Origin of the sequence: Methylovulum miyakonense HT12, from assembly GCF_000384075.1 — a bacterium.
Taxonomy (GTDB): Bacteria; Pseudomonadota; Gammaproteobacteria; order Methylococcales; family Methylomonadaceae; genus Methylovulum; species Methylovulum miyakonense.
In genome coordinates this window covers 4,401,530-4,516,872 of the sequence record NZ_KB913025.1, presented here as the reverse complement: position 1 = coordinate 4,516,872, position 115,343 = coordinate 4,401,530, and the positions used below count along the sequence as shown (strand labels likewise).

The following is a 115,343-nucleotide window of genomic DNA, read 5'->3' as shown; positions in this document are numbered from 1 at the left end:
TGGCCGCCTGCCTGGAATACGCGGTTCGGCCAATTGCCAGAAAAAAAATGTCGTGATTTATGGGGCAGGAAGTGCCGGTGTACAGTTGGCGGCGGCGTTGATCCATGGCCGTGAATACAATCCGGTCGCCTTTATTGATGATGACCGGTTGTTGCATAAGCAGAAAATCAATGGCATCAAGATCTATCCGCTCAGTTTGCTAAGTTACGTGATAAAGCACCATAAGGTTTCCGATATTCTCTTGGCCATGCCATCGGTGAGCCGGTCACGCAGAAGTGAAATTATCCGCTTGCTTGAGCCTTATGCGGTCCATGTCAGGACAATGCCGGGGCTGGCCGATATTGCCCAAGGTAAAGTGACCTTTGACACTTTGCAAGAAGTGGATATTGCCGATCTTTTGGGGCGTATTTGTATTGACCCCGATCCTGCGCTCATCCATTCCACGATTAGCGGTAAAGTTGTTATGGTCACTGGTGCTGGAGGTTCCATTGGTTCGGAAATATGCCGCCAAATTATCCGTCTGCAACCTACCGTCCTGATCCTGTTTGAGGTCTGCGAATTCGCCCTTTATTCGATAGAAAAGGAATTGAACCATTTGTTATCTAAAACAAATGGGGCAAATACGGTTGAGCTGGCCGCCGTGTTGGGTTCGGTATGTGACCGCGGACGGGTGGAAAAAATATGCCAGGCCTTTAAGGTGCAAACGCTTTACCATACAGCCGGTTATAAGCATGTCCCTATGGTGGAACGGAATCCCGGCGAGGCTATCAGGAATAATATTTTCGGTACGCTTCAGACCGCCCAGGCCGCCATTGCCGCCCATGTTGAAAAATTTGTGCTGATTTCCACCGACAAAGCCGTCAGGCCGACCAATACGATGGGGGCGTCCAAACGTTTTGCGGAATTGATCCTCCAGGCCCTGAGCGCCAATGCAGAGGATAGCCAACAAACTTGTTTTACGATGGTCCGTTTTGGTAATGTCCTGGATTCTTCCGGCTCTGTCGTTCCGCTATTCAGGGAACAAATTGCCCGGGGCGGGCCTGTGACAGTCACTGATGCCCGTGTCATCCGGTATTTTATGACCATACCCGAAGCCGCCCAGTTGGTGATCCAGGCGGGGGCCATGGGGCAGGGCGGGGATGTGTTTGTGTTGGATATGGGGGAGCCGATCCGTATTCTTGATTTGGCTAAACGCATGGTGCATCTGAGCGGTTTGGAAGTGAAGGACGAAGACCATCCAAATGGTGAGATTGAAATTAGTTTTATCGGGTTAAGGCCCGGGGAAAAATTGTATGAGGAATTGTTGATCGGCGACCATGTGTCAGAAACCGACCACCCCAGGATAATGAGGGCTAAAGAGCCCGTCATTGCTTGGGCTGAGTTGCAAGCCATGCTGGGTTTATTGGAGCGTGCAACCGAAAGTGGCGATTTTGAACAAGTTAGGAAGGTTTTGACGGGCGCGGTCGCAGGCTTTGTCCCCCAGTGTGAAATAAGCGATGTATTGTGGAAAAAGGCGGGACGGAACGGGGGTTTTTGACAGGATAAAAAAAACCTCCCATCGTTTGCACGAAGGGAGGCCGAAGTTCAAGCAGGAGTTATGAGGAGTAACTGCTTGAGGTATAACACCAGGAGGTCGTTAATCTGATAGAACTCAATTTTTTAGTTGGGTTCTTGTCGCAATGTTGCTATAAATAGCGGCTGTTGCAAATAATATCGTTGAAACAATAAATTGACCGGAAATAAAACTCCAAATACCGGCAATAAACAGTAAACCTATCAGTATCTCTTTCTTAAATTCGTTCATTGTTTTGTTCCTGTAAAATAAATAAAAATATTCATACAGTGCCGGGGGTTACCGATGTTTTTGCTTTTTCACTGAATTGGTGCTTACTATACAGAGATAAATTTTGGATACAATATATCAAATACTAAATGGATTGATCTCATTTGTGAAACAATGCTGGTGTCAATCGTTTTCTTGATAGAATGGTTGCCATTTTTATAAATTTAGACACAAAATTCATGAAAATGACTAAGGATAGCGGTTATAAAGTGTGTGATAAAACACCAAAAAATGTATTTTCAGGATCTTGAGGAAATGAAGTGGACAAGTTAACCAGTATGAATGTTTTTGTTCGGGTCGCGAGAGCCGGAAGCTTTGCGGGTGGCGCCCGTGAACTTGGGATTTCCAGGGCCATGGCGACCAAGCATATTATGCAGCTAGAGGGCAGCCTGGGGACGCGGTTATTTAACCGGACGACACGCAGCTTAAGCCTGACCGATGTCGGTGCCTCTTATCTCGAGCGTTGCCAACAAGTTTTGCTCGATGTTGAAGAGATGGAATCGGCGGTCACCCATTTGCAAACCGAGCCGCGCGGGGTGTTAAAAATCAGTGCGCCGCCAGTGATCGGGGCCAGCCACATTACCCGTGCGATCTCACAGTTTTTGAAGATGCACCCGGATTTGACCGTGGATTTGATTTTGCAAAGCAGCCCGGGGGATTTGATTGATGAAGGGATAGACGTGGCCATTTATTTGGGGACATTGGATGACACGAGTATGGTGGCGCGGAAATTGGCCAGTTCATCCATGGTGGTTTGCGGCTCGCCCGATTATTTGGCCCGTTACGGCATTCCCAAGACCCCCGAGGATTTGCTCCAACATAGCTGTTTGGTTAATTGGGCCAGTTCCCCTAGAAACAGATGGCAGTTTAAAAGCGAGGCCGGCCATACGGTTATTGCCGTTTCAGGACGTATGCAGGCCAATGTGGCCGATGCAATCCGGGTGGCTGCAATTGATGGCTTAGGCCTGGTGATGCTGGCTTCCTATGTGGTCGCAAGGGACATCGAAAAAGGCAAGTTAAAAGCCGTATTGGAAAATTACACCTTGCCGCCTTTAGACATTCATGCCGTGTATCCGCACCGGAAATATTTATCTGCCAAGGTCCGGCGTTTCCTGGATTTTTTGCAGGAATGGCTAGGCCCCCAAGTCACCATGCCCGGCTCAGAATAAACGCCTGGCGCAGGCTTTCTTATCCATAAAAATGATTGCCAATTCTTAGGTTTATCAGCAGATTGCTTGACCCTGCCTGTCTGGATGCGATAATAGGCGGACTTGTCACCGACAACTAGGCTTTTGGCGGCCCAAAAGCTTACCATCCTAAATGAATTGTAAGATTTAACCTACTTACCGAACGGTCAATGATAAATAACCTTTCCCCGCTCCAGGCTTGGGAATTAATGCAGAAGCAACCACGGGCTGTGTTAATTGATGTCAGGACAAAAATAGAGCATACCTTTATCGGGCATCCTCCTGGCGCGCTTAATATCCCTTGGAAAGAACTGCCGGATTGGTTGTTGAACCCTGAATTCGTCCCTTTAGTGGTCGAAGCCGTGCCAGAACGCGACACCCCCATTTTATTATTGTGCCGGAGCGGACAACGTTCCTTGGACGCCGCCAACACCTTGCAACAAGTGGGTTATATCCGGCTTATTAATATCGAGGGCGGCTTTGAAGGCCCTTTGGATAATGATAAGCACCGTGGCAACATCGGCGGTTGGCGGTTTCATGGCCTACCGTGGCAGCAAAGCTAGGGCCACACTAACCCCCCACGCTACCAATTATTGATGGTAAACAACCATCTTATTACCTAACACAAGCCAGATTCTGCTTAAATCGGGCAAGCCTGTTTATTTAACCTCCAGAGTACATCCAAAGTGATTGAAAAATTAAGAAATATTGCCATTATTGCCCACGTTGACCACGGTAAAACGACCTTGGTTGACAAGTTGCTCCAACAATCTGGCACCTTCGCCGCGCATTCCAAGGTCACTGAGCGGATCATGGATTCCAACGATTTGGAAAAAGAGCGCGGCATTACCATCCTTGCCAAAAACACGGCATTGGATTGGCGTGATTACCATATTAACATCGTCGACACCCCAGGCCATGCCGACTTTGGCGGCGAAGTCGAGCGTGTCTTGTCGATGGTCGATTCGGTTCTATTGTTAGTCGATGCCGTTGACGGCCCGATGCCACAAACCCGGTTCGTCACCCAAAAAGCGTTTGCCTTAGGGTTGAAACCCATTGTCGTCATCAATAAAATTGACCGTCCAGGCGCGCGCCCTGATTGGGTGGTTGACCAAACTTTTGACTTATTCGACCGCTTAGGCGCAACTGACGAACAGTTGGATTTCCCCATCGTTTACGCATCGGCATTAAATGGTTATGCAGGATTGGACACCTCAGTGACTGGCGGTGACATGACCCCTTTGTTTGAGACCATCGTCGAAAGGGTTAGCCCACCTAAAGTGGATTTGGACGGCCCGTTCCAAATGCAAGTCACCAGCTTGGATTACAATACTTATGTGGGCGTTATCGGTGTCGGCCGTATCCAACGCGGCGCCATCAAAGCAAACCAGCCGCTGGTCATCGTCAACCGCGAAGGCGTGGAGCGCAAAGGCCGCATGTTGCAATTGTTCGGTTTCCACGGCTTGGAGCGTGTGGAAGTTGAATCAGCCCGCGCGGGTGACATTATCGCCTTCACAGGGATTGAAAAACTGGAAATTTCCGATACCCTTTGCCATCCCGATGCGGTCGAAGTGATGACCCCGCTGACCGTGGACGAACCCACCGTGACCATGACTTTCCAAGTCAACAACTCACCGTTTGCCGGCAAGGAAGGCAAATTCCTGACTTCACGGCAAATCCGTGACCGTCTGGAAAAGGAACTGCAACACAACGTCGCCCTGAAAGTTGAAGACACTGGGGATCCAGACAAATTTAAAGTCTCTGGTCGTGGCGAGCTGCATTTGTCGGTATTGATCGAAAACATGCGCCGCGAAGGTTTTGAGCTGGGCGTGTCAAGGCCGGAAGTGATCATCAAGGAAGTGGATGGCGAAAAGCATGAACCGTTTGAGATGGTGACCATCGAGGTGGAAGAAATCCACCAAGGTTCGATCATGGAAAAATTGGGCGACCGTAAAGGCGATTTGGTCAATATGGTCCCTGATGGCAAAGGCCGTATCCGTTTGGAATACATGATGCCATCACGCGGCCTGATCGGTTTCCAAACTGAATTCATGACCGCCACTTCCGGTTCCGGTTTGCTGTACCACGTATTCGACCATTACGGCCCGATGAAAAAAGGCGAAATTGGCGTCCGTAAGCGTGGCGTATTGGTGTCTATGGTGCAAGGTAAAGCCTTGGCTTATGCGTTGTTTGCCTTGCAAGAACGTGGCGAATTGTTCTTGGTCCATGCTGATGAAGTTTACGAAGGCATGTTGGTCGGTATCCATTCCCGCGCCAATGACTTGGTGGTTAACCCAACCAAAGCCAAACAGCTCACCAACATCCGCGCCGCCGGTACTGACGAAAACTTGATTTTAGTGCCCATCCAAAAAATGACTTTGGAACAGGCCTTGGAATTTATTGGTGAAGACGAGTTGGTTGAGGTGACGCCTAAGTCGATTCGTTTGCGTAAGAAATTACTGACAGAAAACGAGCGGAAACGCGCGGCGAAAAGCTAAGTCCGTTTGAAAAGCCAGTGTGGGCGATTTTCGCCCACATGAAGAGGTCATGCTGCTATGAAATTAAAAGTCGTTATCCATGATGCCGAAGAAGGTGGTTATTGGGCGGAAGTCCCCGCCATTCTTGGCTGCGCGACCCAAGGCGATACTTATGAACAATTGATTGCCAATATTTATGAAGCGGTCGAGGCTTGCTTAAGTGTTGATCTTGATACGTTAGAACTGACAGAACACGACAGGATCATGGAGCTGGCTGTTTGAAGTCGATTTCAGGTAAAGCATTTGCCAAGTTGATTGAAAAGCGCGGCTGGCGTTTGGTGAGAATAAACGGTAGCCACCATGTTTACATGCAAACAGGCAATCCTATTCGGCTTTCAATACCTGTACATGGCAATGAAGATTTAAAAATCGGGCTGCTAAAGCATTTTATGAAAGTGGTTGGTATCGTTGAAGAAGATTTCTAGTCGGTGAACCATGAACGAAATTATTTTCCTAGTTGAAGAAGCACCCGAAGGCGGCTTTATTGCTAAAGCTTTAGGTGCATCCATTTTCACACAAGCTGATGATATAAGCGAGTTGCATCAAAGCTTGCGCGAAGCCATAGATTGTCATTTCGAACCGATGGATAAACCAAAAATCATCCGTTTACATTTTGTCCGTGAAGAAGTGATTGCGGCGTGAAATTGCCCTGTGATGTGTCCGGCTTGGAATTGGCAAACAAATTGTCAGTATTAGGTTATGAAGTCACTCGCCAGAATGGTAGCCATATCCGCTTAACGACTCAGCAAAATGATGAGCATCATATTACTGTGCCGAAACATGATCCATTAAAGATGGCTATGTCACCGTTAGTTGTTGAAAAAATTTTATGTTCGGCGCAAAGCCTTATTTAATGCGGATTGCGGCTTTCGCTCAAAGCCGCGTCATTTAAGGCTTCCACAATTAACGGTGACATAGCCTTAAAGGTAGGCACTTTTTCGGCAATATTGAATGATGTTGCCAAGCATTTTTCAATCAGCCGTGATGAACTGTTGCAACAATTGTTTTAATTAAAAATGAGTTTTAACCCCAAACTATGACCCCACGCACCGCCACCGTAGAGCGCAACACGCTCGAAACCCAAATCAAGATATCCATTAATGTGGATGGCACAGGCCAAGCCAGTTTTACTACGGGCGTGCCGTTCCTCGACCACATGCTCGACCAGATCGCCCGGCATGGTTTAATCGACATGGATATTGTCGCCCACGGCGATTTGCAGATAGATGCGCACCACACCGTCGAAGATGTCGGCATCACCTTAGGCCAAGCGGTGGCTAAAGCCATTGGCGATAAAAAAGGCATCGTCCGTTACGGGCATTCTTATGTGCCACTGGATGAAGCCTTGTCGCGGGTGGTGGTGGATTTTTCCGGCCGTCCTGGCTTGTTTTACAATGTCACCTTTCCGCGTGGCATGATCGGCTCGTTTGATGTCGATTTGTTCCGCGAATTTTTCCAAGGTTTTGTCAACCATGCGGGCTTAACGTTACACATTGATAATCTTAAAGGTGTCAACGCCCATCATATCGCCGAAACAGTTTTTAAGGCTTTCGGGCGTGCTTTGCGGATGGCGATGACTGCCGACGAACGCATGGCGGGCATTATGCCTTCCACCAAAGGTACGCTTTAAGCTAAGTTAATTGTCCACGAAAGATACGAAAAGCACGAAAAAGTAATTTGCATAATAGTAAGATTGCTTGAGATTAATCCTACGCCAACATTTATGTGAATACTTAAAACGGATTGATTTCGTGCCTTTCGTGGACAAAAATGATTTATAACATCATCTTTACTGAATTTTTATGTCTTCTGTTGCTGTAATTGATTATGGAATGGGCAATTTGCATTCAATTGCCAAAGCCTTGCAACACGCCGCACCTGATGTGTCGGTCACCGTCACAGCCGATGCACTAGCGATTTTGCAAGCCGACCGTGTGGTGTTCCCCGGCGTGGGGGCGATACGCGATTGTATGCACGCCCTGAAACAAGCCGGTTTGGATGAGGTTATCCAAACGGTTGCCAAAACCAAGCCCTTATTGGGTATTTGTTTAGGGATGCAGGCCTTATTGACGGACAGTGCAGAAAATGGGCATAACCTCTGCCTGAATATTTTCTCAGGCCACGTTGTCCGTTTTCCTGAAGATTTACACGATCATGAAGGAACTCGCCTGAAAATTCCCCACATGGGTTGGAATCAAGTCAGGCAAAATCGACATCCCTTATGGCAAGGCATTCCCCAAGACAGCCGGTTTTATTTTGTCCATAGTTATTACGCACAACCGGATGATGCGTCCATTGTCGCGGCGACAACCGATTATCCAGAACCGTTTGCCTGCGCATTGGCGCAAGACAATGTTTTTGCCGTACAATTCCACCCCGAAAAAAGCCAAGCCGTAGGCTTGCAATTGCTGAACAATTTTTTGCACTGGGACGTGTAGAGCCGTGATAGGCGCACCTCTTAATTCCGGTCATGTCTTTATTGAGTTGAGGAACCACTTGTTATGCTGTTAATCCCCGCTATTGATTTAAAAGAAGGCAAATGTGTGCGCTTGCGCCAAGGCCGCATGGAAGATGACACGATATTTTCCGATGATCCTGTCGCCGTGGCGGGGCGTTGGGTGGATGCGGGGGCGAAGCGTTTACATTTGGTCGATTTGGACGGTGCATTTGCGGGCAAACCCCGCAATGCCGAAGTGATCCACGCGATAGTTGAGGCCTACCCTGATTTGATCATCCAAATCGGTGGCGGCATCCGTGACGAAGAAACGGTTGAAGCATACCTGAACGCAGGTGTCGAGTATGTGATTATCGGCACCAAAGCGGTCAATGAACCCCATTTTGTCCGCGATGTGGCGATGGAATACCCGCGCCGTATTATTGTTGGTTTGGATGCCAAAGACGGTAAAGTTGCCGTGGATGGCTGGTCGAAACTGTCAAAGCATGATGTGATCGATCTGGCCCAGCATTTTGAAGCCGATGGCGTGGAAGCGATTATTTACACGGATATTGCCCGTGATGGCATGATGCAGGGTGTCAATGTTGAAGCCACTGCAAGGTTGGCACGGGCGATAAAAATTCCGGTGATCGCTTCGGGTGGTATCACTAACCTTGATGATATTCGGGCCTTAGGGGCTTTTGCCCATGAAGGCATTATGGGCGCGATTACCGGACGCGCCATTTATGAAGGTACGCTGGATTTTGCTGAAGGCGAAAAACTTGCCGAATCTTTTTAACTATGAGCCTAGCCAAACGTATCATCCCTTGCCTTGACGTCGATAACGGCCGCGTCGTTAAAGGCGTAAAATTTGTGGACATCCGCGATGCCGGTAACCCGGTTGAAATCGCCCGCCGTTATGACCGCGAAGGGGCCGATGAAATTACCTTTTTGGACATCACCGCCACCCATGACAACCGTGACACCATTATCCATGTTGTCGAGCAAGTCGCCAGTGAAGTCTTCATCCCCTTGACCGTCGGCGGCGGCATCCGAACTTTGGATGACATCCGCCGGATGCTGAATGCGGGCGCTGACAAGGTCGGTATCAACAGTGCGGCGGTGTTCCGCCCTGAATTTGTCCAAGAAGCTGCCGGACGCTTCGGTTCGCAATGTATCGTGGTCGCCATTGACGCGAAAAAAACTAGCCAAGACGGCGAAGTAGCCAGATGGGAAATTTTTACCCATGGAGGGCGCAAAGCCACCGGTATAGACGCCATCGAATGGGCGGAGAAAATGGTCGCTTATGGGGCAGGGGAAATCCTTTTGACCAGTATGGACAGGGATGGGACCCGCGAAGGGTTTGACCTGCCATTGACCCGTGCCATCAGCGAAGCTGTTGCCGTGCCAGTCATTGCATCAGGCGGGGTTGGTAACTTGGATCATTTGGCGGATGGTGTGATCAATGGCAAAGCCGACGCGGTGTTGGCGGCGAGCATTTTTCATTTTGCCGAATATACGATACAGCAGGCCAAAGAACACATGCGCGCCCGCGGAATTGAGGTGCGCTTATGAGCTGGCTAGATGAAATCCGTTGGACGCCAGAGGGCTTAGTCCCCGTCATCGCCCAACAAGCAGGCAATGGCAGGGTGGTGATGTTCGCCTGGATGAACCGCGAATCCTTGGCATTGACCGCCCAAGAAGGCTATGCCGTGTATTGGTCACGCTCACGCAATAAACTCTGGCGCAAAGGTGAAGAATCCGGCCATCGGCAGAAAGTTATCAGCATCCAGCTGGATTGCGATGGAGACGTGATTTTGCTGGAGATTGAACAAGAAGGCGGCATTGCTTGTCACACCGGGCGCGAAAGTTGTTTTTATCGGCAGTTGGTTGACGGGCAATGGCAAGCGGTGGAAGCGGTTATTAAAGATCCTGAAACCATTTATAAAAAGCTATGAACGACACCTTAAGCCAACTCGCAGACGTCCTCGAACAACGCAAACAACAATCTGCCGACAAATCCTACGTCGCCAGTTTGTACGCAAAAGGCTTGGACACCATCCTGAAAAAAATCGGTGAAGAAGCCACCGAAACCGTGATAGCGGCGAAAAATGGCGAAAAACAACAAATCGTTTATGAAACCGCCGATTTATGGTTTCATTGCATGGTGATGCTGGCGGACCAGGGCTTGCATCCTGATGATGTATTGACGGAATTACAACGGCGTTTTGGCCTGTCTGGACTAGAAGAAAAGGCGCAACGCCAAAATAAATAAACAAAAACACATAGCGGAGTTTAAACATGGGCTTTAGTATCCCTCATTTATTGGTTGTATTAGCGATTGTCATTGTTGTCTTTGGGACTAAACGCTTACGTAATTTGGGCGCCGATTTGGGCGGGGCGATCAAAGGCTTCCGTACCGCGATCAAAGATGGCGAAGAAGGTAAAAAACTCGACGATGATGATGGCCAAGTGATTGATGGCGAAGTCACCCTCAAAAAAAATGACAAGGTGTAGTTGAACCATGTTTGAGGTTGGATTTTCAGAACTTTGCATGATAGGTTTGGTGGCCTTGCTGGTGATAGGGCCTGAAAAGTTGCCCAAAATGGCGCGTCTGGCAGGTTTTTGGATAGGAAAAACCCGTGCGATGGTGGCAAACGTCAAAGCCGAAATCCATTCCGAATTACAGGCCGAAGAAATGCGCCAACTGGTAAAATCCCAATCGGGTTTGGAAGAACTGCAAAATTTGCAAGAAGAGTTTACCCATACCATCCATAGCGTCAAAGCGTCTTCAGAAGAGCTGGAAGATAGCATCAAACAAAGCAATCCACATGAATGAGAGCGATTTTGAAGAATCGGTAGGCCAATCGTTTATCAGCCACCTTGTCGAATTGCGTGACCGCCTGTTGAAGGTCATCCTGTGCGTGCTGATGGTTTTTATCGGCCTGGCCTCTTACGCCAACGAAATTTACAGTTTTTTGGCAGGGCCTTTGCTACAGCACCTGCCGAAAAATAGCACCATGATCGCCATTGAAGTGGCTTCGCCTTTTTTTACCCCCTTCAAATTGGCTTTTATTGTTGCCGTTTTTGCCTCAATTCCTGTCATCCTTTATCAATTCTGGGCATTTGTCGCCCCGGGGTTGTATAAGCACGAACAGCGTTTGGTGTTTCCCTTGCTGATCGCTAGCACCTTGCTTTTTTACACGGGTGTGGCCTTTGCCTATTTTATTGTCTTCCCGTTGATTTTTGGCTTCTTGACCGCCGCCGCACCTGTGGGTGTCACCGTCATGACCGACATTGCCCAATATCTGGATTTTGTCTTGGCGCTCTTTTTTGCCTTTGGCGTATGCTTTGAAATACCGATATTCACCATTGTCCTGGTTTGGACGGGTTTCATTTCGCCCGCTGATTTGGCGGAAAAGCGCCCTTATGTGATTGTCGGCGTGTTTGTCATCGCCATGTTCCTGACGCCCCCTGACGCGCTCTCGCAAACGTTGCTGGCGGTGCCAATGTGGATGTTGTTCGAGATAGGGCTGCTGTTTTCGCGGCTATTTGTGCGCAAAACCGAGGATGACGATAACCTTCCGGTTGCTGTCAACAGTATCCATCAACAGAATAAAAGGGGTTAGTATGGACGGGTATAAACAAAGCAAAACAGTCCGGTATACGCTGTCGGTTGTTTATTTGTTAGTCTTGGCATTCCTGGTTGTTGGGACGCTTTTATCCGAACAAAACAAACTGGAAGCCGCATCCCAGCAAGAAAAACTGTCTGTGGTGAAATGAACAAGGTCATACGTAATGCAATAAACGTTAAATGGCCTTGACTAAGCAGCCGAAATAGGGTCTAATAGCCGTCTTTTGTAGACCCCCGCCTAGGTAGCTCAGTCGGTAGAGCAGAGGACTGAAAATCCTCGTGTCGGCAGTTCGATTCTGCCCCTGGGCACCACTACAAAACTAGCAATTCCCGGAACTGGGGTTGTTTACCGAATATAAAGCCTAGGTAGCTCAGTCGGTAGAGCAGAGGACTGAAAATCCTCGTGTCGGCAGTTCGATTCTGCCCCTGGGCACCATGAATAAGCAGCATAAAAAAACCGGCTCATGTGGCCGGTTTTTTTATGCCTGAAGGTTACGATAGGCTTACCAGACTTGCTTATAAATCACTAAGGATGTGTCCGCGTAAATTGGTGACAGCCCGGTTTGCGACGCCGATGACGCTGATCTGTTGCTTGATGGTGCGGGTATAATTTTCATGGAGATGGCCATGAAAAATATGTTTTACGCCCATAGCGGCCGCCAATTCGCCAATGATTGGGAAGCCGTGGCGATGCGAGCCAGGGGCTTCATGGGTCACCAGAATGTCGGCTTTCTGGTTTTTTAAGGATTCAAATTCGTCATGCCAGATGGCTGACCGGTATTTGAGCGACATTTCCGCATTTTTGATATGGGCGGACTGGTAGTCGAGATAGTGCTGTTTGTTTTGCCATTTGGGTGGCTGTGGCGGATACCAGACGCGGCCTAGGAAGATGCCGCCCAGGCCGGCGATCCGTATGCCTGCGACTTCAGCGACTTTCAAATGCAAGCTTTTATGGGCTAGGGCGGAATGGAACAGGTTATGGTATTTGTTAGGGGTTTCAAAGTCGTGGTTGCCTGCGATCCACCAGATTTCAGTCGAACCAATAATGTCCGCAAGATATTCTTCCAGCGGCTTGTCCAAATCGTAATCACCGAGCATCACCACGGCTTCAGGCTTGTGCTTGTGCACTGCCGCTATCAGGGCGTTAAAATTCCCGTGGGGGTCGCCAGCAAATAAAATTTTGTCATATTGGCTCATGTTGTTACACCGTCTGTGGTATTAACCCTAATGCCAAAAATAACAGAGTGTGATCGCCGTTATTGCCCGTGGGTTTATATGTCCTCAAGTATAGTGGTCTGGGTGGACAGTCGCCTTTGGGCGACGGTCCATGGGGTGAAAATTATCTAAACAATCTCTCTGGCTTTGGTAAAAGCTGCACGAAAATCCAAATATAATGGTTTGTCAGTTTCCAGCATGAGCCTTAACATTTCGTTTTGCAGTTGGTATTTGACATTGCCAACCGCCAACGCGCCGACTCCGACCGCTCCAGTGCCTTCGGCGGCATGGGCCAACGGTACGCCAAAATCATTGCGCTTGATGCCTTCAATGCCAGCAGGTGGCACGGCGTTGACATCGCCAGCGACTTTCAATTGCAAAGCGGCTTTTAAGGTCGCGGCGTTCAGCACCTGGATGCCTGCTTTTGCCGTGCAGAAAATAATATCGGCATCCCGTAACAAGCCAGCTTTTTCTGCATCGTTGCCCCCAACCGCACCTGTCAGATGGCAGGAGAAACGGCGGTTATAAGCTTTGGCGACATCGTCGGCTGTTTCAGCCGACAAATGGTCAACCAAAGCGGTTTGCGCACCCGCCAGCGAAGCGATCACGCCAGTGGCAATGCCAACCGGCCCGGTGCCGCCAAACACCAAGGCTTTGCAATCCGCCAAAGTTTTGCCATGTTTGTTTTGCAATTCCTTTTCAACGCAAGCAACCAAGGCCGCCGCCGTCGTGAATGCGCCGCTGGGGTCGGCAAACACCGACACTTCGAACGGCGGCACCATCGCCCGTTGGCTGGCATTGAGCATATCCATCGCCAAGGCCAAATCACGTCCGCCGATGAAAATACCGGTACGTTTGACACCGGCGGGGCCACGGGAAAAGATAGCGTCTTGGGTTAGGCCATTGACGCTATCCAATTTGACGTTGCTGTACGGCATCAGCACATCAAAACCGGCATCCATCGCCATATTGATGTCAAACGGACTGTTGTGCGGCATAGGGTCAAGCATGTGTAAAATGCTACGTTTTTCCATTAGGCATCCTCAATGGGTGACGGAGTGGTTTGATAATTACGCTTTTGATTTTATGTAATCCCTGGCGACGGCAAACGCATGTTCAAAATGCAGGTACAGGGGTTTGTCAGTATTGAGCATGCTTTTTAGCAGTAAATTTTGCGCCTGATATTTGATATTGCCGATAGCCAACGCGCCGATGCCGACTGCACCACTGTTGGAGCCCGCTATCGGTGTGCCATTATGGAACGCATCGACACCCGCAATGCCCGCTGGTGGGACGGCGTTGACGTCCGCCGCGACTTTCAATTGCGGTGCGGAAGCCACCAGTTCCGCGCTTAATAGTTCAATGCCCGCCGCACCGGTGGCGAACACCACGTCGGCGGTTTTCATATACTCGGCCTTATCGGCGTCCGCGCCTGCGGTGATGGTGATTTTACCGTCACCGAATTCATTGCTGCATAAATCCGCGATGGCTTGGGCTTTTTCCAATTGTCTGCCAATGATGCGCACGTTTGCGCCCGCTTGCGCCGAGATCACCGCAGCCGCTTGGCCGACCGGCCCGGTGCCGCCCAAAGCCAAGATAGTTTTGCCTTCCAGCGTGGTGTTGAATTTTGTGATCAACTCATGTTCCACGGCGGCAACCATGCCCGCCGCCGTGGTGAAGGCGCCGCTGGGATCGGCAAACACGGACACTTCAAACGGGGGCACCATCGAGCGTTTCGCGGTTTTCAACATGTCCATCGCTTGTTTGGTGTCACGTCCGCCGATGAAAATCCCGGTGCGCTTCAAATTTTTGGTGCTGCGTGAAAAGATTGCGTCTTGAACCAATCCCTGCACTTCGCTAGGTTCAACGTTTATATAAGGTAAAGCGGAAACCCAACCGGCATCCAATGCCATGTTAACGTCAAATGGGCTAAGGTTTTTTGCTGTGGTCAGCATGTGTAAGATAAATGGTTTTTCCATGAGGGCTCCCTGTGATAATTGGCTTGTAGTTAGCTAGCAAGTATAAAAGAAAAAAACTGAGATTAACAATGCCGTAATGTATTTCTATGGTTTTGGGGGAAATAAGCCTTGCCGCGAGGGCTGGCGGATCCTGAAACTAAAGGCCTGGCAACGCCGGCCGTAGTTTTTGGCCTATGCCTTTAAGTTACGATGTTCAAGCTAGGGGGAAGGTGGTTGTATTGGGTTGATATATTTGCTTGGCGGCGATTTATGCCGTTATTTTCCATCCCATCCCCTATCCAGTTCCCGCAAATGCTTAAGTTTTTCGCTGATTTTTATTTCCAGTCCGCGTGTGGCAGGTTCGTAATAGCGGGTTTCGGGAAAACCATCGGGGAAATAATGCTCCCCGGCGGCATAGGCTTCCGGTTCGTTGTGGGCATAGCGGTAGGCTTTGCCGTAGTCCAGCGATTTCATCAATTTGGTGGGGGCATTGCGCAAGTGCAGGGGCACGGGCAGGCTGCCGTGTTGGGCGGCATCGTGCATGGCGGCTTTGTAGGCTTTGTAGACGGCGTTGCTTTTCGGGGCGCAAGCCAAGTACACCACGGCTTGCGCCAAGGTCAGTTCGCCTTCGGGGCTGCCCAGTCGTTCTTGCGCTTCCCAGGCGTTGATGGCGATTTGCAGGGCGCGGGGGTCGGCGTTGCCGATGTCTTCCGAGGCCATGCGCACGATGCGCCGTGCCAGGTAGCTCAAATCACAACCGCCGTCGATCATGCGGCATAGCCAATATAACGACGCATCGGGCGAACTGCCGCGCACGGACTTGTGCAGCGCGGAGATTTGGTCATAAAAATCATCGCCTTGTTTGTCAAACCGCCGCACCCCGCCGGACAGCACTTCTTGGGCGATGCCCTCGTCTATGTCTTGGCGTTGTTGGGCGGCGGCGAGTTCCACGGCGATTTCCAGCAAATTCAACAAGCGTCTGGCGTCGCCGTCGGCGACACGGGCAAATTGCTGTTTGATGGTGCCGTCCATGGCTATGGCGAGTTGCCCTAAGCCGCGTTCGGTGTCGGTGAGGGCTTGTTCCAGCACTTGCAGCAAATCGTCTGGGGTGAGGGCGTTGAGGACGTAAACACGGGCGCGTGACAATAACGCGTTGTTGAGTGCGAACGAGGGGTTTTCGGTGGTCGCACCGACAAAGTAGACCGTGCCGTCTTCGACATGCGGCAAAAACGCATCTTGTTGGGCTTTGTTGAAGCGATGCACTTCGTCAACAAACAGCACAGTGCGTTTGTTTTGCGTTTGCTGGAGCTTTTTCGCTTCGTCGACGGCGGCGCGGATTTCTTTCACGCCCGACAATACGGCGGACAAGGGCAACAGCACGGCATCGGAATGTTGCGCAATCAGCCTCGCCAGGGTGGTTTTGCCCGTTCCAGGCGGCCCCCAGAAGATCATCGAATGCAAACGGCCTGACAAAATCGCTTCGTACAGCGGTTTGCCGGGTTTTAGCAGATGTGCCTGTCCAATATATTCGCTGAGGACACGGGGGCGCATCCGGTCTGCCAGGGGTTGTAGGGAATGGTCAAACATGGGGCTATCCGGGGCTTATTCGGAAAAAACGTCCGCGCCTTTGGGGGCTTGGAAGTTGAAGAGCTTAGGATCTACTGGCGGGTTGTTTTTGATGTTGGAGAAATAAATGCGCGTCAATTGCCCGAAATTGTCGCTCAGCTCCATGCCGCTGAGTTGGCCTTTTTCCAAACCGATCACCAAGTATTTGAAGCTGCTGTCCTGGTTTTTGGGCAGTAATTTTATCCATTGCATATCGCCTTCGGTACCTTGCCCTTCCATGGTGTAATTGTCTTCTAGGTTGATGTCGCCGCTTAACAGCAGGGCGGGGGTGGAGCCCACCGATTCATCCAATTTCTTGATCGTGACTTGTTCCAGTTCGGTGTCGTAGAACCATACTTTGCCGCCAGTGGCGATGATTTGTTGTTGGAAGGGTTTTTGGTAATCCCAGCGGAATTTGCCAGGGCGTTGCAGATACAGCAAGCCGTAGCTGGTTTGCGCGGGGTTGCCTGCTTCGTTCAGCAAAATTTGTTTGAAATCGGCGGTGAGCGAGCGGGTGTTGGCGAGGAAGGTTTTCAGTTGCTCTACGGGTTTGGTTTCGGCAAATGCCGCCGCGCTGCTGGTTATCAGGCAGATGGCAATAGCCGTGGTACGGAAAAAGGAAGTCATCATGGCAATACTCATGGATAAATTAGGTTGGGGAAAGTGGCGCAATGTTTCTGATGTTTAGGGGATAGCGCGCGTCTGTTGTGTTCGGGTTATAGGACGGTGTTGCCAAGCCTTTCAATCCAGAAAAGCCTGGTGCGCCGCCAAGCAGATTTAATCAGGGATAAAACGTTCAAAGGGTTCGAACCAGGGTTTTTCCTCGTCTTCAGAAGCGGCCCCGTCCGTTTGTTTTTCGCAGGGGCGTATCCCTGGCTCCGACCCTGCGATATAGGGGTATTCACGGCCATGGCCGCAAGCGTCAACGGCAAGCATCCTGATATTTTCGGGTTGGTCCAGAGTCACCGGTTGGGTTGAAATTTGCCGCATCAATGCCGTCCAGATCGGCAATGCGCCAGTCGCCCCGGTCAAGCCTATTGGTTTGTTGTCATCCCGCCCGACCCAAACCACGGACAAGTAATCACCTGTGTATCCAGCAAACCAACTGTCTTTGGCGTCGTTGGTCGTGCCGGTTTTGCCCGCCAAGCCATAATCTTTCGGAAAGGCATTGTAAGCCGAGTTGCCCGTGCCTTCGCGCATGACTTCTTGCAGTATCGTATTGACGATGTAAGTCGCATCAGGATCCACCGTCTCTTTAACATTGAACGGGTAGCTTTGCAGATGTTTGGCATCCGATGAAATGACGGCGCGGATGGCCTTGATCGGGGTCAAGAAACCGCCGCCCGCAATGGTCTGGTACATTTGCGTGACATCCATTGGCGTCAGCGATGATGCGCCTAGCAGCAATGACGGGTACAAATCGACTTCTTTGTTGACGCCCAGTTGTTTGAGCGTCTTCGCGGTTTTGGCGATGCCGATATCCATGCCTATGCGTACGGTCGCCAAGTTATAAGATTTGGCTAATGCCTTATGCAACGGGACGCTGCCGTGTTCGCGGTGGTCATAGTTTTTGGGTGTCCAATCCGTGCCGTTTTGCCCCCTGACGGTAATGGAGCTGTCGCTGACACGCGTGGTGATGGTGTATTTTTTCGGGTCTTCCAGCGCAGTCAAATACACGGCGGGCTTGATCAAAGAGCCGATAGGCCGCACGGCATCCAGGGCCCGGTTAAAACCGCCTTCGGCATTTTCCCTGCCGCTAACCAGCGCGACAATTTCACCGCTGTCTTTGCGGGTGACGATAATCGCGGTTTCCAAGTCGTTTGCCTTAGGTAGCTTTTCCAGTTCCCGCAATTTGGCGGCGGCAGTTTTTTCTACGGTTTCCTGGATTTGCGTATCCAGCGTGGTGAAAATTTTCAGGCCTTCCGAGGTAAAATCTTCTTCCCGGTAATCGGCTTTGAGTTGCCTTTTCACCAGTTCCAAAAAACCTGGATAGCGGTTATGGGTACGGCGTTTACGGGGTATCACGCTTAACGGTTTGGCTTTGGCTGACATGGCCTCGCCTTCGGTTATGTATTTTTGCATGGCCATTTCATCAAGCACCAGATTACGCCGTTGCAGGGCGCGGTCCGGATAGCGGCGCGGGTCGTATTCGGATGGCCCGCGCACCAAAGCGACCAGCAATGCCACTTGGTCCAACGGCAAATCTTTTAAGGTGTTGCCGAAATAAAATTCACTCGCCAAGCCAAAGCCATGCACACCGTTTGCGCCATCTTGCCCAAGATAAATTTCATTAAGATAAGCTTCCATGATCGCGTCTTTGGGGTAGCGGTATTCCAAAATTAAGGCCATGAGCATTTCTTTGAGCTTGCGCGAAAGCTTGCGCTCGGAGCTTAAATAAAAGTTTTTGGCCAATTGTTGGGTGATGGTGCTGCCACCTTGCACCATGTCGCCTGCCCGGACATTGGCCCACATGGCCCGCGCGATGCCCCGCATGGAGACGCCAAAATGTTGGTAAAAATCACGGTCTTCGGAAGCCAGCAAGCCCTTGACCAAGGCATCCGGGGCATCGCTTAACTTGATCAGGATGCGGTCTTCTTTGATGGTGGGGTAAAAGTTGCCGATTTGTACCGGATCCATGCGGATGATGGGGATTTCTGCTGCCGGGCCGCCATTTTCAAACGGGCCCAGCGCGACAATCGAGCCGATACCGGTTTCATTGAAGGTCAGCTTGACGGATCGGCTTTCTTGCAATTCGTCCCAGAATTCAAATTGACGGGTTTTGATGAGGATTTGCTGTTCAGTCCGAAAATAAGACCCTTCCAGGGACAGTTGGGCGTCTTTGCGGTAGTTTAAGGTTTGTAACAATTCCTCTAATTTTTCAGCCGAGATATTGTATCCAGTATAAAGTTCCACCGGATCAGCATAAACGCGTGCGGGTATCGCCCAACGTTTGCCGTCAAATTGGTTGCGGACATTGTAATCCAGATAGCCTAGATAACTCATCAGCACAAAGCCGCCTGCGACAAAACCGATCAGTAAAAGGTTTCTAAACCAGTGGAAGCCCGCTTTTTTTGCGGGCTTTTTTGTAGCGTATCTAACACTTCTTCTAGTGGGTTTTTCTGCCATAGCACCTGGTCAAAATAAGGGATTAAACGTCTATCCTGTTCATTATACACGGATAATGTGGCAGGAATGGCTGTTGATGATGCATTTGCCAGATGAATGGTTGCTGAAGCCAGCTGATTTTGCTGGCTTCAGCCAGGGTGTTTTCGGCTATAAAAGCCCCCGCAATGGTTCGCTTACAGAAGCCAAGGCCAGCTAGGTTCTAGTGTTTGTCCAAACGCCAGCCATAAAATTTACAGGGATGTGTTAATTGGCGGGCAATTTAAATTAGTGCCTATATCCAATCAAATCACTATCAATTTACTGCAATTTTTACCGTAATCAGATATAATTTCATATTAAACAAACATTTCCCCCGCGCATTCCGCGCATTCTCATTCCACAACAAGGTAAATCCATGCTCAATGATGTTTCTACATTACCCTCTTTCCGTGATTTGGCACTGACAGACTCGGTGCTTAAGGCACTGGAAGATGTCGGTTATGAAACACCTTCGCCGATTCAGGCACAAGTTATCCCACACATGCTCGCAGGAAAGGATGTATTGGGACAAGCACAAACAGGGACAGGTAAAACCGCAGCGTTCGCGTTGCCAATTTTATCGCGTATTGATCTTAAGCAAAAAGATCCACAAGTGCTGGTGTTAGCTCCGACCCGTGAACTGGCTATCCAAGTAGCCGAAGCTTTTCAACGTTATGCCGCCCATTTAAAAGGTTTCCATGTCCTGCCCATTTACGGTGGGCAAGATTACAGCACCCAGTTGCGGCAATTAAAACGCGGTGCGCATGTCGTGGTCGGCACGCCGGGCCGTGTGATGGACCACATGCGTAAAGGTACTTTGAACCTCGACGGACTCGCCACGCTAGTGTTGGATGAAGCCGACGAGATGCTGCGCATGGGTTTTATTGACGATGTGGAATGGATCCTGGAACAAACCCCAGATGAACGCCAAATCGCGTTGTTCTCCGCGACCATGCCGACGGTGATCCGCAAAATCGCCAATGAATATCTGCACGAACCCGAACAAATCACCATTAAAGTCACCACCGCCACGGCAGAAAACATCCGCCAACGTTATTGGGTGGTCAGTGGTGTCCACAAACTGGATGCCTTGACACGCATCCTTGAAGTGGAAACTTTTGACGGCATGATTATTTTCGTTAGGACTAAGACCGCGACAGTCGAACTGGCGGAAAAGTTAGAGGCCCGTGGTTATTCCGCCGCGGCGATTAACGGGGACATGTCCCAGGCTTTAAGGGAACGCTCCATCAACAACCTGAAAAACGGCAAGTTGGACATCCTGATTGCCACAGACGTTGCCGCCCGTGGTTTGGACGTTGACCGTATCACCCATGTCGTCAACTACGACATCCCTTACGACACCGAATCTTACGTCCACCGTATCGGCCGTACCGGACGTGCAGGCCGTACTGGCGATGCGATTTTGTTCATCGCCCCGCGTGAGCGCAAGTTGCTGATGAACATTGAAAAGGCAACCAAGCAAAAAGTTGAGGAAATGGGCCTGCCATCCACGGAAGTCATCAACAACAAACGTATCGCCCGTTTCAAGCAAAACATCACCGATACGTTGGCGGCGGAAGAATTGAGTTTTTTCAGCCAATTGGTCGAGCAATACCAGCAAGAACATAATGTCTCGGCGGCGGAAATTGCGGCGGCCTTGGCAAAGTTAGTGCAAGGTGACACGCCATTGCTGATCCAAAACTTGCCGAAAAAAGCCCGTGATTCCAGGGATGAAATGTCCCCATCAAGGGGCGAGCGGGAAGACCGTCCTAGACGTGACCGTGGTGAGCGCGGCGACCGTGAACGTAGCCCTTCGCGCCGTGATTTCGGCGGCCCGGACATTGAAATGGAATTGTTCCGCATTGAAGTAGGCCACGCCCACGGTGTCAAACCTGGCAACATCGTTGGCGCCATTGCCAACGAAGCGGGCATTGATGGCAAGCATATCGCCAGAATTAAAATCGAAGACGATTACAGCACCGTTGAATTGCCGGCGGGCATGCCGAAGGAATTGATCCAAGATTTGCGTAGGGTGCGCGTTGCCGGCCAGCCTTTGAACATTTCTAAAGTGGAAGGCGGCAGTGCCAGGCGCGGTGCGGATGACGGCGCGAAAAAAATTGACAAAAGCAAAAAACGCTTGAGTTCACCATCCAGACGGGCCAAGCCGAAAGCGGAAGATTGAGCCTTAGGCGATAAGCCTTCCAGGTTGTTGGGATCTGGAAGGCCATTTGGATAATGCCAGGGTAGGCCGTGGCAAACGGGCGGGACGGGGTTGCAAAACCTGTCTCTTGATCACAATTTGTCCAATAAATAGACTATAACTTTATAGACACAGGGTTATAGCCAATTATGATTCCAACAGATGAACTGGAGTGGGCGCAGCAACTATTCGGAGAAAGTGATTTAGGCGATGCAAGGCGTTCTGCCCGGTTAGTCAATGTGGCTTCGCGCATGGCAAAACACATGGGCAGCTCATTGGCCAAAAGCTGCGGGCCGGACCAGGCCGCCCTGTTGGGCGGCTACCGTCTGATGCGTAACGGCGCGGTCAAGCCTGAGGCGATCAGGGCAAGCGGCTTCGCGGGCACCGCCAAATCGGTGCAGGAAGCCCAATGCCTCCTGGCCATTGAAGACACCACCTGTGTCAGCTACGAACATGCCGTGGCCGCCCAGCTGGGCCTGACGGGAGGCAAGAAAGCCGCCAAGCGGAATGGCTTTATGGTGCACTCGGTGTTGTTGCTGGATGCGGAAAGCGGGCACACGCTTGGCCTCATCGAGCAGCAACACTGGCAACGCGACCCCGCCAGCTACGGCAAGAGCCGCACCCGCAAGAAACGGGCCTACCCGGGCCGAGAGAGCCACAAATGGGAACAAGCCTCAAGGGAAGTGGCCAAGCGGTTGGGCCCTGCGATGCCGCGCACCCTGTCAGTGTGCGACCGCGAATCGGACATTTATGACTACCTGTGGTACAAGTGCAGCCACGGCCAACGCTTTGTCGTGCGAGCCCAAGCCAACCGCAGGCTCAAAGACAGCGAAGCCAAACTGTTTGACGCCCTGCGGCAGGACGCAACCGCGTTTTGTGGTTACATTGTGGACATCCCGCAGCGGGGTGGCCGCAAAGCCCGCCGCGCCAAAGTCCTGTTGCGCGGCGCGACCTTCGATTTCCTTGTGCCGGAAGGGTCGGCCGTGCCGGAAGAAAGCCTGCGGGTCAACGTCCTCCTGGCGGAGGAGATTGGCCCGCCCGCCGGGTCCGAACCCCTGCATTGGGTGTTGCTGACGACCGAAGCCCTTGATGGCGCGGAAGCCGCCCTGCAAATCGTCCGCTATTATGAACTGCGCTGGCGCATCGAAGACTACCATAAGGCCTGGAAAAGTGGCGTGGGTGTCGAGCGGCAACGCTTCCAGAGCGTAGGCAACTTGGAACGGATGCTGGCCATCACGGCATTTTTGGCGGTCAGGCTGCTGCAATTGCGGGAACGGCTGGATGTGCAGGGGACAACCAGCGGGGCGGTATTGGCGGAAGACGAATGGAAAGTCCTCTGGCTGTCAACCGAGCCCGATAAGCCCTTGCCAGAAGCCGCGCCCCCCATCCGCTGGGCGTATTACGCCATTGCAAGGCTGGGTGGCTTTTCCGACACCAAGCGCACAGGGCGCGTCGGTTGGGACACCCTGTGGCACGGTTGGTTTCGGTTACAAGAACGACTTCAGGGTTACCGGCTCAGTAAATCAAATTTGGATGGGTTGTGATCAAGAGACAGGTTGCAAAACCCCGCCCCGCTTTTTTATGGGTATCTCCGGGTCATTGCCGCCAAAGGCACGCGCCGCCAGCTTTGGCGACCGCATCCAAACGCTGTTCATGCGCGGCCAGTTCATCATCATTGCAAGCAAGCACGGCCAAGGCCGGGCGTTCGGTAGCCATACGCTGGCGGGTTTGTTGCGGCTGCGAGGCGGTTTCGGAGTGGCTGGGTGCGGTAGGTTCGTCCAATAACGAGGCTTGCCCTCCTGTCATCAGCAAAAACACATCGGCAAGGATCTCCGAGTCCAATAGCGCGCCGTGCAATTCGCGGTGGCTGTTGTCTATGCTATAACGCTTGCATAGCGCATCCAAGCTATTGCGTTGGCCGGGATGTTTCTTCCGTGCAAAGGCCAATGTGTCAAAAATTTTGCAATAGCTTTCAAGTTTGGGTTTGCCGGCATCTTTCAATAAACCCAGTTCATGGTTAAGGAAGCCCACGTCAAATGGCGCGTTGTGGATAATCAGTTCAGCCCCGTCAATAAACGCGATAAATTCCTCGGCAATTTCTTCAAAACGTGGCTTGTCCTGCAAAAAATCGTGGGTGATGCCGTGGACGGCCACCGCGCCGTCATCAATCTTACGGCCAGGGTTAAGGTAATAGTGGAAATGCCGGTTTGTCAGCCGGCGGTTGACCAGTTCCACGCAGCCTATTTCAATGACGCGGTGGCCTTCTTGCGGGTTAAGCCCGGTGGTTTCTGTATCGAGTACGACGAGCCGGTTGGCGAATTTGTGCTTGGTCAATGGTTTTTCCTTAATGGGGTGGTGGGTAGTTGCCCGGGGTGTCAGCAGGCCGAAGATAAGGGCTTAGGCTGGATTTATCAAGACGCCAGCCTAGCTTCCGATTATAGCGCGGCCATGGGCAATGCCTCCAGCAAACGGCAATTGGGTTTGGCCATTCCCCCTTTTGAAGGCGGCACGCCAGTTACCCCGGCTGTTTTAAGCGCTGAGGATACGGCATGGTTTTGGGTGTTTTGCTGGTTTGTTGCGGCGGAGGGGATTTTTGTGGGTGTTCAGGTCTTGCCGGCAATCGCGTAACACACCGGGGTCAGGACCAAACTTGCCGCCATGCCAAACAGCAACCCTGCGGATAATGATAGCGTCATCGGTATTAAAAATTGCGCTTGCGGGCTGGTTTCCAGCAAAGTGGGCAAGAAGCCCGCGAAGTTGGTCAGGAACGCCAACAAAATAGGCCGGAAACGCGAGGTGCAAGCCTCGCTGATCAGTTCTGTGATAGGGCGCTCCGAGCCCTCGTGTTCCCGGATGCTGTCCAGCAGCACGAGGCTGTCGTTGATGACCACGCCGCTGGCGGCGACCATGCCGACCAAGGATTCCATCGACAACGGCAAACCCAGCAAGCCATGCGCCAGCACGCCGCCGCTCCACGCCACGGGGGCGGCGAGCAGGAAGATCAAGGGCTTTAGATATGACCGGAACGGGATGGCGATCAACGCGTAAATGACGAACAGGGCGACTAAGGTGTTGCGGCCCAAAGAGGCGGTGGTGGCTTCCTGTTCCTGCCGGCTTTGGCCCTCAGCCACGCTGAGGCCATGGTGATCTTGCTGGAATTTAGGTAAGGCGCGGTTTTTTATATCGGCATAAAGGCTATTGACGTCCGCCAGTTTGGGGTCGACCCGGGCCTGCACTTTCAACACGCGCTGGCGGTTTTGGCGGACTAGCCTGGCGTAACCGGGGACTTGGGTCATTTCCGCCAACGTCCCCAACGGCGCGGACACGCCATCGGCAAGCCGCACAGGCAAGGTTTTTAAGGTATCCAAGGAACGCCGCTCTTCTATGGGCAAGCGTACCAGCACTTTCACTTCGCTACGCCCGCGTTGCAGCCGATGCACTTCCTCGCCGTAATAGGCCCCGCGCACTTGTTCCGCCAAATCTTCCAAACGCAAGCCCAAGCGTTCCGCAGTGGGTTTTAAGCTAAGCTGGAGTTCCGGTTTGCCGGGTTCGGCAGAATCGACAATATCAGAGACCCCGGGGTAAGCGGCGATCATTTGTTTGAACGGCCCGGCAGCCGCCGAGAGCGTGGCCGGGTCGGACGCTTCCAAGTCAAATTCCAAGTCATACGGCACATCGCCTTCCTTATACAAAAAGTCGATTTTGCCGCGCCCAATATCGCCGATACGCCGTCGCCATTCGCGGATAAAATCTTCAACAACGATGCGCTGCCGTCCGGTTGCGGTGAATTCCGTCCAAAATCCGGCTTGCTGTGCCCAGAACATCGTTTCCAATCCGGCGATGAGGCTGGTTTTTTTAGGCGCCTCCCCGAATAACGGGGCTTGGTTTTCCGGCTGCTGTGCGTCCAATTCATCACGCAAGGCAAAAAACGCCTGTTCCACTTGCCGGGCCAGGGTGCTTATTTCGCTGTATGGCGCCCCTTCCGGGACGGTCAAATTGACCCAAAAACTGTCCTTTGTGACATCCGGTTGTAGCGATTGGCGGATCCGGTCACTGCCTACCAGTGCGCCGCTGATGAGCAACACCGACAGGAAGCAGGTCACCGTGAGATAACGCCATTCCAACGCGAGGTTTAGGAACGGGCGGTAATAACGGTCAACGGCCCCGTCCAGACCTTGATTAAGCCAGGCCCGTAAGCGGTCCAAGCGCGACGGCGTGGCCGGGATAGGGGAGGCTGTCGCCAAGTGCGCGGGCAAAATCAGCATGGCTTCAACCAAGGAAAACACCAGTGTCAACAGCATCACCATACAGATAGGCCGCATCATTTGCCCGACCCAGCCGGACAAAAATAAGCCCGGCAGGAACGCCACCAAAGCCACCAGCACCGCCAGCGTCACCGGGACGGCGACCTGCCGCACACCGCTGATGGCGGCGTCCAGGCTGGTGGCGTTGCCTTGGCTTTGTTGGCTATGGATGCTGTCGCCGATGATGATGGCGTCGTCCACCAAAATCCCCATCGCCAGCAAAAATCCGAACAGCGACAGCATGTTCAGCGACACGTCCAGCAACGGCATCAGCCACAGCGCCCCCAGAATTGACGTTAAGATCCCCATGCTTGCCCAGAGCGCGACTTTAAGGCGCAAAAACAGCGTCAGCACCAGGCACACCAGCACAAAACCGCTAAGGCCGTCCTCGACCAAGGTGTTGATGCGTTCTTCATAAGCTTGTGAGTCGTCCCACCACGTTTTTAGGGTCAGGCCTTCGGGTATTTGCGCTTGTTTTTCCTTGACATAGGCATTGACGTGGTGTGCGACGTCGACGGTGTTGTGGTCGGCGCGGATTTCCCAACCTTGGGCGGTTTCGCCGTTGTGGTGCCATTCGGAGAGGGATTCCTGGAAGCCGTCTTTGATGGTGGCGACATCGCCCAGCAATACCCGTGTGCCGTCGGTATCGGTACGTAAGACCAAGGCCGCGACAGCCGAGGTGTCGGCGGCTTTGCCATTGACCTTGAGCATCAGTTCGCCCGCCGGGTTTTTGACCACGCCGGCGGGCAGGTCAATCGACGCGCGGCGCATCGCGGCGGCGACATCGCTTAAGGCCAGACGGTATTGGTGCAGTTTGGCGGACGACACTTCAACGGCGATTTCATACGGGATGTCGCCATAATTGTTTACCTGGGTCACACCAGGGATGGCGGCCAGTTGTTGCTGGATTTGTTCGCCGTAGCGTTTAAGCGTCAACGCGTCCGTCGCGCCATGCAGGGCCACCCAGATCACGCCGTCGTCGTTATCGCGGGTGGCGGCTCGCACTTCTATTTTCTCCAAACCCTTGGGCAGGCGCTGGATGGCTAGCACCCGGCTACGCAGCGTATTCATGACTTGTTCTTTGTCATAATCGGGCTGCACCGAGGCTTTGATTTGGCATTCGGCTTGGGTGATTTCGGTGTTTAGGCGTTTGACGCCCGGCACGTCGAAAATGGCTTCTTCAATGCGGGCGCACACCGCGCTTTCGAGTTCCAAAGGCCCGGCACCCGGATAGAAGGCGGTGATGTCGATTTGTTGCGGGCTAAAACGCGGGAACACTTCGGTGTCTATCAGCGCATAACTGGATACGCCGCCGGCCAAAATAAACAGCATCAACAGGTTGGCGGCGACAGGGTTGCCGGCAAACCAAGCCAGGATGCCGGTAGGGTGGGATTTAAGACGGGTCATTGCTGAAGTTTGTAGGGGATGCTGTGCGTGCCTTTTCAGCTGGGGCGGCCAACTTCACTTGCATCCCGGCTATCGGCACTTGAATGCCGGAGGTGACGACCTTGTCCCCCGCTTTTAGGCCCCCTGACACCACGGCCCGTTCCGGCTCTTGCCGCAGTATGTCCACTTTTTGGATATGCAGGCGTTGCCGGGCATCGACCAGCAAGACTTCTTGGCTGGCGTTGATGGCGGTCGGCGGCAGCACGAACAGGCCTTGCCGCGTTTTACCGTGGATGGTGGCTTGCACGAACAGGCCCGTGAGCAGCGGCGGTTGCCCGTTGCGTTGCGCGTAGGGGCTGGCGACTTCGGCGACGGCGTATAGCTGGCCGTTGGCTTCATTCATAATGCCTTCGGTGCGCACGATACGCCCTTCCCAGCTAGCCATCTGGCCAGCCAGCCCGGTGGTCAAATTGACGAGGGGCAGCTTGCCCGCCTCCGGTTTGCCTAGCGGCAAATCGGCAAACGCCAATTGTTCGATATTAATCGGCAAGCGGATTTCGGCCACATCGGTGGCATAAATCCGTGCCAGCTTTTCACCCGGCTGGACGGATTGCCCCAAGCCGCTGGCTTTTTCCTTAATCCGTCCGGCAAAAGGCGCCCGTAATTCACAGCGGCTGCGTTTGAGCCGGGCTTTCGCCAGGTCGGCTTCGGCGGCTTGCAATTTTGCCCGTGCTTCCGCCAATTGCGGTTCACGCATCGCCAAAGCGGTGGGCTGGCCTTCCCCCAACGTCCGCCATTCGTTACGCGCTTGCTCGGCCTGTGCCTGCTCGGCAATCAACAGGCGTTTGGCTTCGGCAATGCGGGCCTGCGCTTCGGCGACGGCGTAATCGTAATCACGCGGTTCGATGGCGACCAACAAGTCGTTTTTGGCGAAAAAACCGCCTGCATTCAATTGCGGATGCACAAAAATGATTTTGCCCGCCACTTCCGGCACCAAGTCAATTTCGGTACGCGGTTGAGCCACACCTTGCGTCTGCACGTCCAAGCGCAAGGTTTGTGGCGCCGCAATAAGCACCGTCACCAGTGGCGGTTCGCTGACGGGGGCTTGCGTGGGCATGGCGGGTTTATTGGCCAGCAAGCCCCAGGCTGTTGCGATGCCTAGCAAGAGTACGGCAATCGGCAAAATAGTTTTTAGCTGCTTATGATGGCGCATAAACCCACAATGTTAAGGGCAAGGGTAGGGTGGGCAGGGCTTTTCTGCCCGCCGCTTATAAGGCAAAAGCCGGGCAAACGGTCAGGCGGTGTGCCCGTCCTATGAAGGTTGGCGTCAACCACCATCGACATCCCCCCCTAAAGCCAAATAAAGGTTGATCCGGTTGTTCAACAATTGCCGCTGTACCGCAAGATGGGTGCTTTGCGCGTCTAGGGTGCTACGGTAACTGTCCAGTAAGGTGAGGATTTGGATGAGGCCTTGGCGGTAGGAATACACCGCCAGCTTGCGGCTTTCCTGGGTCTGTGCGACAGCTTCACGCAACGATTGCTCCTGTTTTTGCAGCCATTGCTCCGCCGCTAAGGCCTGTTCGACTTCGCGGAAGGCATTCAGCGCGGTGCTGCGGTAATTGTTCAGGGCTTCCGCCACCAGGGCTTTTTGCAGACGGATATCGCCTTGCAGGCGCCCGCCGGTGAACAGCGGCTGCGTCAGGCCCGCCGCGAGGTTCCAGGCGGCGGCGCGGGGGTCTATAAGTTCCGCCAAGGCCGGGCTTGCCGTGCCGCCGCTGGCGCTTAGGGTCAGGCGCGGCAACAAGGCCTGTTGCGCGCTGGCCAGACGGGCATCCGCCGAGCGCAGACGCCTGAACGCCGCGACAAGGTCGGGCCGCCTCAGCAGCAATTGCGACGGCAGGCCTGACGCCAACGTGGCGGGGGGGACGGGCAGTTGCACGGTTGCCAAGCGGTTGCCTTCGGGATAACGGCCTAGTAAGGTTTCCAGCCTACGGGTGATCAGTTGCACTTGGTTATGCGCGTCGGCAAGCCGGGCTTCGGCGTTCGCCAAATCGGTCAACACCAGGCGCACATCCAAGCCGCCCGTTAAACCCAGCTTAAAGCGGCTGCGCACTAAGTCGCCGATGGCGCGGCGGTCCTTAACGGATTGTTCGGCGACTTGTACCTGAAGCTTGGCTTCGGCCAATTCGAAATAAGTTTGTGCGGTGCGCGCCGCCAACGACAAGCGTGCGCCGCGCCAATCGGCGGAGGCCGCTTCGGCTTCTTGTCGGGCGGCCTGTTGCGAGGAACGGATACGCCCCCATAAGTCAATTTCCCAACTGAGGCTGAAGAGGGCCTCGAATGCGTCAAACCGGCCCGAAGCCACATCATCGCTGTGCTGGTAAAGGGAGGATAATGACAGTTGCGGCAAACGCCCCGCCCCGGCAATGCCCGCCGAAGCGCGGGCGGCTTGCACCCGTGCCGCCGCCGCTTGCAAATCATAATTTTGGGCCAGTGCGGTATGCACCAAGGCGGTCAGCAACGGGTCGGAAAAAGTGCCCAGCCAAGGTTGGTTCTGAATTTTTTCTATCCTTTGGGGGGGGAGCCGGGCGTCCACCCCCACCAGTTTTTGCTTTAGTGCAGGGGGATTTCCAGCTTGCCAATGGGGGGGTGGCATAATGCCGTTGGCTTTAGCGTCACGTTCAGGAAAGGCTTGGCAGCCGGGCAGCATCCATGCGGGCAAAGCCAGCGCCATCAGCAAAAAATATCCGGACGTTTTCACCAGGTTATTGCTGCACCGTCACGAACGATAATTTGCCGATGCCGGAACGTTGCGCGCTGGCCATGACTTTTGCGACCGCATCAAATACCGCGCCGCGGTCGGCTTGCAATTGCAGGCTGATGTCCGGGTCTTTTGCCTGCAGGGCTTTCAGTTCCGTTTCCAAGGCTTCCAGGGCCACCGGACGTTCATCCAATTGCGCTTGGCCATCGGCGCCGACGCTTAAAATGGCGACATGCTGGTCCGGTGCGGGTTCGGTCTGTTCGGTTTTCGGTAGTTTGACGCGCACCACTTGGGTCAACAAGGGCGCGGTGACGATGAACACCACCAACAACACCAGCATCACGTCCACCAAGGGCGTGACGTTGATCTCGCTCAATTCGCCGTCTTCGTCGTTGCTAGATATGTGCATGGACATTTTCGTTTTCCGTATGCTGTAGAAGATGATGTTGCATGGTGTCGTGCAGGAAATCGCTGGCGAAATGTTCTAGCGACGCCAAGGTGGCGCGGTTCTGGCGGAGGAAAAAGTTGTAGGCCAGCACCGCCGGGATCGCCACCGCGATGCCCAAACCCGTGGCGATCAAGGCTTCGCCGATAGGGCCGGCGACCACGTCCAGGCTGGCGGAGCCTTTGGTGCCGATGTCTTTCAGCGCGTGCATGATGCCCCAAACCGTGCCGAACAGGCCGACAAATGGCGAGGTGCTACCGAAGCTCGCCAACCAGCCCAAACCGGATTCCATTTTGGCCTTTTCTTTTTGCAGTTGTTGGCGCATGGTGCGTTCCAGCAATTCGTGCCAAGCTTGGTATTGGCCAACGGGTAACAATTGGTTTTTGGGCAAACGTTTCAGCGTGTTCAAGCCTGCCTGATAAACCCTTGTCGCCTGCGAGCTTGGCTGTAAATCAATCGGCTTGCTGTTATCGCCAAATTGTTTGATAAAGCGGTGGTTGCGGAAGGCGTTCCAAACGGCCTCACCCGCCTTAAGCAGGATGACGCTCCAGGTCAACAGTGAAAAACAGCCCAACAAACAAAGCGTACCGTTGACGATACCGGTTTCTGACATGTCCAAGGTTTTCTCCTCAAAATAATTATTATGTTTTTATGCTTAATCACGCGAAGCCCTGCCGGGTTACGCTAACCCGGCCTATGGCTGTGCTTGGGCAAGCCATCATTCCAACGCAAACTCAATCGGCACATTCACCCAGCTGGCAACGGGGTTGTCGCCATGCCTGCCCGGCACGAAGCGCCATTGCCTGACGGCGTCCACTGCCGCCTCATCCAGCACATCATGGCCGCTGCTGCGGTACACCGACAAGTCGCCACAACGCCCGTCCGCCGTGACATAGACACGCAACACCACCCTGCCTTCCCAATGCCGTTGCCTGGCCATGCGCGGATAGTCAGGCTTAGGGTTATTCAGGTAATCCGCGTTGGCATGGGCCGGGCTATCCTTAACCGCCGGACTGGTTTGGGCTTTGCTTTGGGTTTGCGCGGCTGGCGCCGGGGTGGCCGGAACGGGCTGGCTGGCGGCCGGGGCTGCCGGTTGCGCCGTCGCTTCCGGTTTGGTTTCCGGTTTCACTAGCTTCTTTTTGATTTCGCTTGGGGCTTTGGGTTTGGCAACGGGTTTGGGTTTTGCTTTGGGCCGTTGTTTTTTCTCAGGTGGCTTAAGCTCAGGTTTGGGCGGTTCCGGCGGCGGCAAGGTTTTGGCGGGTGCGCCAGGGTTCGGTGCGGCCAGGGCAATATCAATCATCGGCAAGGGCGCCGCCTCGGTCACCACGGGGGGCGCCGGACGATCCAGATACCAAACGAACAACAAGCCATGCAGCAGCGCGGTCAAGGCGGCGGCAATGGCGACCGCCAATGGGCGCAGCCAATTCCCGGCCATCGCCATGTTTTCAAAAGGTAAACGGATCGGTTCGGCTTGGGCCGCTTTAACAAAAAAAACTTTCATTCTTCAGTTTTGGAAAGGTCAGGTCCGGTATGGGCATTTCCGAAACGCGCCTGCAATTCGGTCAGTTGCTGTTGCAATGCCTCAAGGCTACGGTGGGTAAGGTCAAGCTGGGATTCCATGTGCTGGAAGTGGATTTGGAAATACCGCGCCGATGGGAACTTAGGTTGGCTGGCCTCTTTACCCGCATTTTGATTTTTCTGGGGGCGGCGTTTTGGTACCATCATGATGTGATGTTCTGGTGTGTTCACAATTCAACCCGGTTAAATGGTGTGTTTTTCAAAACTAAAGCGTTTTTTACCTCTCATGGGATAAGACGTTTGAGATTGGAAAAACCACACTACGGATTGAAAGTTTTTTTTATAACTGTTTTATCCAAACCAAAATCGGCCTGGCCGCCACACGGCCAGGCCCGCATCTTGTCCAATAATTTCGGGTGTAAAAGTGCGGTGCTTGCTTTGTAAAGCCGGGCTTGGCCGCCGCTCTTGCAGCTTAAAATTTAGCCGCCGTACAGCCACTTACAAAATAATAGGCCACCTTTAGGCTGGCCTTGGGTAGGGTTGCGCAACGCCCGAATCCCCATGTGACCCGGCACCTCCGGTTTCTCCATTCCGTGCGCCGTATCCAAATTGCCTGCGATCCTTCAAGGCACGTTCTAGGTGAAATGCCGCAATGAAATACGGCATTTCACCCGGTTTTGTGCCCGTCCATTTTGCCCTGCCGTTACCAGCACGCCCCCTGTCCCTATAAAACCCGGCTTGCCCGCCATCAGCGCAGAGAATTTTAGGCTTTGGCATAAACCATGCCCTATGTTTTCCCGACATCCATTCGGAATATGGCTTGAACCCTCTCGTGCATGAGTTTTACAGAAAACGATATTTACCTGATTTTTTTAGACACCCGCCCGCAAATCCAACGGTTTGTCAGCCAGCGTATCCGTTGCCAAGACACCACGGCGGATTTGCTGCAAGAGGTGTATTTGCGCTTACGTTTGTTGACACCGCCGCCCCGCAGCGAAACGGAAATCCGTGCTTGGTTGTTCACCGTCGCGTCGAACTTGTCGATTGATTATTTGCGTAGCCAAAAACGTCATGGCGAATTGCTCGCCCAATACGGCGATGATAAAACCGAAGCCGACCACCGCGCCGAACCGGAGCGCATCACCCAAGCCCAAGACCAACTGTTCCACATCCAAGCCGCCTTGGCGGAATTGCCCGATGCTTGCGCGGATATTTTGTACTTAAGCCGCATTGAAGGCTTAAGCCATGCCGATATTGCCGCGCAACTGGGCATTTCCACCAGTTGGGTGGAAAAGCAACTCGCCCGCGCCTTAAACCATTGCCGATTATCGCTAGATAAAAACTGACAGTGTGGCGACTGCCACGCCGATTCGTTATAGTGATATTAATCGTCCCATAAATTCGCGCATAGTAACCTAATCCTGCTATGCGCGAATTTATGGGACGATCAATATCTCCAATCCAAAGGTGATTAATTATTTCATAAGTAATCGCAAGACCTATTTTGAAATTTATGGTGCGATTACTTATGAAATAATTAATACGCCTTCCACCCACGCCACGCCGCCAATGACCGAAACACCCCAACAAATCCGCGAACGCCTTAGCCAAGCCGCCGTCGCTTGGCAAGTGCGCTTGTCTTCCGGCGATGTGTCCGACGCCACCCGTGCCGAATTTGACCACTGGCGGCAACAAAGCGCGGCGCATGAACAGGCTTATCAAGAAGCCGTCCAGCTTTGGCAACAATTGTCTAGCCCTTTGCAAGCCGACCGCCAACGCAGGTTAGCCTTTGCCGCCACGCAACAACGTCGCCGTCAAACCCGCAGCAGGACGCTGGGGCTTGCCGTTGCCGCGTCGTTGGTATTGCTGGTGCTGGCAGGGCTATTCCCTGATTATCTCCACCACCCGCTCGCCGATTACCGCACCCATATCGGCGAGCAGACATCCATCCAACTGGCGGACGGCAGCGTTATTCATCTCAACACCGACACTGCTGTTAACGTCAGCCTAAGCGACAAGGAGCGGCGCATCGAACTGTTAGGCGGCGAAGCGGAATTTGAAGTCGCCCACGACCGCACCCGCCCGTTCCGCGTCTGCGCCGGACACACCACCACCGAAGCCTTAGGCACGCGCTTCATCGTCCGTTACGACGGCAACGGCGGCAACATCACCTTGCTGCAAGGCAAAATCCGCACCGCCGCGCCCAACACCACGGCAACCTTAAGCGCAGGCCAGCAAATCGCTTTTCATGCCGATGATTTAGGAACCGTGCAAACCGCCGACGTGGACAGCGCCGAAGCCTGGCGGCACGGGCGTTTGCTGATGAATTTCGTGCCGCTAAAACAAGCCATCGCCGAAATCAACCGCTATCGGCGCGGACAAATCCGCTTGCTGGACGATAAGTTAGGCGAGAAAGAAGTGAATATAGCCGTTGATATTCAGCATATCGACGCTTGGCTGGAGGCTTTGGAGAGGACTATGGGGGTTAAGGTGGAAAGGTTGGGGGGATGGGTTTTGTTGAGTGAAGTTCACAGAAAGGGATAAAACCCTGAAAAATACGAACAATCTGGTTGTATTAAATTTTGACGAAAATCTATTAAAATGCTACTTTTTGTTAAAAATTAAACAAAATAAGCCAAAATATTATACGTTATGATTATAGATTTTACTGTCAGCAATTTTCGTTCAATAAAAAACGAACAAATCTTTAGCTTGTATGCAGAAACGCCAGGTAGCTATCTGTTAAGTAATATCGCCTATCCTCCCGGTGATAAAGTGGGCGTATTAAAGTCTGCTGGTTTATATGGAGCTAATGCCTCAGGTAAATCCAACTTATTACTGGCGTTTCATGCCTTACAGTTCATTATCGTTGGTTCAGATGATTTAAAAGAAGGTGACGAAATTCCTTGTTATGAGCCCTATTTGTTATCTGAAGAAAGTAAATCTTCACCTACGCGATTTGAAATAGAGTTTTACGCCCCAAGCCCTGATCTCAGCCAAAATGGCAATGTACGTTACCGTTACTCCGTGGCGTTTACAGCGCACAGAATCATCGAAGAAAATCTGGTTTTTTATCCATCTGGGCAAGAAGCATTGGTTTTCGACCGTAAGGGAAATGATACATGGCAAACAATCCGCTTTGGTAGTTTGTATAAAGGCGGTAAAAAACGCTTACCTTTTTTTGAAAACAACGCTTATATATCTAAAGCAGGGGATAGTGCCGACTCCCCTCAAATGATCCGTAATGTCTACAATTACTTTAGAAAGAATTTACATCACATCGGCATCAATGAACGTAAAGTCAAATTAAATTGGTTTGAAGAACCCATGTTAGTTGAAAAGGTATCTGCCCTTTTGTCATTAGTTGATACAGGCATTGCAAACATTCGATTCCAAGAATCAGGCGATTCTAGTGATATTAATATACCGGATGGTATCCCTGAAGAAATCAAAATGCGTATTCTTAAGGATATAAAAAATAAACCGTTTTTTGCCCATTTAACGGATACTGATAAAAACGAATATTTTGAAGAAGCACAAGAATCATCTGGAACCCGAAAATTATTTAACTTGGCTCCAATTTTTATAGATATTTTGTCGAGCGGTGGCGTACTTATCATGGATGAGCTAGATAACAGTATGCACCCGTTTATAGCAGAGCTGATTATTAAGCTTTTCAACGACCCTAAGGTAAATAAGGGTAATGCACAGCTTATTTTTTCAACGCATAACATTAACTTGATGTCGCCAGAACTGTTAAGACGCGATCAAATTTGGCTCACTGAAAAATATGAAGGGGTTACCCGCTTTTTCTCGTTGGATGATTTCGATAAAAAGAAAGTAAAGCCACAAAGTCCATTTAACCAGTGGTATGCAGAAGGCCGCTTTGGAGGGATTCCGGCGATCAACTATCAAGGAATCGTTGATTTATTTCAATCCGGTGATGCCAATGCCTAAACCAAGGAAAGGCCGTTCAGAACAACAATTAAAGCCGCTTTTACGTATTTATTGCGAAGGAGCAAAAACTGAACCTAATTATATTCAAGGATACCTGGACAAGTTTTTCCCGACCAATCGACGCTTGAAAGTTGTGAAAATTGAGGACACAAAAAAGAATACGCCGAAAGAATTGGTCGGTGTAGCAGTTAATGCAAAGAAACTCGCAAATAAAACTGGTTTAAGTGACTTATTTTGGGTTGTCTATGACCGCGAATCGCAACAAAAATATTCTGATGCCCTTCATCACAACGCATATGATACCGCACAAAAACATAATGTTTCTGTTGCGCTTTCTAATGTCTGTTTTGAAATATGGTTAATTTTGCATTTGGAAGACACCACTGCACCCTATAGTTGCTACGATGATTTACGAAGCAATAGTTCACTGCGTAAACATTTAAAAATCAGAGGCATCCAAGATTACGATAAAGGCGCGGAAGATATATTCAATTTTTTTAGTGAAGAGGAAATAAAGAACGCTAGAGATCGTGCTTATAGGATGAACATACAGACTCAACAAAGTGCTAATTCTTCTCAAACTAAACCTTATCAGTTGAATCCATATACCGATGTTTATAAATTGCTTGATGCAATTGACGAGATTGCTCTAAAAGGAAATTAAGCCGTAATTTTCTTCCTAGTTGATAATTATCTAGCCTACCCGCGACAATTTGCCACACCCTAAACCACTACGGTTTCCCCCCATCCCAACCGTTCCTATTGTGATTATCTTCATCACTGGGAACACTTCATGCGTAAATCGAAAACTTCTTTCAAAACAGTCAAACCCAAGAACAAGCCAGCGTCCGAGCTGCTGGCTTTACCCTTATGTGTTGGCTTGCTTGCCTTAACGCTGCCGCTAGCCAGCCAAGCCGACAGCCCTGCCGTTAGCCATAATCAGCGTTTTAATATCGCCCCGCAACCCTTGTATTCCGCGCTCAACCGTTTGGCGGAGCAGTCTGGGGTGCAGTTTGTTTATAGCGCGGAAATGGTCAAGGGCTTGGATTCGCCGGGGGTGAGCGGCAATTATTCGCTATCGGCGGCGTTAACTAAATTGTTGGCGGGTTCCGGGCTGGGCTATCAATTGGGCAAAGGCAATACCGTCACTTTGCAAAATTGGCTGAAACCCGTCGCGGCTACACGGGCGGACAGGCCGCAATCGGCGGCGGATTTGCCGACGGTGAAGGTGACGGGGAAAACCGAGAATTATGACGATGATCCGACAAATCCCCGTAGTAAAAGCTATACCGTTATTAACAGCAGTACCGCAACCAAAACCGACACACCCATTTTTGACACCCCCGTATCGGTTCAAGTGGTGCCCAGGGCGGTGATGGATGACCAGAAAAGCACCCGGTTGCGGGATGTCCTGGAAAATGTCAGCGGTGTGCGTATGCAGCCGTCTTTAGGCTACGGCAATGGTTTTATTATCCGTGGATTCCACAATGCCAGGGTTTACCGGAATGGCTTATTGTCGATGCGGGATGGTGAGCCGACCGAAGTGGATACCGCCAACCTGCAAAGCGTGGAGGTGTTGAAAGGCCCTGCCGCCGTGCTGTTCGGGCGTATCGAACCTGGCGGTCTGGTCAATATCACCACCAAAAAGCCGCTGGATACGCCTTATTATTCCTTGGAACAGCAATTCGGCTCTTATGATTTGTACCGTACCCAATGGGATGCCACTGGCCCGGTGACGCAGGACAAATCAGTCCTGTACCGTTTTAGCGGCGCATATCAGAACAATAATTCATTTAGGGATTTTGTGCCGACGGATAGGGTGATGGTTAATCCTAGCATTACTTGGCGGCCTAGCGATAAAACCGACATTATGGTCAATGTTGAAGGCTTCGACCAGGATTACCGCACCGATTTTGGCATTCCGGCGATAGGCAACCGCCCGGCGCCGATCCCCATCAGCCGCTCGCTGAATGACCCGAACATTCCGTTAAGCCACATCTCCAAAACCCATGTCAACACCGAGATCAACCACCGGATTAATAACGATTGGGCGATACATAACCGTTTTCTGGCGAGCTTTAATGAAGCGCATGATTTTATGGCTAACCCCGCGCCTGCTTTCGGCCCTGCCGAGGATGCCTTGCTGCCGGACGGCACACTGAAACGCAATCTATTCGGGCAGACCGCCGATACCGAGGTCTATACCACCAATCTGGATTTGACCGGAAAATTCCGGCTGGGCTTTAGCCAACACGACACCTTGGTCGGCTTTGACTTTTTTCAGGCCAGCATGAATTACCATTATTTTGGTGAATACAATGATGCCAATCGGGCGTTGGACATCAATATTTATAACCCGTGGCCCAGTTATGGGATTGATCCGGCGCTGATTAGCCAAACCTTGGCGAATCCCCCCGCGTGCTGCGATACCAGCAACTTTGCGGTGTTTAACAACCAATGGTATGGCGCTTATTTTCAAGACCACATCACCTTGTGGGACAATCTGCACATCTTAGGTGGCGGGCGCTACGATTGGGCCGAAACGGGCTCGTCTTACATGGCTTCGTTCGCCGCCGCTGAAGCCACGATGCCGTCGCGTAAAGACGAAGGCTTTAGCCCAAGGGTCGGAATCCTCTACCAACCCATCAAACAGCTAGGGGTTTATGGTAATTGGACGACTTCGTTTGGTGCTAATAATGCGCCAGCTGATGATGGCTCAACCTTTGACCCACAAATTGGCGAGCAATTTGAAGCGGGCGTGAAAACCCAGTTGTTTGATGACCGATTACTGGCAACCTTGGCTTACTACCACCTCACCAAAGACAATATTTTGGTGCCTGACAACAACACCCCCAACCCCTTCGATAAGATTGCCAACCAACAACGTAGCCAAGGCATTGAATTGGACGTGACCGGACATGTGACCGATGCCTTCAGCCTGATCGGCAGTTATGCCTTTACCGATGCGCGGGTGTTGAAAGACTACTCTGGCGATACCGCTGGCAACCGCTTGGCGAATGTCCCTGAGCATTCCGGCAGTTTGTGGCTCAAGTATGACCTGAACGGTTATGCGGCATTGAAAGGCTTAAGCTTTGGTGTTGGCGGGGTGGCGGCAGGCGAACGCGAAGGCGATTTTGCTAACAGTTTCCAATTGCCGGGCTATGTCAGAATGGATGCGTTCGCGGCTTACCGCTGGAATATCCAGAAAACCCGCGTCACCGCGCAATTCAATATCCGCAATCTGCTGGACAAGCAATACTACGAATCCACTGATCCTGATTCTAACGTGACCCCACGTTTGGCGATTGCACCGGGCATCCCTTTAATGGCGGTGGGTTCGATTAAAGTGGAGTATTAGCAGAAAGGTTGGATTATAGAGGCAACAGGAAGTAACGCTTCATTACGGTGGGCAAAAAAGCATTGCCCACCGGATTTTATGGGCTTCAAACGGGACAGGGTTTGTAACCCTTTTTCTAATAGTTTGATTTTATGCCGCAATTGACAGTGGATTTTTGGATAAGTAACGACACGCTATGGACCGATTTTTTGACCCGGCCAAAAAGAACCAGCCCGATGCCAAACAACAGCATCTTGCCAAACTGAAAGCCCGCCGCAAAAACTGGCTGGCAGTGCATCTCTGTCTGGGTCTGGCCTTGGGTTTGTTTTTGTCGGTTTTTGGAATTACGGGCAGCATTCTGGTGTTCCATGCCGAAATCAACGAACTGCTGAACCCGCAACTGCTGGCTGTCACAATGCCGAAAGTGAATCCGGTTTATCAACCCTTGGCCAATATTTTTCAGGCCGGAAGCTCCGCGATGCCGGAACCCGCCCGACACACCTTTACCAATTACCCGCGCAACGGAACGGCGGCGTTCAAGCTGATATATGCGTTGCCAGTGGCAAATGGTGCCACTGAAAGTTGGGAAGTTTACGTCAACCCCTACACCGCCCAAGTGACGGGCAAACGCCTGATGTCCCGTTCAGACGACCCCATCCCTTATACCTTCATCGGTTTTGTTTTTGAGCTGCATTATGCCTTGCTGATGGGTGAAGAGTTGGGCTATACGGTGGTCGGCATCATGGGCGTGTTGCTCATCATCTCGGTGTTGACGGGGCTAATTGTCTGGTGGCCGTTGGCCGGAAAATGGCGACAGGCGTTGACTATCAAGGCCAGGGCTAGCACGGAACGGCTGAATTTTGACCTGCACAAAACGGCGGGGATTTACGCCACGGTGGTGCTGGTTCCCGTGTTGTTTTCCGGTGTGTATATGGACATACCGGAGCGCGTCGTCCCCGTGTTGGAAGTGTTTTCGCCCGTCACTTACCGTTATTGGTTCCGCTCGGCACCACAAGCCGATAACCAGCACATCACAATGTCCGAAGCCGTGGCGATAGCTGATAAGCGTTATCCTACCGGACGGACGGGCTGGATTTACGGCGCAACCCAGCCGACCAGCACTTACACCATCTGCAAAGACGGCGTGGCGGATACCGGTAGTTTTTTGCATCGCCGCTGTGTGGTGATAGACCAATACAGCGGCAAAATTTTGGATGTGGACGACCCCGCTATCGGCACGGCGGGCGAAGTCTTCACACATTGGCAGTGGCCGCTGCATTCAGGGCAGGCGTTTGGTTGGACGGGGCGGATTTTGGTGTTTTTGTCAGGGTTGGCATGTCCATTGCTATTTGTTACTGGATTCATACGCTGGCAACAAAAGCGCCGGGCTAGGCAAAGCCTGGGGAACCGTTTTTAAGACGCTAACGACGCAAGGAAAGGGGGCGTATATTTTTAGCGAATTTTTTAACTTTAGGAGATAACCATGAAATTGTTTGCTTTAATTTTTAGCCTATTGCTAGCGCAAGCCACCGGCTTAGCCCATGCCGGAACCCTTGCCAATGGCGGCTGGAGCCCGAAAAATTGCGGCGTGAAGCCTGACGAACCGACTATCGCTGACGATAATGTTGAGGCTTTCAACAAAAGCGTCGCGGCAATCAACAACTGGCAACAACAAGCGAAGGTTTATTTTGAATGCTTAATCAAAGAGGCGAACACCGACAATGCCATCATCGCCGACACCGCCAATAAAAGGCAGGCCGATTACCGGAAAAGCGTTGAAGCGATTGGCGTAGCGGCGGATGCGGCTAAGAAGAAGTTGGATAAACAGTAAATGGCCCTGCTCAGCGAACCCCTACCAACTAAAGTCCGGCACTGTGTTTGGGTGTATTGTCTGGCGGCAAATCTGCTGTGGATGCGGGACGGGTTTTATAAACCCCTTCCCAAGGTTTTGTGATGTCCAAAGGTGGTGTGGGGCGTTCGGGGCGGGATTTGAAGTCCCGCCCCACCTAAGGCGTTTCAAAATGTCGGGCGAAATAGATTGCCCTGCCTGGCTAAAACTCCACTTTAACCGAGCCCATAAAGGTGCGCGGCTGGCCTGGGATGACAAAGGTCGTGATAAATGGCGAACTCGCTATGTAATATGAGTGGTCCAGGAGGTTTTCAACATTAAACTGCAAGGTGGTTTTGGCTCTCGCCACCGGCAAGGTGTATTTCACCAAGGCGTCTATCCGACCCCATCCTGGCAATTGGAAGGTGTTGGCATTGTCGCCCTGTTTCGTATCCTGAAAATAAGCGCCGGCACCCACGCTCAAACCGCGTAGCGCGGCTTGCTGTAGATCATACTTGGCCCACAGGCTGCCAGCGTTCCTAGGAACGTTCCAGAGCTGCTTGCCTTCGTTGAAGTCCGCTTTTAAGATGACCGCATCGGTATAGGCATAACTGCCTATCAGGCTCAAACCTTCGGTCACTTGCCCGCTGATGTCGATTTCCACGCCTTGGCTACGCGCTTCGCCAATCGCTTCCGAATAGGGCTTGCCGGGTACGCCAACCGCCATATTTTTCTTGGTCAATTGATAAAACGCGACGCTTGATGTCATGCGCCCGTCAAAAAAGGCCGTTTTGAAGCCTGCTTCGTATTGTTCGCCCATTTGCGGGTCGAGGCGCTTGTTATTAATATCGGTAGCCCCGTTCGCGCTACCCATTGATTCCACATAATTGCCGTATAGCGATAACCAATGCCAGGGCTGGTAGAGCACACCGACCCGGGGGCTAAAGCCTTCGTCGTTCGTTGTTTTCCGGTTAGCGTAGGCCACTTCGGGAGAAGGCTCATCAAACCCGCTAGCCGCATCGGATATCCAGTCGTAGCGTCCGCCGCCCAAAATATGCAATTTGCCGAACAGGGTAATCTGGTCTTGGAAATACACGCCGTTAGAATGGCTGCCGCTGCCGTCCTGATAGTGATTGGGAAGTTTTGAATAGTCGGTCGGCTGATAGACCGGATGGAAAATATTGATCGTGGACCCGCCCCAATTAACAGGGTCAGACTGCGTGTGCAGCGTGCTGTCGCCGCTGTAATGCTCCCAGCCCACCAAGGTTTTGTGGTCAACACCTAGCGTTTCAAAATGTCCGCTCAGGTTGACATTGCCATAATAAGTTTCCGATTCCGCGAAAGAACCGTAAGCATCGCGGGTCATGTCGCCGTAAGTCGGGCTGCTGGGGTTGTCATCCCAAAACACGCCATAGATTTGCGGATCCACGGTGTTCCGGTTGAGATAATTAAACCGTGCTTTGACTTTCCAGTCATCGTTAAACGCATGGCTCAGCGTCACGGCGGTGTTATAGAACGTGGTGTTGCTCTTGTCCGTGGAGGGTTCGTTTAAATAGCGCGAAATGGGAATATTGGCGGGGCGGCGTGTCAAGGCGCTGGCCACGACGCCATAATCCTCCTGGGTGTCTTCATCGGAATACATGAAATCCAGGTCAAGCTGGGTGCGGTCGCTGATTAGCCAAGTCAAGGATGGCGCGATAAACACGCGGTCGGTGAAAACAAAATCACGGAACGAGTTCTTGTTAAGCGATTCTATATTCAGCCGGTACAGCAACGAGCCGTCTTTGTTGAGTGCACCCGTCGCATCGGCGGTGGTGCGGTATAGATCGTAGGAACCAAACTGTTGCTCCAGTGCATAATAAGGCGTGGCCTGCGGACGCTTGGTGACAATATTGATCATGCCTCCGGGTTCGATACGTCCATAAAGGTTGGCGGCGGCACCCTTGACCACTTCAACCCGCTCGGCATTGGCCAGCGTCAGGCGGCTGGCCGGCCATCTAAAGCCATCCAGATAATTGTTAAAATTGGTGCTGAAACCGCGGATTAGGAAAGTTTCGGCAAAACCGCCAAAGGATTGGCCTTGGAACACGCCGCTGACGTTTTTGATGGCGTCGCCGACCTGGATGGCTTGCTGGTCGTGGATCACCGCCTTGGGCACAACTTGTATGGCCATCGGCGTTTCCATGATGGGCGTATCAGTCCTGCCCGCACTACTGGCGCTGGGCACCGCATAATCGGTGTTGCGCGGATCATCGGCGGCATATTCCGCCGCGCCCGTCACCTTTACTGCCTGTAAAGTGGTTTGGTTGGATGGCGTTGCCGCAGGCGCCGCTTGCGTCGCTTTCTCCAAGGTCACCGTGCCGTTTGCCGTCGAACGGGCGACGATCAGGCTGCCACCCAACAATTTCCGCAACGCCTGTTCCGGTGTGTATTGGCCGGAAATGCCGGGTGACTGTTTACCTTGCGCCAATGCCGCCGGATAGCTCAGTTGCACATTGGCGGCCTCGGCGTAGGTATTCAGCGCGCTACCTAAGGCCTGGGGAGGGATGTTGAAGGCTTGGCTGCGGCTTTCCGCCATCGGGCCGGCCGTATGCAAGATAAAGGCGACCGCGCACGCCAGCCGTGCCAGTGGGGTAGAGGGTTGCCTAAATAGCGGGGCTGGCGGAAAAAGAACTCGTGTCATTGGTGTCTCCATGGGCTAAACAAAATGCCTCGGTTTTTAAGCCATCCACTAAGCGGGCATTGAATTGGCTTTTTAGTGGGCAGCTGTTTGATGAGGTCTTATGGAGACGGTTGGTGCGGCTTTTCCCCCAGCTTGGAGGCGAAAATTTTTAGGGCGTGGGCCAGCGCATTCAGTAAACCACCACCAGCCACGGGGAAATGGCAGTCATGCGGACCGGCAAGGTTTGCTGCAAGGCTTGCAAGGCATGGTCGGTGTCGGCTATATCAAAGCGCCCGCTGACCTTGAGCGAATTAAGCCGCGCGCTAGCTATCACGATCTTGCCGTGGCGGTAACGGTTGAGCTCGGCAAGCACTTCCGGCAACGGCACATTATCAAACAGGGCATGGCCTTTAAGCCAGGCATCATCGGCACCCGCTGGCCGTAGGGTGCCTGGCTGTCCCGGGCCGACCACGATTTGCTGATGGGCACGCAATTGGATGGGCGGTTGCGCCTTGCCGCTCACCTCCACCAACCCGTTGATGACCGTGACCGTATCCGAGCGTTGGCCTTGCCTGACCAGAAAACGCGTCCCCAACACACGGGCCGTCGCATAGTGGCTGCCCACCACGAACGGTTGTGCAGGGTTGCGCTGCACAGAGAAATGCGCTTCGCCGTGCACGAGCTCGGCTTGGCGCAGGGTGTCCTGGTAGGCCACGTTTAGCACGGTGCCGGAGTTGAGCGTGACTTGGCTGCCGTCCGCCAAGTGCACGGTGCGGGTTTCGCCGACCCCCGTGCAATAATCGGCCCGCCAACACTCTAAGGTGGGCCGGAAAGCGGTGGCCATCAGCACTAGGGATGCCGCCATCGCCAATAAGACCGGGGGTTGCCAATAACGGCCGGGCGGAGCCTTGGCCGACGCGGGGCTCAATTCTGCCTCGCCCAACAGCCCGGTAAAATCGGGATGGACCCAAAAGGCTTCGGCTTGTTGGTAAGCTTTTTGATGCGCCGGATCGGCGGCCAGCCACGCGGCAAATTGCTTACGCTGCTTGGCCGAGACCGAACTGGCGCGTAAGCGGGAAAACCAGGCTATGGCCTGTTCGGCAATGGCGTCTTCGTGGGGGTTGTGGGGTATGTTCATGCCGCCATTATAAGTCTGCGCCGTGGCTAAAGTTAACTACCAACGTGTTTGAGACGTTTGGAGCCGAAAAAACCTCAGTCTTTAAGCGAGACAGGATCAAGATGTCCGTTTAGACGCTTGCGGCAATGCAGCAGGCCTTTGGTGATGTGCTTTTCCACCGCGCTTTCGGAAATGGAGAGCCGCTGTGCGACTTCGCGGTAGCTTAAGCCGTGGATTTTATGCAGGATAAAGGCGTCACGGCAACGCGGCGGCAATTCCGCTATCGCCGCGCCCAGCAAAGCCCGCCACTGGGTTTTGCTGGTTTCGGTTTCCGTCGAAGCGTGGGTGGCTTCGTCAAGCGTAACGGTGGCTTCCGCATGACGGGCCACGACTTTATTATGGCGTAAATGGTCTAAGGCCAAATTGCTGGCCGTCCGGTACAAAAAACCGCGTGGCTGGCTGATAACCTCACCCGCCGCCGAACGCGCCAGAACAAGGTAGCTTTCCTGCACCAAGTCTTGGGCGGTTTCGTGGCAATTCACCATACGGAACAGGTAGTTGACCAGCTCCTGGCGGTAAAGCTGGTATAGCGGGGTAATGTCCAAGGTCATGAAATCCCAAACTGGGTGATGGCGGAAAGCCATCATTACAGTGATCGGTGGCAATAAAGGATACCGCTCTAAAGCAAAATAGATGCCACTAAACTAATGCTCTTAAAACAGACGCTTAGACGAATATCAAAATTAAGGGTAAGTGAAATGCCTCAGTGGTTGCGTGATATGGCGCAGTTTTAACCGGGATGCTGGGGCAATGCCGTTAAGTTAAGGATCTGATGTTACGCCGTCATTTTTGTCTTGTTGAAAAATGAGGTGAAGAGTCGCTATCGCGACAGTTCATTTAAAGTCGGTTTCCGCACCGACAAGCGGGATACTTTCTTTTGCGCCGCCTCGGCAACTGCTCCTGCGTTGCCCTACCTCCTGCATCCTTGCAGTTGAAAAGAAAGTATCCAAAGAAAAGGCGGCCCGGTTGCCGCTTTTGCCTTGTGCTCCTCGATTTTGTCGGGGATCGGCAGAAGGGGCTTCCTGCCCTTTATGCCCTTTGGGTACTCTGCCGATGCGCGGCTTCCTTGCCGCGCCCCTGCGGGCTGATCCCGACAAAATCTGCGGTGCTCGGCGCGGCAAACGGGAATAAAAAGACGTTACTGCGTAACGTCAGTTAAGGATTTTTCCGTTCATCCTGGATCCTTCGATACCTCAGGAGAGCCTTGTCGAAGGAAGAATGGAAAAATCCGACACGCCTAAGTTAAGCCGTTCATGCTTCGACAAGGCTCAGCACGAACGGCTTAACTTAATGGCATTGGATGCTAGGGCGGATCCCGCTAAGCCCGCCCCGCTTTTTGGAATTATGGGGGCGGGCAGAATTTGGCCGGGCGCTTGGCATTAAGCCGTTTCGCCCGCCGCTTTTGCCGCCAGCGTAAAATCCCGGTGACATACAGGGCCAGCGGTGCAAGGCCGGAGACACACCATAATATTCGGCCTGCAAGGCCTAGGGCTTCACCGCTATGGAGCGGCCATAGCACATTTAAAAACGTTTCCCCGGCGGTAAATTGATCCGGGTCTTGCACGGCCAATACCTTGCCGCTGTATTGGTCTATCCATACCTTGCTACGCGGCCATTTGCGGTTGGCTTCGCCCGGTTGCCTTTTCGAAATGCAGTAAACCCCGTCTTTGCCGTCCGGTGTTTCTGCCCCGCGCAACTCTGCATCAGGGAAAATAGTGCCGGCTTGTGCCACGGCTTGCGCTATGGAAAGAGGTGGTGCGTTAGCGATAACCTTGGATTTAACGTCCGGTGTTTCTAAATGTTTTTCCTTGACCGCTGAAAAACTGCGTATCAAGGGCTTGATATAATCCGCATAACTGAACGAGAAACCGGTGAACGCCAAGATCAGCAAAATAATGGAACTGTAAAACCCCGTGGTTTTATGCAAATCAAAATAAAACCGTTCCGGGCTTGCACCCCGCTTAATGGTCACTGATTTTTTAAATTTCCCCCAACGCGGCCACCATAGATACAGCCCCGTCAGTGCGGAAATAAACAAAAATAAGCCGAAAAAACACACTGTATCAAAGCCAAGCCGCCCGATTTCCACACCTAACCTAGCCGTCAGCAAGCTGGCATGGATTTGATAGATTGATGTCCATAAGGTGCGCCCCCAATAATGTTCCGAGATGATTTCTCCGCTGTAGGGGTCGACCAAAACCCGGAAGGGCGCAAAAAATTCATCGGCCGTTTCTACAGGTTCCGGGTATTCCAGCCATAGATAATCATTGCCATAGCCCGGCAACCGTAATGACCATTTGCCTGTCTTGTCCGGGTGGTCGGCTTGAACGGTTTGCAGGATCCCATCCAGGGGACGCGGTTGCGCTTGGGCTTCATGACGCACTGGCGGCAATCCCAGTTCTTCCAATTCATCAATGAAAACATTAACCGAACCCGTCAGCCCAAGAACGGCAAAGAAAAAGCCTATCGTCAGCGCAATCGTTAAATGCACGTTTAGCCATAACTTGCGGATGTTTTTTTGCGCAAGCAAGTGCTTGGGATTGCTTGTGTTTAACCGTTTATCCATATAATTTTATGACGATATGTTGATTTACAAGCCCACACTAATAGCTTGTAAAATGATGGGACTAAAAATAAAATACACACACTTGTGTACATACATCTGGAGTGTTTTATGCCAACCCTGACCACGCGTATTTTTAAAAACGGCAACAGCCAGGCGGTGCGTATTCCGCAAGAATTCCGCCTAGAGGTTACCCAGGTTGAAATCAGCCGGAATGCCAATGGCGATCTGGTGATTCACCCGTTACCCGTTGACCGCGGCGCGGCCCTTTTGGCGGCGCTCAATGCCTTTGATGACGATTTTGTTAGCCAGCTTGAGCAAAATGAACGGCAGCAACCCGCCATGCAGGATCGAGAGGCTTTATGATTTACATGCTGGACACTAATATCCTCATTTACCTCATTAAAAACAAACCACCGTCCATCGCCGGGCGTATCAATGCCCTGGATAAAGAGGCCGCACTTTGCATGTCTTTTATCACTTATGCCGAACTACTCAAGGGCGCGGAACGAAGTACCCGCAAGGTGCGGGTGTTAAGCCAGCTAAACCAACTTACCCAGGTCATTCCGGTTCAATACGACACAAACCCTGGCTTATGCCAACACTATGCCATCCAGTTTACTTTGCTTAAAACAGCAGGCACTCCGATAGGCGCTAATGACCTATGGATTGCCTGTCATGCGCTTTCTCAAAACGCCACGCTCGTCACGCATAACCTGCGTGAGTTTGAGCGTATTGCCGGATTAATGTTGGAAGATTGGGCGATCTAAAGCATTCTTGATTAACGCCCACCCGTTAGGCGCTGGGGTTGCCAAACTACCGGCAAGCCCGTCAGGTTAAAATTCCAGACGCACCGACCCCATCGCCGTCAGCGGTGCGCCAGGGTAAATGCCGACACGCGGCGGCGCATTTTGGAAAGGATCGGTGGACTCGTAATAAACTTTATCCAGCAGGTTGCGGATGTTGAATTGCGTGATCAAACGCGACTCGCCGAACTGGCAGGCATAGCTGGTAAACGCGTCCAAGCGGGCATAACCGGGCAAGACAAAGGTATTGTCGTTATCGCCTTGCCGCTCGCCGGCGGCGAAAACGCCCAAGCCAAAACTTAAGCCATTGAGCGGGGTATAGTGGCGGATGTCATATTTGAGCCACAAACTGCCGGAATGCTCGGGGACGTTGTTCAGGCGGTTGCCCTGAAGGCCGGAGTAATCTTTGGTGATACGCGCATCGGTAAAGGCATAGTTGCCGATGACGCTGATTTCGTCTGTGATTTGCCCGCTCATGTCCAGTTCAATGCCTTGGCTGCGGGCTTCGCCAATGGCCGCAACGGCAAAAGGGTCGGGGCTCTTAAAGTCGCGGGTCAAGACATTTTGCTTGGTCAGATGGTAGTAAGCCAAGGTGGTGGTCAGCCGTTTGGCGAATAATTCGGTTTTCAAACCGGCTTCAAATTGTTCGCCGATTTCCGGGTTAATCGTGGTGCCCGTCGCCGTGATGCCATTGTTTGCGCCGAACGAAGTCGTCCAATTGCCGTAGAGGCTAGCCCATTGCCAAGGCTGGTAGAGGATTCCTACCCGCGGGCTAAACCCCTCATCTTGGCGTGACGGCAAGGCGGCTTCTGCGGCGTTAAATGAATCGCCCATCCCCAGACCGGTGGCCGCCCAATCATAGCGCCCGCCGCCCAGGACATGGACTTTATCCCAAAGCGTGATGTGGTCTTGAAAATAGGCGCCATACCAGTTGTCCCTAAAAATATAATGGTTGGCGCCGCCATCAGACGGCGTTGCCAGCGCATTGGCGTAATAAGAAGGGTCGATGCCGTACCTAGGGTTATAAATGTCGATGTCCAGGCCCGGCACCGGATCCATATAGTTGCCATAGAATTCGTAATTGCCGACCGCCCTTAAATAATCGAAGCCGACCAAGGTTTGATGGCTGACACCGCCCAACTTGAATTTTCCGGTCAAATCCAGATTGGTCGTATAGGTTTCATTATTGGAGGTTTGCGAAAAAATATTCCGTGAATAAGTGCGGTTACCCATGCTTGGATCAAAAAATTGCTCGACGGTAAAGCCATTGGCGGGTTTCACCGAGGTGTTTTGATCATAAATGAACGAAGCCAGGAAGCGGTTCCGCAATGTCCAGTTGTTATTGAAGGCATGGCTTAAATTGAAGCCGAGGTTCACCTTGGAGTTGGTGTCGACCGGATCGTTGGGGTCGATGAAGGAACGCGTGACGGGAATTGGCGCCGGACGGTTGCCGATAGCGAACAAGCCCCGGTCAACTTGGTAATCCTCATGTAAGGCTTCCACGTCCAAGGACATTTCGGTGGCATCGCTGGGCCGCCACGTCAAAGAAGGGTTCACCAGTACCCGGTCATTAAAATTGAAATCGCGGAATGATTTATTGTTTTGATACGCTCCGGTAAAACGGTAGCTTACCGATTTGTCTTTAGTGAGGGCGTCGGTCGCATCCCATTCCGTCCGATAGAAATCGTAAGACCCGAAACGCTGTTCAACCGAATGGTAAGGTTCAGTCCTAGGCTTTTTAGTGACCAGATTGACTAAGCCGCCAGGCTCGATGCGGCCGAACAATACCGCCGCCGGGCCTTTCAGCACCTCGACGCGCTCCAGGTTGGCGGAATCAAATTGCGCCCCTTCGCCTATCCCCAAGCCATTGGCGACCAAGCCGTTACGGAAAACCCGGCCATTCCTGAAGCCGCGGGTGATAAACGCGTTGCTCAGGCCTAAAGACGATTGCGGCCGCACGCTGCTGACGTTTTCGAGCGCGTCTTTGATGGTGGTGGTTTTTTGGTCGCCCATCACCGCTTTAGGCACCACCTGGATCGACACGGGCGTTTCCATAATGGGCGTGTCGGTCTTGGTGGCCGTGTTCGTACTGGAACTGTGGTACACCGCGTTGTAAGGATCGGTCGGGTCATCATTAGCCCCGGCTATCCCCATCACCTTGACCGTCGGTAAATCCGTCGCCGATGGTGTCGGGGCTGTTGTTGCGGGAACGGTCTGGGCCGCTTTTTCCCCTTGCGCCAAAGTAATCACGTTGGCGTCCACATAACGGTAGCTGATGCCGCTATCGGCCAGCATAGCCGCCAAGGCTTGTTTAGGGGTGTACTGGCCTTTAACGGGTTGGGCGGTCAGGTGTTCCGCCATCGCCGAACTGTACAGCAATTCTACGCCGGACTGTTCGGCGAACTCGGTTAGCGCGGGGATCAGCTGTTGTTGGGGGATGTTGAACGGTTTTGGCGTATCCGGGTTTGCCGCGAGGGCAGGGTTTGCCAGCAGCAAACCTACCGTCAGGCTTAAGCCTAGGGCCGAGGCTAGTTTAAAGGGGATTGGATGATGCACGGTGTTCTCCTGTGTTTATCAAGACTAAGAAGGGTCTGTGATAAGACGCAAGGCCTGACAAACACCGCACAAAAATTTTTGTATTTTTATGCCGGGTGCCAAGCTCCGGCTTGTGGATCAGCGGGCCGGAACCTTCAATACAACATCACATAACGTCCCGCTAACGCCACCGATTTTACCGGTAAAGTTTTGTTGATGACATTCAGTAAGACGTCCAAACGGTCACTATTGAACACGCCGCTGACTTTTAATCCCGCCAAGGCCGGATTAGCCAAAAACACATGGCCGTTGCGGTAACGGTTGATTTCGCCGAGCACATTCGCCAGCGGTTCGGATTCAAAAATCAGGCGGTGATGGCGCCAAGCGGCGGCGGTGCGGGGGTTAATGTCCACCACAGCGGATGGATGGGCCGACCAGCGTTGCCCTGCTTTCACGACCCTCGGCGTAAAGTTAGGCGAGGGCGGGGCGCTGACCTTAACGGCACTTTCCAGCATGGTCACCGCCAAGCCTTGCCCGTGTTTTTTGACCACAAAATCCGTACCCAGCGCGGTGATTTCGTAGCCGTCAACTTCGACGACAAATGGCCTGGATTTGTCTTTGCTGACGATGAACTCGGCTTCGCCATCAAACAGCCTGATCCGTCGCTGATTGCCGCTAAAACGCGGGTCTAGCGTGGTGAGCGCATTCAAATGCACGGTGCTGCCGTCAGCTAAGGCCACGGTTTGTAGTTCGCCGACTTCGGTATGGTACCGCGCGTGCCAGACTTGCCAAAAATCCGGGTTGGCTATCAATAACGCGGTAGCCAATAACAAACTGGCTGCTGCCGCCCAGCCTATCAGGCGTGGCTTGCGGAGAGTTTGGTGAAAAACGGGGGGCGGATTTTTTGTGGGGTTGCTGGCGGCGCGGAGCAAAGGCCGTTCCTGTAAATCCCCCAACCCTTCCCATAATTGCCGGACTGAAGCAAACGCCTCACGATGGGCGGGACTTTCTGCCAGCCAGTCGGCCAGTTGCCGGGCTTGTCCGTCAGACATCGCACCGGACGTGCTGCGTACCAGCCAAGCCAGGGCTTCGTCTTCAAGTTGTTCGGGGTTGCGTTTGGGCATTTTGGGTGTGGGTCAGTGCTGGGTTCGGCGCATTGTTAGGTAAGTTTAGGCTAAGGGCTAGCCAGTAAGACGTAAAAAATGGAATTGGCCGCACTGCTATCGGTTAAGGGCGTGTTTGCATTGTTTCAAGGCTTTGATGATGTTTTTCTCCACCCAACTGGCCGAAATGCCCAATTCATCAGCAATTTGCTGATGGGTCAGGCCATCAAACCGGCTCATCATGAAGATTTTCAGGCATAACGGCGATAATTGCCGTAAGGTTTGTTCGCATAAATCCAGCTCTTGCATGTTAAGGAAATGCTGTTCCGGTGATGCGGAAACCGTCGCCACGGCCATCGCTTCTTGGTCGGCCCAACCGAGCGGGTCGGCTTGTTGGCGGCGCAAGTGGTCGGTGGCCAGGTTGGCGGCGACCCGGTACAGAAAGGCACGGGGATTGTGGATAGGCTCTGTGCTTTTGACGTTAACCAAGCGTAAGAACAGGTCTTGCAACAAGTCATTGGCGGTTTCTTGGCAGGACACCCGGCGGGACAAAAAACGGGCCAGTTCCTGCCGATGTTGTTCGATCAAGGATTCGGCATCAAAAGGGGAAAAGGTCAGCATATCGCAATCAAAAATATTTAAAGCCAAGCGGGTAAATTGCCTTCCGGCTTGGCTGTTATTGGCCAGACGGTTTGATAGGGCTACCGTCAGCAATATTCATGCAAATTATTTATTATGATTAACAACAAATGCTTATGCGGATCCTTTTCTGAGGGCGTCATAAAACTAAGGGATTTGCCTTGGCAAGTGCGGCATATCACGCATCTTTTTCTTATTTTGAATTAGGGCAACCGTCTAGGCCATCTGCCGTTACAATCAGGTAAAACTTTGCAGCATTACTGGTTAACATGGCTTAGATAGTGCTTATGGGCTAAATCGGCGGGTCAATAAGGCTGTTGCAAGGATATAAGGCGTTGGCCCTTATCGGGCGCCCGTCGAGGCGTTTTCGGACAAAATGTGGATTCATATCTATAATTGTCGCTGCCAACTTCATGAACCTATCCTTAAGGAGAGGGGGTAATGAAAGCAATGCAGCCATTATGGATATTTTAGGAATTTAAGATGATAGATATTGATACAAAAGATTTAAAAATAGGTATGTATGTCTCGCATTTGGACAGGCCTTGGTTAGAAACGTCATTTCTATTTCAGGGGTTTCTTATTGAAAATGACAACCAGATTGAGCAGGTGCGGCGGGTGTCTAAGACCGTCAAAATTGACGAGGAAAAGAGCCTGCAATCATTATCGTTTGAGCCGTTCAAACCCTCTACGGCGAAATCAAAAGTGGCGGTGGAACAACAACCCTCCAATCCAAAGGCGGGGCAAAGCAATAAACAACGTTTTGAGGAGGAAATGGCGAAGGCTTGTGAGGTTTATGATGAAACGTCCGTTTCGCTGCACAAGGTGCTGAACAATTTTCGCCTTAATAATTACATCACCCTGCCGGAGATCAAGTCCTGCGTGCAAGGCGTGATGAAAAGCGTGATGCGCAACCCTAACACCTTGTTGTTATTGAGCCATATGCGCTCAAAACGGCCGGATACGGTCACCCATAGCATCAATATCTGTATTTTTAGCACCTTGTTTGGCCGTTACTTACAGCTGACCGAAGAACAGCTTTTACAACTGAGCATCGCCGCATTGATGCATGATGTGGGCGAGGCCAAAGTCCCTAAACCCGTCCTTGATAAATTCAACGTCGGGTTGACGCCCGAAGAAAAAATGTTGTTGGAGCAACATACGCAGCAAGGCGCGGAAATGTTGCGCAAAATCCCGGAAATCCCGACGGAAGTCGCTGAAGTCGCTTACTCGCATCATGAACGGGTTGATGGCACAGGCTATCCGCGTGGTTTGAAAGGTGCCGAGATCAGTTTTATGTCCAAAATTATCGCAATTGTTGATGCCTATGAAAAAGAGACCAATGCGGCCAATATCAAATCCCAGCTTTCCTGTTCGGACGCATTGAAGGCCATTTATGCGATGCGTGAAACGTCTTTTGATAGTGAGCTGGTCGAAAGCTTTATCAAATGCTTAGGCATTTATCCGGTAGGCACTGTGGTGCAGCTTAACAATGGCTCCACTGGCATTGTGATCGGGATGAAGCCTGACCAGCATTTGTTGCCGACCGTCATGGTCATCCGTGACCATACTGGCGAGATCAAGCAGCCGCCACAGGTTATCAATCTTGACCGGTTTAGGGATCATGAAGGCAAGCCATTGTTAATGATAAATAAGGTGATCCAGCCGAATGAGGTGGACATTGATCTTGGCGAATATATCGTCAGGGAATTGGGCGCTAGCTTGAGCCCGCACCCCAAACTCGCCTGAAAAACGCGGATAAGTCACGGACAGGGCTGGCGGGGAGCCGGAAATTGGGCGGTTGGCTAAACGATAGCTTTTGAGGTTTTGGCTTCCCTGTAGGGGTTGTCTTACGCCTGGCCCTTCCAGCGGATGGGCACAAATTCCAATGCTTCTTGGATATTGAGGTCACGGGTTGCGCCGCCCGTCCTGACAAACAGCTTCGGCATGCCGTTTTGAGCCAAGAATACCGGACGGTGGGCCGGACTGATGATGAGGCGGCAGATATCCTTGTGGTCAATCACATGGAACAGCACATGCACGGAATTGCATAAGTCGGCACCTAAGTTGGTGGAAATGGCGGTCATGATGGCTTGTTCAAAACCGTCCTGGTTAGGTTTCTTGAGTGATTGGTAGTCTTTATCCAGCCCTAAAATTGTGCCGTCATCCGCCACGCCTATCAATAAGGTGCCCCCATAGCGGCTGTTCATAAATCCCGCCAAGGTCTTTAACACGACGCTTTCAAGCGTGCGGTTGATGCGGGACTGTTCCAAATCCCAGCGGAACGAGGATTTAAATTCCAGATGCGGCCCTTCTCCCTGGGCAATGATGGGCGCCAAATCTTTTTGCAATTCGGCTTTTAAAGATTCGATACGCGCCAGGCGCTTATGTAAAAAACCATAAATGCTTACCGTGAACAAACCTAGCATGGCGCCTATTTCAGCGTAAAACAGCAACAAGTTGTCTTCGGTGTTGTTGCCGTCAAAGATGGATGCTAGTTGGCCAAAAACATACTCTAAGGAAGATAGTTTGTTGTTATTGCTTTCTTGCGAGTAAATGAAATTATAACTGGGGGCGAGGATAAATACCCCGATTGCCGCACCAATGAGCGCGGCCACAGCATAGAGCTTGATTTGCTGCTTCCAGAGCGACAGCATCAGTAAAAAGAATCTTTTCATAATGCTACTTGAGAGACTGTGGGAGGGTTAGGCGCCCATCAAAACAAAGAAGCCCAAAGTTCATCGATTTTTTTGATAACGGCGGGTGTCATGCTGATCGGCCTGCCCCATTCGCGGTGGGTTTCGCCGGGCCATTTGTTGGTGGCATCAAAGCCAACTTTGGAGCCTAAGCCCGATACGGGCGAGGCGAAGTCCAGGTAATCAATCGGCGTGTTTTCTAAGATGGTCAAATCCCGTGCCGGATCCATGCGTGTGGTGATAGCCCAGATCACGTCTTGCCAGTTGCGGACGTTGACATCTTCATCAACGACAATCACAAACTTGGTGTACATGAATTGCCGCAAATATGACCATGTGCCGAGCATGACGCGCTTGGCGTGCCCGGCATATTGCTTTTTCATGCTGATGACCGCCATGCGGTAGGAACAGCCTTCCGGCGGTAGGTAAAAATCAGTGATTTCAGGAAATTGTTTTTGCAAGATCGGTACGAACACTTCGTTCAAGGCCACACCCAAAATGGCCGGTTCATCGGGCGGGCGGCCTGTGAAGGTGCTGTGGTAAATCGGTGCGGTGCGTTGGGTGATGCGCTCTATCGTAAAGACAGGGAACTCATCGACTTCGTTGTAATAGCCCGTATGGTCGCCAAACGGGCCTTCGGGTGCGGTTTCGCCGGGATAGATGAAGCCTTCCAGGACAATTTCCGCGCTGGCGGGCACTTGCAAGTCGTTGCTTAGGCATTTGGCGACTTCGGTCTTGCTGCCGCGCAATAAGCCTGCGAAGGCATATTCCGACAGGCTATCGGGCACGGGCGTGACGGCGGCAAGTATGGTCGCGGGGTCAGCGCCCAAGGCGACCGCCACCGGAAACGGCTCGCCTGGATGGGCCATTTGCCATTCCCTAAAATCCAAGGCGCCGCCGCGATGGGCTAGCCAGCGCATGATGACCTTGTTTTTGCCTATCACTTGCTGGCGGTAAATGCCGAGGTTTTGCCGCTCTTTGTGCGGGCCTTTGGTGATGACCAAAGGCCACGTGATCAACGGCCCGGCATCTTCGGGCCAACAAGTTTGGATGGGGTAATCGCTTAAGTCTATCTCGTCCCCGATACGGCTGATTTCTTGGCACGGCGGGGATTTGACCAATTTCGGCGCCATGTTCAGCACTTGTTTGAACACGGGGATTTTCTCAAAGGCGTCTTTCATGCCTTTGGGCGGTTCCGGTTCTTTCAAATAGGCCAGCAATTCACCGATGCCGCGCAATTCACTGACTTCTTCCGCGCCCATGCCCATCGCCACGCGTCTTGGCGTGCCAAACAGGTTGGCCAAGACCGGCGTATGTGAGCCTTTGGGGTTTTCGAAGAGCAGGGCGGGGCCGCCTTGTTTCAGGACGCGGTCACAGATTTCAGTCATTTCCAAATACGGGTCGACTTCGACGGTGATGCGTTTGAGCTCGCCCAGCTTTTCCAGTTGCGCGATAAAATCGCGCAAGTCACGGTAAATCATGCGGCTATGCCGTTATGGCGCAGCAATGCGTCGATAGTGGGTTCACGTCCACGGAACTCGACAAACAAGTCCATCGCGTTTTGGCTGCCGCCTTTTTCGAGGATGTTGGTCAAGAACGAATGGCCTGTTTCCTGGTCGAAGATGCCTTTTTCTTCAAACAATGAATAGGCGTCGCTGGACAGGACTTCGGCCCATTTGTAGCTGTAATAGCCTGCGGCGTAACCACCCGCAAAAATGTGCGTGAAGCTGTGCGGGAAGCGGTTGAACTTGGGTGGCTGGATAACCGCGACATGCTTCCTGACTTGTTCTAGGATTTCGTAAATGCGGCCGCCCCGTTCCGGCTCGTATTCCAAGTGGATGCGGAAATCGAATAGGCTAAATTCCAACTGCCTGACCATAAACAGCCCTGCCTGGAAATTTTTTGCGGAGAGCATTTTTTCAAACAGGCTGTCAGGTAGCGGCTCACCCGTTTCATAATGGCCGGACATGAGCGCCAGCGCGTCTTTTTCCCAGCACCAGTTTTCCATGAATTGGCTGGGCAGTTCCACGGCATCCCATTCCACGCCGTTGATGCCGGACACGCCCAGATGGTCAACCTGGGTGAGCATGTGGTGCAAACCGTGGCCAAATTCGTGGAATAGCGTGGTGACTTCGTCGTGGGTCATCAAGGCAGGGGCATCGCCTGTGGGCGGGGTGAAATTGCAGGTCAGGTACGCCACCGGGATCTGGACATTGTCGCCCGATTTTTTCCGGCTTACGCAGTCATCCATCCATGCGCCGCCGCGTTTTTTGGGACGGGCGAAGAGGTCGATGAAAAATTGCCCGCGCAGTTGGCCATCCCTGTCGTGGATTTGGAAAAACTGTACGTCAGGATGCCATGTGTCGAAATCGAAAATTTCAGTGATGTTTAAACCGTACAGGCGCTCGGCAACGGCGAACAAACCGGGCAGGACACGGGTGACCGGAAAATAGCTTTTGACTTCTTCTTGTGAGAGCTGGTAGAAATGCTGGCGCATTTTTTCAGAGTAATAGCTGATGTCCCAAGGCTCCATTTCGATGAAGGAGTGGACTTCACGGGCAAAGTTTTGCAGCTCTATCAAATCGTTACGCGCTTGCCGCCAGGATTTGGTGGCCAAGTTTTCCAAGAAGCCGATGACATCCTCTGGCTTTTTCGCCATTTTGGTGGCGAGCGACAATTCAGCGTAGTTGTTAAAACCCAATAGCTTGGCTTTTTCATGGCGTAAAGACAGTATTTGCTCCATCAGCAGGCTATTGTCGAAATGTCCGCCTTGCGGGCCGGTTTCGGAAGCGCGGGTGGTGTAGGCCTCATAGACTTCGCGGCGGAGTTCGCGGCTGTCGGCATAAGTCATGACCGCATTGTACGACGGGAATTGCAAGGTCAGCATATAACCTTCCTCACCCGCTTGCTCGGCGGCTTGTTTGGCCCCCGCAATGGCGGATTCGGGCATGCCCACCAAATCCCGTTTATTATTGATAACCTTGTTCCAGGCATTGGTGGCGTCAAGGACATTTTCTTCAAAATGGCTGGTATGCTGGCTTAATTCTTGGCAGATTTCTTTGTAGCGTTGTTTTTTCTCTTCGCTTAGCGCAACGCCGGATAGGCGGAAGTCACGTAAAGCGTTACGGATGATTTTTTGTTGTGCGCTGTCGAGCGTGGAAAACTCGGAATGTTTGGCGATCAGCCGATAGGCGTAGAATAACCGTTTGTTTTGGCCTATTTCAGTCGCATATTCGCTGAGCTTGGGCAAGCAGGCGTTATAGGCGGCACGCAGTTCTTCGTTGTTGCAGACAGAATTCAGATGGCTGACAGGTGACCAGGCTTTGTTCAAGCGGTCTTCGGCATCGGCGATGGGCGCTATCAGTTTTTCCCACGTGTAATTCTGTTTGGTTTGTAAGCATTTTTCAACTGTTGCACGGGCTTCCGCCAATAATTGGTCGATAGCGGGCTCAACGTGTTCAGGTTTTATGGCTGAAAATAAAGGTAAGATACTGTCGGTGAGTAAAGGGTTATTCATAATTTGAAAAAAGTAGGCTCATGGTTGCGTTAAGGTGAAGATAACGAAATCGTTGTTATTATTTTTTTTGAGCGTCAAAAAATACCGCTGTCCTGGACAGGTGGTCATGCCAGCCACGCCGGTTTTTATCGAACAGTATCCAGATAAAACCCAATCCAAGCATTGTCCAGGACACCCAAGCGGCAACATAGCGTATAAACGCTTGCGTCCAGTTTATAGGCTTTTGGTCGAGTGTCAAAACCCGCATTTTCCAAGCTTTTAGGCCGAGTGTCTGGCCACCATGCGTCCAAAACCAGCCATAGAACAAAAAACTGACCGTCAACAGGTAAATAGGGTAGAAGGGTTGCCGGGGGGTGAAGGCTTCACCTGAATTTAGGGGTAGTAACAGCGCGGTTGCCACAAAAAAAACCGCAACCAGCAGGAGAAGGTCATAAAAAACCGCTGCCAATCGACGAAAAAAACCAGGGGCAGGTTGCAAACATGAACCTGACTTTGGTTTTTTTATGGGTGTGTTGGGGATCAATTAATCTTTAAATAAAGCTAATTTTTGGCCAAAATACATGCACATGGCCATTAACCCGCCGAGCATCGCCAACGAAAAAAGAAATGGCGGCCTGTGGAATAGCAGAATGAAGAAATCTGCTGCAAAAATACTGGTCAGGACAGGGTGGTCAATAAAGGCATTAATGATTTTCTTAAACATGTCAATTCCGTCAAGCACGTTAAAATAGGTGCAAGTGTGTAAAAAAATGGTTAGCTGATCTTTTATCTGGTTAAATGCACACTATGTGCTTGTAAAAATCAGAGCAACGATTCTACTATAATCAAAAGGGGAATGTAAAAGAAAAGAAACTTGCCATAGTGGGCTAGAATTCATTCAAATGGTATGATTAATATAACTAGAAAAATTAACATTGGTGTAACACTCATTTTAAATCTGTTCAAAAAAATTATTCAGTCGGCGAGAAGTCAAGTTTTACCAGCCACGATTGGCCAATCCCGGGTTTATGCACGCTCAGAGCATAATATCTCACGCGCCCAAATCAGTGAAAATGCCTTAAAAGTTCTGTATCGGCTCCAAAAAGAGGGTTTTGAAGCCTATCTGGTGGGCGGGTGTGTCCGGGATTTGTTGTTGGGGCGCGAGCCTAAAGATTTTGATGTGGTGACCAATGCCGATCCTGAACAAGTCCGTAAGGTTTTCCGCAATTGCCGGATAATTGGCCGGCGGTTCCGTCTGGCACATGTGCATTTCGGCCGGGAAGTCATAGAAGTCGCGACTTTTCGCGGTGCTGGTGAAGCCCAGAATGATAAGCAGGTGCTTAATAACGAAGGCCGTTTATTACGCGATAATGTTTACGGCACAATTGAAGAAGATGTCTGGCGCCGGGATTTTACTGTTAATGCCTTGTATTACAACATCAAGGATTTTTCAGTGGTTGATTATGTGCAGGGCATGGAAGACCATAAAAATGCTATGCTCAGGCTTATCGGCGATCCTGACACCCGGTTCCGTGAAGATCCGGTAAGGATGTTGAGGGCTGTGCGCTTTGCCGTAAAGCTGGGTTTTAAGCTCCATCCCGATTGCGAAAAGGCCATGCACGGGGCGGCAGAGTTATTGGCCAGCATCCCCGCCGCCCGGCTTTATGATGAGGTCTTAAAACTCTTCCTGTACGGGTATGCTTTACAAGTATTTGAAATGTTAAGGCATTATGGCCTGTTTCAGATATTGTTCCCCGATACCGAGCAAAGCCTTGCCGGTGAGGAAAACGGATTCCCACGATTGCTGTTGATTAAGGCTCTACAGAATTCCGATAACCGGATTGCCGATGGCAAGTCGGTGACCGCTTATTTCCTTTATGCTGCGTTTTTGTGGGAGCCTGTAAGGTTGCTGGCTGTGCAAAAAATGAATGAAGGGCAGGTCGAATATTTGGCCTATCAGGATGCGGCCAATGAAATCATTGCTAGGCAGGTTAGGTGCACGGCGTTGCCCCGGCATATTAGCTTGGCCATCCGCGAAGTTTGGAGCCTACAGCCAAAATTCAATATCCGGCACGGTTCCAAACCTAGCCGTCTGATGTTGCATCCGCGTTTCCGGGCGGGCTATGATTTCCTCTTGTTACGTGCGGAGACTGGCGGCGCAGACCCTGAATTGGCCCAGTGGTGGCATATTTATCAAAATGCCAGTGAGGCCGAGCAAAGAAAAATGACCCAGCCTTCCCGAAAAGGCCAGAATGGCAAACCGGGCCGCAAACGGACTTACCGCAAGAAGGGCTCCGCCTCCACCAGTACCGAAGTCCAAAGCTAACTTAGGCCTTGCCTTTGAATCTTTGCATTGGAATAAGCTTAGATTTGGCGGGCCGCCGTACACCCTAATTTTACGAACCATGATCCCATCCACTTCTGACACGACCATTGCTTATTTAGGTTTGGGCAGTAATCTTGCTGAACCGGTTGAACAGATTAAATCGGCACGCCGCGCTATCGCTTTAATCGCCGGCGTTAAGGAGATCGCCTGCTCCAGTTTATATCGGAGCTTACCGATGGGGCCGCAAGACCAGCCTGATTATATCAACGCGGTGATGGCCGTGGAGACTGGCTTATCGCCGCAAGATTTGTTGAAGAGCCTCCAAAAAATTGAAAAGGCGCATGGCCGTGAGCGCAAAGGCCAACGCTGGGGCGCACGGACCTTGGATGTGGATATACTGCTTTATGGTGAACAAATAATTGATTTGCCAGATTTGATTGTGCCGCACAGCGGTATCGCCGAGCGGTCATTTGTATTACACCCATTATCTGAAATTGCGCCGCATTTGACCATTCCAGGTAAGGGCAATATCGCTGATTTATTGGCAAAATGCCCTTTAGTCGGGCTACAACGGTTAGATTAACATGACACATATAGAAAAGCCGCTATCCATCAATGACTTGACAGCGATGAAACAACGCGGGGAGAAAATCACTTGCCTCACTGCTTACGATGCCAGTTTTAGCGCATTAATTGATAAAGCCGGTATCGATATGATGTTGGTTGGGGATTCTTTGGGGATGACAATCCAAGGGCATGGCTCGACCTTGCCCGTGACCATCGCTGATATGGTCTACCACACGCGTTGCGTCAGCCATGCCAGGCAGCGGGCTTTTGTGGTTGCCGACCTGCCGTTTATGGCTTATGCCACCACGGCCTTGGCTACTGAAAATGCCGCCAAACTGATGCAACAAGGTGGCGCGCAAATGGTAAAGCTGGAAGGCGCAAGGTTTGAAATTGTCAGTTTCCTAGTCGGGCAAGGGGTTCCGGTCTGCGGTCATTTAGGCTTGTTACCCCAATCCATTAACCAATTGGGCGCTTATTCGGTGCAAGGCAAGGAGCCCGCTGCCGCTGATAAAATGATGGAAGAGGCGCTTGGCTTACAACAGGCAGGGGTGGCACTTTTAGTGTTAGAGTGCGTCCCCGCACCGTTGGCCACCGCCATCAGCGGGCAACTGCAAATCCCGGTTATCGGTATTGGCGCCGGGCTTGGTTGCGATGGCCAAGTGCTGGTTTTGCAAGATATGTTGAATATTGGCATTGGCAAACGGCCCCGCTTTGCCAAAGATTTTATGCAAGGTGCGGATAGTGTCGAAGCCGCTATCCGGGCATACCATCTGGCGGTCAAACAAAGCCTGTTTCCTACCGCCGAACACAGTTTCTAAATATATGCAGATAGTTAAAACCGTGTCCGCGTTGCAGGCCACCCTGAAAATTTGGCGGCAAGCGGGGGAAATTATCGCTTTTGTGCCGACCATGGGGAATTTACATCGTGGCCATTTACAATTGGTGCAGGCTGCGAAAACCCGGGCGAACCGTGTGGTCGTCAGTATTTTCGTCAACCCGACCCAGTTTGGTGTGGGTGAGGATTTCGAAAGCTATCCGCGTACCGAGCAGGAAGACCGGCAAAAACTTCATGAAGCCGCCACGGATTTGTTGTTTTTGCCGGCTGTTACAGAGGTGTACCGGCCTGATGCCCAGACTGTCATTTCGGTGACGGGGGTTTCCGGGCGTTATTGCGGCGCCTCTAGGCCAGGGCATTTTGCAGGCGTGGCGACAGTGGTCTGTAAGTTGTTCAATATAGTGCAGCCGGATATTGCCGTGTTTGGCGAAAAGGACTTTCAGCAATTGGCGGTGATCCGTGCAATGGTCAGGGATTTGAATATTCCTGTCGATATCCTGAGTGTGGCGACGGTACGTGAAGCCAGTGGTTTGGCGATGAGTTCCAGGAACCATTATCTAAGCGCTGAGGAAAGGAACATCGCCGCCTCCTTATACAAATCCCTATGCACGGCACAGGAGGCCATTTTGCTGGGTGGCCAAACCTATTCGGAAATCGAACGGCAGGCGTTGCAGTATCTTCAGCAAGCCGGATTCCAACCCGATTATTTTAGTATTTGCCGCAGCCAGGATTTACAGGCCGCAACACCAGACGATAGCGAATTGGTCATTTTAGCGGCAGCAAAGCTCGGTAAGACACGCCTGATTGACAACGTGAGCTTTTCATTATCAGCCGCGAAAGCCCCCAAAAGTTGAAGCAGTATCCAAATTAAGGGATAATCCCCCGTTTTTTTACGTATTTTATAGTGTTTTATTATGCAAATTACGATGCTTAAGGCGAAGTTACATAGAGCCACGGTCACCCGTTCGGAGCTGGGTTATGAGGGGTCGTGTGCGATTGACGGTAATATCCTTGACCTGTCAGGCATCAGAGAATACGAACAGATCCAGATTTACAATATCAATAATGGGGCGCGTTTCACCACTTATGCGATACGTGCCAAAGAAAATTCAGGCGTATTTTCTGTTAACGGGGCTGCCGCCCGCCTTGCTTGTCCAGGTGATTTGATCATTGTTTGCGCTTATGCCAGCCTAACTAAAGAAGCTGCCGATCAACATAAGCCCGTGTTGGTTTATTTTAATGAAAAGAACGAGGTTTTGCGTTCTGCTTCAGAGATTCCGGTGCAGCTTGATTAAAAAAGGTTTTTTATAGGGGCTGCCAAGCTTCGTTGGTTATTTCTTTATAATGTCCCGTGGACGGAAAAGGCTTCAAGCGGGCGGTATCTTTTGATATTCACATAAAGGCGGTGGGGCCTAACAGCCTGTTTCCAGGTTCTGCCGCCAGTTAAAAACTACTGTGCCAAATCAGGCATCCCGTATTGAAGCCATCCAGTCTCCAATCCCGCTGTAGACCTAAGCGCTAAGTTTCCAATTCCCCCCAATCACAGTGGCCTTTAGCGTTTAATGGCGCTGGCGCAGAAACCCTGTTTGTAGCCGTAAACGCTTAAGTTTCCCCGTTCAAGCTGTGGATAGTTAGATAATAGTTCCAATAGCATTTAAGTGTTCACTACAAGCAGGTTACAATAGCGGCATTTATTTCGAAAAAATGCAGGTGTTTCCCCTTGGCTAAAAAAATTATCCGCATTGCCACCCGGCAAAGCCCCTTAGCTGTATGGCAAGCAGAACATGTTGCCAGGCGTCTTGAACAGCTTTTTCCTGAAATAAGCACCGAGCTTGTGAAAATGGTGACACGAGGCGACAAAATACTCGATGCGCCATTAGCCAAAGTTGGCGGTAAAGGGCTATTTGTAAAAGAATTGGAGCAGGGGATGTTGGAAGGGAGTGCGGATATTGCCGTGCATTCCATGAAAGATGTCCCGGTTGAGTTTCCTGAAGGCCTGCATTTGGCGGCGATTTTATTGCGTGAAGATCCAACGGATGCCCTGGTGTCCAATGTTTACCGGTCCATAGATGAATTGCCCGCGGACGCCCGCATTGGCACTTCAAGCCTACGCAGGCAATGCCAAATTAAAGAACGCTTTCCTGATGCCGAGATTATCCCGCTTAGGGGAAATGTCAACACGCGTCTGGCCAAGCTCGATGCCGGGGATTATGACGCGATTGTCCTTGCGTCTGCTGGCTTAAAACGATTAGGTCTGGCAGGGCGGATTAGCCAGCCCTTGGCTGTCGCCATCAGCTTGCCGGCAATTGGGCAAGGGGCCATCGGTATAGAATGTCGGGCTGATGATGCAAAAATTAATGCCATGTTGGCGGCCTTGCATGATGTTGACACTGGTCTGTGTGTCAGTGCGGAAAGGGCCATGAATGCACGGTTACAGGGTGGTTGCCAGGTGCCCATCGCGGGATTTGCCGTTAGGCAAGGCGGACAGTTATTTATGCGTGGTTTAGTGGGCGCCCCTGATGGTGGCGTGGTGTTCCGCAGTGAAGGCAGCGCACCATTGGCCCAAGCCGAAGAGCTGGGGCGATCCATAGCAGAAGATTTGTTAAGCCAGGGGGCGGATAAAATCCTGCAAGCATTGTTTGCCCAATGACTGGTTTAAATGGCGCGAACATCTTAGTCACGCGGCCTGCCCATCAGGCCGAAAGCTTATGCCGACTGATTGAAGGCCAGGGGGGAAATGCCGTCCGATTCCCTACCCTGGAGATCGTGGCAGTCCCTGAACCAGGGCAAGTGCAAAATATCTTGGCCAATTTAGGGAAATTTGATTGGTTAATTTTTATCAGCGTCAATGCGGTAAATTTTGCGCTCAAGGCGAATGGTGGCAAAATACCGCGATTAAATTCAGTACGTTTTGCCGCTGTTGGCCTGGCTACAGCCCAGGCGTTGGCTACCGCTGGTTTGGCCGTTGATCTGGTGCCTGGGCAAGGCTATAACAGTGAAGCCTTGCTCGCATCTTCGATGTTACAGAGCGTGGGTGGCCAGCATTTCTTGATTGTGCGCGGGGAAGGTGGGCGGGAAGAACTGGCAACGGTATTACGGGGTAGGGGCGCAGAAGTCGATTATCTGGATGTTTATAGGAGAGTGATCCCCGTCGCCGATAATGCTGAAGTGCTAGGGCTAATAACGCAACATCAATTGGATGCCATCACTGTCACGAGCGGTGACGCCTTGCAGAACCTGTTGATGATGGTTGCCCCGCAATATCACGGCTTATTGTTGGCAATACCTATTGTCGTGGTGAGCGGCAGAATTGCGCAGATAGCAGGCCATTTAGGATTTAAGCAAATTGTGGTGGCGGCGCAGCCTGCCGACACGGCAATTCATGAAGCAGTAACTATGTGTTTAACGGGGAAATAACGTGGCAGAATTGGGTGAACAACAAAAACAAGAAGTGGGCGAAACCATCAAAGCCCACCGGTCACGAAACGGATTTTGGTTTAGTATCATTATTTTACTGATTATCGCCAGTGTTGCGGGTGCAGGTTTTTACTTATTTATGCAATTGCGTGACCGCCAGGAAGGGTTGGGCGGTGAAGTAAAAGGGCAAATGTCAAAACAAATCGCTGATTACCAAAACCAACTGACAGCGATCCAAAACCAATTGGCCGCCCTGGAAACTGACATTAGCAGCAAGGACGAGCGTTTTTCCAAGACCTTGGCCGATTTCTCCCTATTACATAACGAAAAGCTCGATAACACACGCAAGGAACTGGATGAGGCCATACAGCGCATTCAACGCCAACTGGGCAAGACCCGGGGCGACTGGCTGATCGCCGATGCCGAATACTTGCTGAGCGTCGCCAATGAAAGGCTGCATTTGATCGGCGATGTCAACACTACGCGCGAGGCCTTGGAAGCCGCAGACCAACGTTTGAGGGAAAGCGGTGATGTTGGTGTCATCAAAGTGCGTGAGCAAATTGCCAAAGATATTGCGCTGATCCGCAGCCTGGACGTACCTGATATTGTTGGTATTTACGCGTCAATACAAGGCTTGGAAAGCTCGGCTGACAAATTAAGTTTACTGTTGCCATATTCCGGAAAGTCCCTGGTGCCCTCCACGGAGATCCATGACCACGCCGATAGCAGCGAGGCGGGGCATGATATGTTGCAATCGGTGATAGACCACTTGGAGGGGATTGTCACCATCCGTCATAGTGACCAGCCCGTCAAAGAAATCTTGACCCCCGAACAGGCACAGTTTATCCATGAACAACTGCGGGTCAAGTTGGAAATGATCAAAATTGCTTTGGTTGAACACAATGAGGCAATTTATCAGGCTAGCTTGCTTGACGCGAAAAATTGGCTTGAACAACATTTCACCAAAAATGAGGAAAGCAGGGCTTTGCTAAGTGAATTGGAACGGTTGATGTCCATTAAAATCCGTAGCCAATTCCCGGATATCAGCCAGTCATTTAAAATGTTGAGGGATATTGCGAAACTAAGGTTGGAAGCCGATAAAGGCATGAAGGCAGAAGAACCTGTGGTGGCCCCGTTAGCCCCACCCGCTCAAACACCTCCGCTGCCCACCATGGAAGCCCCCGCCCAAACACCGCCAGTAAAAACCATAGGGCGTCCCGGTGGTAAAACCCTGCCGGAAGCACAATAACTAGAGCATCCAAATGAAAAAAATACTTTATTTTCTAGTTGCTCTTATTGCTGCCGTTGCCGCTGCATTTTTTGCCAACAACTGGTTACAAGGGTTTGACACGCCAGGCTATGTGCTCATGGGCATCGGGCATTGGTCTTTGGAAACAACCCTGTCGGTTTTCGCTGTCACCCAGATTATGGGTTTTTTTGTCTTGTACTTTGTGTTCAGAAGTTTAGGTTACTTGATCAGGCTGCCTGGCCGACTTAAGCATAGGTCTAGGGCGGTAAAATTTAACCGTTCCCAAGAGGCATTGATCACTGGTTTGGTTGATTCAGCGGAAGGCAATTGGGAAAAAGCGGAAAACATCCTGATTAAACATGCATCACATAGCGGTGCGCCGTTGCTCCATTATTTGACCGCCGCTAAAGCCGCACAGTCCCGTGGGGCTTTTGACAAACGCGATGAATATCTCAAGAAAGCCAATGATCAGGCTCCGGATTCTTCCATCGCCATCGGTTTGACCCAAGCGGAATTGCACTTGTCCGGCAATGAGTTTGACCAAGCCTTGGAAACGTTGACCAAATTGCATTCAATTGAGCCAGGGCATGCCAGTGTCTTGAAATTGTTGCATCAGACTTATCAGACGATGGGCGATTGGGAAAGTATGCGCAAATTATTGCCTTCCCTACATACGCACAAGGTGTTGATGGAAACCGAAATTAAGTTGTTGGAAACGGAGGCGTTCAGCAAATTGTTAAAGCAATCGGCTGAAACTGGCGATGTTGGCGCGATTCAAAAACGGTGGGCGGAAGTCCCCAATTATATTAGAAAAATACCGGGAATTTCAGCAATCTACTTTGCGGCTATGATCAACGCCGGGGCAGGCGCCGATATTGAGGACGAGCTGGCGTTGGCGTTGTCAATCGATTGGGACAACACCTTGTTGGTGCTGTTCGGCAGCGTCCCATCCAATGATGTTTCAAAACAGCTGGCAATGGCTGAACGATGGTTGTCATTACATGAAAATGACCCGGTGTTGCTGACTATCTTAGGGAAATTGAGCGCAAAGTCTGCGGGTAATGAAAAAGCCCGTGAATATTTGGCACAAAGCATCGCTGTTGAACCTACCGTGCTGGCCTATCAACTGTTAGGTGATTTATTGTTTGCGGAAGGCGACCAGGCTGAAGCCAGCCGATGTTACAAACAGGGGCTTGAATTGGCATCCAGTGAAATTATCAGCCGTATCAATACCATATCTTATTGACATCTATTTTTCGGATGTTAACCCGGCATTGAAAACCGTTATTTAAGATTGTGTTAAGGCAGCTCCCGGCAAAATAGCCCCAATTACCGGAGATTGTCGATGAAAACACACACAGATAATTCAGTACAGGGCGTTGTTTTGGCAAAGCGGCGCTTTTTGAAGCAAATGATGTACGGTTCCCTGCTGGCGATGGGGGGGGCGCCAATAGCCAATGCCACTGCACACCGTGTCCCGCTTTCGCATAAAACTATCGCTTTACATCACCCGCAAACGGGAAACCAGCTCAACATCACTTATTTTGAACAAGGCCGTTATCTAAAAGACGCCTTACTCGAAATTGACCATCTCCTACGCGATCACCATTCTGGAGCCATTCATAGGATTGATCCGGTATTGATTGACCAGCTCCATGACCTGAAGCAGCTACTGGGTGCCCGCAAGCCTGTCCAGGTTATTTCCGCTTACCGCTCCCCCTACACTAACGCCAGCTTGCGCAACCACAGCCATCGTGTCGCCAAACACAGTTTGCACATGGAGGGGCGGGCTATTGATATACGCATTGAAGGTGTGCCCACCGCCATAGTGAAAAAAGCCGCTTTGGCGATGCGGCGCGGCGGTGTCGGCTATTACCCCAGCGCCGATTTTGTGCATTTGGACACTGGGGAAATTAGGAGCTGGTAGTTTTTATTTGTTGATTTCAACAGTTTTTATCGCTTCAATTGGCGGTAAGGGCGGCTCTTCTTGGAGTTTTTCCGTCGTACTGCTGGTTTCGGCAAACAACATGTGATCGGATAGTTCGCCAGGGTTTTTAAGGGCTTCATGCAACACGGTGTCATGATCGTAAATATCCGCATAAAACACGAGTTGGTTGTCATGGTCAAAAAACGCGGTGGTATAAAAGAATAAAACCGGAATCGGTTTATCCAAAATAACCCGCTGCATTTTTGGTGAGCCCATGGCCTTTTGTATCCTCGCCTTATCCCAACCTTTTTGGTTTTTCAACGCAAATTCCGCCAAACCTTCCGGATCGTCCACGCGCACGCAACCATGGCTGAAATCACGGCGTGAGCGGCTGAATAAGGCATTGGCAGGGGTATCATGTAAATACACATCATCCTTATTGGGGAAGAGAAATTTTACCCGCCCTAATGCGTTTTTCTTGCCCGGTTTTTGGCGTACCCGTAGCACGCCTTGCTTCAATTGTGCAAGGGTGGATTCCGAAAAACCCACCACCCCATTTTTGGACACCAATTCCATATTTTCTTTATCGAGATAACCCGGGCCATTGCCCAATTTGGGGATGATTTCATCTTTGACTATGTTATAAGGCACATTCCAGTACGGCGAAAAATCAATAAAACTCATATTGGCCATTAATACGGGGGTTTGGTTTTTCATGGCCTTGCCGACGACGACCCGCATTTGGGTAATGTTTGAATCAATGTCGTTGACATCGTTAAGCGCCCAAAGGTGGAACGCCGGAATGTTAACGATAATCGAAGGGTCGGTGCTCAGTTCCGGTAGCCAACGCAGCCGCTCCATAGCCAGTTCTATTTGCTCGACCCGCTTGGGCAGGCCGGTATTCAGTTCCACCGCCGTCGACTTGCCAATAACGCCATCAGGGGACAGCCCGTGCCGGCGCTGAAAATTTTTCATCGCAGTGACCATTTCATCGCTGTAACGTGTGGGCTTATTGGGGTTAGCTAGTTTCTGCCTGTTGGGCAAATCACCCATGGCCGTTAAAAAATCATTCAGTGCACCGGCTTCAGGCAGGTTCTCCCCTGGACGGATTGGATGTTTGAAGGCCATTGCAAATGGCCGGATGTTTTGGGCCAATTCCCGATAATGGGCCAATGCTGGTTTTAATAGTTGGTATTGCTTTAATTGGGGTTCGACCATGGCGGGCAATTGCGTTATGGTCTGCCGTTCGATGCTGGCCTTGATTAAGGCGGCTAAGTCAATGGTCTTTTTATCACGTAATTTGAGGTTGAAATTGATGACTTGAGGGCTGACGCGCCCATAATGCAAATCATGCAAAAAACGGAGTAGCGATAGGCTCAGTGCCGTGTCATAACTCGCCTGCTCCCGGTAAGCGTTAAAGCTCGAATGTAAAACAGCGGGCAATTTTTTCTGTAGGGCTTCCGTGTCGTATTGGTCTTTTTGCAAACCGTTGGCGGCTGCGTTTTCCAGTAGCTCTAGCACCGCCGGGATGTTTTTTTCGGATGCGGCGGTGCCCAGCCATAACAATTGGTAATTGCCCATCTTATACAATGCGTCCAAATCTTCTGAACGGTTGGCAAAATTGGCAGGCAACAAAAAGGGGTGCTGTTTGGCGGAAATAATGGCGGTAATTTCTTGGCTAATGGGGGAGGCATCTAGGATGGCCGGTTCGGCCAATAATGCCGGTGCTGACACGCCCAGGCAAATAAGCACTAATAAGCGGGTGGATTGCCGGCGTAGCCAGTTGGTTGGAGAACCGTATTCGTCCATTAAGGAGCACGGCTTTATTTTCGGCACATACGCGCCATAATAATGAGTATTTGCCAATGTGTTCAGTTGCATAAAATATCCAGTTGTTGGCTTAGCTGCCGGTACGCCAATATTGTATAGCCAATATTACCACTAACGGACTGTTTAAATAGGCGATTATCAAGCCAGCGTGTTTTGTTAAATGATCAGATGTAAGCCCATTTTACACTAAGTCAAGTGTTATGATTTATGACAAATGCACATTCAGCTTTAGAATGCAGAAAATAGTACGGTAAATTTATGCTATGTTATGAAATACTTACTCAAATGGTTGCTAGACGGGAAGATGGACAATGAATGAAATCGTGAGCAGGGCGCCTGAAAATATTTTCGACACTTGGGGGCTATATCGGAAAATCGTCAATTCCAATCATATGTTCCACAAGGAAATTTACGCCGATATAGCGGAAGCGCTACAACCGTCCCCCCGTAATTTCACCTTACTGGATCTAGGGAGTGGCGATGCCGCCCATTTGGCTCCGGTTCTGGCCCAGTTGCCAATAGGTAGCTATTGTGGGGTGGATTTATCGTTGACCGCATTGGGTTTTGCGGGACAAAACCTCAGCATGTTGGCGTGTCCTGTGGAATTACAGCACGGTGATTTATTGCAAGTGCTTAAAGGCAAAAAAGGGCGTTATGACGTGGTCTTCACCAGCTTTGCCTTACACCATCTGGATGCTAGACAAAAAGCCGATTTTTTCAAAGCCGCCCATGCGCACCTTAATACCGGCGGTTTTTTGTTGATGGTTGATACCGTACGTGAAGAACACGAAGACTTGCCCGGATATTTGGAGGCTTATTGTACTTGGGTACATAAGTGGCAAGGGATAGACAACGAAGAGCAAGGGCTTGTTTGCCGGCATATTCTCGACAATGATTTTCCTGAAACGCTTTCCACCTTAAAAGTTTTCTCACAACAGGCGGGTTTTGCCTCCTGCCAGGCTATTAGCCGTTATAAATGGCATAGCGTGTTACGGTTTGGACGTTAAATGCACACAGATTCCCTAGGTAAAATGTACTATCAAGGCATAAAAAAAACCATTGTCCTACGTCCTTTGGGTAAAAAAGGTGCCTATATTGCTGACACCAACCCATTGCTGGCGCGTATTTTTTCCAGCCGGGGGGTGGTTTCGGCTGATGAGTTGGACAGAAGCTTGGCAAAGCTCCCGTCACCGTGGCTGTTGTCTGGCATGGAAACAATGGTGGCGCAACTCATCGCCGCGCTGCAAGGGCAAAAAAAGATAGTCATCGTCGCTGACTTTGATGCGGATGGTGCGACCAGTTGCGCGCTTGCCATCAAGGGTTTGCAATTGCTGGGGGCAGGGGAGGTGGCGTTTGTCGTACCGAACCGTTTTGAATACGGTTATGGGTTGACGCCAGAGATCGTCGAACTGGTCAAACAGCAACGGCCTGATGTGTTGGTCACCGTGGATAACGGCATTTCCAGCCTGGATGGCGTTAAAGCGGCCAAGGCCGCCGGTATCACCGTACTGGTCACTGACCACCATCTGCCGGGTGCGGAATTGCCCGCCGCCGACGCCATCGTCAACCCCAATTTGCCGGATGACCCGTTCCCTAGCAAAGCCCTTGCGGGGGTTGGTGTGATGTTTTATGTGCTACTGGCTTTGCGCAGCCGCTTGCGGGAACTGGGCTGGTTCAGCGTGCGGCAAATACCCGAACCGAATCTGGCGCAACTGCTGGATTATGTGGCCTTGGGGACGGTCGCCGATGTGGTGCCCTTAGACGCCGTCAACCGTATATTGGTGCATCAGGGCCTGCAAAGGATACGCTCCGGGCGCAGCCATCCCGGTTTACAGGCATTGCTTAAAATTGCCGGGAAAAATCCGTTGACGGTTGTGCCTGCCGATTTGGGGTTTGCGCTGGGGCCGCGCTTAAATGCAGCTGGACGCATGGATGACATGTCATTAGGTATCCAATGCTTGTTGACCGATGACGGCAAACTGGCGACTGACATTGCCATGCAGTTGGATGATTTGAATAATGACCGCCGCGACATCGAGGGGCAGATGAAATTTGAGGCGATGGAGTTATTGGCGGATATGAAAAAACTTGATGGGCATCATGCCCCTGCTGGCGTATGTTTGTACGATGCAAACTGGCATCAGGGGGTGATTGGCATTTTAGCGGCACGCATCAAAGACCAGTTGCACAGGCCAGTGATTGCCTTTGCCCCGGCAGGCAAGGACTTGATCAAAGGCTCGGCACGCTCTATCCCTGGAGTGCATATCCGTGATGTGTTGAGCGACATTGCCACAACGCATCCGAAAATCCTGAGCAAGTTTGGCGGCCATGCTATGGCGGCGGGTTTGACATTGGCCATGCACGACTACCCCGCTTTTGCGTTGGTGTTCGATGAACAGGTCGGCAAGCATTTAAGCCAAGTTGACCTTGAACAAAAAGTGTTTTCAGATGGCGAGTTGGCCGAACAGGATATGTCGCTTGAGATTGCGGACACGCTACAAAACGCCGCAACCTGGGGGCAGGGTTTTCCTGAACCCGTCTTCCACGGCCAGTTTGATGTGGTGCAGGCGCGGATTGTCGGGCAGAAACATCTTAAACTGGTCTTGCGCGTCCGCCAAGGCCAATTACTGATTGACGCGATCGCCTTTTTCATCGACCAACCGGAACAATGGTTGGGGGTCAGGCAAATCGTTGCGGCGTATAAACTGGACATCAACGAATATAGAGGTCAGCGCAGTGTGCAGTTTATTTTGCATTATTTGGAAAAAATAGCCTGATAAGGCCTGCCAGGTTTCCGTGTATAAGGCAATTAACCGGATTCTCCCTTGCTTATGCCCACCTAACCACAAAAAAACTATCTGGCCACCAGCTTGAAATGGCTACAAGATCAACCAAGCCATCGCCCAGTACGCGGAAGACATCACTTTCGGGTGGCTCTGATAGGATAGGCCCGATGGCCTGTTTGCCCTCTGGAGGCATGTCAGAATGGCGATGACACGATGGCCATTTAAGCAGAAATATCCACAAACCCATGCACCCCGCGTTTGGATTTGACAGCCAACCATTCCTTAAGCATCAGCAATTCTTCGGTTTCGTGCAAACCCTCCAGGCTTTGTTTGTTCCTGAGCAAACGGAACGCGGCGGCGAGGATGTTATAGCGTTCGCCCGTGATCCCTGCACGCCTTAAGCCTACGGTGTTGAGTTTGTAATGCTTGGCTGGCCTCCCGCCGATCAGCGTGAAGGGGATCACGTCCATGTTCAAGCCAGTGGTGCCTTGGACTATCGCAAAAGCACCGATGCGGCAGAATTGATGGACGACGACCGCGCCGCCCATGAACACGTTATTGCCGATTTGGACATGGCCGCCTATCGCCACGTTGTTGGCAAAAATGGTTTTGTTGCCAATGCTGCAATCATGGGCGACATGGCTGTTGTTCATAAAGTAACAGCCGGAACCGATGCGGGTCTCGCCATCCGGTTTGGATGCCCGATGGGCGGTGAAACCTTCACGGAACACATTATTATTGCCGCACACCAACCACGACACCGTATTGGCATTAAAGCTGGTGTCTTGAGGCAAATCCCCTAGCACAGCGTGCGGATGCAGGATATTGCCGTCGCCCATTTTGACGAATGGCTGCACCACCGCATGTGCGCCAATTTTACAATTATCACCAATTTCGACCGCACTTTCGATGACGGCAAACGGGCCGACGGTGACGTTTTTGCCTAATTTGGCACCCGTGGCAATGTAGGCGGTGGGATGGATGGTTGCTGTCATTAAGTTATTATCCTCGTGGGTGATATTTGGCGTGCAGTTCTTTTAAGCGTTGGTTGGCGATATGGGTATAAATTTGCGTGGTGGACAAATCCGAATGCCCCAACAACAATTGCACCACTCGCAAATCCGCACCATGATTGAGCAAATGGGTGGCAAAGGCATGGCGCAAGGTATGAGGTGAAAGTTCCTTGTTGATGCCTGCGGCCAGCGCATGGCGTTTGATGATATACCAAAAGGCCTGGCGCGTCATATTGCTGGCGCGGTTGGTGACGAACAAGTAATCGCATTGCCGTTCGCCCAATATGGCCTTCCGCGCTTGCCCCATATAACCTTCCAACCAGTCCATCGCCTCTTCGCCAACAGGGATCAGGCGTTGTTTGTTGCCTTTGCCCGTGACCCGCAGCACGCCTTGCCGGAAACTGACTTGTTCAAATTTGAGGTTGACCAGTTCGGTGACCCGCAATCCTGTGGCGTAGAGCATTTCCAACATAGTCTTGTCGCGGTAACCTAGCGGGTTGCTGGTTTCGGGCGCGGCGAGCAGCAGTTCCACATCGGCTTCGGACAAGCTCAACGGCAGTGGATGGCCTATATGCGGGGAAGCTATCAACGCAGTCGGGTCTACACTGATACGGTTTTCGCGGATGTAATAGCCGTAAAAACGGCGCAAACTGGACAAGATCCGTGCCGACGAGCGGTTGCCGATGCCGTCTTTGAAACGGCTGCCTAAGAATCCGGACACTTGGGTGTTGTCAACTTCCAGCAGCGGTTTGCTTCCCAGCCATTTGGCAAAAATACGCAAATCGCTACGGTATGCGGACAAGGTGTTTTCGCTCAAGCCTTGTTCCGCCCAGGCGGCATCAAGGAATTGGTCTATCAGATCATCAGCGGTCACGTTTTCTTTTATCCACGAAAGCCACGAAAAGCACGAAAAAAAGATAGGGAAAATAGGCTATGGTTTTTTTGAGGCGTTCTATCAAAAATGTGTGGAAAAGGACAGTAGAACGGATTGTGCCATAAAGAATTTTTGTGCTTTTCGTGTTTTTGGTGGACAGGATGTAGCATTTGTTGTCTCTTCGCGTTTTTCGTCCTTGGCAATTGCCCCATCACGACCTGCCGATACCGTAATAAATAAGGCCCATTTCTTTAAGCAATTCCGGTTCATACAAGTTCCGTCCGTCAAAAATGACACCGTCTGTCAGGGTATTTTTAATCAGGTCAAAATCCGGGCTCCAGAAGTTTTTCCATTCGGTCACCACCAGCAAGGCGTCCGCGCCTGCCAGGGCCTCTTCGGCGGTATCGGTTAGCGTCAGGCCAGGTTTGTCGCCGTAAATCCGCCGTGCTTCGGCCATGGCTTCCGGGTCATAAGCGCGGACGTTGGCTCCGGCGGCGATTAAGGCTTCAAGGATCACCCGGCTGGGGGCTTCGCGCATATCGTCGGTTTTCGGTTTGAACGCCAAGCCCCACATCGCAAAGGTTTTACCTTGCAAATCGCCTTGGTAATGCGCGGACACTTTGGTGAACAGCACTTGTTTTTGGCGGTTATTGACGTTTTCAACGGCGTTCAACAATTCCGCCTGATAACCCATTTGCTGGGCGGTGCGTTCCAAGGCTTTGACATCTTTAGGGAAACAGGAACCACCATAACCGCAACCCGGATAGATAAACGAGTAACCGATGCGGGTGTCCGACCCGATCCCGTTGCGCACATGTTCAATGTCCGCACCTAAGCGTTCGGCGAGGTTCGCCAGTTCGTTCATAAAGCTGATTTTAGTCGCCAACATGGCGTTGGCGGCATATTTGGTCAGTTCCGCCGAACGCACGTCCATCGTGATGATGCGTTCATGGCTACGGTTAAACGGGGCGTACAGGGCTTTCAGCAGCTTTTCGGCCTTGGTGTTGTCCGTGCCGATAATGATACGGTCAGGTTTCATAAAGTCATCAATCGCCGCGCCTTCCTTTAAAAACTCGGGGTTGGAGACGACATCATAAGGGATGTCCACCACACGGGCATCCTGCACGTGCTCGATCACTTCCTTGACGCGGTCTGCCGTACCGACCGGAACCGTGGACTTGTCGACGATCACGCGGTATTCGTGCATGTTTTCGGCGATGGATTTGGCGACCGCCAACACATATTGCAAATCGGCGGCACCATCTTCATCGGGCGGCGTACCGACGGCGATAAATTGGAAGACGCCGTGTTCGACCGCTTCCAGAACATTCGTGGTGAATTTCAAACGGCCTGCCCGTAGGTTATCCTTAACCATTTCGTCAAGCCCGGGTTCAAAAATAGGCACGATGCCCCGTTTCAAGTTTGCTATTTTAGTTTCATCGACATCGATACAGAGCACGTCATTACCGACTTCCGCCAGACAAACGCCCGTAACAAGACCTACATAACCTGAACCAAATACTGTTACTCTCATGTGTTTTCCTTAGTTAGCAATCGTAAGCTGAAGTTTTGAATAGTGAAAAAGACCGGAAACGGGAGATTGAAGACGGGTATGGATTTTTTCTAATGGCTCTTGGATGCGGCTAGTGGGCCGATAAGGTTGCCAATCCTTTTGGCATTTTCCTGCCAATAGAGTTTTTTTTCGTCTAGCGTTTGGGCGGCAGCTAGGCCGAGCCGCTGGCGCAGGTTTTCATCAAAGCATAACTCCCGTAGCTGTTCGGTAAATGCTTGTTCTTCGTTAGGGTTAAACAACAGCGCATCGCTACGGTGCGTCAAAATTTCCCGGATATTGGCACGGTCAGGGGCGATGATGGCTTTGCCCAAGACCATATATTCAAACAATTTCAATGGCGATGCATAGGCGACCACATCCGGTTGCAAGGCGATATCAAAAACGGCGACATAACGGGCGACCTCGTCCCTATCAACAATGCCCGTAATGCTGACGCGGTCGCTTATGCCCAGCGATGCGGCTTGTTGTTCGATGGCATCCCGGGCGGGGCCGTCGCCGACCAGCAATAAATGCCAATTACGGCCCTGGTTATCGGCAATCGCCTGGACTACCTTGTCCAGCCTATGCCAGTCGCGGACAAATCCCGTAAACCCCAAAACTAACTTATTTTTAAGCTGGTAACGTTCTATCACATCCGTGCTGTCGATGGCTCTGCCAAAGCGTTGTTGGTTAATGCCGTTGGGGATAATGGTTATGCGGTGTTCCGGCACCCCGGCGGCAATGATTTTTTCGGCTAAGACCCGCGTCACGGGCAGGACATGATCGGCTTGTTTCCAGACATAGGTTTCCGACCATTTTGCTAGCCAGTCCAGTTGTATGCCATCATGTTTTTTGCGTTCTTCAAACAACGGTGCATTGACTTCCAGCAACAACGGCAATTTGAATAGTTTTTTTGCCCAAATGCCGGATGGGAAGAACAGGTTGTAGCGTTCGTAAATGACATCGGGCTTATGCTTCAATATCAAGGGCACCAATTTGGCAAAATCAAACAGTGCGTAAGAGAATTCTATAAATTCATGCAAAAAACCAGGTAGGAGTGTGCGCATCAATTTTACGGAATTGGAGCTCGCACCAAAGCCTTTCTGTTCTGTGGCTTCGGGCTCCGCCATAATAATCTCGTGGCCTAATGCTTTTAAAGCCGTAATTAGCTCTTCAATATGCACATATTGCCCGTCTTTGGAGGCAATACGGTGGTGATAGAGAATCTTCATCTTGTGGGTAATCAAAAGTATGTCCTAAAGGCTTCGGGCGTGCTTCGTAAGGCTTTCCAGCACTGCGTGCACGCCGTCCACGGTATCGTCCCAAGAAAATTGTTCGGCATAGTGGCGGGTGTTTTGCCGCTGTGGGTAGTTTGAAAACAGCGCCTTGACGCCTTGGGCAAGGCCATCGGCCGTCCGTTGCGCGACCAGCACGCCCGCGTCGGGCGAACGCACCACTTCCGGCGTCCCCCAAATCGAGGTCGCCACCACCGGGGTGCCACATGCCATGGCTTCCAACAAGACATTCGCCCAGCCTTCCCGGCTGGAGGCCAGGACTAGGGCGTCGGCGGCGTTATAAACGTCGGCCAGTTGCTGGTGTGCCATTGCCCCCAAAAAGCGGACTCTGCCGTTTAAGTTTAACTGGGTGGTTAAGGTTTGCAGGGCCGCCATTTCTTCGCCATCGCCAACGATCAGCAACTGGTATCCGGGCAATTGCCGCATAGCCTCAATCACCAAATGGTGGCCTTTGCGTTCAATCAGATGCCCGACCGATAACAAGGTGGGTTTGTCCAAGCCCATGTTGCGGCGGATAGCGGCACGGTCTTTCTGGCAAAACGTCTGCAAATCCACACCATTGCGCAAGGCGTGGATTTTGTCTCCAGGAACCCCCATTTCAACCATGGCTGTCCGCAGGGCTTCACAGACGGTGATGATTTGCCCTGCTTGCCGCGCCGCCCATAAAACCATAAGTTTCGGCAGGGCATGTTGTGGGATTAGGTTGATGTCCGTCCCACGGGCGGTAATCACCAGCGGCTTGTTGACCGCTTTGGCGATCATTGCCGCCGCGACGCCATCGGGGTAAAAATAATGGGCGTCAATGGCGTCAAAATCATAACCATTAGCGACCAGCCGTTTCACAAACGGTAAGCTTGCCGCCGCCAACAATGCGGGGGCCACCGTCATGCCAATTTTAGGTATCACGGGATAACGTGGATGATAAACATCTATGCCATAACGGCTTTCTTGTTTGGCAATGCGGGCGTAATCCGCATAAGCCCCAAAACGCGTGGAACTTGATGGGAACCAAGGTATGGGGGCGACCACTTTGGCTTCCAGTTGTTTTTGCGCCAGCAAATGCCTTAACCGCTGCTCAACAAAAATACCGTGACGCGATTGCACGTCATTAGGATATAAAGTGGTATAGGTGAGTATTTTCATAGTGGCGGGTTATTTTTATGGCGGCTATGTTATTGCATTAACGCTTTCCAGTCGAATAATGTATGCCGCTTGTCAATTTTTCGGCCAAACCGTTATAAACTATGCCCATTAAAAACTACCACACGGTCCAGCCGCGACATGAAACCAACCTTAATTGTGAGTGCAGTGCAGCAGCCCTGCAATGAAGACCGCCAAACCAACCTGGATTATTCCATTGCCAAAATCCACGAGGCCGCCGCCCAAAACGCCGATTTGGTGATTTTGCCCGAACTGCATCTGGGCCCCTATTTTTGCCAAAACGAAGATTATAACCATTTCGGCTTGGCGCAAGCGATTCCTGGCCCCACCACGGCAATATTGGCGGAAGTGGCCAAACAAGCAAAAGTCGTGATTGTCTCAACTATTTTTGAAAAACGCGCCCCCGGTTTATATCACAATACTGCCGTTGTGTTTGATAAAGACGGCAGCATTGCGGGCAAATACCGGAAAATGCATATCCCCGATGACCCTGGCTTTTATGAGAAATATTTTTTCACCCCAGGCGATCTGGGCTTCACCCCGATAGACACGTCTATCGGCAAATTGGGCGTTTTGATTTGTTGGGACCAATGGTATCCCGAAGCGGCGCGGTTGATGGCCTTAGCAGGTGCGGAACTGTTGATTTACCCCACCGCCATCGGCTGGGATGCCGAAGATACCCAAGAAGAGCAACAGCGCCAATTGGACGCCTGGGTGACTATCCAACGTGGGCACGCAGTCGCCAATGGCTTGCCGGTGATTGCCTGCAACCGCATCGGTTTTGAAAAAGCCCCCGATTCTGACAAAGGCATCCATTTTTGGGGCAACAGTTTTATCGCCGGCCCCCAAGGGGAAATCCTCAGCCGCGCCAATGCCACCGACAACACCTTGCTGACTTGGGCGCTGGACAGCACAAGGACTGAACGGGTCAGGCAAATTTGGCCTTATCTGCGCGACCGGAGGATTGATGCGTATGGGGATTTGGTCAAGCGGTTTATTGATTGAAAAACCAGGCTTTCAAGTATCGCCAGGTTTGTCATGGCCTGGCGATGCCCGTCTTAATGTCAGCTATCCGCCAGTTGGCAATAATTTCCACGATAATACAAAACGGGTTCTCCCGGGCGGCATGTGGCGTGCTGCACTTCCCCGATCACTATCCAATGCGTGCCGGCCAGGACTTTCCCAACAACCTTGCATTCCAGGGACATCAAGCTTTCCGTCAACAACGGCATACCCGTTTCACCTGTTTGCCACGGCGTATTGGCAAAACGGTCTTGTTGGTTGCTACCGCCTGCAAATTGGTTGGACACGTCCTGTTGCCCCGCACTTAACACATTCACCGCAAAATGCTGGCTTTCGTCTATCCCTTCACCGGTATCGGCCTGCTGGTTCAGGCAAACCAAAATTTGTGGGGGGGTGAGCGAAACGCTGGTAAATGCAGTGACCGTCATGCCTTGGTTACCAAATTTTTCCGAATGCGTTGTCACTACAGAAACGCCGCTCGCCCATAGTTGCAACGCTTTTTTAAAATCATCAACACTAACAGTCATTTATCTTTTCCGGTTATTAATAGTCGGATGCTTCTGGCCGACTTTATAAAAAGCCGCCAGTATAGCATGGGTGGTTTTAATGGATATCGGCCACATAACGAATAAACCATGCAGCTAGATGTTCAAGGCGTGTACGCCACTTTATACTAGGTACTTCAAGGCCTTAGGAAAAACAAAAGCCACCCTGCACCCGCCTGAGGGCATAAGCATCCACCCCATATCAAACCACCTGGCCCAATGCCATGGGCATCAACTTTGTTGGGTGCCAAGCCAAGATTTAGGCAATTCAAACCCCAAGCCCGCAAGCGCCTCAAGCTCTTCGTCCACTACGGCAGAAAATGTTTTGTAAAAACAGCCAGGCGCCGATAAAGATTCGGATGCATTGATTTTGCGCGTCACTTTGCCAGGCAAATAACGGTGGTGGCTGATGCCTAAAAAGTCTTCAATCCCTTTTAGCAGGGTGTCAGGTTGCGATTTAATGTCATCATAAGCAATCAGCTTCAAGGCGTCGTCGGGCAATTGTCCACGCATCCTGATGATATGTTGGCTATAAGTGCTATGCCACATGGTTTGGTTTTTGTTGTCGAAATCACGAAAATCCGCTTCTGTCAGCGTTTCTGGATTGACAGGACGTTGTAGCATTTGAAAATGGAATTTGAAGTGCGACCACATCCGTTCATAAGGGTTGCGCAAGACATAACTGACTTTCACTTCCTCGGCCATGCCCAAAATGGCTTCCCACGTTGGTGCACTGACTAGGCACGTGAGATTGCTAAAATCTGCACAATATTGTTGCGTTGCCAGTTGGCTAGGAAAACGCCCGCGATACCAGTTATCATCCATAACCGGCTCCATATAGCTGTCGTACCATTTCAAAAGGTCGGCATATTCCTGTGAGGATTTGTCGCCGTTAAACCTCGTTAGCGCGTTTTCGCGCCGATTGGCCTTATAGTTTTGGTTTAAAGACGGTTTATTGCCATCGCGATAGCTCAGGTAATGCAATTCCTTTTCACGACTAAATACAATGTCGGGGTGTTGCTCAAGCTGGCGGTACAGCCACGTTGTCCCCGCTTTCATGGCTCCGACATTAAGATATAGCTTATTAAACAACTTGTTCATTCATCACCCTCATTGATAGATCCAAAAAATTGCCCTATTGAAGTGCATTAAGGCCAGCACCCAATAGTGCCATTATCACAGAAAAAATGGCCGTACCTAAATCCGTTTTATCATGACAGAACGGCACGCCGACAGCAAAACGTTTTTGGGCATAAAAAATGCTTAGACTAAACCTATTGCCAATATTCGTCGATTGGTGATATTTAACCATTTATAGCTAAAAACTTGCGTATCACTCTATAATTCATGCAAGCAGAGGCTAAAGCCTATGCGCCTATAAAGGGGAACATCACCTTCTTTTAGGAGAAAAGCTATTTTTAAACTAAGGAGAAACAAATGCATACAATTACATTAATCAAAGGTGATGGCATCGGCCCATCCATTATGGATGAGGCGGTAAAAGTGATAGACGCAACGGGCGTCAAAATTACTTGGGAAGAGACTTATGCTGGCATGTCCGCGTTTGAAAAATTTGGTACGCCCCTGCCTGATGAAACCATGGCATCGTTTGACAAAACCCGCGTGGCGTTCAAAGGCCCATTGACCACCGTCGTCGGCACCGGCTTTAGGAGCATCAACGTCGCCCTGCGCCAAAAATATGATTTATACGCCAACGTCCGCCCCGCCAAAAGCTGGGCGGGCATCAAAACCCGTTTCGAAGATGTCGATATTGTCATCGTCCGCGAAAACACCGAAGGCCTGTATGCCGGATTGGAACATTACCTGACCCCTAAAAAAGACATTGCCGAAAGCCTTGCCGTGGTCACCCGTGCCGCGTCGGAACGCATCATCGACTATGCCTTCCAATATGCCCGCGACAACCACCGCCAAAAAGTCACGGTCTGCCATAAAGCCAATATCCTCAAATACACCCAAGGCCTGTTCCTGGACGTGGCCAGGGAAATCGCCCCCCGCTATCCCGACATCCAGTTTGACGAAAAAATCATCGACGCGGCCTGTATGCACATGGTCATGAACCCTAAGCAATTTGATGTCGTGGTCACCACCAATATGTTCGGTGATATTTTGTCGGATTTGACCGCTGGCCTGGTCGGCGGCTTGGGTTTGATCCCCGGTGCCAACATCGGCTCGGACGCCGCTTTATTTGAAGCGGTGCACGGCAGTGCGCCGGACATCGCCGGCAAGAACCTCGCCAACCCGATAGCGGTCATCATGGCGGGCGCGATGATGTTAAGCCATATCGGCGAAGTCGAAGCCGCCGAGCGGGTGGTCAAGGCGGTTGAAAAAGTGGTCAATGAAGGTGTTTATGTCACCCCGGATTTGAACCCCAATTCCAAAGTGGGCACTACCGAAATGGGCAGTGCGATTGTGGCGGCGATGGAATAACAAAATATCCGATCAGGGCTTTGTAATAAACTTACAAAGCTCTTCCGTAACTATAATCTTTCTATTTTCATCCAATAAACCTGGAAACAATGCCCCCCAATGCCGATAGCAAATGAACTGCGACAATTAGCCCGCTCTTATTCAGATAAGCTAAGCAAACAAATCGGCCTGCGTATTGCAGAAATGGAAGATGACGACCATTCCCATTTTTTGATTTACCGAGTTCTAGGTATAACCACCAGCGAAGGTACAAAAATCGACCTTTACCAAAACAAAGGCCGTTTTCTTTATAAATACGCTGGCTCATTTTTGGAAGAAGCGACAAAATTATGCTTTAAAACCGCTTTTCCAGATTCGGGAAGTGTAAAAATCACCAATACTTTAGGCTCGCGACCTAAGACATTTGAAATAGACTGCTTGGTAGACACGGACGCCATCGAAATAAAATGGCGCGATGCCACTACCGATGGCGACCATATCAGTAAAGAACACACTCGAATTAAAGTCATAGCCAATGCCGGATACAAGCCTATCCGCATCATGTTTTATTATCCCAACCGACAACAAGCAAAGAAAATTCAAGAAACCCTAGAAACGCTTTATAAAGGTATAGGCGGTGAATATTACTGGGGAAACAATGCTTGGGATTATGTCCAAAATAGGACAAATATCAATTTGAAAGCCACTTTGGAAAGTATTGCCGAAGAAAGCGCACACGAAGATGAGTAAAACTAATGTAATCCTTCAAGGGGATTGTCTTGACACCATGCGTTCAATTGAGCCTAATTCGATTGACCTTATTTACCTTGACCCGCCTTTTTTCACCGAAAAAACGCATAAGCTAAAAAACCGTGAACGCACCGTAGAATTTAGTTTCGATGACGTTTGGGGCAGCAATAAAGCCTACGCCGATTTCTTGTTTGAGCGTATCGCCATCATGAAATCCTTACTTAAGGAAACGGGTTCAATTTTTGTGCATTGTGATAAAAACGGCGAGCATATTGTCCGGGCAATACTCGATAACGTCTTTGGTGCGGACAATTTCCAATCGGAAATCATCTGGACCTACAAACGCTGGTCGAATACTAAAAAAGGCTTGTTACCTAGCCACCAAAACATTTACTTCTATTCAAAAGGCCCTGGCTTTACCTTTAACCCCGAATACACGGATTATTCAGAATCCACCAATGTCGACCAAATCCTGCAAAAAAGGACACGCGACATTAACAATAAAGTGGTTTACAAACGCGAAGCCGACGGCTCAATCCAACACTCTGATGAAAAACGCGGCGTACCCCTGGGCGATGTGTGGGATATTCCCTATTTAAATCCTAAAGCTAAGGAGCGGGTCGGTTATCCCACGCAAAAACCGCTCTTGTTGCTGGAACGCATCATCAACATTGCTAGTAATGTTGATGACATCGTGCTTGACCCTTTCTGCGGCAGTGGTACAACGTGCGTGGCGGCGCAATTTCTACGCAGAAAATTTATCGGCATTGATTGTTCCGACGATGCCGTACAACTTGCCAAAAGCCGTTTAACATCACCAATTAAAACTGAGTCCAATTTGTTGAAAAAAGGCCGATCTGCTTATCTGAGTGCCGACCAAAACGCTTTGTCGTTATTGGTAGGCTTGGACTTTAATCCGATCCACCGCAACAAAGGCATAGACGCGATATTAACTGAATTATACGAAGGCACGCCTGTGTTGATCCGGGTGCAACGCGAACATGAATCGTTGACAACGGCAGCGGAATTGCTGATTGCTGCAAAGAAATCCAAAAAGGCTAAAAAAGCCATTTTAATCAGGCATCACCGTGATAACCTGTTGGACGATGAAATTAATTTTGATGGCCTGGATATTATTGATTCGCCAGCACTTTCCATAGCTAAAAGTTTCGATTAAGGAACGGTTTTCACATTCAAAACACACTTAAAGCACTTCAAGGAGTATCCCATGCTAGACCAATACCGCAAACACATAGAAGAACGCGCCGCCGAAGGCGTAGTGCCGAAACCCTTAGATGCCGCACAAACCGCCTCCCTTTGCGATCTAATCAAAACCCCACCCGCTGGCGAAGAAGCTTTTATCCTCGATTTGCTCGCCAACCGCATTCCCGCAGGTGTCGACGAAGCTGCTTATGTTAAAGCCGGATTTTTGACCGCGATTGCCAAAGGCGAAGCCAAATCACCGATTTTAACGCCAGAAGATGCCTCCGAATTGCTGGGCACGATGCTCGGCGGTTACAACGTCGCGCCGTTGATTGATTTGCTGGATGTCGCCGCACTTGCGCCTATCGCCGCCAAAGCTTTGTCCCACACCTTGTTGGTGTTCGATGCGTTCCATGATGTGCAAAGCAAAGCCGATGCAGGGAACGTTTACGCCAAACAAGTCTTGCAATCGTGGGCGGATGCCGAATGGTTCACCAGCAAACCTGCCGTGCCGGAAAAGCTTACCGTCACCGTGTTTAAAGTCACTGGCGAAACCAACACCGACGATTTGTCACCCGCACCGGATGCGTGGTCGCGCCCGGACATCCCGTTGCATGCCAAAGCCATGCTGAAAATGCCGCGCGAAGGCATCACCAACGCCGAACAACAAATCAATGAATTGAAACAAAAAGGCTTCCCAGTTGCTTACGTCGGTGACGTGGTCGGCACGGGGTCGTCGCGCAAATCGGCGACCAATTCCGTGCTGTGGTTCATGGGCAACGACATCCCGTTCATCCCCAACAAACGCGATGGCGGTGTTTGTATCGGCGGCAAAATCGCGCCGATTTTCTTCAACACCATGGAAGATTCCGGCGCGTTGCCGTTTGAATGCGACGTGACCCGCTTATTGATGGGCGATGTCATCGACATTTTCCCCTACCAAGGCGTGGTCAAACGCCATGACAGCGAAGAAGTGGTGTGTAATTTCAGCTTAAAAACCGATGTGCTGATGGACGAAGTCCAAGCAGGCGGACGTATTCCGTTGATTATCGGACGCGGCCTGACTGACCGCGCCCGTAAAGCACTGGGCTTATCTGCATCCACCGTGTTCATTCGTCCAACCGACGAAGCCGATTCTGGCAAAGGCTATACGCTGGCGCAAAAAATGGTCGGTAAAGCCTGTGGAGTGGCGGGTGTGCGCCCGAACACTTATTGCGAACCGCACATGACCACCGTCGGTTCACAAGACACCACGGGCCCGATGACCCGCGACGAATTGAAAGATTTGGCGTGTTTGGGTTTTTCCGCCGATTTGGTGCTGCAATCGTTCTGCCACACCGCCGCCTACCCAAAACCTGTCGACGTGACCATGCAACACACCTTGCCGGATTTCATCATGAATCGCGGCGGTGTGTCCTTGCGCCCTGGTGACGGCATCATCCATTCTTGGCTGAACCGCACTTTGTTGCCAGATACCGTCGGCACAGGTGGCGACTCGCACACCCGTTTCCCGATTGGCATTTCCTTCCCCGCAGGTTCTGGCTTAGTCGCCTTCGCCGCCGCCACGGGTGTCATGCCTTTGGACATGCCGGAATCGGTGCTGGTGCGCTTCACTGGCACGATGCAACCCGGCATCACCTTGCGTGATTTGGTCAACGCCATCCCTTACGCCGCCATCCAAAAAGGCTTGTTGACAGTCGCCAAGCAAGGCAAGAAAAACGTCTATTCAGGCCGCATTTTAGAAATCGAAGGCTTGCCGGATTTGAAAGTGGAACAAGCTTTTGAATTGTCCGACGCCTCCGCCGAACGTTCAGCAGGCGGTTGCACCATTAAATTGAACGAAGCCCCGATCCGCGAATATTTGAACTCTAACATCACCTTGTTGAAATGGATGATCGCGCAAGGCTACGGCGATGTCCGCTCCATCGAACGCCGCATCAAAGCCATGCAAGACTGGCTGGATAACCCCGTATTGCTGGAAGCAGACCCCGATGCCGAGTATTTCGAAATCATCGAAATCAATATGGACGAGATCAAAGAACCGCTGCTGGCTTGCCCGAACGACCCCGACGACATCAAACCGCTGTCCGAAGTCGCTGGCACCAAAATTGACGAAGTATTCTTAGGTTCGTGCATGACCAACATCGGCCACTTCCGCGCTGCGGGCAAATTGCTGGAGAAAAACAAAGGCGAATTACCAACCCGTTTGTGGGTCGCGCCACCCACCAAAATGGATCAAAACCAATTGGTCGAAGAAGGCTATTACGGCACGTTTGGTAAGGTCGGCGCACGCACCGAAATGCCAGGCTGCTCGCTGTGCATGGGCAACCAAGCACGGGTTGCGGAAAACTCCACCGTGGTTTCCACATCCACCAGAAACTTCCCCAACCGCTTAGGCAACGGCGCAAACGTGTTCCTAGCCTCGGCAGAATTGGCGGCGGTTTGCTCAATCTTAGGCAAAATCCCCACAGTTGAGGAATACATGGCTTATGCCGAGCAGATTAACGCGACGGCGGATGACACTTATCGGTATTTGAATTTTAATTTGATGGATAAGTATCAAGAGGCGGCAACTGCTTAATTGACGCGGTTGCCTGAAAAAAACTTCCACAGGGCGGGTTATTTAACGCGCCCTTTATGTTTTTGGAATAATTCAAGCATTGAATTGATGTATATAAATTCTGGAGCCGTGCATGTACATAAAAAAAATAGTTCTTAAAAATATTCGCGGCTTTAAAAATCTTGAATTTGATTTAGAACGTCCAGGCGGCAATTATGCGGGATGGACAGTTTTTACTGGTGATAATGGCTCTGGAAAAAGCACTTTACTCAAAGCAATTGCAGTTGCTTTAACAGGTAGAGATGTCGCTAGGGCATTACAACCTAGTTTTCATCGCTGGATTAGTGAAAATGCTGATTCGGCGGAAGGTACGATCGAGCTTGAAATTTTCCCAGAACAAAATATAGATAGTTTTCCGGAAAAAGGACGAACAGCTTATAAACCTTTCCCTGCTAAAATCGTTTTTAAACAATCAGGTAAAGAAACAGTAATGGATCTTACTCAAAATGGTAAGAAAACGTCAGCTGAACGTGGTTTATGGGCTTCAGATGCACATGGTTGGTTTTCTTGTGGGTATGGACCGTTCCGACGTGTATTTGGTGCTTCACCAGAAGCCACTCGTTTAATGGTAGGGCCAACAACAGAACGATTTGTCACTATGTTCCAAGAAGCGGCTTCACTCTATGAAGTCGATCAATGGTTACGCAACTTAAGCCATAAATCGCTTGAAGGCAAAACCGAAGAAGCAAGTCAACTGGCACTTTTGCTGGAAATTCTCAGGGATGATCTTATGCCCAATCAAATCTCAATTGATAGGGTTGATTCCGACGGTTTATGGCTTAAGGATAGAAATGGCTTGCAACTGGCGTGGAGTGAGATGAGCGATGGCTACCGAGCCGCCTTGGCATTGCTGACAGACATCTTAAGGCACTTGATAAATACTTATGGGATTGAAGGATTGGCGGATCGTGATGCCAACAACAAATTAATTATAAAAAGTAGCGGTGTTGTGTTAATTGATGAAATAGATGCCCACCTGCATCCAGAATGGCAAATGACAATTGGTTTTTGGTTAAAACGGCATTTTCCGAATATACAATTTCTTGTCACCACGCATAGCCCGATTATTTGTCAAGCCGCTGACAAAAATGGGCTTTTTGTTTTACCTGAGCCGGGTAGTGGAAATTTGCCGCGCGCATTAACCGATGCTGAACATGACAAAATAATTGCTTCCCGACCTGATACCATTTTACTTACTCCCGCATTCGGCTTGCAAAATACACGTTCGCCTGTAGCTGTAGAAGCCCGCCGCGAATCTGCAAAATTAAAGGCAAAAAAACGTGCTGTTGGAACACTTTCCCCTGAAGACGAACAAAAAATTAAGCAACTTAGTCTTTTCGTGGATGTAGAAGAGGAGGATTGATTGGATGCGGCGGGTTAAGCGTTTGAATCTGGAAATAAGAGTGCAAAGCTATTTGAGTAAAAGGCAAAAACAAGCGAATCAAAAACTTATCAAGGGTTCTTTAGATACTACAACTGAATGGAAAAACGCTCGGCAAACAAAAACAATAGAAAAAGTGCTGAAGGCTCTTCAAGCGATGATGGGCGACCGACAACGCTGCATGTACTGTCTGGATTCACATGGTTCAGATATAGAACATTTCCGGCCTAAAGCCGCTTTTCCTAAGCGTATGTTTCGCTGGCGCAACCTGCTGCTTTGTTGTTCTGAATGTGGACGATTAAAAAGTGATTCTTTTCCTGTTGACGGAAAAAAACCTTTACTGATTGATCCGACAAAAGAAGAGCCGTGGCTGCACCTCGATTTTGACCCTCAAACAGGTAATATTGTCCCCCGTTTTAACCCTAATACAATGACATTTTCGGAAAAGGGTGAACAAACAGTCATTACGCTTCAATTGGATCAACGTGAAGCATTAGCCGCCGGATATAAAAAGACATTTAAAAATCTCTCGGAAGAAATACGGCATTTTTTGGACAATCCAGATAATTCTATTGATGAGTTGATTGCCAAACTTCAAGAAAAAGACGAACATGGCTTATTAGGATGGATATTTTTAGGTACAGGAAGCTTTGTAAATCCTTTCAATGAGTTACAGAGTACCAATCCTTCAGTTTGGTCTGCATGTGCTTCAGCATTTAAGTAAACGGTACAGATGTTAAGATAATTTATGCTGATGTCGTGATTTTTACGGAATTTGTAGTGCAACAACGACACCCAAACTATCTCCCATATTCAGCCATGTAGGGTGGGCAACGCCTTTCGGCCCGCCCTACTAATGCAGGTTAAAGATAACGGATTACCTGATTAGCAAGATGCTTCAGCTAGCACTTACATGATTTCATAACCATTTGTTTAAAAGCACATTATTTGTATTTGAGTTCCAACTTTCCTGTCGGTTTAATGGGTGTTTTGTATCTAGCTGAAGCATCTTGCTAATCAGGACGGATTAAGTGATTTGGTAATCAAAATCGGTCGTCAAGCCGCCAATTTCGCTCTAGCCAAGCGATTCAGGTTAATGTCTAGTTCGGCGGCTTGCATGGCTAAGGCGCGGTGGACTTCTGGGGGTATCCTAACGCGAAATTCACCGCTGTAGCGTTTTTCAGCTATCGGTTCAGGAATGGTCTCGCCGTTGTTTTGCAGGTCTGCCACAACTTCGGCGGCCATTTGCCTGATACCTACCAATACGGACTCTGTAGTAGGCGCCAGCTAAGACAACGATGGAAATTCAGTACACAGCCCAATGTGATCGCCATCATCAGTTGACCAAACCAGGGCACGCCGTGCGTACCTTCATCGGCTACACGATGATTTTGTAAAAAAGTACCCACAGCGTACCCTACAGGCAATTTAACAGCAAAACAGGACACCCCATGCAAACCCTATCCACCCTATCCCGATGATTTACTCATCACCTCAGGAAAATCCCCGCAAGCGCTAGAAAAAGAACTGACTTTTTTGCTGGCAGTTAAGCTGTTTGAACTCCATCGCTTCTCCCTAGGCAAAGCCGCCGCATTTTGCAATATGGGCAAATTGCAGTTTATGTTCGAGCTGGGGCGGTTGGAGATTCCGGTTATCAATCTGGATGACGACCAAATCGCCCATGAACTGAGCGATGACTAAACGCACCATTGTGGGCGACAGCAGCCCGTTGATCGCCTTGGCGGTGATTGGGCAGCTTGAATTATCGCCTAACCTCTACCAGCAAGTGGTGATCCCTGAAAAAGTCTGGGAAGAGTACGGTTGATGGCGCGGGTTTGCTTGGCACATCGGCGATTAGCCAACTGGGCTGGCTGATAATGCAAAAACCATCGCCAGAGTTGATAAGGCCATTATCCATCTTGCTTGATCCCGGTGAAGCGGAAGCGATTGCTTTGGCGATGAGTTTACCGGAATGTACGGTATTGCTTGACGATGCACAAGCCCGACGCGTCGCCGAACGGTTTGGGGTCAATCGTATTGGCACATTAGGCATTTTACGCAAAGCCAAGAAATCGGGATTAATTGCGGCGATTAAACCATTCGCGGTGCAATTACAGGGCAATGGCACACATACGCCAGAGTTTGATAGATGCTGTTTTGAGGGATGTTGGTGAGTAAGCGTATCAGGTTGAGGTGCAGCCACCTTGGAAATCGAAGGCTTACCGGATTTGAAAGTGGAACAGGCGTTTGAATTGTCCGACGCATCCGCCGAACGTTCAGCGGGCGGTTGCACCATCAAGCTCAACGAAGTCCCGATCAGTGAATACCTGAACTCGAACATCACTTTATTGAAATGGATGATCGCGCAAGGCTACGGCGATGTCCGCACTATCGAACGCCGCATCAAATCAATGGAAGCGTGGTTGGAAAACCCGGTCTTGCTGGAAGCCGACATCACAAAATGAAATTGCACTTATTAGTTGAATCCACGATGGAAAAATATCAAGAAGCAACAGCTCAAAACTTAGCATCGTAGGATGCGCTGACGAAAGGCAGCGTATCCTAAAGACGTGCCTTCTCCCTACGGAACCGCCTGAAAAATGCCTGATACAAAATACAGCTAGGGTTAAAGTAGAGCGTATGGGCGGACTAATATAAAAAACCAATTTTTATCTATTAAAATCAAAAAGATAACTAATTGCGCGTAAAATTTGTGGAGGATTTACTATTATTCTGGTATTCCTCCATAGTATTTCTTTATCATTATTGTTATCCTCCCATCAAACTTGTCATATCTCATAAATCAATTAAAATTAATGGGTTATGGTGATCTCAACGAAACATGCCCACTAATTAGGCTTCCATAGGTATTGCAATGCTGTTATAGCCAAGCATAAGGCTTTGGGAAACTGGGATAATCGAAACAAGCCATTTTCCCCATCCAACACTACCGCGTATTTCAATTGAGTTAACCGTCCGAAACAGCCAAACCCATCAATATTGGCCTAGGTATTGAAGATTTCATTTCCGTACCGGTTAAAAACGGGATCGTTTAAGCGAGCCTAAAGATGTCCGGACAGAATCGAAAACATCCCGACTTCCAAGCAGTTGGGTGATATTTACTATAACGTTTGAGGAAGCTAACAATGAGTCGATTATTATTGAAGATGAGAGATGGTGTTTTGCCCGCCGCCGCGATATGGGCTGTGGCCGGTTATGCAATGCCTATGTTGGCAATGGCGGGGGGCGAAGGCGGATCGTGCCCGAAAGCGGTTTCGGTTTCACCGGCACTGCCATCCCCACAGTCTGACGGCAGCACTGGCGGTATAGATTTGTGCGCTGGGGCGGTATTTGCCTGGAACGCCTTCATCTCAGTGAATTGGCCTGCTAAAGAAGGCGTGCGTGATGAACCTGACACCAATAAGCCATTCGGGCAAGGCTCCCCCACCGTTTGGGAAACCATGCGCGCCAAGGTTGAACTCTATCCCGGCAATGGCTCGCCAACAAACCCGCCACATGGTGTGCAGCTAAACCAGCAATCCGCACCCTCCAATCCCCCGGATTACGGCTATAACCAAGCACCGGATTATGTCTATTCGCCCAGCGAAGTGAAATCCGCCGATGGGCATATCAAGGCTTGCCCCAAACAGCCGGAGGCCAAAACGGCGGCCTGGATCCCGTTGGATGAAACCACCCAGATTGGCAACAACCAAACCTTTGCCGGTGTTTTGCCGGAAAGAGATGCGAATGGCCTAAACAGCAAACCCCAGCTTATCCGTTACGCGGTGAAGATGAACAAAGCGACTTACACGAACGTGGTCAGCGGGCAGTATTGGTATCACGGCGATGGCTCACCATTGGGCAAAGCGGCAAACAACTATAAAGCCGCCCTTCAGCAAGGGCAAGAGGCCGACCCTGCTTCGCCTTATGTCAATTTTGGCAGCACTGACCCCAAAGACCCCAATTACTCGGTCGAAATAAAATCTGCATGGCGGCCGTTGACGGACAAAGAGGCCGCGTCCGGCCGTTTCTACCGGACAACTGTCCGCTATTATGAAGAAGACGGGGCTGGAACCCCTTGTTACCGTGAAGACACTTGGGGATTGGTCGGGATGCACCTGATCAGCTTCCCTATTAGCGCCCCTTGGGTCATTTGGTCCACTTTTGAGCAAACCGACAATATTTTGGCCGCCAATAATAGCGCGACCGAAGATGCAGAAGGCCGTGTGGTGTTGCCAACCACCGAAGGCCCAACGACCCCGCTGTTATCATCAAACCCTGATGCCCTAAAACCCGTCGTCAGTAAAACCGGCGATTATTGCACCCAACCAGGCGCACGCCTGTTTTTCCGCGAGAACCCCAATTACGGCACTTTGCCCGCTGACGGTGACATTTGCGTCAACAAGCGTTGGCATCCCATCCCAGACCCCATCATAGAAGCGAATGTCTTGGGGCATCAGGCGATCCGGTCTTATCTTAAATCATTAAAAGGTAGCCCCAGCACTTCCCCTTGGCTGTATTACAAGCTGGTTAATGTGCAGGCGACCCCTGTTGATTATAGCGGGAAAGACGATCAGAGGTTCAGCACCACACCGACGTATTACACCGCCAACGCAACCATCGAAACCGACTATTCTTTAGGGATGTTCACTGGTGATTTGGTTAATGGCGTACCTAGCAACAAAGTGGCGAACGGGGATTCCATAACAGACTATTACAACACCCGGCTGCTGCCCTTCCAGGCAGGAAGGCTGGGGTTTTTGAAAACCCCGATACGGATGGGTGGTTGCGGCGGTTGCCACGGTTATGCCGCCACGCAGGGACAGGATTTCAGCTTTGCCTTAGGCGACAATGTAAAAAAACCCGAACCGGTCAATGCGTTTAAGAACGCCAAAACCTTCCGCAACTATAAACCGTAAGCCCGCCTCTGGCGCGCATATGCTCGCCATCCACTGTTGTTTACACCTGTTTTAAAATCAACAGCGGGGTATAAGCCTAGGCTTGTACCCCGCCCCCTGCCAAACGATATGCCCTGTTCTCTTTGCTGGCCTAGGTTCCCACTGCTACGGACATCCTTCTTTTTAAGGGACACAAACCAAAGGATAGGGTTATTAGGCTTTTTTCTTGACCCAAGGGATGACGGCATTTGCCTGCCGGCCCGTAACCAGACCAAAATAGGCTACCTGTTAGCTTTGCTGGTTGTACACAAATTTCCCATATCCCCTTGAATACCCAATGCCGTTAAGTTAAGGGAAATGACGTGGTAGGAGCGGGCCATGCCCGCGAACCCTGTGTATCCATCGGACTTCTTGTTGACGGTTGATCGCGGGCATGGCCCGCTCCTACCACGCTTAATTTAACGGCATTGCTTGAATACCCCGTCCCGTTTTTCATAATAGTTTAATAAAACACAAAAACCTTTTACCATAGCGGGTTCGGAGAATATCTCCGGCTTCTTTGCAGGAACAACATTTACAGGTTAAACAATGGCACTTTATGTCTATAAATTTGGCGGCACGTCGGTCGGTACGGTAGAACGTATCAAAGCGGTCGCTGAAAAAGTAAAAAAAGCCCACGATTTGGGCGATCAGATTGTCGTGGTGGTGTCGGCGATGAGCGGCGAAACCAACCGCTTGATTGGCATGGCCAAAGAAATGCAAGTCCAGCCTACGGAACGGGAAATGGACGTTTTGATTTCTACTGGCGAGCAGGTGACGGTGGCTTTGTTGAGCATGGCTTTGCATGAAATCGGTTGCGATGCCTGTTCGTACACAGGCGGCCAGGTGAAAATTTTGACCGATAGCAGCCATACCAAGGCCCGTATACGCAAGATAGACGATAGCCGCATCCATGCGCATCTCAAGCAGGGCAAAGTGGTGGTGGTGGCGGGTTTCCAGGGTGTGGACGAACACGACAATATCACCACGCTGGGCCGCGGCGGTTCCGACACTACGGCAGTGGCTTTGGCTGCGGCGTTGAAGGCCGATGAATGCCTGATTTTTACCGATGTCGATGGCGTTTACACCACCGACCCCCGCGTCGAACCCAAAGCCCGCCGCCTAGACCGCATCACGTTTGAAGAAATGTTGGAAATGGCGAGTTTGGGCTCAAAAGTCTTACAGATACGTTCTGTCGAATTTGCAGGCAAATACAATGTTGCGCTGCGTGTTTTATCATCTTTTACAGAAGGTAATGGCACACTCATTACCTACGAGGAATCACCCATGGAAAGCGCTTTAATTTCAGGTATCGCCTTTAACCGCGACGAGGCAAAATTGACGATCACTGGCGTGCCCGACCGTCCTGGTGTGGCGTCGACCATATTAGGCCCTATCGCCGATGCCAATATCGAAGTGGATATGATCATCCAAAACATCGCCGATGATGCGACCACGGATTTTACTTTTACCATCCACCGTAACGATTACCAACGCGCCAAAACAATTTTGGAACAAACCTGCGCTGATTTGGGCGCACGGGCGGTGACTGGGGATGACACGATAGTCAAGGTCTCCATTGTCGGTGTCGGGATGCGCTCCCATGCGGGTATCGCCAGCACCATGTTCAAAACCTTGGCTTCCGAGGGCATCAATATCCGTATGATTTCCACTTCAGAAATTAAGATTTCGGTGGTGGTGGATGAGAAGTATATGGAATTGGCGGTTAGAGCCTTGCATGCGGCGTTCAAGCTGGACCAGGCGGTAGCTGCGTAGCGGGTATTGCCGTCCAGGCAGGCCGGATCCCGGCCTGCATTTCTGCGGCCCTTCAAGGGCAAGTGCGGACGGGGTTACTGCCCGTGCCTCTTCAGCGGCTCCGGATATCTTCAGAGCGGCTCCGGATATTTTGTACTTGCTAGCGTAAGACTGGGGGCGTCTGAAAACGCCAACGTTTTTCGTTATCGCGATCCGGCGTGGCCACACTGGAAATGAATGGCCGACGCCTAGGCGGGTAAGGTTCAAAAGTGGTGGCTGCAAACGCAAAAATATTCAGGCCTCAGCAGAGGCCGGCATCGCCATTTGCCCGTGTGGTCCAGTGGCAACTTCACTCGGCGAGCGCTTTAGAAACCGCATCCTGAAAAACCGCTTCTTCCGGGATGATGCCTGTCCAAGCCTGAAAAATCTGCATGGCCAACTGCACCAGCATCTCCACACCATTGGCTATCGGGCAACCCTTGTTGCGGGCGGTTTCCAAGAAAGGCGTGATACGGGGGTTGGTGATGACATCCACCACCGTGATGCTGGCGCCGATGCTATCCCAGTCAACAGGGACCTGTCCAAGCTCCGGCGCGGCGCCGAGATGCGTGGCGTTGAGCAAGATTTGTGTGCCTTCGGGGATGGTGACATCCCCTTCCCAGTGTAACCAAGCGACGGGGATCCCCGTTACTCGGCGGACCATCTCCGCCACTTCCTTCCCTTGGGTCTCGTTGCGGGTGATCACGGTCAAATGTGCCGCCCCGGCGCGGGCGATTTCTGCGGCCATCGCCCGTCCCGCGCCACCGGCCCCTAGCATTGCGACACGTTTTCCGGCAATCGGGCTGACCTTGGAAATGGCCTTTACAACGCCTTTTCCGTCATTGTTGTGCCCGATGGTCCGGCCTTGTTCAATGGTCACATAGTTTGCCGCGCCAATGTCCTGCACATCCTGGTCCACGGCATCAAGGGCGGGGATAGAGGCGACTTTATAAGGCACGGTAATGCAAAACCCGGCGTAGCCTAGCGCTTTGGCCCCATGGATGGCGGCCATGAGTTCATGGGTAGACGCAATGTCGGATTTCCAGAATTGCCAGTTGAGCCCGTAATGGGCGTAAACCGCATCAAACATACGGTCGATGGGATTTTCGGCGACTGGATGGCCCAACATGCCGGTCATTTGTTTTTGCGGGGGGAATGGGCGCGTTGACATTATGGGCTCTCCTCGGTTATGTCCAAACGATTGGCGGTTCTGCCGCCATGGCCGGGTTTTTATGGTGCCGCCAGCATTTTTCATTGGAGCCATCGGTGTCTTAGGCTTGTAAGTTAAGCGGATGCCCATGATTTTTGGATGCCGGCTAGAAAGATAAACCTAGTGCCCAGTCACTGTTGAATCGTCAGTATTATTTTCGTAGGGGCGGGCGGTTGCCCGCCTGATCGCTACGGATGTTGGCACAGGCCATAAAAAAGGTGGACAACCGTCCGCCCCTACGGATGCCATACCGGCAATTCAAGGTTGGCTGGGCGCTAGTACTCAGTCATTTTTTTATTGTCGGGTAAAGTTTTTTCAATTTTACCCGGGCATCTTCACTGGTAAACCGCCATTCCATAGGCTGGGCAATAGCATTTCTTTGTTCTTGCCAAGCTGCGATTTCCATCCTTAATGTTTCTTGGTCCGGAATGCGCCGATCCAGACATTGGCGGGACAAGATGCTCAATTCTATTTCCGCCATATTTAACCAACTGCCATGTTTGGGCGTGTAGTGGATTTCCAATTTATCCAGAATTCTTCGCGCTTCCTCAGGGGCGAACGCCTTATACAGCGATGCTCCCGTGTGGGTGTTCAAATTATCCATAACCAGTGTGATGCGCTCAGCACGAGGGTACCCGACATCAACCAGGTTGCGGATTTGATGCGCCCAATCCACCGCCGTCCGTTGATCCGTTACCACCACATGCCGTTTCCCCTCTAACGGTTCAAAAAATAGGAACAGATTACTCACCCCATTACGTTCATACTCCGTGTCATACTTTTCGACGGTGCCTGGTTTTGCCGGTATCGGCTGACGTGTTTCCTTAATGTGTTGCTTGCTGCTTTCGTCCATACAGATCAAGGGATGCGTTTCATCATACGCGCGTTGATAAACTTCCAGAACATCTTCCATGGCGCAGACAAATTCCGCATTCTCTTTAGCCGGAATACACCATTCTTTATTCTGCCAAGGTTTCAACTCATTTTTTTTAACGTTTGCCGGATAGTTTCGTGGGATACGCTTTCCACATGGCCCAGTTCAACCATGTGCTGCCCAAGCAATCTCAGTGTCCAGCGACTGCGTCTATCAGGGGCATCACCATAGGCTAACGCGAGCAGATGCGCTTCCTTTTCGCCGTCAATGACACGGCTTTTAACCCGGATCGGTTTAGCCCGGTTTAAGGCGGACTCCAAGCCTTCTTGAACCCATCGTTCCCGGACTCGTTCAACGGTGCGTGTGGAAATGCCAAAGGCTTCACTGATTTGACTATCCAGCCACGGGTCGCCCCATTCACTACTATCTGTCTTGAGCAGGATTTCTGCGTGAAGCCTTTTATGGGCAGCCACTTTGCCTTTATGAATCAAACTTTCCAAATCAGTACGTTCTTCTTCTGTCAGTCGTACAATGTATTTTTTCGCCAATTGCCAGTTCCATGGGGTAATGAATAAACTCATCATATGGGGGCTGTAACTCGACATAACAATAATGACTGAGTACTAGGATTGTACTCCAAAAAAACACGGGGTTGGCCCGCCGCCGATTTGTTTAGTGTTTCTGGGGATTCGCGTGGACGGGTTTGCTTGCGTTCCGTAAGGTTTCCAGTGCCAAATATTTGAAGCCTTAAGGCGAGGGTTGCCAGCGCCGCCCCGTTTGGAGTGCGTTAAAACAAATCCAATAAATCAATGTCCTCCAAAGAATTGGCGATGTCATCCAGTTCATTGTCATTGATCTCGCGCACGGGATTAGTCAATTTTTGCGCATTGGCGAGGGCGAGGGCTTCAGTTTGGCCGGCTAACAAAGTTTTGGCCATGCCGATGATTTCTTGCTCGTCTATGTCCCGGATCGAAAAATCCTGTTTGTTTAACTTATGCGGGTTGACTTTAGAAGGTGATTTGATGGTTTTGTTAATGTCAGTTTGATAAACCCGGCTGACGGGGGTGGGGCCGAAGATGGTGATGGACGGGCGGTTTAGCCCCCAAGCCATGTGCGTGGGGCCGGTGTCGTTGCCGATCACCAAATCCGCGCGGGCGATCAGGGCCTTAAGGCTGTTCAAGTCCAATTTGGGCATGATCTGCACATAATCGGATTGGTCGCACATCCATTCGGCTTTTTTGCGTTCTTCCTCGTTGCCCCAAACAATCAGGCAGTTTTGTTGCAGGGCGTCGGCAATTTTGACGTATTTTTCTATGGGGTAATTGCGGCTTTCCCAAGTGGAGCCAATGACCAGGACAATATTTTTTATGTTCCGATGCCAATAAAGGTTGATGCGTTCATCTGGATTCTGGAAAAACAAAAAGGGTTTTTTGTTAAGGATTTCCTCATGGCTGATGTGGATGCCCAGCGGTTGGGTCAGCACCGTGGCATTGCGGTCTATGGTGTTGGCGTTGTAAGGGGAAGAGACTTTGACCGTGTAAAACCAGGAGGCGGCGCGTTCGCGGATGGAGTCGGCGTCAAAACCGGCGACGTGCTTACCGAGCAGGCGGGCGGTGATTGTCGATTTAAGCAAGCCTTGGGCATCTATGACCAAATCATAATGGTTGGCGGCATAACGGCGCAGGCGTTTGATCTCCCGTAAAATTCCGGTTTTGTCGGATTTTAAGGCTTTTATGTCCACCGTCAGCACGTTGTCAATGTCAGGTTGGTGGTTCAGCAATTCGGCAAAACGATGTTCGACAATCCAGTCTATCTGGGCGTCTGGATGATGGGCTTTGATAAATTGCAAGGCGACCATGGCATGAACGATGTCACCTAATGCAGACAGTTTGACGATAGCAATTTTCATGGCGGCAGTTTTTCCAGCACTTGTTCGGGTTTAATGTCTTTCAAGCAACGGGTATGGCCTTCATGCCCCGGAGGGTACAGCGGACAGACGCGCTTGAAACAGGGGGAGCAAGCCAAGTGTGACGAGAGGATTTGGGCTTTGGCGCTAAGCGGCGGCGTAAAATGGGGGTCGGATGAGCCATACAGGGCGATGACGGGTTTGTCCAGTGCGGCGGCGACATGCATTAAACCGGAATCGTTGCTGACGACGGCGTGCGCCAATGATAGCAAATCCACCGCTTCCGCCAATGTGGTGCGGCCTGTAAAGTCCATACAGCCACCTTGTACGGCTTGGTTTATTTGGCCTGCGGCTACCTTATCCTTTTCTGAGCCGAATAGCCAGACTTGCCAGCCCTTGCGGGTTTGTTGGCGGGCCAGTTCGGCAAAATGTCCGGTAGGCCAACGTTTGGCTTCGCCGTATTCGGCGCCAGGGCATAAGGCGAGGATTTTTGTCTGGCCATCAATGCCTAGCTTAAATTTATCAATCGCGGTTTGTTGTTGTCCGTTACTGATAAGCAGACGGGGGGTGGGGCAGGGTGGCGGTAACGCAGCGCTTTGGGGTGCGGCCAATGCGACAAAGCGTTGCACGGTCATGGTTAAGGTTTGTTTGTCGAGTTTGCGGGCGTCATTCAACAAACCCCAACGGCATTCGCCAATATAGCCCGTCCGGATCGGAATATCGGCAAAAAACGGGATGAGCGCCGATTTCCACGAATTGGGCAGGATGATCGTTTGGCCGTAACCTTCCTGGCGCAGCTCCTTGCCTAGCTTGATCCGTGCCAGCAAGCCAAATTGTCCGTGGCTTAACGGCGTGGCGATGGCACGGTTGACTTCCGGCATCCGTGCCAACAAACCGGATGTCCAAGCCGGAGCCAATACATCTATCAAACAGTCGGGCGCATGTTGTTTGAGTGTTAAAAACAAGCTTTGCGCCATCACCATGTCGCCGACCCAAGACGGGCCGACGACGAGTATTTTCCTAGGCAACGTAAGTCAACCAATCGGCATGGGCATCGCCGCGGCCATGGACGGCATCGAAATACAGCGACTGCAATTGTTGCGTGATGGGGCCGCGGCTGCCGCTGCCAATGACGCGGTTGTCCAGTTCCCGGATGGGGGTGACTTCCGCCGCCGAGCCCGTGAAAAAGGCCTCGTCCGCGCAATAAATTTCATCGCGGGTGATGCGTTTTTCGATGACTTCATAACCTTGCTCATGGGCGATTTTCATGACCGTGTCGCGGGTGATGCCTTCTAACGCGGAAGTTGTTTCCGGTGTGTAGATTTTACCGTCGCGGACGATGAACAGGTTTTCCGCGCTGCCTTCGGCGGCGAAGCCTTCGTGGTCCAGCATCAAGGCTTCATCGTAACCATTGGATAAGGCTTCTTGCAGGGCCAAGATGGAGTTGATGTAATTGCCGTTGGCTTTGGCTTTGCACATGGTGCTGTTGTGGTGGTTGCGGGTGTACGAGGAGGTGCGGATACGGATGCCTTTTTCGATGCTTTCCGCACCCAAATAAGCGCCCCACGGCCAAGCGGCAACCATGACGTGGACTTTCAGGTTGTCGGCACGCAGGCCCATGCCTTCGGAGCCGTAAAAGCACATGGTGCGGATATAGGCGCTGTCCAGTTGGTTTTTGACCAGCGCGTCACGTTGGGCCCGATTGATTTCGTCTTTAGTGAATGGCATAAGCATGTTCATGATATGCGCGGAGCGGAACAGGCGGTCAGTATGTTCTTGCATCCTGAAAACCGCCGTGCCTTGGGTGGCGTGATAGGCCCGGATGCCTTCAAACACGCCCAGACCGTAGTGTAAGGTATGCGTCAATACATGGACTTTCGCTTCACGCCACTCAACCCATTTCCCATCCAGCCAAATAACGCCGTCTCTATCGTCCATCGTCATCGTTTGTTCTCCAACCGTAGTAAGCTAATTTAAATGGCCTAGTTTACTATAAACTCAATAGCAGCCATACCTCATTGCTGAATCCGCCCTAATTTTAGCCTTAAATCCCTTGGTTCCCGTCATGTTTTTGTAAATTTGTGAAATAACATAAATTGTTGGCTTGGTTTTTGTGCGGAATAGCTTGTCAATGCCTCCAACTGGATTGTACTATTCATACCCTGAAAAAAGGTGCAAATGATAGATCCATAGAAATTTTTATTTTTACGCAACTCATAAGGCATGCCCATGACGATATACAACGGTACGGAAAACAATGACACACTCACGGGTTCAACGGGTGATGACACTATTTATGGCAAAGGTGGCAAAGACATCCTGAACGGCGGGCGTGGCAATGATTACCTGGAAGGTGATGCCGGCAACGACACCTACCTGGTCGCGAAGGCGGACGGCCAGGATATCCTCAACAATTACGACACCGACGGTAGTATCGACGTGGTCAAGTTCAGCGACGTGGCGTCCACGGACATCACAGCGGTGTACGACACGGGCTACTCGCTGGTGTTGCAGTACGGTGTCAGCAGCCAATTGACCGTCAGCTATTATTTCTTCACCAACACGTTCTACTGGGTCGACAAATTCCTGTTTTCCGACGGAAAAACCTGGTCATTCGCCCAAATTGCGGGCAAGCACAACGGCACGAACCTGGGCGAGGCGATGTACGGCTTTGACGGCGTGGTCAACGTCATCAACGGCCTGGGCGGCAATGACACCCTCTATGCCGGGAACCTGAACGACACCCTGGACGGCGGCGAGGGCAACGATACCTTTTACGCGCAGGCGGGCAACGACAAAGTGACCGGGGGGCTGGGCGACGACAACTTGCAGGCGGGCATCGGCAACGACACCCTGTCCGGCGGCGACGGCAATGACACCCTGGTGGGCGACGCGGGCATTGACAGCCTGACGGGGGGTAACGGCAACGACGCCCTGTACGGCGGCGCCGACGCGGACACCCTGAATGGTGGGCTGGGCGATGATTACCTGGAAGGTGATGCGGGCAACGACACCTACCTGATCGCGAAGGCGGACGGCCAGGACACCCTCAACAACTACGACACCGACGGCAGCGTCGATCTGGTCAAGTTTAGCAATGTGGCGTCCACGGACATTAAGGCGGTGTACGACACGGGCTACTCGCTGGTGTTGCAGTATGGTGTCAGCAGCCAATTGACCGTCAGCTATTATTTCTTCACCAACGCCAATTACTGGGTCGACAAATTCCTGTTTTCCGACGGCAAAGCCTGGTCGTTCGCCCAAATCGCGGGCAAGCACAACGGCACGAACCTGGGCGAGGCGATGTACGGCTTTGACGGCGTGGTCAACGTCATCAACGGCCTGGGCGGCAATGACATCCTCTATGCCGGGGACCTGAACGACACCCTGGACGGCGGCGAGGGCAACGATACCTTTTACGCGCAGGCGGGCAACGACAAAGTGACCGGGGGGCTGGGCGACGACAACTTGCAGGCGGGCATTGGCAACGACACCCTGTCCGGTGGCGACGGCAATGACACCCTGGTGGGCGACGCGGGCATTGACAGCCTGGTTGGCGGCAACGGCAACGACGCCCTGTACGGTGGCGCCGACGCGGACACCCTGAATGGTGGCCTGGGTAACGACTCGTTGGAGGGGGATGGCGGCAACGACACCTACCTGGTCGCCAAGGCGGACGGCCAGGACACCCTCAACAACTACGACACGGACAATAGCATTGACATTGTCAAATTCAGTGACGTGAAGTCCACCGACATCAAGGGCGTGTACGATACGGGCAACGCGTTGGTGCTACAGTACGGCGTCAACAGCCAGTTGACCGTGAGCTACTATTTCCACCCCAACATCAATTACCGGATCGACAAGTTCCTGTTTTCCGATGGCAAAACGTGGACACTGGCGCAGCTCGCCGATAAGCACAACGGCACCAACCTGGGCGAAGTGATGTACGGCTTTGACGGCGTGGTCAACATCATCAACGGCCTGGGCGGCAATGACACCCTCTATGCCGGGAACCTGAACGACACCCTGGACGGTGGCGAAGGTGGCGATGCCATAGTAGGGTATGCCGGTAACGATAGCTTAAGCGGCGGGCTTGGCGACGATAATTTGGATGGCGGGTTAGGAAACGACACCCTCAACGGTGGGGACGGCAATGATACCTTGGTGGCCGGGCTCGGAAACGACACCCTGACAGGCGGGTATGGTAACGATTCCATGCAAGGCAATGACGGTAACGATACCTACTTCATCGCCAAAGCCGACGGCCAGGATATTATCTATAACTACGATGTTGATGCTGGCGTTGATATGATCAATTTCACTGACGTGTCTTTGCTTGAGCTGACAGGCATCTCCTTATCTGGGAGCAGCCTGATCATCGCTTATGGTTTGGCAGGAAACCAAGTGACCATCAGCAACCATTTCTTGGGCGCGGCTTATCAAATCAATGAAGTCCAGCTTGAGGGCGGTGACAAATTGAAAAACTTTGTTATCGGCACTTCGGCGGATGAAACCTTGACAGGCACAAACGGTGCTGACGCACTTAGCGGGGTATCAGGTAAGGATACGCTGAAAGGCGGCGCGGGTAACGACCTCTATTTTGTTGATGATGCGGGGGTCAAAATCGTTGAAAATGTAGGGGTTTATGTTGATACGGTAATAGCCAGCGTCAATTACACCCTCTCCGACAATATCGAGACCCTGTTATTGAAGACTGGGGCTGTGTCCGGAACAGGTAATGGCATTGACAACCTGCTGATTGGCAACAGTGCCGCCAATACCCTATCCGGATTGGCGGGCGATGATACGCTGGATGGTGGCGCGAAGGGTGACACCCTGATTGGCGGTGCGGGCAACGATACCTATATCGTCGATAACCTTGCCGATAATATTGTTGAAAGCGGCGGCCAAGGCATAGATACCGTTGAAAGTTCGGTGACTTTCACGTTAGCCGCAAACGTGGAAAACTTGGTTTTGACGAAAACCATCGCCATCAACGGTACTGGCAATGCATCGGATAACCAGTTGAAGGGGAATGCCGGGATTAATATTCTGGATGGCGGTGCGGGCAATGATAAGTTGGATGGCGATGCCGGTGCCGATACCCTTGTGGGTGGCGAAGGTGACGACACTTTCTTCATTGATAGTGGTGACATTGTCCAAGAAGGGCTCAATGGCGGGATTGATACCGTCCAGAGCGTATTTAGCCACACGCTTGGCGCCAACCTTGAAAACCTAATATTGGCAGGTGCATCAGCGGTTAACGGGACGGGTAACGGCCTGGCCAACAGCCTGACAGGCAACACTGCCAAAAACGTCCTTGACGGCGCTGGTGGTGCCGATAGCATGGCCGGCAAAGCAGGGGATGATAGCTATTTCGTTGATGATGCGGGTGACGTGGTTGTGGAAATCAGCGGCGAAGGCACGGATACGGTCAATAGCGCTATCGACTATACGCTGGCTGATAACTTTGAGAACCTTGTCCTGATAGGTACGGCGGTTAAAGGGACAGGTAATGCCGTGGCCAACAGCCTGACGGGCAACGCCAGCGACAACTGGCTCGACGGTGGCGCCGAGGCGGACGCGATGGCCGGTGGTGCGGGCAATGACACGTATCAGGTCGATAATGTCGCCGACGCCATCGTGGAAAATGTTGGCGCCGGTACCGATACGGTGGTCAGTTCCGTCTCTTATGCCTTGGCGGATAATGTTGAAAACCTCACCTTGACCGGAACTGGGGCGCTGAAAGGCACGGGGAATAACTTGGCTAACCTATTGGTAGGCAACTCCGGCAATAACTACCTAAATGGTGCCGGTGGTATTGACACCATGACGGGCGGTGCGGGAGACGACACTTACAATGTCAATTCAAGCGCTGATAACGTACAGGAAAATGCCGACGAGGGCACTGATATAGTCCTTAGCGGTGCAACCTATATTTTGGGTGATAATGTTGAGAATCTGACCTTGTCCGGTTCACTGGCGATTGATGGTACCGGTAACAGCTTTGATAACGTGTTGGTCGGCAACCTGGGCAATAATAAAATTGACGGGGGGGGCGGGGCTGACACCTTGACTGGTGGTGCCGGATCGGATGTGTTTGTCTTCAGTTCGTTGACAGGGGGGGGCGATACCGCACTCGATTACTTGTCCGGTACGGATAAGCTGCAAATATCGGGCGACATTAATCTTGGCAATGGCGATGGCTTTATTGATGCCGGAGTGGCTGTGGATGCAGGCGGTAGTTTTTCCAATCTGGCGGAGCTGGTCATTATCAAACCCGATATTGGCGGTGCCATTGACAGGGTGGCGGCGGCCGCGGTTATCGGTAGCGCCAATGCCGCTTACACCGTTGGCGATACCCGTTTGTTTGTCGTCGATAACAATGTCGACAGCATCTTGTACCAATTTACCGCCGCCGATGCCAATGCCGCAGTTAGCGCCGCTGAATTGACGTTGGTAGGCACGTTGCAAGGTACGGCACAAACGGCATTGGCGGATTATGTATTTGCCTAAGCTAAGCTAGAGTGGGGTGGGCATGTGGTTTTGCCCATCCAGGGTTCTAAAACCAAAAGGCCGGTTGGGTGTAAGCCCAACCGGCCTTTTGTCACTTAGCTGCTGTTAATTTGCTGGCCTTATAGATAAACCGGCCCCTTCTTCCTGGCGCAAGCCACTGGCGCTGTGCAATTGCTATAGTGGCCTGGAATGTCACTGCACCAGGTTCCATTTTTTAGTCCGTGGATCCAAACAAGCGCGGCGGTTTTCACGGATGCGGTTCCCGTTTTGCAAAATCAAGACTTCTTCTAAATTACGGCAAGGTCTCTGTAATTGTTGGCTGAAAACTTGTTGGCCAACAGGGCTAATTGCAATGGTGTTGCCAGATTGTGGGATAGTCCATTGCTGTGCTTGGTTGATCCCGCCTGACTGAACTAAGCTGCCTAACTGTTGGAGCCGGTAATTTTGGTCGGTCGGGGCGAGCTGTGATCCGATTTGCCCATTAAGTACGCTGCCAGCCATGCCCTGGATAATGGCGCTCAGGACATTGCTGTTAATGCCGCCTACGGAATTGTTTGAACTAGATCCCAGGCCATAAGCCCCGCTATTGCCGTACAATCCGCCCCCATTGCCCATACCCGCACAGCCTGTGATTGCAATTATGGCCACAAAAGAGGCAACCTTTGTGAGTTTATAGAATTTATTCATCATTTTTGGCAATCCCTAATTAAGTTAAAAATAAGGCACAAGCCCAATTACCGGACTTCGCCTTCACGTTTGGTTTCCATTTCCAAGTTTTGGTATTCATGTTGTTCCAGCTTGCCATCTTCGCCAGCGTCTACCTTGTCGAACACTTGCAGCAAATAAGGGAAATTTTTCAGCTCTTCTTTGGTAAGGTAGTGGTCGCCATTGATATCCGCTTGGACAAATGAGGGGAATGCCCCTTTGCCATCGGCAGGTTTATTGACGGGATCAGTTTGTGCGCTTTGGGGAAGGTTGCTTGGGGCTTGTGCCGGGCTATTTTGTTCTTTTACCGTTTCGGCGGCTGATGCTTTGCTGTCTTGGCTGGTGTTTCCGGCCTTATTTTCTACGGCTATAGGTTTGATGTAACGGTAATTCGGATGGGAGTCTTGAGTGGCCGTGTTTTCCGCCCTGACCGTTTTGCTGGTAAAACCAAGGCTGAATCCCAGGGTGACCGCCAAACAGATGGGCAGGGTGTAAATATTTAAAAAGGATAAATTGGCAAATGTGTTAGCTGTTTCGGATAGGGTTTTATTCGTTTTCATCATCGTTTCCTTCTTGTTGATGGTTAACTGGGATCAGTTTGCCCTTAAAGAAAAGCAAAGGGCATTTATTGTTGCTGGCTTGTTCGGGACGATTATGGAAGCCCATATTGGGCCATCAAGCCTATTTCATCATTGCAACCGCCGAGGAAATAAGTAAGAAAAGTGTTGCCGTCATGCTTGCCTGAATTGGGTTCCGGCTTGGAGCCATTGTTTGCCGGATTCAAGCTGGATCAACAATATAGTAGATGGGGAGTGAAGTCGGTGCGCTATCACACATTCAGGCCAAGCCGTATTTAAAAGCTAAAAACGGCTTGCGGTCATGTAAGGACGGTGTTGATGGATTAGGGGGTAACTAAGCGTGTGGCTAAAAATGGCTTTTCCCGGAAGCGGGAAGGTCAGGAGACTTTACGTGCCGCGCTAACGATAGCAAAACGATAGGGGGTGGCCTGATGCGCCAATGCTGTTAGTTATTATGGCCCCGCTTTGGGAAGCGCCATCACCCCGTCCCAAACCGCCCCGATAGATTGATACAGCCCGGCCACTTCCGTTTCATCAGCCAGTGCACGGCTGCCCTGTAATGCCAGTTTGTGGCCCAGATCCCGGTAAGTGCAATAAGCGGCTTTCAATGTTGTGACGGTCGTTTCTTCCATCAGCCCGTGTTTGCCTAAGCCTTCCAATAAACGGACATTGTCGGTGTAAACAGTCAAGGCCGGATGGGTTGCCGCATGCGCCAGCACCAGGAATTGCACCATAAATTCTATGTCCGCAATGCCGCCCCGGCCTTGTTTCAGGTCAAACTTGCCGGCTTCTTTGCTGGCAAGCGCTTGGCGCATTTTTTCGCGCATTTCCCGCACTTCGGTTTTTAATGCCGCCGTGTCCCTGGGCAAACTTAAAATGTCATGGCGTAGGCTGGCAAAGCCTTTTTTCAGGCAATCGTCGCCAGCAATAAACCGCCCCCTGACCAAGGCTTGATGCTCCCATGTCCACGCCTGATCCCTTAAATAATCATGGTAGGTTTTGATATGCGTGACCAGCAAACCGGAATCCCCGCTGGGCCGCAGGCGCATATCGACTTCATAAAGGATGCCTGACAGCAAGTTGGTGTCGAGGATATGCCGGACTTTCAGCCCCAAACGCCCGTAAAATTGCGCACAGGAAACCGGTTTTCCACCATCGGTCATCGCCAGGCCGTTATCGTAATCGCAGAGGAACACCAAATCCAAATCTGAGCCATAGCCTAGTTCGATGCCGCCAAATTTACCCAAACCCAAAATGGCAAATCCGGGCGTGGTGTGTGGGCTGTCCCGGCCATCGGGCGGAAAACCGTGCTTTTCGGTCAGCATGAGCCACGCCCGTTCGAGCACTTGGGCGACGACGCTTTCGGCGATGGTGGTCAGGTAATCGCTGACCACCATCAACGGGATGATGCCCATAATGTCGGCGGCGGCGACTTTTAAGACTTGTTGCTGTTTGAATTGCCGCAAGACGATCATCAGTTGTTCGAGGTCTTGGCTATCAACGGTGGCCAGCATGTCCGCCAATTGCTTGTCCAAATCCTGTTTTTGCAAAGGGGCGAACAAAGAACGGGGATCCAGCAATTCATCAAACAAAATCGGATAACGCGCCAGATAATCGCATACCCAGACGCTGGCGGAAATCAGGCGCAGCAATTGTGCGAGCGCGTCAGGGTTTTCCGCCAGCAATGACAAATAAACCGTACGTCCGGCCACCGCCTCAAACAAACCCAGGACACGCCTTAAGGTTTCGTCAGGGTTTGTTAGGGCCGGTAAAGCCGCCAGCAATTGTGGCATTAAGCGGTCAAGCACCGCCGCGCCTTTGGCGCTTAAACGCCTGATGGGGGGGGCGGACTTGAAATGTTTGATCAGGGTGAGGCTGTTTTGCGGGTCAGCGAAGCCATACTCCTGGAGTTGCCCCAGCAAATCGGCCTCATCGGTGTTGCCCTGCCATAATTGCTGGCCCTGCACACCGGTGTGTTCCGGTTTGGACAATGAAAAGACTTGTTCGAAGACGCCATGTACTTGTGCCCTGACCCTATCTAACGTGGCTTTAAACGTTGTCCAATCGGCAAAGTCCAGCGAATAGGCTAGGCTTTGTTGTGCCAGCGGGTTGGTGGGCAAATCGTGGGTTTGTTTGTCTTGGTATTGCTGGATATGGTTTTCGACACGGCGCAAGAAACCGTAAGCCGTGATAAGCTGCCCGGCGTCGGCAGGCGTGAGCAAATTAAGCTCGCCTAGCCTTTGCAACACATCCAGTATTCCGCGTTGTTGCAGGGATTTTTCCGTGCCGCCGCGTATCAATTGGAACGCCTGGCCAATGAATTCCACTTCGCGGATGCCGCCCGCACCCAATTTGACATTATCGAGGCGGTCCTTGCGCCGCAATTCTTGCATGATCTGCATTTTCAACGAGCGCAATTCCTCAAACGCGCCATAATCCAGATAACGGCGGTACACAAAGGCTTTGAGCATGGCCATCAACTGTGCGCCCATGACAAAATCGCCCGCCACTTGGCGTGCTTTGATCATCGCGTAACGTTCCCATTCCCGTGCTTGGGTCAGGTAATAGTGTTCCATGCCATCAAAGGTCATGATGACCGCGCCGCTATCGCCATAAGGCCGTAGGCGGATGTCGGTACGGAAAACAAAGCCGTCGGCGGTGATTTCATCCAGCACTTTGACCAGGCTTTGGCATAGGCGCGTGAAAAATTCGCCATAAGTCGTGGCCTTGCGGTCGGCTAAGACGCCATCTTCGGGATAGGCAAAAATCAAGTCGATGTCGGAAGAATAATTTAGTTCATAGGCCCCCAATTTGCCCATGCCCAAGACGACCATTTGCTGCGGGCCGCCATCCGCCAATACCGGTGTGCCGCGTTTTTCGCAAGCTTGTGCGTAAAGGAAGGCCAATGCATATTGGATACAGGCGTCGGCTAGCCTGGATAAGTCCAGCAAAGTTTCCGACAATGGCGCCCAACCTGCCAAATCCCGCCAAGCGATCCTGACCATCTCACGCCGCCGGAATTGCCGGAGCTTTAGCATCAGTTCCGTTTCGTCGGCTACCGTTAAATTCTTTAGTTGATTGTGGTAACTAGGCTCCGCATAATGCCCCGACAAATCGCCGGATACCACTAAACCCATCAGCAATTCTGGTAGGCGCAAGCAGTTTTCTGTGACAAATTGGCTACTGGCCCAGACTTTGACTAAGCTTGCCGTAAACTCAGGAGACGAGGGAAGTTCCTGGCTCAGGGCGTCGAGCTTTTCTTGCCATTGCTGCAAATTTGCGGCAAGCGGCGGCCGTAAGCCTTCAGGTAGTTTTAGTAATTCAGCTTGCAGGTCGTGGTTTAGTGTCATATCGGATAAGGCTTAAGGTAAAAGGTTGGGGCATGATACTTAAAATTTCTGCTGGGGAATAACCCTAAGGCAACCATGATCCGATAATTCCATGGACATTATGGACGGATACCAATCCAGGCCAATTTGAGGGCAGCCCTGCCAATGGCTTTCCCCAGCATTTCACATCAATAACATAAGGACTCTGCTATCAAACTATGAACGCTATTGCCGATATTTTTGCCCATCCTGACCTCAACGAGTCGTTATTGCAAGAACTGGAGAAGGTGCCTGAACCGCGCAACCGTTATCTGATTGCCATCACGCCCCGTTCCGGCAGCACGTATTTATGTGACGCCATCAAAAACACCAAACGTATGGGCAGGCCACAGGAATTGTTGTCGGCTAATGCCATCGCCAACAGGATCACTAAAAATATGCCGGGACGCACGCCCGAAGAATATCTCCGCAATGGCCTCCGGGTCACTAAAAGCACCCAACATGACGTTTCCGGGTTAAAAGCCAGTTGGTTCCAATTCGAACTGTTCCTTCAGGCACTGGGCGACCCAGGTTATTTGCAGGGTTTTAAATACATTTACCTGACCCGCCACGACCTTGCCGCGCAAGCGGTCTCTTTATATAAGGCGACTTCATCGGATATATTCCACAGCCATATCCAACATACGGATGAAGCTTTAGCCAAACTTGAGGCCTTGGAGTATGACTATGAGGCGATCAAATATTGGTATGACCATATTGTTGTCCAAGAAGAAGGTTGGCGGCGGTATTTTTCCGAGCAGGGCATATCCCCTTATTGCATCAGTTACGAAGAGCTGGAGGCGGACATTGGCTCCGTGCTCAAAGCTATCGCCGAAATTGTGTCGGTTGACCCCCAAAGCATCCGTCTCCCTGAACAGGTGTCCGAACTGAAAAAACTCCGCGATGGCCGCAGCAGCCAATGGACACAACGCTTCCAAACCGAACTGGCTTTGCATGTGTAAACCTAAGGCTGGCAGGCCATTAATCCCGAACCTGCGATTTACCGGCCTGCCTATGATGCCCCTTCCCCAAGGCATTTTCATGTTTTTACTAAGCGGCTTCATTGCCCCGGCACCGATGCAAGCCGCGCAACTTGGCAGGACATTAAAAGCGCCTTTGCCACAACGGGGGGCGGCGCTAATCCCGGAAACAGCCACGATCCCATCCGGCTGTTTTTTTATGGGCAGCCCGGAAACAGAGCAAGGCCGCACCGATAACGAAACGCTGCATAGGCTTTGTGTCAAAAGCTTTAAGCTGGCCAAAAATGAAGTGACCGTCGAAGAATTCCAGAAATTTATTGATGCGACCGGGCATGTCACCGATGCCGAACGTAATGTCGAAGAAAAGGGCTGCTGGAGTTATGACCATACTGTCGGACAACACTGGAGTTGGTGGGGGTGGGCCAATTGGAAGTCACCTGTAAAAGATTTGGCGCCCAAGCCGGATTATCCGGTGGGTTGTGTCAGTTTCCAGGATGTGCAGGCTTATATTGCTTGGCTGAACAAAACTTCCGGGCAGCAATACCGTCTGCCTACGGAAGCGGAATGGGAGTATGCCGCCAGGGCGGGTACTGTTTCCGCACGCTATTGGGGCAATAATCCTGATATAGCCTGCCGGAACGCCAATGTTGCGGACAGGAAACAAATCAAAACGCTAGCTTGGGCGCAACTGCATCAATGTGATGACGGGCGTTTTTTTTATGGGGTTACGGGGGCTTTGTTACCCAACCAATGGGGCTTGCACGATATGCTGGGCAATGTCTGGGAATGGACGTGCTCGCGCTATGAGGAACATTACAGCGGCTTTGAGGAAGCCTGCCTCAAAGGCCGGGCGGATTTTGATGATTTGTTGGTGGTGCGCGGTGGCGGTTGGAATGCCGACGCCCCCAGGGTCCGCGCCGCTTATCGTAATTGGAGCACGGCTTGGGCGCGGCAGGCGAACCTGGGGTTCCGGTTAGTGAGGGAGCGGTAGCACTAGGCGGTTATCTGAATGGCTTCCGTCCATGGCCCCGACACTTTAACCTTAAACGGAAACAGGGTTTGTGGGTTTTTCAAAGTTTGTGGCGGGCGTCCTGGAGGGTGTCCGTTTATTCAAGGCTATCGCTGGTTGTCTTTTTTTCAGCTTCAGGTTTTGTCGTTTCTTCTGTTGCCGTAGGGCTTCCTTCCTCGGTGTTTTTGGCCACTTCGGCAACGGGTTCCGTGGCCGGACTGGACGTGGCGATGTCTATGGGGGTCATCAGCATCTTGGCATCCGGCCCCATGGGTATGGACAGGTCGGTTGAGGAGATAATGGTTTTGGTGGCCGTTTCGATGACACGTAATGAAACATAAGCGTTCTTTTTGCCAGGTGCGTAGACACCGCCCACCAAAACCGCCGCACGGTAGCGGTTGAGCAATTTTTTGGTGTCATCAGAAAGCAGCAAAGTGCCGTCTTCCTTCATGATAAACAGATCTATCGGCAGTTCCATGCCTATGATTTGAAAGCCTTCTTTATGAAAAGCCGAGGCAATTTGGTCGGAAACAATACGGCCAAAAGCTGAGGTTTTGTTGTGGTTGTCCACATTCAAAAGAGTGGTGACAATAATCAAGGAATTTTTAGGGATTTTTCGGGTGAGCCTGTTTTGGAGTTCATCCACCGCGTCATAGCTGACATCAACAAGATCCGTGTCCTTAACTTCGTAATTGTTACGGAATAATCCACAACCACTCAAGGTTGCCGAAAGCAACGCTGGAATGAGGAGGGTAGAAATTTTTAACATGGTAGGTTCCTTGAGGGTAAAGTTAAGCCTGGCTGGTTGAAAAGTTATGCCGAAATACTAGCTTATCGGTGCTTGGGAGGCAAGCTAAGGAAATCCGCCGCCATGAAACAGGGCGGTTATAGGGCGGGCGTTAAATAATATTTGCAGTTTGTTATGTTATAACATATCTTATAGCCATCAATAGCCTGTAATACGGCTTAAATGATAGGCCGGTATGATTAAACGTACCGTGTTGCAAGAAGGCCGTTTGCTGGTTGGTTATTGGCAAGGGAAGCTGAATGGCCTGATACAAGCCTTTTGTCGACTAAGCAGTTAGCCCTTTATGCCTTCAACTATACCCACACCGCCGCTGGCTTATGGGCTTGGCTTGCAGAACTTCGGTTCCTATAGCCATCTTGAGATTTTGATCCGATACTAACCTTATGAATAAAAAACTTGCCATGCTTTGTTTGTCCGTTCTAGGTACGCCCGTTTATGCCGACAACACCCCCGTGTCTGAACTCGGACAAATCATCGTTACCGCACCCTTACAAGAAAATGCCGACGATGCGGCCACCCCGGTCACCATCCTAAGCGATGATGAGCTACGTTTAAAAGTCGGGCACAGCATCGGCGAAACCCTAAAGAACGAACTGGGCATCACCAGCCAATCGTTTGGCCCTGGTGTCGGCACGCCAGTAATACGTGGCCAAAGCGGGCCGCGGGTGCGGGTGTTAAATAATGGCATCGGCGGTAACGATGCTTCGGCGATTAGCCCCGACCATGCCAGCAGCGTCGAGCCATTGCTGGCGGAACGTATCGAAGTGCTGCGCGGCCCCGCCACCTTACTGTATGGTAGCGGGGCAATCGGCGGCGTGGTCAACGTCATAGACAACCGCATCCCCGAACGACTGCCGGAAAAACGCATAGGAGGTGCATTAGAACAACGCTTTGATTCGGTCTC

General features: G+C 51.3%; 104 protein-coding genes, 2 tRNA genes and 2 pseudogenes (2 of these 108 running past the window's edge). 63 read left to right on the top strand and 45 right to left on the bottom strand.

Annotated features, from left to right (window positions below; genetic code table 11):
- On the top strand, window positions 1–1,537 hold the 3' portion of the coding sequence (locus METMI_RS0122025; protein ID WP_019868466.1) for a polysaccharide biosynthesis protein. The gene continues 359 nt to the left of window position 1, outside the view; the window shows 1,537 of its 1,896 coding nt (coding positions 360–1,896); its start codon lies off the left edge, out of view; it ends in the stop codon at window positions 1,535–1,537.
- Between the two features lie 114 nt (window positions 1,538–1,651).
- On the opposite strand, the gene METMI_RS27595 is transcribed toward METMI_RS0122025, so the two are convergent.
- Window positions 1,652–1,804, bottom strand: coding sequence for a hypothetical protein (locus METMI_RS27595; protein WP_019868465.1), 153 nt, complete (start codon window positions 1,802–1,804; stop codon window positions 1,652–1,654).
- Between the two features lie 299 nt (window positions 1,805–2,103).
- Between METMI_RS27595 and METMI_RS0122015 the strand changes: the two genes are divergently transcribed.
- The 19 genes from METMI_RS0122015 to METMI_RS0121925 all read left to right on the top strand — a co-directional run bounded on the left by METMI_RS0122015 (window position 2,104) and on the right by METMI_RS0121925 (window position 12,071).
- Entirely contained in the window at window positions 2,104–3,012 is a 909-nt protein-coding gene (locus METMI_RS0122015; RefSeq protein ID WP_029151882.1) for a LysR family transcriptional regulator, read from the top strand.
- A 188-nt stretch (window positions 3,013–3,200) separates the two neighbouring features.
- Entirely contained in the window at window positions 3,201–3,593 is a 393-nt protein-coding gene (locus METMI_RS0122010) for a rhodanese-like domain-containing protein (RefSeq protein WP_029151881.1), read from the top strand.
- 123 nt (window positions 3,594–3,716) lie between these two features.
- Window positions 3,717–5,528, top strand: coding sequence for a translational GTPase TypA (gene typA, locus METMI_RS0122005; RefSeq protein WP_019868462.1), 1,812 nt, complete (start codon window positions 3,717–3,719; stop codon window positions 5,526–5,528).
- Between the two features lie 57 nt (window positions 5,529–5,585).
- Window positions 5,586–5,789, top strand: coding sequence for a type II toxin-antitoxin system HicB family antitoxin (locus METMI_RS0122000; protein ID WP_019868461.1), 204 nt, complete (start codon window positions 5,586–5,588; stop codon window positions 5,787–5,789).
- Window positions 5,786–5,992 carry a type II toxin-antitoxin system HicA family toxin gene (locus METMI_RS0121995; protein WP_019868460.1) on the top strand — a complete coding sequence of 69 codons (207 nt, stop codon included), beginning with the start codon at window positions 5,786–5,788 and terminating at the stop codon, window positions 5,990–5,992. Before METMI_RS0122000 ends, METMI_RS0121995 begins: the two co-directional genes overlap by 4 nt.
- A 10-nt stretch (window positions 5,993–6,002) precedes the next feature.
- Window positions 6,003–6,209 (top strand): 2-oxoisovalerate dehydrogenase E1 subunit beta, encoded by a 207-nt coding sequence (locus METMI_RS0121990; protein WP_019868459.1) that lies wholly within the window; start codon window positions 6,003–6,005, stop codon window positions 6,207–6,209.
- A 29-nt stretch (window positions 6,210–6,238) separates the two neighbouring features.
- Window positions 6,239–6,421 carry a type II toxin-antitoxin system HicA family toxin gene (locus tag METMI_RS25040; RefSeq protein ID WP_232215274.1) on the top strand — a complete coding sequence of 61 codons (183 nt, stop codon included), beginning with the start codon at window positions 6,239–6,241 and terminating at the stop codon, window positions 6,419–6,421.
- Between the two features lie 182 nt (window positions 6,422–6,603).
- A complete protein-coding gene (gene hisB, locus METMI_RS0121980; protein ID WP_019868456.1) occupies window positions 6,604–7,197 on the top strand; it encodes an imidazoleglycerol-phosphate dehydratase HisB in 594 nt (197 codons plus the stop codon).
- Between the two features lie 172 nt (window positions 7,198–7,369).
- The gene (hisH, locus tag METMI_RS0121975; RefSeq protein ID WP_029151880.1) at window positions 7,370–8,005 is read left to right on the top strand and encodes an imidazole glycerol phosphate synthase subunit HisH; all 636 of its coding nucleotides are present in this window, start codon (window positions 7,370–7,372) and stop codon (window positions 8,003–8,005) included.
- Window positions 8,006–8,068: 63 nt separating this feature from the next.
- Entirely contained in the window at window positions 8,069–8,800 is a 732-nt protein-coding gene (hisA, locus tag METMI_RS0121970; protein WP_019868454.1) for a 1-(5-phosphoribosyl)-5-[(5-phosphoribosylamino)methylideneamino]imidazole-4-carboxamide isomerase, read from the top strand.
- A 2-nt stretch (window positions 8,801–8,802) separates the two neighbouring features.
- A complete protein-coding gene (hisF, locus tag METMI_RS0121965) occupies window positions 8,803–9,576 on the top strand; it encodes an imidazole glycerol phosphate synthase subunit HisF (protein ID WP_019868453.1) in 774 nt (257 codons plus the stop codon).
- Entirely contained in the window at window positions 9,573–9,959 is a 387-nt protein-coding gene (hisI, locus tag METMI_RS0121960; RefSeq protein ID WP_019868452.1) for a phosphoribosyl-AMP cyclohydrolase, read from the top strand. Before hisF ends, hisI begins: the two co-directional genes overlap by 4 nt.
- Window positions 9,956–10,276 (top strand): phosphoribosyl-ATP diphosphatase, encoded by a 321-nt coding sequence (locus METMI_RS0121955; protein ID WP_019868451.1) that lies wholly within the window; start codon window positions 9,956–9,958, stop codon window positions 10,274–10,276. Before hisI ends, METMI_RS0121955 begins: the two co-directional genes overlap by 4 nt.
- Window positions 10,277–10,302: 26 nt before the next feature.
- A complete protein-coding gene (tatA, locus tag METMI_RS0121950) occupies window positions 10,303–10,518 on the top strand; it encodes a twin-arginine translocase TatA/TatE family subunit (protein WP_019868450.1) in 216 nt (71 codons plus the stop codon).
- 7 nt (window positions 10,519–10,525) lie between these two features.
- The gene (gene tatB / locus METMI_RS0121945; protein ID WP_029151879.1) at window positions 10,526–10,840 is read left to right on the top strand and encodes a Sec-independent protein translocase protein TatB; all 315 of its coding nucleotides are present in this window, start codon (window positions 10,526–10,528) and stop codon (window positions 10,838–10,840) included.
- Window positions 10,833–11,630, top strand: coding sequence for a twin-arginine translocase subunit TatC (gene tatC, locus METMI_RS0121940; protein WP_019868448.1), 798 nt, complete (start codon window positions 10,833–10,835; stop codon window positions 11,628–11,630). The genes tatB and tatC overlap by 8 nt, the downstream gene beginning before the upstream one ends.
- 1 nt (window position 11,631) lies before the next feature.
- A complete protein-coding gene (locus METMI_RS27290; protein WP_019868447.1) occupies window positions 11,632–11,784 on the top strand; it encodes a hypothetical protein in 153 nt (50 codons plus the stop codon).
- 87 nt (window positions 11,785–11,871) lie between these two features.
- Window positions 11,872–11,947: transfer RNA gene (locus tag METMI_RS0121930), tRNA-Phe, on the top strand.
- A 48-nt stretch (window positions 11,948–11,995) separates the two neighbouring features.
- Window positions 11,996–12,071: transfer RNA gene (locus METMI_RS0121925), tRNA-Phe, on the top strand.
- Between the two features lie 80 nt (window positions 12,072–12,151).
- Here METMI_RS0121925 and METMI_RS0121920 read toward each other — a convergent pair.
- From METMI_RS0121920 to mrcB, 6 genes are all read right to left on the bottom strand, one after another.
- Window positions 12,152–12,832: a metallophosphoesterase family protein gene (locus METMI_RS0121920; RefSeq protein WP_019868446.1), complete on the bottom strand. Its 681-nt coding sequence runs from the start codon at window positions 12,830–12,832 to the stop codon at window positions 12,152–12,154.
- Window positions 12,833–12,978: 146 nt separating this feature from the next.
- Window positions 12,979–13,884 (bottom strand): NAD(P)-dependent methylenetetrahydromethanopterin dehydrogenase, encoded by a 906-nt coding sequence (locus METMI_RS0121915; RefSeq protein WP_019868445.1) that lies wholly within the window; start codon window positions 13,882–13,884, stop codon window positions 12,979–12,981.
- A 36-nt stretch (window positions 13,885–13,920) separates the two neighbouring features.
- The gene (locus METMI_RS0121910) at window positions 13,921–14,829 is read right to left on the bottom strand and encodes an NADP-dependent methylenetetrahydromethanopterin/methylenetetrahydrofolate dehydrogenase (protein WP_019868444.1); all 909 of its coding nucleotides are present in this window, start codon (window positions 14,827–14,829) and stop codon (window positions 13,921–13,923) included.
- Between the two features lie 255 nt (window positions 14,830–15,084).
- Window positions 15,085–16,395 carry a replication-associated recombination protein A gene (locus METMI_RS0121905; protein WP_019868443.1) on the bottom strand — a complete coding sequence of 437 codons (1,311 nt, stop codon included), beginning with the start codon at window positions 16,393–16,395 and terminating at the stop codon, window positions 15,085–15,087.
- A gap of 15 nt (window positions 16,396–16,410) precedes the next feature.
- Window positions 16,411–17,043 carry an outer membrane lipoprotein chaperone LolA gene (gene lolA / locus METMI_RS0121900; protein WP_019868442.1) on the bottom strand — a complete coding sequence of 211 codons (633 nt, stop codon included), beginning with the start codon at window positions 17,041–17,043 and terminating at the stop codon, window positions 16,411–16,413.
- A gap of 147 nt (window positions 17,044–17,190) precedes the next feature.
- Window positions 17,191–19,539 (bottom strand): penicillin-binding protein 1B, encoded by a 2,349-nt coding sequence (gene mrcB / locus METMI_RS25035; protein WP_083930446.1) that lies wholly within the window; start codon window positions 19,537–19,539, stop codon window positions 17,191–17,193.
- Between the two features lie 73 nt (window positions 19,540–19,612).
- Between mrcB and METMI_RS28220 the strand changes: the two genes are divergently transcribed.
- From METMI_RS28220 to METMI_RS0121880, 3 genes are all read left to right on the top strand, one after another.
- Window positions 19,613–19,735 carry a hypothetical protein gene (locus METMI_RS28220; RefSeq protein ID WP_269634480.1) on the top strand — a complete coding sequence of 41 codons (123 nt, stop codon included), beginning with the start codon at window positions 19,613–19,615 and terminating at the stop codon, window positions 19,733–19,735.
- 198 nt (window positions 19,736–19,933) lie between these two features.
- Window positions 19,934–21,739: a DEAD/DEAH box helicase gene (locus METMI_RS0121885; RefSeq protein ID WP_019868438.1), complete on the top strand. Its 1,806-nt coding sequence runs from the start codon at window positions 19,934–19,936 to the stop codon at window positions 21,737–21,739.
- A gap of 167 nt (window positions 21,740–21,906) precedes the next feature.
- Window positions 21,907–23,301, top strand: a complete 1,395-nt coding sequence (locus METMI_RS0121880; RefSeq protein WP_019868437.1) for an IS4 family transposase — start codon at window positions 21,907–21,909, stop codon at window positions 23,299–23,301.
- A gap of 52 nt (window positions 23,302–23,353) precedes the next feature.
- On the opposite strand, the gene dnaQ is transcribed toward METMI_RS0121880, so the two are convergent.
- On the bottom strand, window positions 23,354–24,091 hold the full coding sequence (gene dnaQ, locus METMI_RS0121875) for a DNA polymerase III subunit epsilon (protein WP_019868436.1): 738 nt from the start codon (window positions 24,089–24,091) through the stop codon (window positions 23,354–23,356).
- On the opposite strand from dnaQ, the gene METMI_RS0121870 reads away from it, so the two are divergent.
- On the top strand, window positions 24,080–24,385 hold the full coding sequence (locus METMI_RS0121870) for a hypothetical protein (protein WP_019868435.1): 306 nt from the start codon (window positions 24,080–24,082) through the stop codon (window positions 24,383–24,385). The genes dnaQ and METMI_RS0121870 overlap by 12 nt on opposite strands.
- Here the strand turns inward: METMI_RS0121870 and METMI_RS0121865 are convergent.
- The 7 genes from METMI_RS0121865 to METMI_RS27285 form a co-directional block, all read right to left on the bottom strand.
- Window positions 24,361–27,468 (bottom strand): efflux RND transporter permease subunit, encoded by a 3,108-nt coding sequence (locus tag METMI_RS0121865; RefSeq protein ID WP_019868434.1) that lies wholly within the window; start codon window positions 27,466–27,468, stop codon window positions 24,361–24,363. The two genes, METMI_RS0121870 and METMI_RS0121865, sit on opposite strands and share 25 nt — an antisense overlap.
- Window positions 27,455–28,660, bottom strand: a complete 1,206-nt coding sequence (locus tag METMI_RS0121860) for an efflux RND transporter periplasmic adaptor subunit (protein WP_019868433.1) — start codon at window positions 28,658–28,660, stop codon at window positions 27,455–27,457. Before METMI_RS0121860 ends, METMI_RS0121865 begins: the two co-directional genes overlap by 14 nt.
- Before the next feature lie 114 nt (window positions 28,661–28,774).
- Entirely contained in the window at window positions 28,775–30,181 is a 1,407-nt protein-coding gene (locus tag METMI_RS0121855; protein WP_232215331.1) for an efflux transporter outer membrane subunit, read from the bottom strand.
- 31 nt (window positions 30,182–30,212) lie between these two features.
- Window positions 30,213–30,617, bottom strand: coding sequence for an ExbD/TolR family protein (locus tag METMI_RS0121850; RefSeq protein ID WP_029151877.1), 405 nt, complete (start codon window positions 30,615–30,617; stop codon window positions 30,213–30,215).
- Entirely contained in the window at window positions 30,604–31,266 is a 663-nt protein-coding gene (locus METMI_RS0121845) for a MotA/TolQ/ExbB proton channel family protein (RefSeq protein ID WP_019868430.1), read from the bottom strand. The genes METMI_RS0121850 and METMI_RS0121845 overlap by 14 nt, the downstream gene beginning before the upstream one ends.
- Window positions 31,267–31,371: 105 nt before the next feature.
- Window positions 31,372–32,154 (bottom strand): energy transducer TonB, encoded by a 783-nt coding sequence (locus METMI_RS0121840; protein WP_019868429.1) that lies wholly within the window; start codon window positions 32,152–32,154, stop codon window positions 31,372–31,374.
- Window positions 32,151–32,378, bottom strand: a complete 228-nt coding sequence (locus METMI_RS27285; protein ID WP_156829943.1) for a hypothetical protein — start codon at window positions 32,376–32,378, stop codon at window positions 32,151–32,153. The genes METMI_RS0121840 and METMI_RS27285 overlap by 4 nt, the downstream gene beginning before the upstream one ends.
- A gap of 629 nt (window positions 32,379–33,007) precedes the next feature.
- Here METMI_RS27285 and METMI_RS0121825 point away from each other — a divergent pair.
- The 7 genes from METMI_RS0121825 to METMI_RS0121790 all read left to right on the top strand — a co-directional run bounded on the left by METMI_RS0121825 (window position 33,008) and on the right by METMI_RS0121790 (window position 41,296).
- Window positions 33,008–33,517: an RNA polymerase sigma factor gene (locus METMI_RS0121825; RefSeq protein ID WP_019868426.1), complete on the top strand. Its 510-nt coding sequence runs from the start codon at window positions 33,008–33,010 to the stop codon at window positions 33,515–33,517.
- Window positions 33,518–33,740: 223 nt separating this feature from the next.
- A complete protein-coding gene (locus tag METMI_RS0121820; RefSeq protein WP_040573324.1) occupies window positions 33,741–34,715 on the top strand; it encodes a FecR family protein in 975 nt (324 codons plus the stop codon).
- Between the two features lie 108 nt (window positions 34,716–34,823).
- A complete protein-coding gene (locus tag METMI_RS0121810; protein WP_019868423.1) occupies window positions 34,824–36,128 on the top strand; it encodes an AAA family ATPase in 1,305 nt (434 codons plus the stop codon).
- Window positions 36,121–36,792, top strand: a complete 672-nt coding sequence (locus METMI_RS0121805; RefSeq protein ID WP_019868422.1) for an RloB family protein — start codon at window positions 36,121–36,123, stop codon at window positions 36,790–36,792. The genes METMI_RS0121810 and METMI_RS0121805 overlap by 8 nt, the downstream gene beginning before the upstream one ends.
- A 129-nt stretch (window positions 36,793–36,921) precedes the next feature.
- The gene (locus tag METMI_RS0121800; protein ID WP_019868421.1) at window positions 36,922–39,486 is read left to right on the top strand and encodes a TonB-dependent siderophore receptor; all 2,565 of its coding nucleotides are present in this window, start codon (window positions 36,922–36,924) and stop codon (window positions 39,484–39,486) included.
- Between the two features lie 175 nt (window positions 39,487–39,661).
- On the top strand, window positions 39,662–40,882 hold the full coding sequence (locus tag METMI_RS0121795; RefSeq protein WP_019868420.1) for a PepSY-associated TM helix domain-containing protein: 1,221 nt from the start codon (window positions 39,662–39,664) through the stop codon (window positions 40,880–40,882).
- Between the two features lie 66 nt (window positions 40,883–40,948).
- The gene (locus METMI_RS0121790; protein WP_019868419.1) at window positions 40,949–41,296 is read left to right on the top strand and encodes a hypothetical protein; all 348 of its coding nucleotides are present in this window, start codon (window positions 40,949–40,951) and stop codon (window positions 41,294–41,296) included.
- Window positions 41,297–41,516: 220 nt separating this feature from the next.
- Here the strand turns inward: METMI_RS0121790 and METMI_RS0121785 are convergent, their stop codons facing one another.
- The 4 genes from METMI_RS0121785 to METMI_RS0121770 form a co-directional block, all read right to left on the bottom strand.
- The gene (locus METMI_RS0121785) at window positions 41,517–43,976 is read right to left on the bottom strand and encodes a TonB-dependent siderophore receptor (protein WP_019868418.1); all 2,460 of its coding nucleotides are present in this window, start codon (window positions 43,974–43,976) and stop codon (window positions 41,517–41,519) included.
- 169 nt (window positions 43,977–44,145) lie between these two features.
- Complete coding sequence (locus tag METMI_RS0121780) at window positions 44,146–45,093, bottom strand: FecR family protein (RefSeq protein ID WP_019868417.1); 948 nt, start codon at window positions 45,091–45,093, stop codon at window positions 44,146–44,148.
- Window positions 45,094–45,167: 74 nt separating this feature from the next.
- The gene (locus tag METMI_RS0121775; RefSeq protein ID WP_019868416.1) at window positions 45,168–45,683 is read right to left on the bottom strand and encodes an RNA polymerase sigma factor; all 516 of its coding nucleotides are present in this window, start codon (window positions 45,681–45,683) and stop codon (window positions 45,168–45,170) included.
- Between the two features lie 791 nt (window positions 45,684–46,474).
- Complete coding sequence (locus tag METMI_RS0121770) at window positions 46,475–47,698, bottom strand: PepSY-associated TM helix domain-containing protein (RefSeq protein WP_019868415.1); 1,224 nt, start codon at window positions 47,696–47,698, stop codon at window positions 46,475–46,477.
- A gap of 108 nt (window positions 47,699–47,806) precedes the next feature.
- Here METMI_RS0121770 and METMI_RS0121765 point away from each other — a divergent pair, with 108 nt between their 5' ends.
- Window positions 47,807–48,061, top strand: a complete 255-nt coding sequence (locus tag METMI_RS0121765) for an antitoxin (RefSeq protein ID WP_019868414.1) — start codon at window positions 47,807–47,809, stop codon at window positions 48,059–48,061.
- Window positions 48,058–48,465: a type II toxin-antitoxin system VapC family toxin gene (locus tag METMI_RS0121760; protein ID WP_019868413.1), complete on the top strand. Its 408-nt coding sequence runs from the start codon at window positions 48,058–48,060 to the stop codon at window positions 48,463–48,465. The genes METMI_RS0121765 and METMI_RS0121760 overlap by 4 nt, the downstream gene beginning before the upstream one ends.
- A 66-nt stretch (window positions 48,466–48,531) precedes the next feature.
- Here METMI_RS0121760 and METMI_RS0121755 read toward each other — a convergent pair whose 3' ends face one another.
- The 3 genes from METMI_RS0121755 to METMI_RS0121745 form a co-directional block, all read right to left on the bottom strand.
- Complete coding sequence (locus tag METMI_RS0121755) at window positions 48,532–51,057, bottom strand: TonB-dependent siderophore receptor (protein WP_019868412.1); 2,526 nt, start codon at window positions 51,055–51,057, stop codon at window positions 48,532–48,534.
- Window positions 51,058–51,191: 134 nt separating this feature from the next.
- A complete protein-coding gene (locus METMI_RS25030; RefSeq protein WP_019868411.1) occupies window positions 51,192–52,160 on the bottom strand; it encodes a FecR family protein in 969 nt (322 codons plus the stop codon).
- A 96-nt stretch (window positions 52,161–52,256) separates the two neighbouring features.
- Window positions 52,257–52,853, bottom strand: a complete 597-nt coding sequence (locus METMI_RS0121745; RefSeq protein WP_019868410.1) for a sigma-70 family RNA polymerase sigma factor — start codon at window positions 52,851–52,853, stop codon at window positions 52,257–52,259.
- Between the two features lie 408 nt (window positions 52,854–53,261).
- Between METMI_RS0121745 and METMI_RS0121740 the strand changes: the two genes are divergently transcribed.
- The gene (locus METMI_RS0121740; RefSeq protein WP_019868409.1) at window positions 53,262–54,527 is read left to right on the top strand and encodes an HD-GYP domain-containing protein; all 1,266 of its coding nucleotides are present in this window, start codon (window positions 53,262–53,264) and stop codon (window positions 54,525–54,527) included.
- 101 nt (window positions 54,528–54,628) lie between these two features.
- Here the strand turns inward: METMI_RS0121740 and METMI_RS0121735 are convergent, their stop codons facing one another.
- Genes METMI_RS0121735 through METMI_RS0121715 form a run of 5 tightly spaced genes read right to left on the bottom strand, consistent with a single transcriptional unit; the run spans window position 54,629 to window position 59,694 of the window.
- A complete protein-coding gene (locus METMI_RS0121735) occupies window positions 54,629–55,456 on the bottom strand; it encodes an AlbA family DNA-binding domain-containing protein (protein ID WP_019868408.1) in 828 nt (275 codons plus the stop codon).
- A gap of 38 nt (window positions 55,457–55,494) precedes the next feature.
- Entirely contained in the window at window positions 55,495–56,955 is a 1,461-nt protein-coding gene (gene ubiD, locus METMI_RS0121730) for a 4-hydroxy-3-polyprenylbenzoate decarboxylase (protein WP_019868407.1), read from the bottom strand.
- Window positions 56,952–58,991: an oligopeptidase A gene (prlC, locus tag METMI_RS0121725; protein ID WP_019868406.1), complete on the bottom strand. Its 2,040-nt coding sequence runs from the start codon at window positions 58,989–58,991 to the stop codon at window positions 56,952–56,954. The genes ubiD and prlC overlap by 4 nt, the downstream gene beginning before the upstream one ends.
- Window positions 58,992–59,049: 58 nt before the next feature.
- On the bottom strand, window positions 59,050–59,469 hold the full coding sequence (locus METMI_RS0121720; protein ID WP_232215273.1) for an RDD family protein: 420 nt from the start codon (window positions 59,467–59,469) through the stop codon (window positions 59,050–59,052).
- Window positions 59,470–59,514: 45 nt separating this feature from the next.
- Window positions 59,515–59,694 (bottom strand): hypothetical protein, encoded by a 180-nt coding sequence (locus tag METMI_RS0121715; protein WP_019868404.1) that lies wholly within the window; start codon window positions 59,692–59,694, stop codon window positions 59,515–59,517.
- 183 nt (window positions 59,695–59,877) lie between these two features.
- On the opposite strand from METMI_RS0121715, the gene pcnB reads away from it, so the two are divergent.
- From pcnB to METMI_RS0121665, 10 genes are all read left to right on the top strand, one after another.
- Window positions 59,878–61,296, top strand: a complete 1,419-nt coding sequence (gene pcnB, locus METMI_RS0121710; protein ID WP_019868403.1) for a polynucleotide adenylyltransferase PcnB — start codon at window positions 59,878–59,880, stop codon at window positions 61,294–61,296.
- Between the two features lie 79 nt (window positions 61,297–61,375).
- Window positions 61,376–61,879 carry a 2-amino-4-hydroxy-6-hydroxymethyldihydropteridine diphosphokinase gene (gene folK / locus METMI_RS0121705; RefSeq protein ID WP_019868402.1) on the top strand — a complete coding sequence of 168 codons (504 nt, stop codon included), beginning with the start codon at window positions 61,376–61,378 and terminating at the stop codon, window positions 61,877–61,879.
- A 1-nt stretch (window position 61,880) separates the two neighbouring features.
- The gene (panB, locus tag METMI_RS0121700) at window positions 61,881–62,681 is read left to right on the top strand and encodes a 3-methyl-2-oxobutanoate hydroxymethyltransferase (RefSeq protein ID WP_019868401.1); all 801 of its coding nucleotides are present in this window, start codon (window positions 61,881–61,883) and stop codon (window positions 62,679–62,681) included.
- Window positions 62,682–62,685: 4 nt separating this feature from the next.
- The gene (gene panC, locus METMI_RS0121695; protein WP_019868400.1) at window positions 62,686–63,552 is read left to right on the top strand and encodes a pantoate--beta-alanine ligase; all 867 of its coding nucleotides are present in this window, start codon (window positions 62,686–62,688) and stop codon (window positions 63,550–63,552) included.
- 60 nt (window positions 63,553–63,612) lie between these two features.
- Window positions 63,613–63,993, top strand: a complete 381-nt coding sequence (gene panD / locus METMI_RS0121690; RefSeq protein ID WP_029151873.1) for an aspartate 1-decarboxylase — start codon at window positions 63,613–63,615, stop codon at window positions 63,991–63,993.
- Window positions 63,994–64,418: 425 nt separating this feature from the next.
- Window positions 64,419–65,348: a hydroxymethylbilane synthase gene (gene hemC, locus METMI_RS0121685; RefSeq protein WP_019868398.1), complete on the top strand. Its 930-nt coding sequence runs from the start codon at window positions 64,419–64,421 to the stop codon at window positions 65,346–65,348.
- Window positions 65,345–66,115: a uroporphyrinogen-III synthase gene (locus METMI_RS0121680; RefSeq protein ID WP_019868397.1), complete on the top strand. Its 771-nt coding sequence runs from the start codon at window positions 65,345–65,347 to the stop codon at window positions 66,113–66,115. The genes hemC and METMI_RS0121680 overlap by 4 nt, the downstream gene beginning before the upstream one ends.
- A 1-nt stretch (window position 66,116) precedes the next feature.
- A complete protein-coding gene (locus tag METMI_RS0121675; RefSeq protein WP_019868396.1) occupies window positions 66,117–67,364 on the top strand; it encodes a uroporphyrinogen-III C-methyltransferase in 1,248 nt (415 codons plus the stop codon).
- A 13-nt stretch (window positions 67,365–67,377) separates the two neighbouring features.
- Complete coding sequence (locus tag METMI_RS0121670) at window positions 67,378–68,610, top strand: heme biosynthesis HemY N-terminal domain-containing protein (protein WP_019868395.1); 1,233 nt, start codon at window positions 67,378–67,380, stop codon at window positions 68,608–68,610.
- 99 nt (window positions 68,611–68,709) lie between these two features.
- On the top strand, window positions 68,710–69,291 hold the full coding sequence (locus METMI_RS0121665) for a YcbK family protein (RefSeq protein WP_019868394.1): 582 nt from the start codon (window positions 68,710–68,712) through the stop codon (window positions 69,289–69,291).
- Between the two features lie 3 nt (window positions 69,292–69,294).
- On the opposite strand, the gene METMI_RS0121660 is transcribed toward METMI_RS0121665, so the two are convergent.
- Window positions 69,295–71,172, bottom strand: a complete 1,878-nt coding sequence (locus tag METMI_RS0121660; protein WP_019868393.1) for a L,D-transpeptidase family protein — start codon at window positions 71,170–71,172, stop codon at window positions 69,295–69,297.
- Between the two features lie 260 nt (window positions 71,173–71,432).
- On the opposite strand from METMI_RS0121660, the gene METMI_RS0121655 reads away from it, so the two are divergent.
- Window positions 71,433–72,128 (top strand): class I SAM-dependent methyltransferase, encoded by a 696-nt coding sequence (locus tag METMI_RS0121655; RefSeq protein ID WP_019868392.1) that lies wholly within the window; start codon window positions 71,433–71,435, stop codon window positions 72,126–72,128.
- Window positions 72,129–73,898 carry a single-stranded-DNA-specific exonuclease RecJ gene (gene recJ / locus METMI_RS0121650; RefSeq protein WP_019868391.1) on the top strand — a complete coding sequence of 590 codons (1,770 nt, stop codon included), beginning with the start codon at window positions 72,129–72,131 and terminating at the stop codon, window positions 73,896–73,898.
- 230 nt (window positions 73,899–74,128) lie between these two features.
- Here the strand turns inward: recJ and lpxA are convergent, their stop codons facing one another.
- The 5 genes from lpxA to METMI_RS0121625 all read right to left on the bottom strand — a co-directional run bounded on the left by lpxA (window position 74,129) and on the right by METMI_RS0121625 (window position 79,784).
- Window positions 74,129–74,902, bottom strand: a complete 774-nt coding sequence (lpxA, locus tag METMI_RS0121645) for an acyl-ACP--UDP-N-acetylglucosamine O-acyltransferase (protein ID WP_019868390.1) — start codon at window positions 74,900–74,902, stop codon at window positions 74,129–74,131.
- Between the two features lie 7 nt (window positions 74,903–74,909).
- Window positions 74,910–75,794 (bottom strand): site-specific tyrosine recombinase XerD, encoded by an 885-nt coding sequence (gene xerD / locus METMI_RS0121640; RefSeq protein ID WP_019868389.1) that lies wholly within the window; start codon window positions 75,792–75,794, stop codon window positions 74,910–74,912.
- A 211-nt stretch (window positions 75,795–76,005) separates the two neighbouring features.
- Window positions 76,006–77,328: a UDP-glucose dehydrogenase family protein gene (locus METMI_RS0121635; RefSeq protein ID WP_019868388.1), complete on the bottom strand. Its 1,323-nt coding sequence runs from the start codon at window positions 77,326–77,328 to the stop codon at window positions 76,006–76,008.
- 89 nt (window positions 77,329–77,417) lie between these two features.
- Complete coding sequence (locus METMI_RS25025) at window positions 77,418–78,593, bottom strand: glycosyltransferase family 4 protein (protein ID WP_232215272.1); 1,176 nt, start codon at window positions 78,591–78,593, stop codon at window positions 77,418–77,420.
- A 9-nt stretch (window positions 78,594–78,602) separates the two neighbouring features.
- Window positions 78,603–79,784 (bottom strand): glycosyltransferase family 4 protein, encoded by a 1,182-nt coding sequence (locus METMI_RS0121625; protein WP_019868386.1) that lies wholly within the window; start codon window positions 79,782–79,784, stop codon window positions 78,603–78,605.
- A gap of 138 nt (window positions 79,785–79,922) precedes the next feature.
- On the opposite strand from METMI_RS0121625, the gene METMI_RS0121620 reads away from it, so the two are divergent.
- Entirely contained in the window at window positions 79,923–80,807 is an 885-nt protein-coding gene (locus METMI_RS0121620; RefSeq protein WP_019868385.1) for a carbon-nitrogen hydrolase, read from the top strand.
- Between the two features lie 59 nt (window positions 80,808–80,866).
- On the opposite strand, the gene METMI_RS0121615 is transcribed toward METMI_RS0121620, so the two are convergent.
- Window positions 80,867–81,352 carry a flavin reductase family protein gene (locus METMI_RS0121615; protein ID WP_019868384.1) on the bottom strand — a complete coding sequence of 162 codons (486 nt, stop codon included), beginning with the start codon at window positions 81,350–81,352 and terminating at the stop codon, window positions 80,867–80,869.
- A gap of 249 nt (window positions 81,353–81,601) precedes the next feature.
- Entirely contained in the window at window positions 81,602–82,471 is an 870-nt protein-coding gene (locus METMI_RS0121610) for a sulfotransferase (protein WP_019868383.1), read from the bottom strand.
- 336 nt (window positions 82,472–82,807) lie between these two features.
- On the opposite strand from METMI_RS0121610, the gene METMI_RS0121605 reads away from it, so the two are divergent.
- The 6 genes from METMI_RS0121605 to METMI_RS25880 all read left to right on the top strand — a co-directional run bounded on the left by METMI_RS0121605 (window position 82,808) and on the right by METMI_RS25880 (window position 90,475).
- Window positions 82,808–83,818 carry an isocitrate/isopropylmalate dehydrogenase family protein gene (locus tag METMI_RS0121605; RefSeq protein ID WP_019868382.1) on the top strand — a complete coding sequence of 337 codons (1,011 nt, stop codon included), beginning with the start codon at window positions 82,808–82,810 and terminating at the stop codon, window positions 83,816–83,818.
- Window positions 83,819–83,917: 99 nt separating this feature from the next.
- On the top strand, window positions 83,918–84,547 hold the full coding sequence (locus METMI_RS25885; protein ID WP_019868381.1) for an ApaLI family restriction endonuclease: 630 nt from the start codon (window positions 83,918–83,920) through the stop codon (window positions 84,545–84,547).
- Window positions 84,540–85,724: a DNA-methyltransferase gene (locus tag METMI_RS0121590; protein WP_040572815.1), complete on the top strand. Its 1,185-nt coding sequence runs from the start codon at window positions 84,540–84,542 to the stop codon at window positions 85,722–85,724. Before METMI_RS25885 ends, METMI_RS0121590 begins: the two co-directional genes overlap by 8 nt.
- A gap of 51 nt (window positions 85,725–85,775) precedes the next feature.
- The gene (gene acnB, locus METMI_RS0121585; RefSeq protein WP_019868379.1) at window positions 85,776–88,331 is read left to right on the top strand and encodes a bifunctional aconitate hydratase 2/2-methylisocitrate dehydratase; all 2,556 of its coding nucleotides are present in this window, start codon (window positions 85,776–85,778) and stop codon (window positions 88,329–88,331) included.
- 112 nt (window positions 88,332–88,443) lie between these two features.
- The gene (locus METMI_RS0121580) at window positions 88,444–89,733 is read left to right on the top strand and encodes an AAA family ATPase (RefSeq protein WP_019868378.1); all 1,290 of its coding nucleotides are present in this window, start codon (window positions 88,444–88,446) and stop codon (window positions 89,731–89,733) included.
- Window positions 89,734–89,773: 40 nt separating this feature from the next.
- Window positions 89,774–90,475: an HNH endonuclease family protein gene (locus METMI_RS25880; protein WP_156829941.1), complete on the top strand. Its 702-nt coding sequence runs from the start codon at window positions 89,774–89,776 to the stop codon at window positions 90,473–90,475.
- Window positions 90,476–90,807: 332 nt separating this feature from the next.
- Here METMI_RS25880 and METMI_RS27590 read toward each other — a convergent pair whose 3' ends face one another.
- The gene (locus METMI_RS27590; protein ID WP_019868376.1) at window positions 90,808–90,996 is read right to left on the bottom strand and encodes a toxin-antitoxin system HicB family antitoxin; all 189 of its coding nucleotides are present in this window, start codon (window positions 90,994–90,996) and stop codon (window positions 90,808–90,810) included.
- A 240-nt stretch (window positions 90,997–91,236) separates the two neighbouring features.
- Here METMI_RS27590 and METMI_RS25010 point away from each other — a divergent pair.
- From METMI_RS25010 to METMI_RS0121545, 6 genes and pseudogenes are all read left to right on the top strand, one after another.
- Window positions 91,237–91,452, top strand: a pseudogene (locus METMI_RS25010) (UPF0175 family protein); the annotation flags it as partial.
- A complete protein-coding gene (locus tag METMI_RS28215) occupies window positions 91,445–91,576 on the top strand; it encodes a hypothetical protein (protein ID WP_019868374.1) in 132 nt (43 codons plus the stop codon). The pseudogene METMI_RS25010 and the gene METMI_RS28215, both read left to right, overlap by 8 nt.
- A 10-nt stretch (window positions 91,577–91,586) precedes the next feature.
- The gene (locus METMI_RS25005) at window positions 91,587–91,925 is read left to right on the top strand and encodes a hypothetical protein (protein ID WP_019868373.1); all 339 of its coding nucleotides are present in this window, start codon (window positions 91,587–91,589) and stop codon (window positions 91,923–91,925) included.
- A gap of 30 nt (window positions 91,926–91,955) precedes the next feature.
- A pseudogene (locus METMI_RS0121555) lies at window positions 91,956–92,204 on the top strand (hypothetical protein); the annotation flags it as partial.
- 693 nt (window positions 92,205–92,897) lie between these two features.
- On the top strand, window positions 92,898–94,670 hold the full coding sequence (locus METMI_RS25000; protein ID WP_156829940.1) for a hypothetical protein: 1,773 nt from the start codon (window positions 92,898–92,900) through the stop codon (window positions 94,668–94,670).
- 567 nt (window positions 94,671–95,237) lie between these two features.
- Window positions 95,238–96,464 carry an aspartate kinase gene (locus METMI_RS0121545; RefSeq protein WP_019868370.1) on the top strand — a complete coding sequence of 409 codons (1,227 nt, stop codon included), beginning with the start codon at window positions 95,238–95,240 and terminating at the stop codon, window positions 96,462–96,464.
- Window positions 96,465–96,792: 328 nt separating this feature from the next.
- Here METMI_RS0121545 and METMI_RS0121540 read toward each other — a convergent pair whose 3' ends face one another.
- The 5 genes from METMI_RS0121540 to METMI_RS0121515 all read right to left on the bottom strand — a co-directional run bounded on the left by METMI_RS0121540 (window position 96,793) and on the right by METMI_RS0121515 (window position 102,416).
- A complete protein-coding gene (locus METMI_RS0121540) occupies window positions 96,793–97,653 on the bottom strand; it encodes a shikimate dehydrogenase family protein (protein ID WP_019868369.1) in 861 nt (286 codons plus the stop codon).
- Window positions 97,654–97,978: 325 nt separating this feature from the next.
- Window positions 97,979–99,147 (bottom strand): IS630 family transposase gene (locus tag METMI_RS26585; RefSeq protein WP_198007987.1). Its coding sequence is split into 2 segments (ribosomal slippage): window positions 97,979–98,685 and window positions 98,685–99,147, totalling 1,170 coding nucleotides; the frame shifts between segments, so codons are not numbered across the junction.
- 206 nt (window positions 99,148–99,353) lie between these two features.
- Complete coding sequence (waaC, locus tag METMI_RS0121525; RefSeq protein ID WP_019868368.1) at window positions 99,354–100,475, bottom strand: lipopolysaccharide heptosyltransferase I; 1,122 nt, start codon at window positions 100,473–100,475, stop codon at window positions 99,354–99,356.
- Window positions 100,472–101,500 carry a lipopolysaccharide heptosyltransferase II gene (waaF, locus tag METMI_RS0121520; protein WP_269634478.1) on the bottom strand — a complete coding sequence of 343 codons (1,029 nt, stop codon included), beginning with the start codon at window positions 101,498–101,500 and terminating at the stop codon, window positions 100,472–100,474. Before waaF ends, waaC begins: the two co-directional genes overlap by 4 nt.
- Window positions 101,493–102,416, bottom strand: a complete 924-nt coding sequence (locus METMI_RS0121515; RefSeq protein ID WP_019868366.1) for a branched-chain amino acid transaminase — start codon at window positions 102,414–102,416, stop codon at window positions 101,493–101,495. Before METMI_RS0121515 ends, waaF begins: the two co-directional genes overlap by 8 nt.
- A gap of 285 nt (window positions 102,417–102,701) precedes the next feature.
- Here METMI_RS0121515 and METMI_RS27275 point away from each other — a divergent pair, with 285 nt between their 5' ends.
- Window positions 102,702–106,991: a beta strand repeat-containing protein gene (locus METMI_RS27275; protein ID WP_019868365.1), complete on the top strand. Its 4,290-nt coding sequence runs from the start codon at window positions 102,702–102,704 to the stop codon at window positions 106,989–106,991.
- A gap of 192 nt (window positions 106,992–107,183) precedes the next feature.
- Here METMI_RS27275 and METMI_RS0121505 read toward each other — a convergent pair whose 3' ends face one another.
- The 3 genes from METMI_RS0121505 to glnE all read right to left on the bottom strand — a co-directional run bounded on the left by METMI_RS0121505 (window position 107,184) and on the right by glnE (window position 111,624).
- Entirely contained in the window at window positions 107,184–107,639 is a 456-nt protein-coding gene (locus METMI_RS0121505) for a hypothetical protein (protein ID WP_232215271.1), read from the bottom strand.
- An 86-nt stretch (window positions 107,640–107,725) separates the two neighbouring features.
- Window positions 107,726–108,259: an EF-hand domain-containing protein gene (locus METMI_RS28060; protein ID WP_232215270.1), complete on the bottom strand. Its 534-nt coding sequence runs from the start codon at window positions 108,257–108,259 to the stop codon at window positions 107,726–107,728.
- Between the two features lie 467 nt (window positions 108,260–108,726).
- Window positions 108,727–111,624, bottom strand: a complete 2,898-nt coding sequence (glnE, locus tag METMI_RS0121490; RefSeq protein WP_019868361.1) for a bifunctional [glutamate--ammonia ligase]-adenylyl-L-tyrosine phosphorylase/[glutamate--ammonia-ligase] adenylyltransferase — start codon at window positions 111,622–111,624, stop codon at window positions 108,727–108,729.
- A gap of 197 nt (window positions 111,625–111,821) precedes the next feature.
- On the opposite strand from glnE, the gene METMI_RS0121485 reads away from it, so the two are divergent.
- Together METMI_RS0121485 and METMI_RS25870 are read left to right on the top strand one after the other, a co-directional pair.
- Entirely contained in the window at window positions 111,822–112,604 is a 783-nt protein-coding gene (locus METMI_RS0121485; RefSeq protein WP_019868360.1) for a Stf0 family sulfotransferase, read from the top strand.
- 79 nt (window positions 112,605–112,683) lie between these two features.
- Window positions 112,684–113,613, top strand: a complete 930-nt coding sequence (locus METMI_RS25870) for a formylglycine-generating enzyme family protein (protein WP_198007957.1) — start codon at window positions 112,684–112,686, stop codon at window positions 113,611–113,613.
- A gap of 115 nt (window positions 113,614–113,728) precedes the next feature.
- Here METMI_RS25870 and METMI_RS0121475 read toward each other — a convergent pair whose 3' ends face one another.
- Entirely contained in the window at window positions 113,729–114,400 is a 672-nt protein-coding gene (locus METMI_RS0121475) for a FlgO family outer membrane protein (RefSeq protein ID WP_019868358.1), read from the bottom strand.
- A gap of 422 nt (window positions 114,401–114,822) precedes the next feature.
- Between METMI_RS0121475 and METMI_RS0121465 the strand changes: the two genes are divergently transcribed.
- Window positions 114,823–115,343, top strand: partial view of a TonB-dependent receptor gene (locus METMI_RS0121465; protein WP_019868356.1) — the beginning only. 1,522 nt of this gene lie beyond the right edge of the window; the window shows 521 of its 2,043 coding nt (coding positions 1–521); its start codon is at window positions 114,823–114,825; its stop codon lies beyond the right edge, outside the window.

What these genes read in the sequence shown, in the direction of transcription:
- METMI_RS27595 (WP_019868465.1), bottom strand. Translation starts at nt 1,804, where the DNA reads ATGAACGAATTTAAGAAAGAGATACTGATAGGTTTACTGTTTATTGCC.
- METMI_RS0122010 (WP_029151881.1), top strand. Translation starts at nt 3,201, where the DNA reads ATGATAAATAACCTTTCCCCGCTCCAGGCTTGGGAATTAATGCAGAAG.
- METMI_RS0122000 (WP_019868461.1), top strand. Translation starts at nt 5,586, where the DNA reads ATGAAATTAAAAGTCGTTATCCATGATGCCGAAGAAGGTGGTTATTGG.
- METMI_RS0121990 (WP_019868459.1), top strand. Translation starts at nt 6,003, where the DNA reads ATGAACGAAATTATTTTCCTAGTTGAAGAAGCACCCGAAGGCGGCTTT.
- hisB (WP_019868456.1), top strand. Translation starts at nt 6,604, where the DNA reads ATGACCCCACGCACCGCCACCGTAGAGCGCAACACGCTCGAAACCCAA.
- hisH (WP_029151880.1), top strand. Translation starts at nt 7,370, where the DNA reads ATGTCTTCTGTTGCTGTAATTGATTATGGAATGGGCAATTTGCATTCA.
- hisA (WP_019868454.1), top strand. Translation starts at nt 8,069, where the DNA reads ATGCTGTTAATCCCCGCTATTGATTTAAAAGAAGGCAAATGTGTGCGC.
- hisF (WP_019868453.1), top strand. Translation starts at nt 8,803, where the DNA reads ATGAGCCTAGCCAAACGTATCATCCCTTGCCTTGACGTCGATAACGGC.
- hisI (WP_019868452.1), top strand. Translation starts at nt 9,573, where the DNA reads ATGAGCTGGCTAGATGAAATCCGTTGGACGCCAGAGGGCTTAGTCCCC.
- METMI_RS0121955 (WP_019868451.1), top strand. Translation starts at nt 9,956, where the DNA reads ATGAACGACACCTTAAGCCAACTCGCAGACGTCCTCGAACAACGCAAA.
- tatA (WP_019868450.1), top strand. Translation starts at nt 10,303, where the DNA reads ATGGGCTTTAGTATCCCTCATTTATTGGTTGTATTAGCGATTGTCATT.
- tatB (WP_029151879.1), top strand. Translation starts at nt 10,526, where the DNA reads ATGTTTGAGGTTGGATTTTCAGAACTTTGCATGATAGGTTTGGTGGCC.
- tatC (WP_019868448.1), top strand. Translation starts at nt 10,833, where the DNA reads ATGAATGAGAGCGATTTTGAAGAATCGGTAGGCCAATCGTTTATCAGC.
- METMI_RS27290 (WP_019868447.1), top strand. Translation starts at nt 11,632, where the DNA reads ATGGACGGGTATAAACAAAGCAAAACAGTCCGGTATACGCTGTCGGTT.
- METMI_RS0121920 (WP_019868446.1), bottom strand. Translation starts at nt 12,832, where the DNA reads ATGAGCCAATATGACAAAATTTTATTTGCTGGCGACCCCCACGGGAAT.
- METMI_RS0121915 (WP_019868445.1), bottom strand. Translation starts at nt 13,884, where the DNA reads ATGGAAAAACGTAGCATTTTACACATGCTTGACCCTATGCCGCACAAC.
- METMI_RS0121910 (WP_019868444.1), bottom strand. Translation starts at nt 14,829, where the DNA reads ATGGAAAAACCATTTATCTTACACATGCTGACCACAGCAAAAAACCTT.
- METMI_RS0121905 (WP_019868443.1), bottom strand. Translation starts at nt 16,395, where the DNA reads ATGTTTGACCATTCCCTACAACCCCTGGCAGACCGGATGCGCCCCCGT.
- lolA (WP_019868442.1), bottom strand. Translation starts at nt 17,043, where the DNA reads ATGATGACTTCCTTTTTCCGTACCACGGCTATTGCCATCTGCCTGATA.
- mrcB (WP_083930446.1), bottom strand. Translation starts at nt 19,539, where the DNA reads ATGGCAGAAAAACCCACTAGAAGAAGTGTTAGATACGCTACAAAAAAG.
- METMI_RS0121885 (WP_019868438.1), top strand. Translation starts at nt 19,934, where the DNA reads ATGCTCAATGATGTTTCTACATTACCCTCTTTCCGTGATTTGGCACTG.
- METMI_RS0121880 (WP_019868437.1), top strand. Translation starts at nt 21,907, where the DNA reads ATGATTCCAACAGATGAACTGGAGTGGGCGCAGCAACTATTCGGAGAA.
- METMI_RS0121865 (WP_019868434.1), bottom strand. Translation starts at nt 27,468, where the DNA reads ATGACCCGTCTTAAATCCCACCCTACCGGCATCCTGGCTTGGTTTGCC.
- METMI_RS0121860 (WP_019868433.1), bottom strand. Translation starts at nt 28,660, where the DNA reads ATGCGCCATCATAAGCAGCTAAAAACTATTTTGCCGATTGCCGTACTC.
- METMI_RS0121855 (WP_232215331.1), bottom strand. Translation starts at nt 30,181, where the DNA reads ATGGCGCTGGCTTTGCCCGCATGGATGCTGCCCGGCTGCCAAGCCTTT.
- METMI_RS0121850 (WP_029151877.1), bottom strand. Translation starts at nt 30,617, where the DNA reads ATGCACATATCTAGCAACGACGAAGACGGCGAATTGAGCGAGATCAAC.
- METMI_RS0121845 (WP_019868430.1), bottom strand. Translation starts at nt 31,266, where the DNA reads ATGTCAGAAACCGGTATCGTCAACGGTACGCTTTGTTTGTTGGGCTGT.
- METMI_RS0121840 (WP_019868429.1), bottom strand. Translation starts at nt 32,154, where the DNA reads ATGAAAGTTTTTTTTGTTAAAGCGGCCCAAGCCGAACCGATCCGTTTA.
- METMI_RS27285 (WP_156829943.1), bottom strand. Translation starts at nt 32,378, where the DNA reads ATGATGGTACCAAAACGCCGCCCCCAGAAAAATCAAAATGCGGGTAAA.
- METMI_RS0121825 (WP_019868426.1), top strand. Translation starts at nt 33,008, where the DNA reads ATGAGTTTTACAGAAAACGATATTTACCTGATTTTTTTAGACACCCGC.
- METMI_RS0121820 (WP_040573324.1), top strand. Translation starts at nt 33,741, where the DNA reads ATGACCGAAACACCCCAACAAATCCGCGAACGCCTTAGCCAAGCCGCC.
- METMI_RS0121810 (WP_019868423.1), top strand. Translation starts at nt 34,824, where the DNA reads ATGATTATAGATTTTACTGTCAGCAATTTTCGTTCAATAAAAAACGAA.
- METMI_RS0121805 (WP_019868422.1), top strand. Translation starts at nt 36,121, where the DNA reads ATGCCTAAACCAAGGAAAGGCCGTTCAGAACAACAATTAAAGCCGCTT.
- METMI_RS0121800 (WP_019868421.1), top strand. Translation starts at nt 36,922, where the DNA reads ATGCGTAAATCGAAAACTTCTTTCAAAACAGTCAAACCCAAGAACAAG.
- METMI_RS0121795 (WP_019868420.1), top strand. Translation starts at nt 39,662, where the DNA reads ATGGACCGATTTTTTGACCCGGCCAAAAAGAACCAGCCCGATGCCAAA.
- METMI_RS0121790 (WP_019868419.1), top strand. Translation starts at nt 40,949, where the DNA reads ATGAAATTGTTTGCTTTAATTTTTAGCCTATTGCTAGCGCAAGCCACC.
- METMI_RS0121785 (WP_019868418.1), bottom strand. Translation starts at nt 43,976, where the DNA reads ATGACACGAGTTCTTTTTCCGCCAGCCCCGCTATTTAGGCAACCCTCT.
- METMI_RS0121780 (WP_019868417.1), bottom strand. Translation starts at nt 45,093, where the DNA reads ATGAACATACCCCACAACCCCCACGAAGACGCCATTGCCGAACAGGCC.
- METMI_RS0121775 (WP_019868416.1), bottom strand. Translation starts at nt 45,683, where the DNA reads ATGACCTTGGACATTACCCCGCTATACCAGCTTTACCGCCAGGAGCTG.
- METMI_RS0121770 (WP_019868415.1), bottom strand. Translation starts at nt 47,698, where the DNA reads ATGGATAAACGGTTAAACACAAGCAATCCCAAGCACTTGCTTGCGCAA.
- METMI_RS0121765 (WP_019868414.1), top strand. Translation starts at nt 47,807, where the DNA reads ATGCCAACCCTGACCACGCGTATTTTTAAAAACGGCAACAGCCAGGCG.
- METMI_RS0121760 (WP_019868413.1), top strand. Translation starts at nt 48,058, where the DNA reads ATGATTTACATGCTGGACACTAATATCCTCATTTACCTCATTAAAAAC.
- METMI_RS25030 (WP_019868411.1), bottom strand. Translation starts at nt 52,160, where the DNA reads ATGCCCAAACGCAACCCCGAACAACTTGAAGACGAAGCCCTGGCTTGG.
- METMI_RS0121740 (WP_019868409.1), top strand. Translation starts at nt 53,262, where the DNA reads ATGATAGATATTGATACAAAAGATTTAAAAATAGGTATGTATGTCTCG.
- METMI_RS0121735 (WP_019868408.1), bottom strand. Translation starts at nt 55,456, where the DNA reads ATGAAAAGATTCTTTTTACTGATGCTGTCGCTCTGGAAGCAGCAAATC.
- ubiD (WP_019868407.1), bottom strand. Translation starts at nt 56,955, where the DNA reads ATGATTTACCGTGACTTGCGCGATTTTATCGCGCAACTGGAAAAGCTG.
- prlC (WP_019868406.1), bottom strand. Translation starts at nt 58,991, where the DNA reads ATGAATAACCCTTTACTCACCGACAGTATCTTACCTTTATTTTCAGCC.
- METMI_RS0121715 (WP_019868404.1), bottom strand. Translation starts at nt 59,694, where the DNA reads ATGTTTAAGAAAATCATTAATGCCTTTATTGACCACCCTGTCCTGACC.
- pcnB (WP_019868403.1), top strand. Translation starts at nt 59,878, where the DNA reads ATGATTAATATAACTAGAAAAATTAACATTGGTGTAACACTCATTTTA.
- folK (WP_019868402.1), top strand. Translation starts at nt 61,376, where the DNA reads ATGATCCCATCCACTTCTGACACGACCATTGCTTATTTAGGTTTGGGC.
- panB (WP_019868401.1), top strand. Translation starts at nt 61,881, where the DNA reads ATGACACATATAGAAAAGCCGCTATCCATCAATGACTTGACAGCGATG.
- panC (WP_019868400.1), top strand. Translation starts at nt 62,686, where the DNA reads ATGCAGATAGTTAAAACCGTGTCCGCGTTGCAGGCCACCCTGAAAATT.
- panD (WP_029151873.1), top strand. Translation starts at nt 63,613, where the DNA reads ATGCAAATTACGATGCTTAAGGCGAAGTTACATAGAGCCACGGTCACC.
- METMI_RS0121680 (WP_019868397.1), top strand. Translation starts at nt 65,345, where the DNA reads ATGACTGGTTTAAATGGCGCGAACATCTTAGTCACGCGGCCTGCCCAT.
- METMI_RS0121670 (WP_019868395.1), top strand. Translation starts at nt 67,378, where the DNA reads ATGAAAAAAATACTTTATTTTCTAGTTGCTCTTATTGCTGCCGTTGCC.
- METMI_RS0121665 (WP_019868394.1), top strand. Translation starts at nt 68,710, where the DNA reads ATGAAAACACACACAGATAATTCAGTACAGGGCGTTGTTTTGGCAAAG.
- METMI_RS0121660 (WP_019868393.1), bottom strand. Translation starts at nt 71,172, where the DNA reads ATGCAACTGAACACATTGGCAAATACTCATTATTATGGCGCGTATGTG.
- METMI_RS0121655 (WP_019868392.1), top strand. Translation starts at nt 71,433, where the DNA reads ATGAATGAAATCGTGAGCAGGGCGCCTGAAAATATTTTCGACACTTGG.
- recJ (WP_019868391.1), top strand. Translation starts at nt 72,129, where the DNA reads ATGCACACAGATTCCCTAGGTAAAATGTACTATCAAGGCATAAAAAAA.
- lpxA (WP_019868390.1), bottom strand. Translation starts at nt 74,902, where the DNA reads ATGACAGCAACCATCCATCCCACCGCCTACATTGCCACGGGTGCCAAA.
- METMI_RS0121635 (WP_019868388.1), bottom strand. Translation starts at nt 77,328, where the DNA reads ATGAGAGTAACAGTATTTGGTTCAGGTTATGTAGGTCTTGTTACGGGC.
- METMI_RS0121625 (WP_019868386.1), bottom strand. Translation starts at nt 79,784, where the DNA reads ATGAAAATACTCACCTATACCACTTTATATCCTAATGACGTGCAATCG.
- METMI_RS0121620 (WP_019868385.1), top strand. Translation starts at nt 79,923, where the DNA reads ATGAAACCAACCTTAATTGTGAGTGCAGTGCAGCAGCCCTGCAATGAA.
- METMI_RS0121615 (WP_019868384.1), bottom strand. Translation starts at nt 81,352, where the DNA reads ATGACTGTTAGTGTTGATGATTTTAAAAAAGCGTTGCAACTATGGGCG.
- METMI_RS0121610 (WP_019868383.1), bottom strand. Translation starts at nt 82,471, where the DNA reads ATGAACAAGTTGTTTAATAAGCTATATCTTAATGTCGGAGCCATGAAA.
- METMI_RS0121605 (WP_019868382.1), top strand. Translation starts at nt 82,808, where the DNA reads ATGCATACAATTACATTAATCAAAGGTGATGGCATCGGCCCATCCATT.
- METMI_RS25885 (WP_019868381.1), top strand. Translation starts at nt 83,918, where the DNA reads ATGCCGATAGCAAATGAACTGCGACAATTAGCCCGCTCTTATTCAGAT.
- METMI_RS0121590 (WP_040572815.1), top strand. Translation starts at nt 84,540, where the DNA reads ATGAGTAAAACTAATGTAATCCTTCAAGGGGATTGTCTTGACACCATG.
- acnB (WP_019868379.1), top strand. Translation starts at nt 85,776, where the DNA reads ATGCTAGACCAATACCGCAAACACATAGAAGAACGCGCCGCCGAAGGC.
- METMI_RS0121580 (WP_019868378.1), top strand. Translation starts at nt 88,444, where the DNA reads ATGTACATAAAAAAAATAGTTCTTAAAAATATTCGCGGCTTTAAAAAT.
- METMI_RS27590 (WP_019868376.1), bottom strand. Translation starts at nt 90,996, where the DNA reads ATGGCCGCCGAAGTTGTGGCAGACCTGCAAAACAACGGCGAGACCATT.
- METMI_RS28215 (WP_019868374.1), top strand. Translation starts at nt 91,445, where the DNA reads ATGACTAAACGCACCATTGTGGGCGACAGCAGCCCGTTGATCGCCTTG.
- METMI_RS25000 (WP_156829940.1), top strand. Translation starts at nt 92,898, where the DNA reads ATGAGTCGATTATTATTGAAGATGAGAGATGGTGTTTTGCCCGCCGCC.
- METMI_RS0121545 (WP_019868370.1), top strand. Translation starts at nt 95,238, where the DNA reads ATGGCACTTTATGTCTATAAATTTGGCGGCACGTCGGTCGGTACGGTA.
- METMI_RS0121540 (WP_019868369.1), bottom strand. Translation starts at nt 97,653, where the DNA reads ATGTCAACGCGCCCATTCCCCCCGCAAAAACAAATGACCGGCATGTTG.
- waaC (WP_019868368.1), bottom strand. Translation starts at nt 100,475, where the DNA reads ATGAAAATTGCTATCGTCAAACTGTCTGCATTAGGTGACATCGTTCAT.
- METMI_RS0121515 (WP_019868366.1), bottom strand. Translation starts at nt 102,416, where the DNA reads ATGACGATGGACGATAGAGACGGCGTTATTTGGCTGGATGGGAAATGG.
- METMI_RS27275 (WP_019868365.1), top strand. Translation starts at nt 102,702, where the DNA reads ATGACGATATACAACGGTACGGAAAACAATGACACACTCACGGGTTCA.
- METMI_RS28060 (WP_232215270.1), bottom strand. Translation starts at nt 108,259, where the DNA reads ATGATGAAAACGAATAAAACCCTATCCGAAACAGCTAACACATTTGCC.
- glnE (WP_019868361.1), bottom strand. Translation starts at nt 111,624, where the DNA reads ATGACACTAAACCACGACCTGCAAGCTGAATTACTAAAACTACCTGAA.
- METMI_RS0121485 (WP_019868360.1), top strand. Translation starts at nt 111,822, where the DNA reads ATGAACGCTATTGCCGATATTTTTGCCCATCCTGACCTCAACGAGTCG.
- METMI_RS25870 (WP_198007957.1), top strand. Translation starts at nt 112,684, where the DNA reads ATGTTTTTACTAAGCGGCTTCATTGCCCCGGCACCGATGCAAGCCGCG.
- METMI_RS0121475 (WP_019868358.1), bottom strand. Translation starts at nt 114,400, where the DNA reads ATGTTAAAAATTTCTACCCTCCTCATTCCAGCGTTGCTTTCGGCAACC.